A 115,343-nucleotide genomic window follows, 5' to 3' on the forward strand; every position below is an offset into this window, starting at 1 on the left:
TCAAAAGGAAAAATGGTCGACTACCCCATTTCTGGTATAGAGAAAGACATGTCCTTTCTTGAAATGCTAGATGTCCTTAATGAAGAATTGGTAGCAAAAGGAGAAGAGGCAATTGAATTCGATCACGATTGTAGAGAGGGGATTTGCGGAACCTGTTCTTTACAAATTAATGGAGAACCCCATGGTCCTGACCGCGGTATAACTACCTGTCAGCTACATATGCGTATGTTCAACGATGGAGACACCATTACCATCGAACCTTTTAGAGCAAATGCATTTCCAGTGATCAAAGATTTGGTCGTAGATAGATCTTCTTTTGATCGTATCCAACAGGCAGGAGGCTTTATATCAGTCAACACTTCTGGAAATACCATAGACGCTAACTCTATTCCAGTTAATAAACACGATGCAGACAACTCTTTCAACGCCGCTACTTGTATCGGTTGTGGGGCTTGCGTTGCGGCTTGTAAAAATGCAAGTGCTATGTTATTTACCTCAGCAAAGGTATCTCAGTTCGCTTTACTTCCTCAAGGTCAAGTTGAAGCAACAGAGAGGGTAATGAACATGGTTAAACAAATGGACGAAGAAGGGTTTGGTAACTGCTCCAATACTGGTGCATGTGAAATCGAATGTCCAAAAGGAATTTCATTGGAAAATATTGCTCGAATGAACAGAGAATACCTCTCTGCCAGTTTGAAGAAATAAACCAATATAATACTTCATAGAAGTAGCCAAAAAAAACATCCAGCTCAGTTAAATTGTGCTGGATGTTTTTTTATGCCTTTTAATATTCTACTAATGGGACTGCGCCTGACCAGCCCCTCTAGGAATACGTATATTATCCACAATCTCTACAATTTCTACTGGTGGTTTTTTAGTGAATCGGGACACCACTATGGCTACTATAAAATTGAAAAGCATCCCAAGTGTTCCAAAACCTTCTGGGGAGATCCCGAACCACCAATTATCAGGACCTGAATTCTCAATATTACCGATCCAATTTAATTTAAATCGAGCGATATAGTAAAGTGTTATTCCCAGTCCAAAGACCATCCCAGCAATGGCTCCTTCTTTATTCATTCGTTTGGAAAAAATTCCCATAACAATGGCGGGAAAGAACGAGGAGGCCGCAAGACCAAAGGCCAAGGCGACCACAGAGGCCACAAAACCTGGCGGATGAATTCCGAAATAACCAGCTACAAGTACAGCAACTACTGAAGCTCCTCTAGCCGCCCATAATTCTTGTTTCTCGGTAATATTAGGCATCACCAACTTTTTCAAAAGATCGTGAGAAACAGAAGCTGAAATAACTAGTAGTAAACCTGCAGCAGTTGAAAGTGCTGCAGCCATCCCACCGGCAGCCACTAGAGCGATCACCCAATTTGGAAGATTTGCGATTTCTGGATTTGCCAATACCATTATATCACGATCAATTGTCAATTCGTTTTTATTAGGATCAGCAACATACTGAATGGTGCCGTCATTATTTTTATCATCAAAATCCAAAAGCCCAGTTGTCTCCCATTTAGAAAACCATGCTGGCATTTTATCATACTGCTGATTACTAACAGTTTCAATCAGATTTGTTCTAGCAAAAACAGCAATTGCAGGTGCTGTTGTATATAGAATTGCAATAAAAATAAGTGAATACAAAGCCGATTTACGAGCATCTTTAACCCTAGGTACAGTAAAAAACCTCACAATAACATGCGGAAGCCCAGCTGTTCCAAGCATAAGAGCTGCAGTAATCATAAACACATCCAAAGTGGACTTACTGCCTGAGGTATACTCGGCAAATCCCAATTCTCTATGCAAACCATCTAATTTATCCAATAGATAAGTTCCATCTGCTACACGATCTCCAAAACCAAGTTGTGGTAAAGGATTTCCAGTCATTTGAATAGAGATAAATATAGCTGGAACCATAAAAGCAAATATCATAATACAATATTGAGCAACCTGTGTATATGTAATTCCTTTCATCCCACCCAATACGGAGTAGAAAAGCACTATTGCCATTCCTACATAAACACCAGTATTAACTTCTACCTCAAGAAAACGAGAAAAGACTACTCCCACTCCTCGCATTTGACCTGCGATATAAGTAAAGGATACAAATAATGCACATATAATAGCGACGAGCCTAGCAGTTCTAGAGTAATAACGATCACCTATGAAATCTGGAACAGTAAACTTTCCAAACTTCCTAAGATATGGCGCCAATAACAAGGCAAGCAACACATATCCACCTGTCCACCCCATTAAATAAACCGAACCGTCGTAACCAGAAAAAGATATAATACCGGCCATGGAGATAAAAGAAGCCGCAGACATCCAGTCTGCTGCTGTGGCCATACCATTAGCAAGTGGTGAAACTCCTCCACCTGCAACGTAAAAATCTTTAGTTGAGCCTGCACGACTCCATATTGCAATACCAATGTATAGGGCAAAACTAAGCCCAACCACAATATAGGTTAAAAGTTGTAAAGACATATAGTAAGTTATTCGTTTACATTGTATTTCTTATCCAATCGATTCATTAGAATAATATAGGCAAGTACTAAAACCAAAAAACAGTAAATTGCTCCTTGCTGAGCAAACCAGAAGCCCAGCTTGAACCCACCAATTTGAAATTGATTTAAGAAATCGACCAGTAGAATACCACAACCGAATGAAACAATAAACCATATTATAAGAAGAAATATTAGGTATTTAATGTTTTCCCGCCAGTAGGCTTTCTTGGTAGCAGCATCCATAAATTATAAGTTTATCTAACAATAATACAGAAATTTTATTAAATATTTACCTCGGCGTTATTTTTAAAACTAAAAATTTATGTATTTAATAATTTACTGACACATTGTTTAATTATTGACTTTATACCAAAGTTTGATTATACTTAAAAACAAGCAGAAAAGCCACATTAATAAAGGGATACTCCCCTTTAATTAAACCTAGCCTAAAATAGAAGAATTTTATTCTGATTTAAATTAAGAAAAGAAATTAATAACATACCAAGTTCAGAAAGAGCATAGCGATTAGAAAAATTATAAATTTTTAGAAATATATGTATAAAAAAGACTCAACGAATTGAGTCTTCTTAATACCTTATCTTATCACAAAAAAATATTTTAGGGGCAAGTTGTTCTACTATTAGGGTAATTTTAGAACATAAATACTTTTTTAGCAACAAGAAATAGATTTTTAATTAAAGTCAATGTCCCTTTAACACTGTATGAGGTAGATTGGCTTTCTTGGTTGGAATCGTAGGTTAAGGTATAATCTTCCATTTCACAATAGTTTAATTAGTAATCCACTTGGGAACCTAAATATAGATCACATTTATTTAATCAGCACATTTTTGTTGTGAACCGTTTGAAAGATGTTGTGAATTGATCAAATTGTGAAAATAATGGGGGTCTACCCCAATTAAAAAACGTGAATTTGAATAAATATTAAATATAACTGGGAGTAATCTTAACTGAAGGTCATTTCTGGAACTTCATTCGGGATTATCAAAGTACCCGCGGTAGCAGCTTCAATTTCCTTTACACTAATACCAGGTGCACGTTCTAAAACTAAGAACCCCTTGTCTGTAATTTCAATAACAGCTAGATTAGTAACAATCTTTTTGACACAGCCCACACCTGTTAAGGGTAGGCTACAGGATTCCAGAAGTTTGGACTCTCCTGCCCTGTTAGTGTGCATCATTGCTACTATTATGTTTTCCGCAGAGGACACTAAATCCATAGCACCCCCCATACCTTTTACCATCTTTTCTGGAATTTTCCAATTGGCGATATCGCCATTCTGCGCCACTTCCATAGCCCCTAAAATAGTCAAGTCAACATGCTGACCCCGAATCATTCCAAAACTTAGGGAAGAGTCGAAAAAGGAAGCACCAGCAAGTGTGGTAATAGTCTGTTTCCCTGCATTGATCAAATCAGGATCTTCCTCTCCCTCCCAGGGAAATGGCCCCATACCCAACACACCGTTTTCACTTTGAAATTCAACGGCTATATCATCACGAACATAGTTAGCAACTAGTGTTGGTATTCCGATCCCAAGGTTCACGTAATAACCATCCTTAACTTCTTTGGCGATACGTTGTGCGATTTGCTCTTTACTCAGTGCCATGTTACTTATTTATTAGGTTGTTGATTATTATGGACGTTTTCTAACGGTTCGTTGTTCGATGCGTTTTTCATAAGTCTTTCCTTGAAAGATTCTTTGTACAAATATTCCAGGAATATGAATTTGATTGGGATCCAGGCTTCCAGCAGGAACGAGCTCCTCTACCTCAACAACAGTAATGGTAGCTGCCCCACACATCGCAGGATTGAAATTTCGAGCTGTACCCTTAAAAATAAGGTTTCCAGCATGATCACCTTTCCAGGCCTTAATAAAAGCAAAGTCCGCTTTAAAGGCCTCTTCCAATATGTAGTTTTTACCGTTGAAATTTCTAACTTCCTTTCCTTGGGCGATCTCCGTTCCATAACCAGCGGGCGTAAAAAAAGCTGGAATTCCTACTTGGGCTGAACGACATCGCTCAGCTAAGGTTCCTTGTGGGACCAATTCTACTTCCATTTCTCCAGTGAGCATCTGCCGTTCAAATTCAGCATTTTCACCTACATAAGAAGCGATCATTTTACGGATTTGTCGCTTTTGCAGTAGCAACCCTAAACCAAAATCATCCACCCCAGCATTATTGGAAATACAACAAAGGTCTTTTACTCCCATTGTCACCAATTCGTTGATACAATTTTCTGGAATTCCACAAAGTCCGAAGCCTCCAAACATCATAGTCATGCCGTCCTGAACACCTTCAAGGGCTTCTTGTATTGAATTTACGCGCTTGTTAATCATTTTTCAATAATTTAAAGGAAAATTACGAATAATTCAACAGATTTAAAACCTCGGGGATAAAAATTGAAGAATATTTTATTGGAATAAAGACATCTATTATTCCAAACAAGTAAGTTTAGGTTTAAATTTGACTTGAAAGTACCAATTCACAACCTGCCTTTTCCATCTGTTTCAAAGCACGATCACCATCACCCTCTTTAAGATTTACAGCTCTGACAGCATCCTTAATAACAAAGGTATTAAATCCTTGTTTTTGGGAATCTAATGCGGAAGATAATACGCAATAATCAGTGGCAATTCCACAAACATAAACCGTATCAATTTCTTTGGATTTAAGGTATTGGGAAAGGTCAAGATTCGTAGCCTCGAATGCGGAGTAACCGTCGTCTAGATTCGCGGTGCCTTTTTCTACCACCTGGTCAATTACTTCAGTATTCAGATCTGCATGAAACTCAGCTCCGTGAGAACCTGCTACGCAATGACTTGGCCATTTTTCAAAATGAATCGTCTTTTCGGGATGCCAATCCTTTGATGCCACAACTAGATCAAACTTATCTGCAATGGCATTAATTACGGGAGCAACCTCTTCTCCCCCTTTGGTAGCAAGGGCTCCTCCAGTACAAAAATCATTTTGAACATCTACGATCAATAAAGCTTTCATGACACTTTAGTTATTTTGATATGACAACCTTTACAAATCTGATTAAAGGTAAAGGTCTTAAAAATCGATATCTAAGTTTTCATTATAATCCACCTGTATGGAGTCTTGAGATGCTTCAGGAGGTAAATCACAATCCACCCGTATAGTCATTTCCTCTGGTTCTTCGAAGGCTTCTTTTGAAACATCCAAATCCTCATCGGCATATAATTTCTTCATATATACCCCCCAAATAGGTAGCGCCATACTTGCTCCTTGGCCATAACGGATTCCAGCAAAGTGAATGGAACGATCTTCTCCTCCTACCCAAACTCCAGTCACCAGATTAGGAACCATTCCCATAAACCAGCCATCACTTTGATTTTGAGTAGTACCTGTTTTTCCTGCAATGGGATTGGTAAATTCATAAGGATAGCCTGTTATAATTTCCTTGTAAATTTGCTGATTTTTAGCATAATTTCCTCGTAGCCTTGCACCTGAACCACTTTGGGTAACTCCTTCCATTAATTTCACAGTAGTGTAAGCGACTTCTTGACTTAGAACGTCTCTAGTCTCAGGGACTGATTCGTATAATACAGTACCATTTTTATCTTCGATACGAGTAATCATCACAGGTTTTACATAAACCCCTTTATTGGCAAAAGTACCAAATGCCCCAACCATTTCATATACCGAAAGATCAGGAGTTCCTAAACCAATTGACGGCACTGGCAGAACAGGAGATTCAACGCCCATGCGCTGAATTAAATTCACCACAGGCTGAGGGCCTACTTTATCCATAAGTCTTGCAGTAATGGTATTAACCGATTTAGCAAGCGCTTCTTTTAAGGTAATCATCTCCCCAGAGTATTTACCATTGGAGTTTTTAGGACACCAAGGTTCCATATTCCCATACTTATGCGCTTCAATACACGTATAAATATCAGGCAACACATCACAGGGCGATAAATGCAACTGATCAATCGCAGTAGCATAAACAAAAGGCTTAAAGGTAGATCCAACTTGTCGACGACCTTGTTTAACGTGATCGTACTGAAAATGTTTATAATTAATACCTCCAACCCAGGCCTTAACATGCCCTGATTGAGGATCCATGGACATCATTCCAGTCTGTAAAAAGTGTTTGTAGTAACGCAGTGAATCCAAAGGCGTCATAACTGTATCAATTTCCCCTTTCCAGCTAAAGATTCTCATAGGCCTTTCTTGTTTAAAAGAAGCTAAGATTTCCTCGGAAGATTTACCTAAATCATCTCGCATATGTCTCCAACGCTCGGATCTACGCATAGAGTTTTCGATGAGCTTATCGGTTTCTGCCTGGGTTAGATCATGGAATGGTGCCGTTTTATTTCGCTCCTTTGTGTTTTGTACAAAAAACTCAGCTTGAAGCCTAGACATATGTTCATTCACTGCCTCTTCAGCATACTGTTGCATGCGTGAATCTATAGTTGTGAAAATTCTTAGACCATCTAAGTATATATTATACTTCTCTCCATCAGGACGGAAATTTTTAGGATCAGAAGTCCAGTCTTTAAGCCAATCTCTCAGATACATTCTAAAATAAGTGGCAATCCCTTCACGATGCGATTCAGGATGATAATCGATCTCGAGCTCAGAAGCTTTTAAGGTATCTAACTGAACTTCATTTATAAAATCATTCTTATACATTTGCTCAAAAACCACATTACGTCTGTTGGTTACCCCTACAGGATTTCTACGTGGATTGTAAAGTGATGAATTTTTGAACATCCCAACTAGCATAGCCGATTCATCCACTTCCAACTCATGAGGTTCTTTCCCAAAATATATTCGAGCTGCGGAACGGATTCCATCCGCAAAATTTCCAAAATCATAGATGTTAAAATACATCGCTATGATTTCTTCTTTGGTGTACTGTTCTTCTAACCGTATTGCAATAATCCATTCTTTGATTTTCTGGATAATTCGCTCACCAATATTAGAGGACACCTTATCTGTAAACAATTGTTTAGCTAGTTGTTGAGAGATTGTACTAGCTCCTCCTCTGGTACCTAAGAAAACAACAGCCCGAAGTGTACCCCATGCATCAATTCCAGAATGTCTATAATAACGCTCATCCTCGGTAGCAATTAACGCATTCACCAAGTGATCTGGCAACTCTTCAAAATCTACTGGAGTTCTGTTATCATCTAAGTAATATTTCCCTAGAGTTTTACCATCTGAAGAAATCACTTCGGAAGCCAAATTTGTATCAGGACTTTCTAATACTTCAAAGGTTGGAAGTTTACCAAATACGCCCCATGAGGCTAACAAAAAGATTAGAGCTACAAAAAGTAACCCTGCTCCAATTATTCCCCAAAACCACAATATGTACTTTTTAAAACTCCCTTGCTTTTTAACAGTTTGTTTCTTTGATGCTTTTTTAGCCATCTCTATTTTGCTGATTTTTCTATACGTATACCTACGTCAGTTACACCCTCTAAGGTTGTTACGCCCTCAACATTTCCATTTTTTCTCATGGCATGCTGTATGGCAATTTTGTAATTCCCTAGCTCTGGGAAGACTATGTCTTCCTTATAAAAAAGTTTATTTTCTTTTAATGATGAAAATCCTTGGCCCAACCACTCTCCACTAGCCTTGGCCATTTGGTATTGTAAGGTATCGGCCACTACTTTTCCATTTGGAAAATTCATATTGACAATCAAAAACAGGTTACTAAACCCGTAGTCCTCATTATTTCGAAGGTTGATAAACACATCATAAACCTGAGTGGAATCCGGAGCTGGAAAATCAAAAACAACCTCCTGTCCTTTTTCCCATCCATCAGAAAGCTCCTTATAGTCACCATAAACCATATTGGCATCGTTACATGATGCCAAAAGTATAATTATCAACCACAGGGCGGCAAACCTATTTAGCATTCTTTGGTCTTTTGGATTTATTGTTTGATTGACGTTTTTTGTTTTGGTTTCTTCTCTTTTTGCCTTTTGGCCGGTCAAAACGCGTTAAGCTGTCTTGACCTACAACGTTCTCAAAAGAAGTTTTAGTGTCTTCACTTAACTCAACCGCATAATCTTCCAAACTAGCTACGGTTTGTTTTTTCTTATGCAATTCAATAATTTCTTTTACCTGATCGGTGGTAAGCACATACCAGTTTGCCCATTCTCCTTCATAGGCATACCACATCATTTCTTTAAAAATATCCACTTTTTGACAAACGGCATCTCCTTTTTTGGTTTTCAACCGAATTTCTTGGCTTGGAAATCCTTTTAAAGCATCTAGGTAGGCATCTAATTCATAATTCAAACAACATTTAAGCTTCCCACATTGACCAGCTAGTTTTTGTGGATTTAAAGACAATTGTTGGTATCGAGCTGAGGCTGTATTTACAGACCTAAAATCTGTCAACCACGTTGAACAGCATAACTCTCGACCACAAGACCCTATTCCACCTAAACGAGCGGCTTCTTGACGGTATCCGATCTGACGCATTTCTATACGAATCCCAAAAGCTCTAGCCATGTCCTTAATCAATTGACGAAAATCCACACGTTCCTCAGCCGTATAATAGAAGGTAGCCTTAGAGCCATCTCCTTGAAATTCAACATCTGAAATCTTCATCGCTAGTTCCAGCCTAATAGCCAACTCACGAGAGCGCTTTTGCACTTCAGCCTCTTTATCTCTAGCGGCCTGCCATACATCAATATCTTTTTGTGAAGCTTTTCTATATATTTTTGGTAGGGTTTCATCTTTATAATCTACCTTTTTCTTCTTCATCTGTACTCTAACCAATTCACCAACTAAGGTTACAATCCCCACATCGTGGCCAGATTGCGCCTCTGTAGCAACAATATCCCCAATAGAAAGTGTTATTGTACTAGGTTTTCTAAAGAATTCTTTTCTACTGTTTTTGAATCGTACCTCTACACAGTCAAATACTTCTTGACCATTGGGTAATGACATATTTGAAAGCCAATCAAAAACGGTAAGTTTATTACAACCATCTGTTCCGCAAGTACCGTTATTTTTACACCCACGTGGTTGCCCACCCTTACCGGTTGAACAACTGCTACATCCCATAATTTTTATATATTGATCCGAAAATTTTCATGTTTAGAAAACTTCGGATTTAGGTTCATAAATTCATTTTCCTATTGGTAAAGATACTATTTTCAAATTAGTTAAACCGAACAGGTTTTAAACTTCGTAAATACTTGGTTTGAATACTTCTTCCAGCCCTTATATTTACTAGAATTCTTAATTTAGGGCTATTTGAATTTTAAAACTTCTGAACGTCCTTTTTTGAAAATCATATTACTTTTAGTTTGACCTCTTCGAAGTGCTTTTTGCTCCTCATATGGTAAGGCCGCAATTTCTGCACATTTCTCTGAACAACAACCACTTAGCTTCTCAGCACATTCAGGACACTGTATAAATAGTAAATGACATGCTTCATTAGCACAATTCACATGCGTATCACACGGCTTACCGCACTGGTGACAATGCGCGATAACATCCTCTGAAATCCTCTCAGCGCGTCGCTGGTCAAAAACAAAGTTCTTTCCAATAAATTTATTTTCTAGGTTCTTTTCTTCAACTTGACGCACATAATTGATAATGCCACCTTCGAGTTGAAAGACATTTTTAAAACCTTTGTGTTTATAATAAGCACTGGCTTTTTCACATCGTATTCCACCAGTACAATACATCACCAAGTTTTTATCTTCCTTATGCGTCTTTAAGTCCTCTTCTATTATAGATAAGGAATCTCTAAAAGTGTCAACATCTGGAGTGACAGCATTTTTAAAATGACCTATTTCACTTTCATAGTGATTTCTCATATCGACAAGTACCGTATTAGGATCTTCGATCAGGGTATTGAATCGCTCCGCATCCACGTGTACGCCTTTATTAGTAACATCAAAGGTATCGTCGTTTAAACCATCTGCTAAAATCTTATCCCTTACTTTTACTTTAAGTTTGAGAAAAGAAAAATTATCCTGTTCTATGGCAATGTTCAATCGTACGTCTTCCAAAAAACTAATAGAATCCAAGTGATCTTTAAATTTCTGGAAATGATCAGCCGGAACTGATAATTGTGCATTAATCCCTTCGTGGGCTACATAAATACGGCCTAGGACGTCCAATTCATTCCAAGCGACAAAGAGATGATTTCTAAAAATTTCTGGATTACCGATTTTTGCATATGTATAGAAAGAGATGGTAAGGCGTTCCTTTCCAGCTTGCTCAATAAGCTTTGCTCTTTCCTCTGCGCTAAGATTATTGTACAGTTGCATGCTATACTAATATTTTTAGGTTAAAGAAATAAATTTTTGCAAAAATACACATTTTTAAACAATCCTTCTCTCCAGACTAAGTATTGATTTGCGAAGTAAAAAGAACCCCGGCCAGTCTCTGAATCTTTTTTAGTAATTGAATTCACCTTAAGCACCATTATTACAGTAAAAAAAGATGAATCCAATGGCTCGCATTGTTGTCCTAAAGGGTCAAGGAATCGAATTTTGAGAAAGGCACCTAGCTCTGCCTTAAAGAATTATAAAAACTTCCTTTCTTTGACCAAAAGATAAAAATTGTTAATAAAGGTTACTTAATTGCATTGTGTGCTGTCAAAAGAAATAGTATTTTAGCAGCTATCAAATTTTAAGATTTAAGAGAAAATGAGTTCGGAAAAAGATGCAAAGTTAAAAGCACTCAAACTTACCCTTGATAAGTTAGATAAGACTTATGGTAAGGGCGCAGTTATGAAAATGGGTGACAGTGTTGTTGAAGATGTTGAGGTAATCCCTACTGGTTCTATCGGTTTGGATATTGCATTAGGTGTAGGAGGTTATCCCCGCGGAAGGGTTATTGAAATATATGGTCCTGAATCATCCGGTAAAACTACCCTTACCCTGCATGCCATTGCAGAGGCACAAAAAGCAGGTGGAATCGCAGCGTTTATTGATGCAGAGCATGCCTTTGATAGGTTTTATGCAGAAAAACTAGGTGTTGATATAGACAACCTAATTATTTCACAACCAGATCACGGGGAGCAAGCATTAGAAATCGCCGATAACTTAATTCGTTCAGGAGCCATCGATATTGTCATTATTGACTCAGTTGCAGCATTAACTCCAAAGAGTGAAATTGAGGGAGAAATGGGTGATTCTAAAATGGGATTACACGCAAGGTTAATGTCGCAGGCTTTACGAAAGTTAACATCTAGTATTAGTAAAACAAAATCCACTGTGATTTTCATCAACCAGTTACGTGAAAAGATTGGGGTGATGTTCGGGAACCCTGAAACCACCACTGGAGGTAATGCTTTAAAATTCTATGCCTCTGTTAGATTGGATATTAGACGATCTACTCAAATTAAAGGTAATGACGGTGAGGCTTCTGGTAATAAAACCAGAGTTAAAGTGGTGAAAAACAAAGTAGCTCCTCCATTTAAAACCACTGAGTTCGATATTATGTATGGTGCTGGAATCTCTCGTATTGGGGAAATTCTCGACTTAGGAGTTGAATATGAAATTATCAAAAAAAGTGGATCTTGGTTTAGTTATGGAGACACCAAACTTGGCCAAGGACGTGATGCAGTGAAAGTTATACTTCAAGACAACCCAGAGCTTTTAGAAGAACTGGAAGTCAAGATAAAAGACGCAATAAACACAATCAGTAACTAATCAACAACCTAACTGATTTGTAGAAATCCCAGAGCAATCTGGGATTTTTTTTATCCCATGCGCAACCCTCATCTTAAAATCGCATCTTAAGTGTATAACTTAATAAAGCAGATGATGAAGATTTTTAATTCAATCCTATTATTGGTAACACTCGTAGTGGCAAGCTCTTGCGATGTAGATGATGACAATACTAATTTCCATTACGAAACTCTTGAAATTACAGATGCGAAATTACCTGAAGCATTTGAATACGGTAAATTATATACCGTTGAATTTAATTACTTAAGACCTACCAACTGTCACTATTATGAAGGTTTTGATTTTCAAAAAACCGATAAGACAGAGCGTACTATTTATGCCATTGGTGCTGTTTTAGATCAGACTGATTGTCAAGAGCTCACTGAGGACAATATTGGTACTGCAACTTTTAACTTTGAGGTACGTTATAACGATCCCTATACCTTTAAATTTTATTCAGGTGATAACGAAGATGGAGAAAAGCAGTATATTACCATCGAAGTTCCAGTAGCTCAAGATTCTACTAGAACATCTGGGATCAAACAAGCTAACATTATTAAATCAAGCCAGTATAATTAGTGAGTTTAGAACAACTCATAGAACAATGTAAGGCACAGGATAGAAAGGCACAAGAAAAATTATACAAGCTATTTAGTAACAAACTTTATAGCATTTGCCTTAAATATTCTCGTAATGCTACCGAGGCAGAAGACAATCTGCACGATAGTTTCATGACCATTTTTGAAAAAATTAATGGCTATAGTTACAAAGGATCCTTCGAGGGATGGATCAAAAGAATTACCGTAAATACGGTTCTTCAAAAATATCGCAAACAAGGAACTTTTGACAGCCTTCCATACAATCTGGAAGAAGACATCAATGTTTCAACAGAACAGCAAGAAGAATATAGTCTGGATTATCTATTAGGTATCATACAGAGTTTACCTGATAGATACAGACTGACTTTTAACCTCTATGTCCTAGATGGGTATTCCCATAAAGAAATTGCGACCATGCTGGATATATCAGAGGGAACATCGAAATCGAATTTAGCTAGGGCAAAAATGGCCCTAAGAAATAAAATTGAAGGAAGGGATAACAACAGGGTTCAAACTATTTAGTCACCCGCTATGTATGTAGTAAAATGGACGAAAGAAAAAACATAGAACGCTTTTTTCAGGAAAAGTTTAAAAACTTTGAGGCTGATTCACCAGAGCACATCTGGGGTAAGATCGATCAGTCCCTGAGCAAAAAAGGCACTAACAGAAAAGTGATTCCACTTTGGTGGAAAATTGCAGGAGCTGCCGCACTATTAGCTGGTGTTTTGTGGACTGGAAACTTATTCCTTAATCCAGAGATCCCCAGTGGCATTCAAAGCGTCACAGAAACTAACACCAAAGATAGTACCTCCACCGGCCAGTCACAAGAATCTGTGGTTGCTAATGATCAGGATAACCAAACCCCTTCAACAACTAAAGATCAAGATACCAATAGAAGCCTAAGACCAGCAGAAGAAATCCATCCAACCCAAGAGTCAACAAGCCTGCAAGGTGTTGCTCAGACCAAATCAGATAATGATGACACTTATAACTCATCATTAGGAAAAAAACAGCAGAACAAGGATCAAATCGCCACAGACCAAGCTTTAGCACAAGGGGAACAGAAGACAAATCAAAATCCTGATAAAAAAGACATAAAAGATCCAAGCACAGGTCAGCGACCAAAAGAATTAAATAACATTTCAGAGGATAGTAGTTGGGCACAAGTCGATGAGTCCGCTAAGGAAAAAGAAGAAGACAACTTAGACAAACCATCTATATTAGAGGCCATTAAGGAGATGGAGAAATCCAAGCAAGACGCCTTAGCTTCTAACGAAAACAACAAACGCGATCTTCGCTGGTCAGTTCAACCTAATGTGGCTCCAGTATATTACAATTCCTTAAGTGAAGGTTCTCCACTGAGTCAGCAGTTTGCAGAGAATTCTAAACAGGGAGATGTCACCATTAGCTTTGGGGTAAATATCGCCTATCAAATAAGTAAAAGGCTCAGCATTCGTTCTGGTCTTAACTCTGTTGATATGGGTTATGCCACAGACGGCATTGAGTTTGGACCTGCCATAAGTAGCACCAAAGGACACCAGCTCAATGTAAGATTCAACAATGCCCCTGCAGGTGCACCCCAACAACCTAACATCGCTCTCTCTGATGGGAAGTCCCCATTATACAATGAAGATAGTGAATTACAAGCGAGGTCTGAGAATACTCACCAAGGAAGTATCAATCAAAAATTTGGATATTTAGAAATCCCTTTAGAATTAAAATACCGATTGGTTGACACCAAAGTCGGGGTAAATATAATTGGAGGATTTAGCTCCTTATTTTTAACGGACAATAAAGTAATCATCAGCAGTAATAACAATTTAAAATCCGAAGTTGGTGAGGCTAGTAACTTAAACGACACTAGTTTCAGTACCAATATTGGAATTGGATTGGACTACCAATTCTCCGAGAAATTACTTTTCAACTTAGAACCCATGTTTAAGTATCAAATGGGAACCTTTTCTTCAGATGATGGTGGATTTTCACCCTATATGTTAGGAGTGTATACTGGACTCAGCTTTAGCTTCTAAGCAAAATCATTTACTATTGCGCTTTTGAAGCGCAGATAATATAAGTGATCTTGTGCTTTGTTTAAGTGTCTCTGAGTGTTTTACATCCATATTCTGAGTTTTAATAAAGGGCATTACGACCGCTCTCATTCTTCCTGGTGATCCACTAAAAAACTCGTAAGAAAAACGCTTTTTATTATCTAAAAACGTAACGGGAACAATTGGAATTTGATGGGCTATAGCCAATTTAAAAGCGCCATCTTTAAAACTATCTAGAACAATGGAACTATCATCTGGAACGCCTCCTTCAGGAAAAATACAAATACTCAAGCCTTGATTTAACCTTCTTTGAGCTCTTTTATATACCAAAGTTCGACTCTGGGGTGAACTTCTATCTACCAGAATACACACTCGTTTATAGAAAAATCCAAAAAGCGGGATTTTAGCCAATTCTTGCTTGCCCACAAATACAAAAGGGTTCTTTGATACTTTTAGCATCATCATAATATCCATCATAGAGGTGTGGTTAGCCACCAACATATAACTCTTCCCCTTTTCCAAGGGTTCTTGGCGCCTTACCGTTGGAATAAAAAACATACCGTATAGTATAATAGTTGCCCAGATATTTCTAGCGACCCAGAAGAACTGAGGATAGAAGCGCTCACTTGAGGTTAACAAAATAAGTATCGGAAATAATATAACAATTGGTATACTAACCAAAATATAAAACCATATCCTATACAATAACTGTAAAGTAGCCAACAGAAATTTTATCATGAACCAAAAGTAAACATTTGTTATTTACTTTTTACAAAACACCCTACCTTTGTATCGTGGGTGCCTTGAAGGCAAAAAACTTAAAATAGCTTCACTCATGGGAAGCCTTTTAAAGGAATCAACCTAAAGACAACTACCATTACAATTACGATATTTAAAAAGAATAAAATAATGGCAAGAATACTTACTGGAATTCAAAGTACAGGAACACCTCATTTAGGGAATCTACTTGGAGCGATCATACCAGCTATTGAGTTGGCTCAACAATCCCAGAACGATTCATACCTTTTTATAGCTGATTTACATTCCTTGACTCAAATCAAAGACGGAGCCACTCTAAAGGCCAATACTTACGGTGTAGCTGCAGCATGGTTAGCATGTGGATTGGATATCGAAAAGGTTGTATTCTACAGACAGAGTGATGTTCCACAAACCACAGAACTCACCTGGTATTTAAGCTGTTATTTTCCATTTCAACGTCTCACATTGGCGCATTCCTTTAAGGATAAGGCTGACCGTTTGGAGGACGTAAACGCCGGGTTGTTTACCTACCCTATGCTCATGGCAGCAGACATATTACTTTACGATGCTGAAATTGTTCCAGTGGGAAAAGATCAAATGCAACATATTGAAATCACCAGGGATGTAGCCTCTAGAATTAATGCACAACTAGGTGAAATTTTCGTTATTCCAGAAGGTAAAGTACAACAAGAAACACAATATATCCCAGGTACTGATGGGCATAAGATGAGTAAGTCTAGAAACAATACCATCAACATATTCTTATCCGATAAGGCCTTGCGCAAACAGGTCATGAGTATTGAGACTGACAGTACGCCATTGGAAGAGCCTAAGAATCCTGATAGTTGTAATGTCTTTGGGCTATATAAACTATTAGCAGATGTTGACCAAATTAAACAAATGCGCGAAAAATATCTTGCAGGTGGTTTCGGTTATGGTCACGCAAAACAGGAGCTTTATGAATTAATTTTAGAAAAATTCAAAACCCAACGAGAGAAATTCAATTATTACATGGAACATTTAGATGAGATTGATGATGCCCTTGCTATTGGAGCTGAAAAGGCTAAACTAGTAGCTGATGGGGTGTTAAAAAAGGTTAGGACTAAAATGGGTTACTAAAACATTCAAAATACTTATCAACCAATAGGTTGTCTTTTTTACAAGATCTAGATCAAGAGTTAAAAAGCTGTCTTATAGTGCATTAAATATGGTATTAGCTTCCTAGAATCATAACCAAATGAAGGCGAAGCTACTAGATCGATTGTAAGAAAAAAAAACTGCTTTGTTAATAAATTTAGGAGCAGATAGAGCCAAGACATCCAATTTTTTTACATCTTTGTGTTATGCGAATTGAAAATTACATCAGCGATTTATTATACAGGTACCAGTGTGTCATCGTACCTGGATTCGGAGCATTTTTAACTCAATATCAAAATGCAAAGGTGCATGGAACTACCAATGCATTCTATCCACCTTCAAAATCCGTTTCTTTTAATGAACAATTACAATCCAATGACGGTTTGTTGACAAACTATCTAGCTGATGTTTTAAAAATATCCTATGAAGAGGCTTCTAAAAGGCTCTCCACAGGGGTTTCAAACTGGAAGGTTGCACTTGAAAATGAGGAAAAGCTTGAATTAAGTGGAATCGGAAGTCTATGGCTTAATGAAGAAGGCAAATTGCTTTTTCAACCTTCTTATCATATTAACTACTTGACAGATTCATTTGGTTTATCTTCATTTGTTTCTCCTGCAGTTCGCAGAGAAGAAATGAAGAAGGAGGTTATAGAACTAGAAGAAAAAGTTCCAATCGCATTTACTCCTGAGCGAAGAAAAAGTCCATCGTACCTAAAATATGCAGCCGTTGCTCTTTTAGCTTTGTCAGTAGGAACAGTGGGTTACCGTTATATGAATGAGATGGGAAGCGACCGTATGCAAATGATTCAAACTCAAGCACAACAGCAAATAGAAAGAAACATCCAACAAGCTACCTTTTTTGATGCAAGCCCTCTAGAAATGCCATCAGTAACTCTGAAGGTGAAAAAAGAGCCGCTTAAGTACCATATTGTAGCAGGGGCATTTAGAGTAGAAGAAAATGCAGACAAAAAAGTTGATGAGCTTAAAGAACAAGGATATAAAGCAATGCGAATCGGTAAAAACAAATACGGCCTTCATCAGGTGACCTATGCCAGTTTTTCGACCGTTCCACAGGCATTGGAATACTTGAGAACCATTAAGCGGACTGTAGCTTCGGAAGCCTGGCTTTTAGTAGATGAATTAGAACAAAATTAGTTCTATTTACAATCACCTTACCCTTAAATAATTAAATATCATTCTATTCAAATTATTACAGTAGAACTCTTTTTAGTACCTGTAATTTAATCTATAGGGTTCTTAAAATATTATGTATATTCGTGTAAAACCAAGACGATCAATCAATGAGAAAATTACTTTACCTTTTCGTGTTTTGTCTTCCATTAATTTCATTTGGACAAAACAACATCCCTGAGAATTACACCCTACATTCTGATGTTTTATGGGCTGAGCCTAAAGGATATAGCCTGACCATGGATATTTATTCTCCAAATAGCCAACAAGAATCCTACCCTGTTCTAATTATCTATCATGGGGGTGGATGGCTGATTAATGACAAATCCATCATGGATCAAATGTCTCAATATATTGCTTCGAACTCTAATTACGTGGTTTGTAATGTGGATTACCGCCTTTTAACGGCTAACGACAATACGACCACCATGAATGAAATTATACAAGATGCAATGGGGGCAGTACTTTGGGTCAAGGACCACATTGCAAAATACAAAGGAAATCCTGATCAAATAGCCGTTACAGGCGATAGCGCTGGTGGTCAATTAGCTGCGATGGTAGTTAATGCAGCCCAGAATCTTTCAGCAAATAGTTTTGATAGCGATCCAATTGGGTTTACCCCTACTTATATTCCAGAGGGAAAAACCATTGATCAGCTCATCGAAAATAACACCCTAGAGGTACAAGCGGCTGTATTAAGTTATCCTGCTGTTGACATCTATGCAACGGCGATGGGCGGTTTTGAAAAAGAATCAAACTTTTTCTGGCAAATGGGCGGCGCTAAAGCACGTTCGATATTTGGAGGTGACATAAATCCAACTTCAAACCCAGAATATTATAAACTTTCCTCCCCTATCTATACCATACCAAAGGCTAACGAGCGGAAATTACCACCACAATTCTGCCATGTAGGGACAGAGGATCAAACCACCACACCAAGTTCTATCAAATCCTATGTTGACGCATTAAAAGAACATGGACAGCAGGTAGAGTACTGGGAGTATCAGGGAAGAAATCACGCCTATTTGGATTCAGGAAGCAATGAGTTTTTGGGCAATACTTTTGGGGAGGATGCCATAACTCCGATTAAAAAAATTATTGCCTTCCTCGATGGTGTTTTCTATGAAAAATAATCAAAGAACAAGTTAATTTTATTGGTTAAATTTTATATAATTCAAAGAATTGCAGATATCTTTGCACAAAATATAAAACACACATGCAAGCAAAGACACCTAAGGAATCTCGTACCATCATGACAGATTTGGTTTTACCAAGTGAAACCAATCCTTTAAACAACCTTTTTGGAGGGGAGCTCTTGGCTCGGATGGATCGTGCAGCGAGTATTGCCGCCCGAAGACATTCTAGAAGAGTAACCGTAACAGCCTCGGTGAACCATGTTGCATTTAATCGTGCAATTCCTTTAGGTAGTGTTGTAACAGTTGAAGCTTGTGTTTCTAGAGCTTTTAATAGCTCCATGGAGATTTATCTAGATGTTTGGATTGAGGATCGAGAAAACGGCCATAGATCCAAAGCAAATGAGGCGATTTATACCTTTGTTGCGGTTGACGATACGGGTAAACCAGTAGCTGTGCCTGCAATCGTACCTGAAACCGATTTAGAAAATGAACGTTTTGATGCTGCCCTAAGAAGAAAACAGCTCAGTTTAGTACTAGCAGGTAAAATGAAACCGAAAGAGGCGACAGAACTCAAAGCCTTATTTGTAGATTAAGACTAAGGTTACATCCTATATATCCAGTTAGCTGGATTATCCGTTTTGGTATTGTCGTATATCATGAATTTAAGGATGGTTTCGTTGGTACTAGGACTGGTAAAAACCTCCCCTAAATCTTGCTTAGTGGAGACCTTATCACCTTCACTTACGTAAACTCGGCTCAGATTATTGTACACTGATATATAATTACCATGTTGGACAAGAACAGCTTTGTTTCCGCCTTTTATGGCTTGTACGGCGATTACTTTTCCTCTGTAAATAGCACGCGCTTTGGAATGGACCTCAGTCGCAATACGTACTCCGTTACTTTGAATGGTCACTGACCTTACAATAGGGTGAGGTTGTTTGCCATAACGCATTTTGACAATTCCTTTCTCAACTGGCCAGGGTAATTTACCTTTGTTTGATTTAAAGTCTGCATCAATGAGTTTAGCCTCTGCGGTTAGAGCAAAGTTGGATGACTTGGATGCCGCTTCTCTCTTTTCAACGGTCGTTTCTTTATTATTGGCATTGGCCTTAGCGATGGCATCTCGAATCATTTTATCAATCTGACGATCTATCGCATCAGATTCTCTCTGACGTTCTCTAATCTGTGAAGCATATTCGTTCTCCTTGGCTTTTATACTTGAAATCAATCCTTGTTGGGTATTGAGTTCACGTTGCAATGCCTCCTGTTCTTTTCTGTTTTCTACAATTAAGGATTCCTTCTCTTCCCTTTGCACAACGAGTCCTTGGTTGAGCTGTTGAAGTTCTGTAGTCTTACTTTGGATTTGATCGGCTTGATCTTTCCTAAAGCTGGTATACTGTTTCATGTACTGAATCCGCTTGTAGGCTTGCAAAAAATCTTCAGAAGACAACAAAAACATAATCCGGCTTTGTTGGGATTTACTCCGGAAAGATTTTTTGATCATTTCGGCATAATCGCCCTTTAATTCTTTTAGATCATCTCTTAATTTAGAGATTTTGTTGATGTTGTTATTTATCTGTCGATTGAGCAGATTCGTTTGGTCATTTGTAACTTTAATAAGCTCCTTGCGCATTCTGATTTTGCGATCCAAATCCTCGACATCCTCTAGCACGGTGGTTTTTTCTTTCTTTTTCTGAGAAAGCAATGCGTTAAACCTTGAAATCTCCTCTTGTAAACGCTCTTTACGCGCCTCTAACTCCAATTGTTCCTCCGATTGACCAAAGACTTGTTGAGTGGTGAAAAAACTCAACATGAGTACGCCTATGATTAAATACCGCTGTTTATTCATAAGGAGTCCAGTTCTACAGGTTTAAATCCACTAGGAATACTAAATGGGAAATTGAGCTGCCTATTAAAGACCACATTATTGTACTCGATGTCAATTTGATTGAGGTTCTTTCTATCGATAGCTTTAATTTCAATCTCATTAGGCAGTATTTTACCCGATACCTTTTGATAATTTTTATACGTAATACTCAACAGTCTACTCTTAGAGGGTTGAGATATTTGTTGAAGTGTCATTTTAAAATTGGAAGGCTCTAGTAAAAACAATGTTTTATATAAGGCGCTTTGTTGAACTGGTTTGAGCTGGTATTGATCGCTAACCGCTGCTGCATAATACTTCTGATCTCTTAAATCAAGAACTGCCTGACCTAACAGTAAGTTTTGGACCATCTGAAAATCGAGGTTGGTCCCGAGTAATTCTTCAAGGTAGGAATAATTACCATCAAAATAGGTGTTGTCTAATTTATTATAAAATTGTACTTTTTCTGGTGTAATCATGATTTTAACAACCGAAAGTGGCGCACTTAGCCAGATAACTTCATCCTTTTTGATGCGTAAACTTACAGTCACTCCTTGGGAGCTTTCCCCATCGGAATAATCAATTTTCACCCGTCCAGACATGGTATCAAATTCCAAATCATTTTCGTAATGATTATCGATAATTCGGCCAGAGCGTAAATCACTTTTAACTTCCCCACCCACAAGCACATTTTTAGATTTACAAGCAGAGTTTGCCAAGATGGCCACAAATACTCCAAGGTAAATTAATGTCTTTGAAAATTTCTTCATTTTTCCGCGCTCCTAATTATTTATCTTTTCTTGGTAGTAGTCTACCTTCTGCTTATCTCCCAATGCCGTATATGACACGACAAATTCTTTATAAAAATTCTTTTCCATCTCACCTGGATCAAGAACATATGACAGTCCGTCTTTTAGAATCTGAATTGCCATCTTATAATTTTGCAATTTATTTAAAGACCGTGCCTTATACAAATAGAATATGGGTTGTGTTGGAAAATTATCAATAGCTTCACTACTAAAATGCAATGCCTCAGGGTAATCGGTCTTCTCAAACTGCATTTCAATCTGATTTTTATATTGCTCTGTAGGTGAATTCAAAGCCTTAGAGGTAGATTTAGTAACACTTTCCTCTGATTTTAACATGGCTTTTGTTTGCTCGCGCATACGAAGCTTAGTTTGCAGCTGAGTTGCAGCACCTAAATCGATACCTTCTTCCAGCATTTTAACTATAATTTTTTTTGCTTGTCCTCCCTCTCCTAATTCTATATAAATATCAGCAAGTGTTTTGTAATAATCATTGTCCATTGTTAGCAACACCTCAGCCACCGAAACAGCAGCGTGATAATTATGCTGCTTGATTAAGCAGTTTAAAAGAGCATCCTGATACCACACATTAGAAGGATCTGAAGCTGCGGCAACTTCAAAATGTTGCTGGGCTAGGATGTAATTAGTTTGCTCCATATGATTTAACCCGAGCTCATAGTCCACAACCTCATTGTCCACTTGCAGCTTTTTACATTCCAACAATGCAACAATGGCTCTGTCATAATTTTCAATACTCTTTTGCTTTAAAGCCTCAAAAAAATGTTCCTGAAAAGCATCAGAGTTCACCTCCTCACTCAAATCTGCACTCAAGCCATCTTGTTGTGGAAACCCAACAGAAACGGTTAAAAACAAACACAACACTAGTATTTTACACCGAATTGGTACCATTTTGATTCTTTTGAGTTTGGATCGTTACAACAGCATTCTACAGATCAAATAGCCACCTTAGTCCAATACGCTATAATCCCCTATGCTGATCTTTGTAAAGTTACCATCAAAAGTCGCAAAATTTCCTATCATAGCGTTAGAAAGTTTAGCATTTTTAATTTTTGCATTGGTCTGTATTAAGCTCTCAGCGATTGTGGAGTTTTCTATTGTGGTGTAATCACCTATAGAAACATTTGGCCCTATAGTAGAATCCTTTAACACTACACCTTCCCCTATGTAACATGGGGGGATAATAGTGGCATTGTTAAATTGTACAGAATCGGCAACGAGATTTTCGTCTTCTGTTTGTAGAAATTCTAAGATTCTTCCATTTGTCTCAACGGTGACCTGTTTATTCCCACAGTCCATCCAGTGATCAACCTTCCCAGGAACAAACTTCTTCCCTTTTGCCATTAAAGCCTTTATACCATCGTTGATTTGATATTCTCCACCGTTTTTAATATTGGCATCTAGAACATTTTGAAGCTCAGCTCTGAGCTCTTCGCCTTTTTTAAAATAGTATATACCAATAACAGCAAGATCAGAAACATAGGTTTCTGGTTTTTCAACCAGTCCAGAGATGTGTCCTTGATCATTAAGATCCACTACTCCAAATGCTTCTGGATTCTCTACTTGTTTTACCCAAATAACACTATCAGCACTCTGGTCTAAATTAAAATCTGCTTTAAATAAGGTGTCTGCATAGGCAATAACACAAGGGCCTGAAAGCGCTTCTTTAGCACACATAATAGCATGTCCTGTCCCAAGTGGTTTGTCTTGATAATAAATACTTCCTTTAGCTTTTAGACGCTCGGCGATGGCTAAAAGGTTAGTTTCAACCTGCTTACCAAAATCCTCATTGATTATAAAGGCTACTTCATCAATTTCTTGATCCAAGACTTTAGCAATATCTTCAACCAATCTTTGAACAATTGGTTTACCTGCAATAGGGATTAAAGGTTTTGGCACAGTTAAGGTATGAGGACGAAGTCTGGAGCCGCGTCCCGCCATAGGAACTATTATTTTCATTTTCAATTATACTTTACTTTGATACTAAAACTTTAAAATTTGATAATTATTATGCCATTATTTGGTTCCCGTGCTTCCAAATCCTCCTGAACCTCTATTACTATCGGAAAGCTCAGTGACCACATTCCATGTAATGTGCTGATGAGCTGCAATGACTAACTGAGCGATTCGCATACCGTTTTCCACCCTAAAAGCCTCGTTGGAAAGATTCACTAGAATGACTCCAATTTCTCCTCTGTAATCTGCGTCGATCGTTCCTGGAGCATTCAAAACAGTAATACCATGTTTAGCGGCAAGTCCACTGCGCGGGCGAACCTGTGCTTCGTATCCAACAGGAAGTTCTATAAATAGACCTGTTTTAACAATGGCTCTCTCTAAAGGATTCAAAGTAACGGGCTGATCAAGTTCAGCTCTTAAATCCATACCAGCAGAGGCGGCCGTGGCATAGCTCGGCAACTCATGTTGGGATTTACTGACGATTTTTATTTCCATAAAGACTATGATTGTTTTCTTGAACGCAGCGATTGTATGAGTCGCTTGAGTTCTTGATTTTCCAATTTATATATCAAAACCAAAAATACTAAAACAAATAGGGTTCCCACAACTATGTTTCGATCAAATACATAAAAACTCAGCGCAGAGAATACTATTGAAACTCCTAGATAACTTCCTATTTTCTTTAAGTTGTATGGTATGGGGTAATTTTTTTGTCCATAGTAATACGAAACAAGCATCATGGCACTGTAAGCAATCAGGGTTGCAATGGCGGATCCTTTAAAGCTAATCAAAGGGATCAACAAAAAGTTCAGCCCAAGGGTCAAAAAGGCTCCAAAGAGGGAAACATAAGCACCAAAACTTGTTCGGTCTGTAATTTTATACCATACCGACAGGTTGTGATAAATACCTAGACATAGATTAGCCAGTAATATAAAAGGAACAATCCAAATGGCATCCCAATAAGCAGGGTTAGGTATGAGTATTAATTTAAATACATCAGAATAAGCAACCACAAATAAAAAAATGAAAGTTCCAAAAATGGTAAAATACAAGGTAGTATCGGCATAGATTGACTTGGAGTTCTTAGAATTTGCATGGCTAAAAAAGAAAGGCTCCACACCGAGCTTAAATGCTGTCACAAATAAGGTCATAAAGGCGCCTAGTTTATAACATGCCGCATAGATTCCAACGGTCTTTTCAGCCACATCTTCTGGTAGAAGATACTTGAGTAAAATCTTATCAAATCCTTCGTTAACTGTATAGGCAACCCCTGCAATAAGTACCGGAATAGCATAGCGAATCATTTTCTTCCATATTGCCAAATCAAATTGAATTCCAATTTTAAAGTACATCGGAAGAACAATTAGAAAAGTAACCAGACTCGCAATAACATTAGCAATGAATATATAGTGTACCTGATTATCAAACACAATCCAATCCCATGTATCGAAGAATGTTGAAGTTGCTAAGACCTGGGTAAGCGCCAAGAAAAAGAATAGGTTAAACCCTAAATTCACCACCACATTAAAAATCTTTATATAAGAATACCGAAGGGGCATTTCATTGTTTCGCATCCATGCAAAGGGGATGATACAAAGAGCATCTAAAAATAATATCCAAATTCCATAAACGATAAACTGCACATCGAAATCTAATACAAAGGCAATAAAATCTTTCATAATGTAAGCCACCACCAAAAACCCTATAGCAGTCATTAAAATGGAACTAAGCGCGGTAGATTGTACCTTTTCTTTGGATTGATCCTTATTCATAAAGCGGAAAAACGCCGTTTCCATTCCATAGGAAAGCACGACATTTCCGATCATTAGATATACGAAAAGGGCAGCATAAATACCATAGTTTTCAGTAGGTAGTTTATCTGTATAGAGACGAGTTAACACAAAACTTAACAGTCGTGGTAACACCGTTGCTAATCCATATATAAAGGTGTGTTTGAACAGTTTTTGTAACGCCCCCAAAGCCCTAAATGTGTTAGTAAATTAAAAAAATTGTGTTGTACATAATTATAATAAGCTTCTTCCTATTTTAAAGAAGGCGGTAATTCTCTATAATGAATCGCACTAGCTGGAATTATATTAGACAGCTTAAAATAACGAGCTTTTCCATTACGGGTATACCTTAGTAATGCTTCATTATCGTTAATTTCAAATGGTGGAACTACCTGTGCTTTTGGCGGTGTATTTCCAAATTCCTTTTTCGAATCAGCATGTAGGATGATATTGGAAGGCTTAGATTCCATAAATCGAGCTATATAAACATTATAATCATCTTTTTTAGTAGGCTCCAATGAAGCCACCATTCCCTTATAATAAACGCTGTCTAGCTCAACCTCAGAGTTGTTAAGGTTCGTTACAGGCAGGTATATATTAACACCCTTTTGAGTATTTGACTCACCGACCGACCATGGCTCAATTCGAACCTCACCATGGGTAAAGGGAAGTTTCTCCATGAGTTTTTGTGAACTACCACATGCATAAAACCCAAAAATCATTACCCCTAAAGCCAGTAATTTTGCAATATATTTCATCTCGAAAATGATTTAATATTTAAAGATACAATTTCAAATTTGATACCAAATCGCATCTCAGCTAAATTTAAAAATCATCTAACCCCTAAAACACTAAATCCGACTCTAAAAAAGAGTCGGATTTAGTATAGTAATCGATATGTAGTATCCTCTCTTAAGGACTCTTACAATTTAATTATTAAGCGCTTCAGCTCCACCAACGATTTCTAGTATCTCATTAGTAATCGCAGCCTGACGTGCTTTATTGTATGTCAGGGTGAGCTCCGATTTTAATTCCTTAGCATTATCAGTTGCTTTGTGCATTGCTGTCATACGCGCACCGTGCTCAGAGGCAAAGGAATCACGAACAGCTTTATACAATTGTGTCTTAAGTGACTTAGGAATTAGGGTCTCTACGATTTCAACTTTTGAAGGCTCGAAAATATAATCAGCAGCGCTATTTGATAATTCCTCCTGCTCAATTGGCTCAATAGGTAGGAAGTTTTCAGTTTTAACAATTTGAGTAGCTGCATTTTTAAAGTGGTTGTAAACCAAAAGAATCTTATCGTAAGTTCCTTCGGTATAAACCTCCATCAAACGACGGGTAATATCAGAAGCATTCTCAAAGGTCAAATCATCAAAAACACTATTGTTATTATGAATTACATAGTATTTCTTGCTTAAGATATCGTTTCCTTTTTTCCCAACTGTCATAAAGCTCACGTTCTTATCAGCATAAGTTTCATTAGCTAATTTAGAAGCCTGCTTAATCACGTTGGTGTTAAATGCACCACACAATCCTCTATTGGAAGTGATGGCCACTACCAACACATTTTTCACATCTCTTTGCTCTGCGAATACACTACCAGAATCCCCTTCAAGACTCGCACTTACACTTTGTAAAAGTTCAGTAAGCTTATCTGCATAAGGCCTCATGGCAGTAATAGCATCCTGGGCTTTTTTCAACTTTGCAGCAGATACCATTTTCATGGCACTGGTGATCTGCATGGTTGAACCCACTGATGTAATTCTGTTCCGTATTTCTTTTAAATTTGCCATCTTATAAATTAAGAATTGAGTCTCCCTTTAAAGCCGAGGTATTCCAGGAGGACCTGGAATACTTAAACCTTAAATGATTTACCCTTTATATTTTTGAGAAAGTTCCTTAGCCACTTGAGTTAGTGTCTGAGTTACCTCATCTGTCAGTTTTCCTGCTTTTAAGGTATCCAATACCACTCTGTGCTTGGCATTAAGGAATGATAAATAGTCTTTTTCAAACTCCTTCACTTTCTCAACTGGTACATCTCTTAAGAGGTTCTTAGAACCTGCATAGATAATAGCAACCTGATCTTCGACAGTGTAAGGATCATTTTGAGCTTGTTTAAGGATTTCAACGTTACGTTTTCCTTTTTCAATAACATTCATTGTCGCAGAATCCAAATCAGAACCGAACTTAGCAAAAGCTTCTAATTCACGGAACTGTGCTTGGTCAAGTTTCAATGTACCTGCTACTTTTTTCATGGATTTAATCTGAGCAGATCCTCCAACACGGGATACAGAAATACCAACGTTAATTGCTGGTCTAACCCCAGAGTTAAATAAATCTGATTCCAAGAATATCTGACCATCGGTAATGGAAATTACGTTGGTAGGAATATAAGCAGAAACGTCTCCAGCCTGAGTTTCAATAATAGGAAGTGCTGTAAGTGAACCTCCACCTTTTACGATAGGTTTTAAAGACTCAGGGAGATCGTTCATCTCCTTGGCGATATCGTCATCAGCAATTACTTTAGCTGCACGTTCCAAAAGTCTTGAGTGAAGGAAGAAAACGTCTCCAGGATATGCCTCACGACCTGGTGGTCTACGAAGCAACAAAGAAACCTCTCTATAGGCAACTGCTTGCTTAGATAAGTCATCATATATAATAAGTGCTGGGCGACCAGTATCTCTAAAATACTCTCCAATTGCTGCACCTGCGAATGGCGCATACACTTGCATTGGAGCAGGATCAGAAGCATTAGCCGCAACAATTACGGTATAAGCAAGTGCTCCTTTATCCTCAAGAGTTTTAGCGATAGCCGCTACTGTAGAAGCTTTTTGACCTATGGCAACATAGATACAAAATACAGGCTCTCCAGCATCATAAAATTCTTTTTGATTGATAATGGTATCGATACAAACTGTTGTTTTACCAGTTTGACGGTCACCAATAACCAACTCACGTTGTCCTCTACCCACAGGAATCATAGCATCAACAGACTTAATTCCAGTTTGTAAAGGCTCTGTAACAGGTTGACGGAAAATAACTCCAGGTGCTTTACGTTCTAAAGGCATTTCGTAAAGCTCTCCTCCGATTGGACCTTTACCATCTATAGGCTGTCCAAGAGTGTTTACTACACGACCCACCATTTTTTCACCAACTTTAACTGATGCGATTCGCTGGGTACGCTTTACGGTATCACCTTCTTTAATTTCTTTGGAAGGCCCTAATATTACAATCCCAACATTATCTTCTTCTAGGTTAAGTACCATTCCTTCTAAACCTGTTTCAAATTCAACAAGTTCTCCATACTGTGCATTGGACAATCCATACACACGAGCGATACCATCCCCTATCTGGAGTACAGTTCCTACTTCGTCCAATGAAGCTTTAGCTTCAAATCCTGATAGTTGCTTTTTTAATATTGCTGATACCTCAGCAGCTTTAACTTCAGCCATCTTTTATAGTATTTAAATTGTGGATGCTTTTTTAGCGATACACCCTGCCTTTATTTCAATTATTGTGCTACGTAAGAGTTATTTACTAAATCTCTTTTCAAATTATTCAATTGGTTTGACACACTTGCATTGTATTGTAAATCTCCTACTCGCAAAATGAATCCACCAATGATAGTTGGGTCAATTTTATTTTCTAGTTTTGCTTTCCCACCAGTTAATTCCTGGACTTTAAGCAATACTTTGCTTTCTAATTCACCTGACAAAGGTACTGCCGTGGTAACTATAGCTTTATGTTCTCCTTTTAAGGCATCATAAAGTTCACTGTATTTCTCAGCGATCGCTTCAATAAGGTTAATACGATTGTTATCTACTAAAAGATTAATCAACCCTTCTGTGGTGGAACTTGTTGAAGAAAAAACCTGAGTTAAGACAGCCTTTTTATCAGAAAGTTTTACCACTGGACTTTCAAGCAAATGCTGCAGATCAGAGCTCTGTTTAAGTGTGGCAGAGATAGACTTCATGTCCTGGTTAACCACCTCTAAAGTTTGTTGCTCCTTGGCGTGTGCCAGTACAGCTTTTGCATATCTAATTGCCGCTCTTGTACCTTTCATAATACTAGTTTAAAGTCACTTGATCCAACATCGTGTCTACCAATTTCAATTGCTTTTCTTGATCAGATAATTGTCCTTTTACAATTTTCTCAGCAATCTCAACTGATAGGCTAGCTACTTGTTGTTTCAATTCAACAACAGCTGCTTGCTTCTCACCCTCTATAACCACTTGCGCTTGCTTGATAATCTTATCTGCTTGCGTTTGTGCGGTTTCTTTTGCCTCAGCAATCATTCTTTCCTTGATCTCGCGAGCATCTTTAAGCATAGCGTCTCTTTCAATACGCGCCTCTTGAAGAAGTTTTTCGTTATCCGCTTTAAGGTTTTCAACTTCTTTACGAGCATCATCAGCAGCATCTAAAGCTCTGTTGATAGATTCTTCTCTACCTCTAACAGCTCCTAAAATAGGAGACCAAGCATACTTTCTAAGAAGAATAAAAAGAATAGCGAAAACAATTACCGACCAAAATATTAAACTTTCAGGATGTGTAATATTCATTATATAAAATATTAAATAACGTTTCTAATGTTTAAAGTAAATCATGCTGCAACCAACCGTTACAGCATGACTTAATTTTTCAAAAATTACGCTGTAATTAGCGCAACAACTACTGCGAAAAGTGCAACACCCTCAATAAGTGCAGCAGAAATAATCATAGCAGTTTGAATTTTTGAAGCTGCTTCTGGTTGACGTGCAATAGCATCCATTGCAGCTCCACCAATTTTACCGATACCAAATCCTGCAGCGATTGCAGCTAATCCAGCTCCTATTCCAGCTAAAATCATAGTTTAAAATTTATATAGTTACTAATTAAAACTCACAATTAATTAATGGTGCTCCTCAACAGCTTGTCCGATAAACAGTGCTGATAGAAGCGTAAACACATACGCCTGTAAAGCCGCCACTAACAACTCCAATCCATACATAAACAATGAAAAGGCGATTGATACTGGTGAAATCCAAGCAGTTTCGAAAATAAAAATAAGCGCCATCAAACTCAATATGATGATGTGCCCTGCGGTCAAGTTTGCAAACAAACGAACCATTAAGGCAAATGGCTTTGTAAACATCCCCAACACCTCCACAGGTATCATAATAGGCAATAACCATTTTGGAACGCCTGGGGTTGCAAAAATATGACCCCAATAACCTTTATTTCCGCTAAATATGGTAATTAGAAAAGTAATGGTTGCCATTACTCCTGTAAATAATAAATCATTTGTAAGGGTTCCTTGGAATGGAAAAAACGGAATCAATCCAATTAAGTTCCCTAACCATATCAAAAAGAAAACCGTCAATAAATACGGCATATATTTCTGGTATTTTTTTTCTCCTATATTAGGAATTGCAATATCGTCACGAACAAAAAGAATTAACGGCTCTAAAAAGCCTGAAATCCCCTTTGGTGCCCTATTGTTCTTTTTATAAGAATTGGCGATAGGAATAAAGACCAACAACATTATTGCTGCAGTGACCATTAAAGTAAAGACATTCTTAGTAATGGAAAAGTTAAGAGGCCTACTATTGACTACATTTCCTTCTCCCTCAAAAGATACAGTGCCATTGGCATCTGCATAGTAAATCTCATCTTGATAGCGAACAAACTGTTGGCCACCACGTTCCACGACAACTTTTCCTTCTTCATCATGATGAAATGCTGAAGACATGAAAGTTACTAGTCCATTATCAGTCCATAAAATAACAGGAAGAGGAAGCGAAATTGCTTTTCCATTCCAGTCTGCAATATGAAATTCGTGTGAATCACTAATGTGACTATTAATTAATTTTGTCGCATCGAAACTTGTGTCTTCGGGGGTTTCCGAAGGATGGGTTTGATGATCCTGAGCTATAGCTCCAAAGGAACAAAACAACAATGCTAAATGAAAGAATCTTCTGAACGAATTTCCAACTATGATCATACCTCTAATTGATAAAATATATGGTCCTCAAAAATTTGCTGCAAAGGTACATCTTTTCTTCATACTAGGAAGCCCTCCACAATTTTTTTTTAGTTTATCGCTGTAAATCCGTTTTTTTATCAAAAACGCCTTATTTTAAGAGTTTTATAACAAGCATGACCTCGATCAAAAGATAGAGGAAATAGGGTACAAAAAAACTCAAAACAGCTGGTATAGGGTCAAGGAGATCACTTTGTATTAATGGAATCAAAAAAACAATAGCCCCAAGCATCTTAAAACCGCTTAAAGCTAAGAATGCAAAGCCCGCTTGTTCAGGATAAATTCCACGTATAAATTTTACGGTAAAATAAATCACTGCTGCAAAACTAGCATGGAATAAATAAATTGCCCAAAGTGGATAGTAAAAATCAGTTTGAGTAAATAACTGACTTTGAATCAGCCATTGTATCAAATATAATAACAATGCGATGCCAATATATATAAGGATGGAGGAGAGTAACTTAGATTTCATAAAAAAATACCGCCATAAACGGCTTAGGAATTATCATTTTTATTAATATTCTTTAGTTGCCTAAACACATTGTACAGCGCAGCAAAAATCGCAAATAGAGAGCACCCGACAGTAAAGGCAGAATACTTGTTCGGGTATTTTTCATCTAACCACACACCCAAATAAGTGCCTGCAGCAATTACAATGGCCATTTGCAAACCAATGTTACTAAATCGGATCCAGGTTTTAAGCTGATTTTTCCGTGGAGTTTGCTTCTTTTTGTCCTTCATTAGCACGAACAGATTTTAATGATGCTCCTTTCATTGAACATGCAGCATTAAATGTAGCTCCTGGCTCAACAGCAAGTTTACCAACTACTACATCTCCGTCGATCTGCGCACTTCCCTTTAGACTCAACACATTTTCTACTTTAAGTTCGCCTTCGAATTTACCTTCCACATCAGCATTCATACATTGAATTTTCCCGCTGACCTTTCCTGATTTTCCGATGACAACTTTACCTTTAGCAGTAATACTACCTTCGAGCTCTCCGTCAATTCTAATGTCGGCCTCTGAGGTAAGGTCTCCTTTAATTTTTGTGTTTTCAACAATTCTGTTGGTTTGTCCCACTACGGGCTCCATGCGATTTCTCTTTGATTCTGCAAACATGACTTTTTAATTATTAAGACTTGGGTTAATTTTAGCTATTTGACTTAAATAACCTTCGAGGTTCTTATAGATTTGGATTTTCTTATAATCGGATGACGAAATTACAAAATTCTCATTGTCAACCAAATAATCTTTGTTAATGTTTAGTAATTCCGCATACCCCTGAGCACGCAGCTTGGAGGTAAATCCATGAACTGTTACAAATATCGTTTCAGGATTGTATTGATCCTTAGAAAAAGTGATTTTATCATACGCCAAATCTTCTAAGGATTGTTTAATAGTTCCTTGCAATTTAACAAGATCTGTGGTGTCATTTAAATGAAATGGATAAATTAACTTCCAATTGGTAGATTCCCCTTCTTCGAGTTGAAAACCATCATCCTGATATTTAGACAAACTACCCTCTAACAGCTCTTTAGCGTTTTGCCCCTCTGGGGAATTAGGATAGTTTAATGCGATTTCATTCAAACTGCTTTTATAGGCATCAATTCCGTATAATCTAGCCGTTGCTGTGGCCTTTAGCATCTCAAACTTCACCACAATTTCTTCCGCATTAAAACGAGATATATAAACATCACTTTGCTCAATTACATGCTGGTATTTATGGTTTTCAAAATCCTTGTATAACTGCCCATAAATAGCTTCAGGGCTACTTTGATCCTGATTCAGGATAAGTGAAGGATTTTTCAAAAGCATCGCATAGCGCGAGTCTGGATACTCCTTAATAATTGCTGTTTTATAAATTTCAGCTTTTGATGGATCTATTTGTTGATATAATTTAAACAAGTTGTAATTAGAAGGCAATATCAAACGCTCCTCTGGCTGATTTTCTAGTACGGTCTCCAATTTGTTTACCGCAAGTTGGTATTCCTGAAACTTCTCCTTATAAAGAAGTCCTAATTGGTAATTTGCAAAATTGCTTTGGGTATTTAAACTATCCACAGCCGAATCTCCTACAGGAAGCCTATCCAAATAATAAGCCAACTGATGTAATGGATTTATAGCTATAGAATCCGACTCAGCGACAGCCTGATTATCAGAACGAACTGAAAGTCCACCAAATCGCCAGTTATCTTCTAATACGCGATTTCCCCAGGTGGCTTTAAATTCTTGTATCCCGTAGCTTACACTGGTGGTATTGTAAAAATAAAATTCAACCGCCGGAGGGCTCTCTTGGGAAAAACCATCCATAAAACCTCGTTGTCTACCTCGTCTAGGAGCCACTATTTCTTGCTTTTCTTTTAACTGCTGTTCTTTGGCAATAAGAGAATCAATATGTCCTTGGTAATAGGCCTCCCTCTGGGCAGGGTTAAGTTGAAGCACTCCTAGAATACTATCATTCCTAGAGACCACCTCCTCATACATAATTACATCATCCAGATTATTTCTTTTTCTACTAAGCACCCTATACTCTTTGGTGTTTTCATTAAGATAAGTGAGGGTGCTATCATAATAGGCTCCCGCCAGTTTATATTTTGAGTTATCAAAGTACATCGTTCCCAAGGCATGGTAATTTCGATATAATAAGCCCCTGTCATCATGAGCATTTCTCAAAGATTTATTATAGTATATCGCAGCCTGCTCCAATGAATCGTACTGCATGTAATAAAGAGCGTTTAAACGGTATAGCGGGCCTAAGAAAGGTCTGTTTTCACGATTGCGTTCCATTTTTTCAAGTTCCTCTCTAAGGGTGTAATCCTGTGGCTCAGTTCTAAATTTATTTTTTGTTTTAGCCACATATGCATTAATCAAATACACCCTGGGTGTTCTGCGGTTATAATCCAAAATCTTTTCAAAGGCCATATTAGCACTATCGAGCATTCCCTTTTCATTATACAATTGCCCTATGATAAAATTATAACGTCCCTTCTTTTCAAAATCTCTACTTACATTACTGGCGATTTTTAGAGGAATGATAGCACTATCTTTTTGTTCTAAATTGATATAAGCCTGAGCTAACATAGCATAGGCATCGGTCATGTCCTGATGATGCAGATTACGACCTACGATTCTTTTTAAATTGGTAATGGCCACCTCCTCATTCTCCATTCGAATATTGGTCTTTTCACGCCAAATTCCTGCTTGGTGAATTAGATCGCTATTGGTATACTTTCTTAAAATGTAATTAAAGGCCTCAAGTGCAGGGACAAATCGTTGATCATAATAACGCGCTTTTCCTAAAAGTAAATACGCCTGATCGATTTGCGGATTGCGCTCCTTACCGCCAATTTCCATACCGTACTTCTGTATGGCTTTGGTGGCTTTAAGCTCCGCACGCCTAAAATCTGGATTTAACTGGGAAGTGTCTATGATAATCTCCTGACGTATCTCCATGCGTTCTACAGGAAGAATTTCCCAATAGTTATCTACATAGGAATCAATTAGTGTTTGTTGTCCGTTCTCAAGGGCTAGATGACCATTATAAAGGGTGTTGAACTTGGCATTCATAGCATTCCAATTCCTGTTTACAACGGAGTCTTTCTTTGTTGAACAGGCCACAAAAGCTAACAGCACAAGCAGCACACAAAGTGGTATTTTAGGGTTTCTAGTCAATTAAATAACTTTTTGTTTTAGGCACATTCCCCAAGTATGCTAACCTAAGGAACAAGGTAAAAATACATTATCTTTTGGTTTTCTTAGGTATGTTGGACAAAATATCCTTGTTTTCAAACCTAGTCCACCAGAGTTTCGTTTAAGATTTCTTCTGAGAAGAAACCTTCTAGATCCCTCAATGTTCGCTCAGAGGTCTGAATGTCTTTGACGATTTGACCCTTGTTTAACACTACGATTCGCTGACATACTTCGGTCACATGAGCTAAATCGTGACTTGAAATAAGTAAGGTTACTTCTGGATTATCTTTATAAGTTCCGATTAATTTTTTGAGTCTAATTTGCGTAGATGGATCGAGATTCGCAAAAGGCTCATCGAGAATAATCACCTTAGGCTCTCCGATAAATGAAGCGACAATACCCACTTTTTTCTGGTTTCCTTTCGAGAGATCTCTTAGATACTTTTTGCCCTGAAGAATTTCTCCGTGAAAGAAATCCTCAAAATTTTGTAAAAACAGATCAACATCTTGCTGATTAAGTCCTCTTAACTCTCCAATGAAATAAAAGTATTCCTCTGGGGTTAAATATCCAATTAAAAAACTCTCATCGATAAAGGCTGAGGTAAAAGGTTTCCAATCTTCACTCATATCGACTTGGACTTGATTGTTTATTATATGGCCAGTACTGGCTTTGATAAGATCCAATAACAGGCTAAAAAAGGTAGTTTTACCAGCTCCATTGTTTCCGACAAGTCCACAAATTTCCCCGCTTGGGATCTCTAAGGAGTCTATGTTTAGAACCGCTACCTCCTTGTATTTTTTAGTTAATGAATTTACTTGTATCATGGTGTATAAAGAAAGTTTTAAGAGTTAGTTTTTTTGTTTGTATGCAGCAAGAGTTTTATACTTCTCTGCCTTGTAAACCTTTAGTATAATATCGAACACCTTCTCTTTGAAGGCAAATCCTAGAACGGCTACTAAAAGTACTAGGCCGTAACCATAGATAGGACCAATAGTGTAATAACCCAGTGCATATAATAACATAGGTATCACTAATTTTGGGATGGTGAGCAACAAGGTTTTGGCATTAAATGCTTGAGAGTCTCCAAAGGCTTTTTTATTACTTGTAAGATCAATAGGAGTTTTCACATAAGCGCCACCCCATAAAACCATATAAGAGTTCACCCCGATATTATAACATGCACCTACAACTACTGCCAGGTATACCTCCCATCCAAAGTAGAGATAGAAACTCGCCATAACTAGTGAAACTAATGTCGCCATAACCATAAGCCACCATTTAGAATTTAAATAATCTCGGTATCGAATGTTCTGACTCATCATAAGTGGGTAATATGAACTATCCCAGCTAGGAACGAATTGTCCGAAACTAAAGAGGAATCCCCCTGTTACAAATATGGCAGCGAACATTCTCCAAAACGGTCCTTCATACATCTCTAAAGCGCCTGTAAAAAACAGCAGTCCGTAGAAAACAAATAGAAAGCTAATTAAGGTGTTAGTTTTAGAGCGCTTATTTCTTTTGATGAGTTTAATATCATTTTTAAGGAAAACCCCCACACTTCCAAAGCGATTTACCCACTGAAGTTGCTCAGTTTTGCCGTCTTTTTGTTTGGTAGCCAGCCCAGAATCTAAATAAAGATTGGATTTAAAATAGTGAAAGGCGATTTGATAAAACCCAATCAATAAAAGCACAGGTATAAGTGCCGTAATCGGAGTTTTGTACAAAGAATGGAAAATCGGCCCAGTCCAAAGACTAATATCAAATACTTGGTAATATTGCAATGCACCCAGGATAATAAGAGAACCAATTACAATGAAAAACACCCAATTGATTGCATTGATGAATATATTGATAAAATTATTGCAAAAAATAAGAGCGCTAATAGCCAAAAACCAAGCAATAACCGCTAAAGCATCATACCCTTTTATTAGAAGTACCACTGTAAAAGGCACAAGGACAAAGGCATGAATAATATTAAAGAATGATAGTATGGTTTTCCATAAACTAAAATGGACGATTTTACTCTTTTTAAAAGGTAGGTATAACAAAGGTCTAATATTTACCACTGGCATTTTTTGTAGCATATACCTAGCTAATAGATCCATCGCTAAATAATAAATCATAAACCTATTGACCGTCTCTAAAGGTTCTAAGCCCAACTCCTGTTCAAGAAGAAAATAAATGCTTGTTCCCAAGATGGCAAAACTGACCATCATGTATAGGGCAAAAAACCCCATGAGAATTTTAATAATCAAATTGGAGGATAATGAAGCAGACCTAAAAAAGGACTTCCATTGAAGCTGAATGAAGGATGTAAGCATTTGGTTGTTAATTAATGAGTGTTAAAGCTTTCACATATCTATAGGATTAATGAAAGTCTATAGAGTTACAAAGTAAATATATACATTTAAAACTTTAGCAATTAACACAATTTTTATTAAATCTGGTTTTTAATCGAGTGTATATTCCGTATTTTTGCAAAAAAATTTTGAATGATTCACTTTCATACACTTAAGGTTAAATCGGTAGAAAAAAGTACACCTACCTCCGTGGTGGTCACTTTTGATATACCAGAGGAATTAAAGGATACTTTCAAATTTATACCCGGGCAACATATCACCATAAAAAAGGAATTGAATTCTCAGGAGCTCCGACGTTCGTATTCCATTTGTTCTTCTAAAGAGACTGAAGATTTGTCCATTGGAATTAAAGCCATTAAAAATGGTGTTTTCTCTAACTATGCTCAAACAATTCAGGTGGGCGATAGCTTTGAGGTTTATCCTCCAGAAGGTCATTTTACCTATGAAACTGTAGATCTAAAAGATCAGAACATTGCAGCCTTTGCTGCAGGTAGTGGAATTACTCCCATAATGAGTATTATGAAGGATGTTCTTGAAAATACCTCTGCTAAGTTTTTATTGGTTTATGGTAATAAGACTATCACTGAGACCATGTTTCACAAACAAATAACCAATTTGTTGGAACAATATCCTGATCGTCTATTTGTGCAATTTATCTATAGCCAAAAAGAAGAGGATAACGCACTCTTTGGTCGAATTGAAAAATCTTCGATCAATTTTATGCTCAGAAATAAATTCCATGATGTTCCATTCGGTGCATTCTATCTTTGTGGTCCTGAAGAGATGACCGAAAGTGTAAAAAATGTATTGTTGGAAAATGAGATTGCACAAGAAAACATAAAAACTGAGCTCTTTACCACAACCGATGATGATGATTCAGTAGCTGAATCTGTAGAAGGGCAAACAGCTGTTACAGTTTTAGTTGATGATGAAGAAAGCAGCTTTATAATGGATCGTAAGAAAAGGGTTCTAGATGCTGTTTTAGAAGAAGATATTGACGCCCCTTACTCTTGTCAAGGTGGCATATGTAGTAGTTGCGTAGCACGACTCAAAGAAGGGAAGGTAAAAATGGTTAAAAATCAAATTTTAACAGATAGTGAGATCGAAGAAGGTTTAATTTTAACCTGTCAGGCTCACCCAATTACCCCTAACATCTCCATAGATTATGATGATGTTTAAAAGAGTTATAAAACGAAATAATCAAAAGGCGCTTTTAGAGTTTTAAAAGCCTTTAATAAAAATTCGAATATTCCATTTTAGGTATTTTTGAACCCCTTGGACATCCAAGGGGTTTATTTATTATTTTACTCAAAACCATACCGCCACAAAAGTAGCTAGAGGTTTATCTGCGGTTTTTAAAGTTAAGGTGTCTGCCTTTAAACTATAGTGATCTGCTTGTTGTAACACCTTCAGGAACTCACTCTCATACGGAACATCCATACAAGCCATTCTAGTGGTAAGCATTTGCGAAAATTTAATTTGATTCTCTCCTTCTAAAGTATAGCTCCCTGACATCCCATTACAGCCAGTGTTACCATTTACCTTATTGGTATGACTTTTAAGAATAAAATGAGCTTCTTTTGATTGGTTTTCCTTCCTGTGAATGGGCTCCCCGTTTAGAGTTTGGAGTTTCCAATACTTTTCGGTGATACTGTAATCGTACCCCTTCTTTCTTAGAATAAACATCTCAGCCAAATCTCCAGTTATACGGTTACCATCTCCATCTAAGCTAAAAAGCATATTTTCTCCAACCTGATATTGTCTGTGGGCATCATTTTCATCTCCTAATAAGGTGATTTTACTTCCAGCATCATTCCATTTAAAAGTACCTTTTTCCTTAAATATTTCATTGGTCGCTCCTTGATACTGAGAGGAGAGTTCATATGTTAAATCTGAATGAAGTTTTAGTTCCATTAGAATTCCCTCACAGTCGGCGCAGGGCAGCAATCCACGATAGACTCCATTCCAATCTAAGGAGTTTTGGCTTGTATCGCCAATAGGTATTTGTTGTTGACTCTGCTGTTTTGATTTACATGAACTTGTTATAAATACAAGTACAACTATTACTCTTAGTGCTTTGATCATGATATTACGATTTAAAAATTATAAGTCGGCATACTGTTTTGAGGGAAGAACACTTTTTAACGTCCTTAAATTACATAAAAATATAATTTAACCTCCCTTTTTTTCCTTTGTTTAAAATCAAGAGAAAGCAATGTTAATGCCAAAGTTTTAATTGTAGGGATTTTATCTTAGCCGATTAATTTTTAGTAAGTGATACAATTTTGTCCACTACCGCTTCCACCTCAATACTTCGCATGACATCCTTATAGGACTCAGGTGCCTTGTTTCCATAAACCGAGGTTGGGATCAGTGGATACTTCTGGCGATCGGAAAGCAAAGAATTTGATACTGGTTGTTTATAGGGATAGAAACCAGCGTAAGGATGGGTAACCCCCCAAAGAGTTAACACCTTTACCCCCTGCATAGCTGCTAGGTGTGCATTCCCGCTGTCCATGGAAACCATTAAATCCAAATTGGAAATCAATTTTATTTCATCCTCAAAACTAATTTTTCCAAAGGTATAAACCGTATTAGGGTAGCTATCTGAAAGAAGTTTTAACGCAGGAAGTTCTTTTTTGCCTCCAAAAAGGATGAGTTGATAATCTCCAGTTTTAGAAATGGAATCAATAACTTTCTCCATAAGATCCAAAGGGTACATCTTAGTGTCGTGAAATGCAAAAGGAGCAATACCAATCCATTTTTTGGTACTATTTCCGATTATGTTGTACACCTCGGCTGATAAAGACTTCTTAGCAGGAAAAACGTCTTTATTTAGATCTACAGTATAACCCAAAGACCGGAAAACATCTGCGTAGCGTTCTGTACTGGTTTTAACTGGCTTAAATATTTTACCATTGACCAAGGCTCTTTTCTCACTCCTACCCTTATCAATGGTTTTGGAACCCACACCTGAGAAAAGAAAAAAGAACTTTACAATACGACTTCTAAGGGATCCATGTAGATCAGCAATGGCATCAAAGTCACGATTCTTAACCTCAGCGTAATAGGCATAAAGACCTTTTACCCCTTTATGTTTACCACGAATATCGGCTGGTAATACCTCCACGCCTTCTACCGTCTGAAAAACCGGTTTTAAAAATGATTGCGTTGCCACACTCACCTTTACCCCCGGGTTTTGTTGTAGCAAGGCTCGAAGTACTGGAACTGCAATAGCGGCATCTCCTACTGCTGAAAATCGAATCGCTAAAATGTGTTTTTTATCCATCTGTTGGATTGCAACTATTTTTTGTACAATACTGGGTTTAGCTCCTGGTCATTGTACATTTTCATTTGCTTATAGACTTTCATATACTTATCTCCAGAAGCAATCGCTTCTAAAAGTTGATCTATGGCCGTAGAAAGATCTTGCTTCTGCTCAAGTAACACTGCAAGTTTAGCTGCACATTTATCTTTGTGCTCCTTAGAGGCATCAGCACGCTCGGCCTCCTCTGCCATATGGTAAATCTTTAAAGCTAGAATCGACAATCGATCGATGGCCCAAGCTGGAGATTCTGAATTAATAGTAGCATCTGGTTTTGTTGCTACGTCCTTATATTTGTCTAGAAAATAGCTGTCGATAAATTCGACCATATCGGTTCTGTCTTGATTCGAAGCATCGATTTTTCGCTTAAGCTCAAGGGCAGCAACCGGGTCAATCTCTGGATCACGAATAATATCTTCATAATGCCATTGTACGGTATCAATCCAATTTTTTCTGTATAACAAATGTTCTATTTTGTCTTTAGGGTATGGATTTTCAAAACCCTGGTTAACATCGTCCTGTATATGGTATTTGGCTATACTCTTATCAAAAATCTCAAATGCAAATTCGCTAAACATATAAGGTGTTTTAAAATGAATATACAAATATACTTATTTAAAATCTGCATATACCTAGAATTACCTAAATTTGCAGGAGTTTAGCTCAAAAAACAACCCTTATGCAGGTACATCATCTAGGCAATAAAATCTCTCTTCTTCATCAATTTTTAGCAGAAATAAGAGATGTTACTATACAACAGGACCGCATGCGTTTTAGACGTAATATTGAGCGTATAGGTGAGGTTTTAAGCTTAGAATTAAGCTCTTCACTTCACTACAGTGAAAAGACTATCACTACACCTTTAGGGCAAAAGAAAACCTATGAGCTAACCGATGAAATTATCGTCTGTTCTATCCTTCGAGCAGGATTAAATCTACATCAAGGAATCTTAAATTATTTTGATCGTGCGGACTCTTCATTTGTATCAGCCTATAGAAAGCATACATCTGAGCTAGATTTTGAAATTAAAGTCCAGTATATGGCCACGCAGGATTTTACTGATAAAATTTTAATCCTAGCTGACCCTATGTTAGCTACAGGGCGATCCCTTGTCGCCGCCTACAAAGCATTAAAATCACAAGGCAAGCCTAAAGAAATCCATATTTTATCTGTTATTGGTGCTCAACCTGGAATAGCGTTTTTAGAAGAAAATTTCCCAAAGGACACCCATTTATGGATTGCTGATATTGATCCTGAGCTCAATGAAAAAGGGTATATCGTTCCTGGCCTTGGAGATGCAGGATATTTATCCTATGGTGAAAAACTATAAAAATAAAATCAGTATCGGCGCACTGATATATAGCCAAAGAATCAATTCCTTTAACCAACTCAACTTAATTCGTTCAACGTAGCGCGCTTGTATAACAGCTAGAGGAAATAAAGAAAAAAGAAGTTCTGAGGTATTAGAAACTTCAGAAATCAACATTACTGCCACAGCAATAATTAGGGTAATGACCAACAAGATTCCTGGTACACGGGTTTTAAATGATTTACTCTGTTTTTTAAAAGCGAATATTACACACGCCCAGCCTCCCATTGTCACTAAAAATAATAAGGGGACAAAATAGCGTGGATTGGTATAATTCTCAAACTCAAAAGCGATTTGAAAATCTACCAATTGAACTACCTTATATAACTGATCTGTTAAATAGAAATAGGTAAAACCCAGTAACGACAAAGCAAATAGGGTTACAAATGGAATAAGCATATTTCTATAATCATTCTTTTTATAGAGGAACATGGTAGCAAACACCAACACTAAAAACAGTAATGACCAATTGAAAAAGTAAGTCGCCACTAATGTCCAAAGAGTGGCATCAAACACTTTGATTTCTACATCTTTACTGGAGCGAACCGAAACCAAACGACGAAAAGCCAAAAGCAGAAAAAATTCTGCCAACAATATATGGGGTTCCATAAAGATATTGGGAAACAAACAAAACAGTAGCACAAAAAAGAACAAAGCATAGGAATTTCGCTGAGTTAGCTCGTTTTTGCGAACTATAAAATCCACCATAATCACGCAAAGTAAAATAACAACAGAACTTTTAAGCATATAAAAGATCATTCCCGCATCTAACACAAAATCCGACGCAAGCACTTGGGCCAATACTAAGAACAAAATCAAATACAGAAAGAGGATTATAAAGTTTAAAGGATTAGTTCTTTCAAAAATGCTTGATATCATGATAGGTTTTTGTATTTTTGTGCTGTAAATTTAATATATCTTTTACTGATGAGAGACTTTTTCTACGGGATTCAGGATTTATTTGAGAACGTATTATTCGTTCCTTTAGAAGCTTTACGCTTTACCAACAGCTGGTGGATATCAAATATTATAAATGTTATTTTTATAGCAATAGGATTTGCAGCATTCTTTTATTGGATGAAACAGATGAAAAAGTACGACCAAGAAGAGAAAGACGATTACCAGCCGATCATTTAATACGCAAAACAAACGTTTTAAATATACTAAAACCCCATAGCTTAGCTGTGGGGTTTTTTAGGTTATTCATTTTTCTGGCCTGAAATATGGATATATCCTAATTCTGATGCTTTACAAAGCTTTATTCTGTCACTTCCCTATACGCCATAAAAAAACCTGCAATATATCGTATTAAACTTAATATTAGCAGGTACTTTTATAGTGATTTTATAGTTTTATCAAACTCTATTAACTTAGCTCTTCTTTTTCTTTTCTTCCAGATGAACGCTGGTGTATTGCTTTAGAAATTTATTTAATTCTAAAATAGAAAGTGCAAAGAGAAGGAGCCCGATAAGTAATAAAGGAATTACAAATTTATACTTTGTAAAGAAACCTTTTGCCTCTACCCCTCTTCTTGGGAAATCAGAAATCACGTTTAGAATATTGGATTTACTAGCCTCAAGTTGGTTGAGTTCAACCATCTCTGATTTAATCTGATCAATCTTAGTAATTAGCTCCAATTCTCTTGATTGCTGGGCAATTCCCTTATCTCCTAAACTAATACTAGTTCCTTGTAAAGGTTTATCTGCTTCCTTAATCATAACGTTCTTATAGAGCAGCTGTAAAGAGTCAATCTCTGCAGTTTGTCTAGCTAATACCTCTCTTTGAAGTTCTATATTCTCGGTTTGAGTATTTTTTAATTTTAAAAAGTACTGATTAAAAGAAATGGAAGAAATAATAGGTCCTTGTAACTTTTTAGCCACCATAGAGTTCGTGGCCTTTACTATAATGTTGTGATATTTTGCGTCAAAAGAATTAAAGTTCTCTAAGAACACTTCCATATCAATTGCTTTTCTGGTGGTGGTATCTAAGGTTCTAATAAACTCATCAAAAAGCCTTACTTTCTGGTTTTCATCAGAATATGATTCTATAGCAAATTCTTTAATGGAAGCAGCTTCAGATACTTCAATACCTAATGATTCTGCCAAAGCAACAGAATCCTCTGCACGAGTGAGCTCATTGTAGAAATTAATGTTGTTGTAAAGCTGTTGGGCACTTTGAAAGTTGGGCTCCACTACCATAGTAGAAACATAGACCGGCTCTTTAGTAATATCAAGGGCAGTACCAAGAGCTACACCTACAACACCTGCAATCACAAATTTTATAAAGTGCTGTTGTATAAAAATTAAAAATGAAATGATCCCGACGAAAATTCCATTAAAAATACTGCCGATGAAATTGAAAAGCTTTCTAAAACCATCGCCAATCAATTTAAACAATTGCCCAAGATCAATTTCTTCAGAATTGGTGTTATTTGGGCGCTGATTCGATGGAATCTGATCATTCATATCAATTTGTTTAATTTAGTTTATTATTATTTAAAGATTTGTTCTAAAATTCTTCTTGTTATCAAATAAGTTGGTTTTACACCGGTTATTCCTAAGCCTCCTGAAGCCAACGTACTTCCTGTTTCCAAAGGGTTATCAGAGGCGTAATACGCATAGCGTACTTTAACATCTGTTGTAATACTCTTACGAATCTTAGAAGCTGCTTGTATCGCTTTTTGATAATGGGCACCTTCCATTTCCAGTCCAATTACATTCCAGGTACTCTCGTGGAAAAACTTCAACATATCCTTATTCTGTAAGGATGTCCCTAAAACACTGATCATCGTCCCTTCAAACACCTCAAGACCTTGATCTTTGAAATCTTCAGCACAAAGTTCATTATGGAAAGGGTAATTATCCGCCGTTCCCTCGAAAATATGCGCATTTGGAATCATTAAATCTCCTTTTCCACCTTCCAAAATCCCCGCTTTTCCCATAATAGAAATCGAATCCATATTCAGAAAAATATTTTCGCCCTCTGTTTTATAAGGCTTAAGGAATTCATCTATCGTCTCATAGGCTTGTTCCCCAAAGGCATAATCCATGACAAATAGCACTGGATATTCCTTATTTTTATTTTTATCAAAAGTAAAATTTATTTTCTCAAAATCAATTTTTCCTGTATCAAAAATTTGAACGTCAATATTTGTACCTGAGCGGTCCTCAATTTCGATCATTCCATTCTTAAGTGCAAAATCTTTTACTTTTGCTCTAAGATGTGTGTTTTCTGGTTGACTCAAGAGTTCATAAACATCATAAGGATCCTTTTGATTGGCGAATTCCTTTTTCAAAACACTCGAAGCAAACAAGCTGTTCATTACCGAGTGCATGTTGGCACTTATAAGGTGAATCGGCCTATGAATTAAATCATTTTTGATGAGTTCTTTCTTAATGGTATTAGCCCAAATCTCTCCATGAATATGATGTCCTAGACGTTCTCTTAATACTGGGCTAAAAGTAATGGATCTCTTATGCCCTTCAATGAGTTCTTCAAGGGCGATCTTACCCATCCAATAAATGATTTTTAAAAAGCGCTCGGGATCTTCTTTTATGGAAAATACTTTATGTGCGGCCAAGCATTCTTCGAAAGTTCTTCCAATAATACTAGCGGTATGACTCAGTGCAACTTCGCGTTCTGACTGACTGAGTTTCTTTTTTAAAGCAGCTTCTTCAAGCTTCCTCCAATCGCGATTGGTAGTTCCTTTTTCCTCAATGTAGACTTTATCTGCAATTTTTTCAGATTCTATAAATAGGAAGGTAAGGTGGGTAAGAATGTCATAAATATCAGAGCGTCCTCGGGTTATTTCGACATTCATCTGATGCTCGTCAATGCGATAACAATTACGTCTTCTCTTTGGAGGAACAATATTTTTAAAACCAGAATTTTTATAACCCTCTTCTGATGTTAGGTTTATAAAGGTACATTGTTCAATACCAATAGGTAGCCTGTCTAAAATATATACCAGTCCATTGAGTTCTGTTTTTGAATCTGCAACTGTTCCGTAGATTTCAGGTCGTAGTTCCAATAAAGATTCTCTAAGGGTTTCACCAGAGATCCCCATGGGTTTGTAAAAGCCTCTATTAAAAAGATGGCGCATCGCGATATACATTCGTTCGATGGCCCCGGATGCTTCTTGAGCTCGCGTTCTTGATTTAATTTTATTCATAAGGTGTTTTACCGTACAAAATTACAAGTTCTTTTTAAAAATAGCTATTTTTTACACACATGGCCTACTTTTTACCTTTAAACCAGCTATTAAAAAGAAAAAATGTGAGTTAAAAGGACTTAAGAGTTAGAAATACCCAGAAGTTCTTCGGCAAGTTTTCGATCATTGGCCAATCGTTGTACTTTGTTCTGACCACCGAGTTTACCTTTGGACTTCATAAGATTTTTAAAGGTATCCTTTGAAAGGCAATGGATTTTTAGCGGCTGTAAAACTTTGCCTTGAATCAAATCGTAATAATAGCTGTTTTGTTCTTGAACTGACTCATCTAAAATTTTAGCAAACAAATCTAAATCATTAGGCGGGTTCTCAAACTCTATGAGCCATTGGTGATAAGGAAGTTCATCTGAGGGTGGAGTGATCTGTGGGGCTACGCTAAATTCATTAACAGTGGCCTTACAGCTATCCAATGCAGTTTTCATCGCCTGTTCTACTTCTTTAGCTATCACATGCTCTCCAAAGGCTGAGATAAAGTGTTTAATTCGTCCTGAAACTGTAATGCGATATGGTTTTATAGAGGTAAATACTACTGTATCTCCTAAATTATAACCCCACAATCCAGCGTTGGTTGAGATGATCATAACGTAATTAACACCTAATTGTACTGATTCCAATGGAATTCTAGTTGGGTTATCTTCAAAGAAGCGATCTGCTTCCACAAATTCATAAAAAATCCCCGCATCTACTAGTAGTAACATTCCTGCGTGCTTCTGCAAGTCTTGATAGGCAAAAAATCCTTCGCTTGCTGGAAAGAGTTCAATAGAGTCTACATGCCTTCCAATAAGTTGTTTAAACTTAGCGCGATATGGCTGAAAATTAACACCCCCATAGATAAAAAGATTAAAGTTTTTAAAAACCTCTCCTACATCCTTGGAAGATTTTTGTTTTATACGCTCAAAATACATTTGAACCCAAGATGGAATCCCGCTAATCACGGTCATATCCTCCTGAATGGTTTCCTCTACTATAGCATCAACCTTAGTTTCCCAATCATCTATACAGTTGGTTTCCCAACTAGGCATCCTGTTTTTTTGCAAATAAGACGGTACATAATGAGCGACAATTCCAGATAGACGACCCAACTTAATCCCATTTTTCTCCGTGAGAATTGGGCTCCCTTGAAGAAAAATCATTTTTCCATCTACAAAGTCTACCTTCCCTGTTTGATGTATATAATTTAAAATCGCATCCCGGGCGGCTTTGATATGAAATGGCATAGATTCCTTGGTAATAGGAATATACTTAGCTCCTGAAGTCGTTCCTGAAGTCTTGGCGAAGTAATATGGTAATCCTGGCCAAAGAACAGAATGCTCTCCTTGAACGATGCGATCTACATAAGGTTTTAGCTCTTCATAATCCCGAATGGGAACACGTTGTTTAAAATCCTCATAATTTTTTATTTGATCAAAACCGTGATCCCTACCAAATGCTGTTTCTTTGGCAGATTTTACAAGCGAATGAAAGACCTTTTCTTGACTTTGAATGGGGTTCTCAATCCAAGCTTGATTCTTGTTATAAACTGTTCTTGCTAATATTTTTGCAGCAAAGGATTTTATCGACATAAGCTATTGAAAATCTATATAATTAGTGGGATCAACTGGATAACCTTCGCTCCAAAGTTCAAAATGCAAATGAGGACCCGTGGTTAGCTCCCCAGTATTACCAATAACTCCAATGACCTGGCCAGATTTAACCAAGTCTCCCTGTTGAACACTGATAGATGAATTATGCTTGTAGACGGATATTAACCCTGTGTTATGTTCAATGATACAAACATAACCAGTCTCTGTGGTCCATTCTGCAAAAATAACAATTCCATCTGCAACAGATTTAATCGGACTATCTTCGGGAGCTAAAATATCGACAGCATAATGTCTTTCTTTAGCATTATATGTCTGGGATAAGGTTCCACTAACTGGTGGAAATAACACTATATCGCTATCAGATGCCGCTCCAGAAAATAAGTTGTATTTATCCTCTGTTGCAACCTCAGCTCTAAGCAATGAATCTTGATAACTAGGATTCACATTAATTTGCATGGTGTCTTTGGCAAAAGATTCTAATATAGAGTCCTTGTTGATCTTCTCTGTGGTGATTTCTCCTCTTAAAACCTTTTGAATATTTTGAAAATACATATCATTCGCCCTTAAAGAGGCCGTAAGGGAATCCACCTTATAGGTTAAATCCACAGCTTCTCTTTTGAGTTTGGTAGATGAATACCCCGGGATGTATTCCCGTAATGGTGTAAAGGCAATCAAAAGGGTGGTAAAAGCGATAATGAAAACAGAAAACAAGGTCCCTAACACAAATACATTGAGTCGGTTTAATTTAAATGAGAGCTTCTCCTCAAAGGTATCCTCGTTCAAAATAACCAGTCGGTACTTGTGAAGCAGCTTCCTTTTAATTTGTTTCCGTTTCTTAATTCTTCTCTCCATGGTGAGCAAATATAATTATTAGGAAAATAGCATGATCGCGTTTTAGGTAAATTTGTGTTTTTTTAACGCAACATCTTTGTTAAATAATAGAATGGAGAATCTTAAACTTCTAAGAAATAGTAATAATTTAAGATAAAAGATGTTTTTATTTTTACTTTTCTTATTACCTTTGTTTTCTAAATTTATTGAAAATGATATCATTGAACGTTTTACTAGGAATTGTGGGACCATGGCAAATAGCCGTTGTAGTAATTTTGGTACTATTACTTTTTGGAGGTAAAAAGATACCTGAATTAATGCGTGGTCTTGGAAGCGGTATCAAAGAGTTTAAAGATGCCACTAAAGAGGAAGATGAAGCTGCAAAAGCAGAACAAACTAAAGAAAGTAACTAACCAACCGTTTTAGGTTTTGGTTGTTTTATCAAAAAGATAAATAAAAGCCTATTGACTTTTAAAAAGTGAATAGGCTTTTTTATGCATTTTATTCAATAAGGCTCAGGATGTAATCCTGCCTTTATTCTACTTGAGCCACAGGCTCCAGGTGAAACTCTAAGGTTTTTAGAACAGCCTCTAACTCAAACATATAATCTCTTTTATTAGTCGAAGGGGCAAAGGTAAACCCTTCAAGGACCACCAAACGATCATTAGGTACATCCTCTACAATATAATTGATAAAAGGTCCTGCCATGGTAAAGTTTTTAACCTCCCACATTCCTTTGGTTTCAATGGCGGGTCTATCCGCAATCTCCGCATCAAACACATAAGGAGCATAGGCTTTCTCTGTGATCATATACATTCCCTCTGCCCTTCCTGGTATATACTTCTCTCCAATAGAATCTCTCATTTTAACAATAGCGTCAACGCGTGTAGAGTCCTCTGGAATACTGCCAAGGGGCATTTCATAAACCAAGATATTCATGGTCCCTTTAGGGATCTGTCGCTCGATCCAGAAAAAATTATTTTCATGTTTTGCTATTTTGTACACCGAAGGCATGGTAAGTGAAATACCTAGTTCTTGCTGCAAGTCCGTTTCTCTATTCAAAGATCGCGTAAACCGCCTTTGATTCTCCGCAATATCATTCTTCTTAAAGGCCGCAATATTCTTTTGTGCAGAACTCGCTATCTTATCCATAATCACCTGTTCTGTTGGACCTTGAACGATAGCCACCTTTTGCGGCTCTGCATATAGATCCGTCTTTAACCCAGCAACAGCAGCGGTGTCTTTTCGTACGACAAGAATATTTCTGCTTGACCTTGTATTACCTGTAAAAACTTCGAATGGCATTTGATGAATTGAAAACAGCGGTTCAACCCAAGGTAAACCAATGACTTCAGCAGCATAATATTTTCTAATGGTATCTCCAACTGCCCCTTTCCACATATCGTTAGTAATAACAACAGAAAGCGAGTTTATTGCGCCAACAGAGCCTGGCAAGTAATCTTTCTTGCGTTCCTCTTCGCAGGAAACTACTGAAAGTAGTACCAAACAGGCAATTAAAAAATGTCTCATTATATTAGGTTTTTGTGTTTCATTAACATTTACATAGCACAAGTTTTGTGCCAGGAGTTAATTTACTACCGCTAATATTGTTCCATTCTTGTAGATTTTTAACCGATACCCCAGGGAATTTTTTAGAAATACTCCAAAGTGAATCTCCACTTCTTACGATGTATTCCTTTTCTGTAGGGGTACTAGAGGTTTTTGTCGAAGTACTCGCTATAGGTTTTTTAGGATAAATTGTAAGGCGTTGTCCAATTCTAAGATTATTGTTTCTCAATCCATTCCAGCGTTTAATTTCGCTAATACGAACTCCATATTTCTCAGCAATTTTACCCAAATAGTCACCACTTTTCACGCGATAACGAATCTGGTCACTACTCTGAACTAATTCTGGTAAGGTTTTTTCTCGTTTTTCTAATTCTTTGTTTACTCGAGCGTAAATAGTATCCTCATTAGCGACGAATCTTCCAATGTCTGCAACAGGCAATCGCAACACATAGTTTTCATCGTCAACAAAAGGAATCATATCAAGTTTATAGGAAGGGTTGAAGAATTGCACCACATCGGTATCGATTTCTAACATTTCTGAAATCTGATCGAAACTGATGAGTTGTTTAACCTTAATGGTATCAGTTTCAAAATAATAACCAGCCTCCGTACTAGCAAAGTCTTCAAAGCCATGCTCTTGGGCGTACTCCATGATATACATAGTAGCTAAAAACGCAGGAACATATCCAGCAGTTTCTCGTGGTAGGTAAGAACGGATATTCCAGTAATTGGTGTATCCTCCACTTCTTCGAATTGCTTTATTTACATTCCCAGGCCCAGAATTATATGCCGCAAGTGCCAAATCCCAATCTCCAAATATTTTATACAATCTGCCAAGGTATTTCGCTGCTGCTTCGGTAGATTTAATAGGATCACTTCGCTCATCCACATAACTACTTACATCTAAACCATAGGCTTTTCCCGTAGTAAACATAAATTGCCAAATACCTGTAGCGCCGACTCTTGATTTGGCTTTAGGATTAAGGGCCGATTCAATTACTGCAAGGTATTTGATTTCAAGGGGAATATCATATCGATCTAGCGTCTGCTCAAACAATGGAAAGTAAAACTTACTCCTTGCCATGACCCTTGTTAGAAACTCTCGCTTGTTCTTTAGAAACATTTTAATTACGCTCTCCAAAGACTCATTGTACTGTATGTTAAAAGGTGTCTTTTGGTCTAATTTTGCCAAACGCGCCTTAAGGGTATCGGTTGGTAAATCTATATAATCGACATAGTCGTATTTTAAATTTGAAATGTCTTTATATATAGTATCGTATAAACCAGAATGTAATAGTTCTTCCAAGAGTAATTGATCCACCTTTTTAGCCTTCGAATAATCTCTTAAGGCATAAAGGGTCGAATCTTGGATAATTCGTTGATGTTTTCCATCGACAATTACAGTATCTATTTTTGAAAACAATTCTTCTTGGTCTGAAATCACCTCATCGGATGAAACCAAAAGACTATCTTTAGTTTGAATAATAGTGTTGTCAGCAGTCACCTGCTCTTGACCAAACCCAACCAGTCCAATAAAACTGATAAGAAAGGTTGTAAAAATGTACTTCATGAATCTCTGGAAATTTATTACTTTCTCGAACGATTCGTAAAAATCGCATTTTTTTCAAAATAAGACGCCTCAAAAGTGTTAAAAAACAAAAGTCTTTCGTTTAAGCGAAAGACTTTTAAATTCTATTTATTTATGCTCAAATTTCTTATTCCAAAATAGCAGCAATTCCAGGGAGTGTTTTTCCTTCCAAACTCTCCAACATTGCACCACCTCCTGTGGAAACATAACTAACTTTATCTTCAAATCCGAACTGCTTTACTGCAGCTACAGAATCTCCTCCTCCAACAAGTGAAAAAGCACCATCTTTTGTCGCTTGGTCGATATAATTTCCAATAGCAATTGTTCCCTTGGCAAAACTAGGCATCTCAAAAACACCTATTGGTCCGTTCCAAAGAATGGTTTTAGATTCAAGAATTACTTCTTTAAAATTCTCTAAGGTTTTTGGACCTGCATCGAGTCCTTGCCATCCATCTGGAATTTCTTTCACATCTACTATTTGAGTATCTGCATCGTTGTTAAAATCATTGGCTGCAAGAACATCAACTGGCAAATGAACTTTCACTCCTTTTGCCTGGGCATCTTTAAGAATTCGAAGGGCCAATTCTTGCTTATCATCTTCACATATAGAATCTCCAATCTTACCTCCTTGAGCCTTGATAAAGGTATAAGTCATTCCTCCGCCAATAATAAGGTGATCTACTTTATCTAAAATGTTTTCAATTATGGTAATTTTAGAAGAAACCTTTGAACCACCTAAAATAGCAGTAACTGGCTTTTCTCCACTCTCCATTACCTTAGCAATGGCTTCGATTTCTTTTGCAAGTAAATACCCAAAGCATTTGTTCTGACCAAAATACTTTGCTACTATCGTAGTAGAGGCATGTGCACGGTGAGCTGTACCAAATGCATCATTTACATAAACATCCCCTAATTTAGAAAGCGCCTCTGCAAAACTTTCCTCGCCTGCTTCTTCTTCTGAATGAAAACGTAAGTTCTCAAGTAATAAGACCTCTCCTGGCTGAAGGTCCTTAGCAGCTTGTTCAGCATCTTTTCCGATGGACTGATCTACAAATTTTACCTGAACTCCAATAATCTCTGAAACCTTAGCTACGATATGCTTTAAAGATAATTCATCACTTTTCTTTCCTTTTGGTCTACCTAAGTGGCTCATTAGAATGGCACTTCCACCTTCTTCTAATACTTTTACAATAGTAGGCTTAGCAGCCTCGATTCTAGTGGTATCAGTGACGTTGAAATCACCATCCAAAGGCACGTTAAAATCCACACGAATTAAAGCTTTCTTATTATTGAAATTAAAATCTTCTATAGTTTTCATAAATGCAAATAGTTAATTAGACGGCAAATTTAACTATTTATACTTATCTGAGAAAACAGATCGGTTTTTTAAATCGTTAATTTAGTGATTCACAAACCATTTAATCCAATACCGCTTCAGAACTGGTTTTTTGACAAATCATTTTAGTTTACATTTGTACAGCTAAATCAGAAAGTTTACTTTTCAGAAATAAAGTTTCACATATGCTTTTCAACGAAGTTTTAGGCCATTCTCACTTAAAAAATCACCTCACCCAGAGTGCTGATAAAGGCCGGATACCACATGCACAATTATTTGTGGGTCCAGAGGGAAGCGGTGTTTTACCATTAGCTATCGCATATGCCCAATATGTGCTATGTGGAAATTCATCATCCGAGAATGACAATGGGAATGCAAGTTGCAACCTTAAATGTAATAACCTCACCCATCCTGATTTGCATTTTGTGTTTCCAGTAACAACTACAGATAAAGTAAAATCGCATCCACTTAGTAGCAACTTTCTAGAACAGTGGCGATTATTTGTAAAGGATCAGCCCTATGGAAACTTATTCGATTGGTATAAAGTATTAGAGGTAGACAATAAACAGGGAATCATCGGAGTGGATGAAGCTCAGGAGGTTGTCAAAACCCTCTCTTTAAAATCATATGAGGGCGGGTATAAGGTCATGATTATTTGGATGGCAGAGCGCATGAATATTGCCTCTTCTAACAAACTTCTTAAATTAATTGAAGAACCACCAGAGAAGACTCTTTTAATTCTTATTACTGAGGATGAAACTCAAATTATGCAGACCATCTTGTCTCGTTGTCAAATTTTGCGTTTTCCACCGCTGCCCGAAGCGGAAGTCGTCCAAGGATTAATGGATCGTGGACTTAGCGAAAATGAGGCTTTAAAAATAGCCAACAGCGCCAATGGAAATTTTAACAAAGCGATTGATTTGACCAACAGAGATTCTGAAGATCTTGTTTTTGAAAAATGGTTTGTAAGTTGGGTACGTACTGCCTTTAGAGCCAAAGGTAACAAAACAGTCATCAGTGATTTAATTACTTGGGGTGAAGAACTCTCTAAAACAGGTAGAGAAACGCAAAAGAAGTTTCTGCTATTTTGCCTTGATGTCTTTAGACAAGCATTACTAATTAACTATAAGGCAGAGAAACTCACCTATATGGAATTCAGTAGTGAAAATTTCCAATTAGAAAAATTTGCCCCCTTTGTTCATGGAGGCAATATTATGGAGATCACTAAGGAACTTGAGGAGGCTATCTATCACATTGAGCGCAATGGAAATGGAAAAATTATCTTTACGGACCTTTCCATTAAGTTGACGCGATTTTTACACATGAAAGAATAACCTTCTCAAATCTCAAATTAGGTACAAAGAAAACTTATATATTACCTTTTTTAGACTCTTTTATAGCATGATCACAGGCTCTAGCCGTCAATGCCATATATGTTAGAGATGGATTTTGGGTGGCTGTAGATGTCATACAAGCCCCATCAGTTACATAAACGTTTTTACAGGCATGTAATTGGTTCCATTTATTGAGCAAAGATGTTTTAGGATCGTGTCCCATTCTAACACCACCCATTTCATGGATATCCAATCCTGGCGCTTTATCAGTAACATCATTGATGGAAATATTTTTAAAACCAGCCGCTTCAAACATTTCAGTGAATTGCTCTATATAATCCTTTATCATTTTACGATCGTTGTCGTCATAATCCAAATTGATTCGAAGTTGTGGAATGCCGTATTGATCTGTTTTCTCCGGATCTAAACTCAATGTACTTTCTTCCTTAGGAATAGTTTCTCCCATCATATGAGATCCAACATTCCAATTGCCATAGGTTGGCTTAGTTAAATTCTTCTTTAAATCAGCACCTAATCCTTCAGAACTCTGCTCAATGCGACGTGAGGCGCCAAATCCTGCAGCATACCCTCTTAAGAAATCTGTTTCTTGCTTATAGACATTTCTAAATCTTGGAATATAGCCACTTGTCGGTCTTCGCCCAACAGTAGTTTCTTCAAGATTTCCTTCGTACTGAGCGTTTACACTCACGCGGTAGTTATGAAAAGCAACGTATTTACCAAGAAGTCCATTGTCGTTCCCCAAACCATTAGGGAAACGGTTAGATTTGGAGTTTAATAAGATCATATTGGAGTTAAAAGCGCTCGCGTTTACAAAAATAACAGGTGCAAAATACTCCACTGTTTCTTTGCTATGTGCATCGATCACTTTAACACCTGTAGCCTTTTCTTTTGTATCGTCATAAATTATAGAATGCACTACAGCATTGTGACGCATGGTTAGATTACCTGTTTTTTGAGCCCATGGTAAGGTACTTGAATTACTACTGAAATAGCCTCCAAAAGGACATCCACGACGACAAAGGTCTCGCGTTTGACACATAGCTCTTCCCTGTTGAATAAATATATCCTTATTCTCTGTGATATGAGCGCAACGTCCGTAAATTACGTGACGCTGATTGTTATATTTTTTGGCCACCACATCCCTGAAATATTTCTCGGTACCATTTAGACCCATGGATTTTAAAAACTCTCCATCAGGTAAGGTATCGAGTCCATCATATTCACCTGAAATACCAACAAATTTTTCTACATAACTATACCATGGAGCTAAGTCCTTATAGCGTATTGGCCAATCTACAGCAAACCCATCCCGTGCAGGTCCTTCAAAATCCAAATCTCCTATACGTTGAGTTTGACGGGCCCATAATAGTGACTTCCCTCCTGTTTGGTAACCACGGATCCAATCAAATGGTTTTTCTTGGATATAGGGCTGTTCTTTGTCTTTGGTGAAGAAATGCTGTGAATCCTCCATAAAATTATAACATTTAGCCGCAATAGGATTTTCCTTTTTTAAATCATAGGGAACACGGTTGCCGTGTTTAAGTTCCCAAGGCATCATGTTGGTGGTCGGATAATTTTCAATATGCTTGACCTCACGACCACGTTCTAAAACCAGTGTTTTTAGTCCCTTCTCAGCAAATTCTTTAGCAGCCCATCCACCACTCATACCCGATCCTATAACGATGGCATCATAACTATTTGCTTTTGTACTGTCTATATTAAAACTAGGCATTTGTATTAATTTTTTCGTTAGGGTTAATAGTGATTGTTCGATATGAAAAAGCCCCAGGAACTAATTGGTAAGGCATTAGCTTAGTAAGGTAATACTCCGTGTTTTTATATCCCCAAACGCTTGTATGCTTAGTCGTGTTTAAAAAATCATAAACTGGTTTAGGGGTATCTTCTGCTTCTAAAAGCGAAGAAAGGATCTCTAAACGCTTTTCCGCATCTAAAGAAACAAAATCATCATAATACCACTCTCTTACTAAAGGGTTAAAACTACGAAGACCAGAGAGAAAAGAAGCTTGTTGCTCTGGTGAAGCGCAATCATCAATCTGAATCCATATAAAGTTCTGTACTTTAAGGGCGACTCCTCCAGGGGTATCGGTTTCTGGCAATATGGTATCGACAATGGATTCTAAAAGGATTTCTTCATCAGTAGTTATCTGTAGTTTATTCAAAACTATAGGAACGCGGTCTGGTGAAAAGTTACAAGAGGGCATTAATAACAATCCTCCTGTGACCAATCCAATGTTTCGAAGGGCGGTACGTCTTTTCATAAAATATAGTAAAAGGTTTTAGTGAAAATCATTTTCCAAAAAAGTAAATATAAAGAAACCAAGTAAATAATTTAATATGACAGCATTTTTTAACGAATTTCCTCTTAGAGGGTGTTTATTTATAGGTCGAAAATGTTCAATTCAAACCATAATTCATACTCAAAACACTTAATATTATTATTTACAGTGTTTTACATAAATTAACAGTGTGTCTTTCCTTAGGAAAAGTGTTGAGTTACTATTTTTTCCTTCGAAACAGTGTTGCCAACCACATTTTTTCCTTGGAAAAAGTGTAAAACCCTTTGTTTACATTAACCTATTTGATAGAAAATAAGTGATAAGGTTTTTATTATGGCTCAAGGAAATTCAATTATGGATCAATTATAACAATTAGCAAAACTTGAAAACAAAAAAACCATCTTAAAAAAGATGGTTTTTACTAGAGGCATCGAGCGGATTCGAACCGCTGTACAAGGTTTTGCAGACCTCTGCCTAGCCACTCGGCCACAATGCCATTTAACGGATGGCAAATGTAACAAAAATATCGCTCTAAATCCAAAAGACTGTTTTAAAATTATTATAACATTTAAAAGAAGTACCTTTTAAAGAGCTTATTGACGACCTAAAGTCATGGTAATGGTCACTTGTTCTACATTTCCTCCTATGGGTGGGTTGATTTTTGAAACCTCAACAGTGGCCTGATCTGCTATTGCAATTTCATCCAAAATACGATCAATGATTCTCTTAGCTACATGTTCTAGTAGCTTTGAACGAATCGCCATTTCTTCTTTGACTATTCTGTTGATCTGTACATAATCCACCGTATCACTCAGCTGATCGCTCTGTGCTGAGGGCTGAAGATTTGCCTTCACAGCAATATCAACTCTGTAATCACTACCTATTTTTCCTTCTTCTACCAAACAGCCGTGATAGGCATATACCTGTATATTGGTTAACTTTATAACTCCCACTTCTTAAATTTTAATGCAAAAATACCATTAAAAATTTATTCCTCAACCATGAGAAGAAGATGGTTTAATACCCTTATGCCCGCCAATAAGGCACTATCGCATCATACAACGACAGTTACTGATACCCTGAAAGATATCCACCCCTAAGGTAATCATATGCGTTCCTGTACTATACGCTTGGATTTCATTGGTTATAAGTTGGTATGAATAAGCAAAGTAAAATGCACCTTTTTTCATTCCCATCATTGGACCGATATTCAATGGAGTAAAAAACTGATCGTTTAAGAATCGGTAACTGATTCCAGCCCAATAGTAGTCTTCAAAATCCCAGAACCTCATTTTCATGTTGACATCCGTGGATGAGCGCCCGTCACTCTCGAAGAGTTGGTAAAACACACTAGGTTCCCATTCAAATCGAGAGGTGATTTTCTTCTTGTATCGGTATCCGGTATACAGATAATAGTTTCTTAGAGTATTAGGTTCGTTGATTGCAAAAAGGTCTAATTGTTTGTTTAAAATATTTGAAGCGTTTAGACTTGCAAAGAACCCTCCGCTTCTAAGCAGTACCCCGACATCAAAGTTATGGTTCGTAGTGGAACGGTTATCCGTGATTCCAGGATCATTTACCCCTGGAGTTCCATCTCCATCGGTATCAAAATCTTTAGCCTCTAAGCGAAACTGATTAATATTATAAGAAATCCCAAAAGACAGAAAACGATCCTCTTGGTTGTTTAAAGTCAAATGGTGTGCAAAAGAGACCCTGGCTCCCATCTGACGAGTATTTCCGTTTTTATCGTTATAAATAAGCCCACCTACTCCTGATTTTTGACCTAATCGGACATCACCAACTAATGTCTGTGTATCTGGGGCATCCTTTATTCCTACCCATTGGGTAAGGGCATTTCCACGAATTTTAACGTAATCTCCAATGCCAGCATACACCGGAGATATTACGAACTCATTATCTGCTAGATACTGTGTGAATGTTGGCAGGGTCATCTCTTGTGCTTGAGTATATAACCCTGCTGTCATTAGTACGATTGCTATATATTTTTTCATGAGTTTCAAAAGTTTATCTATACAGAGTAAAGTGACCAACAAATTCTCTATCATCAGTATCTCCGTTTAATTTCATTACATACCAGTAATCACCCGTTGGAAGTTCAGTTCCATTATATCTTCCATTCCAAGTATCACCTTGGCGTAACTCAGCCACTACACGTCCGTAACGGTCGTAAATTTTGGTAATGATATTGGGGTAATGGAGACTATAATTCGATGGCGGCCAATAATCATTTTGGCCATCACCATTAGGGGTGAAAACATTTGGTATTTTGATGTCAATAAATTCCATATCGATCTGTGCGATTTGCTGACATCCATTGGCATCAACTATCATCACTTGGTACACTCCACTGACTCTAATTACATAACTAGGTTCACTACCCTGAGATACACCATCAACAAAGTATTCATAAGGAGCAGTTCCTCCATTTGGATACATGGTAAACTCATTGAGATTGGATTCATTAACAGTAAGTCCTAAAGGTTGAACTGGATCCACAGTAAATTGAACCTCACGTTCACAGCCAAAGTATGACACGGTTACTGTGTGTTCTCCTGGTGCCACATTGGTAAACTTGTTATCAAATTGATCTGCACCTCCATCAAGGGTATAAATTACATCTTCTAAATCTTGCTGACCTATTATGATCTGAACTTCGTTAGCAGCGGCATTACTTACACAAGTTACTCGTACTTCTGCTTGTGGATTAAGATCTATTGGTTCTTTAAGTGACACCTGTACATGTTGCTGACAACCGTTAGCGTCTCTTACAAATACCACATAGGTTTCTCCTCCTTTAAGGCCGTTAAAGATTCTTCTGTCTTGTTCAAAGGCATTATTATCTTGCGTATTAACTGCTGTTGAATATGGTGGTGTTCCACCTTGAATAATCAATTCAAAACTTCCTGTACCATCACCTGTACAATACTCCTCATTAAGCACATTGGCTTTAGCCTCAAGTGGTGGTGGGGCTATAATTTCTTCTTTGAATACGAAAGGATTACAACCTCTAGAATCCTGGGCTATAATAGTATAGGTTCCTGGAGCTAAGTCTTCAAAAACATTTTTACTTTGGAATTGATCTAGGTTTGGAGAGATCGCATATTGATATTCACCAGTTCCTCCCACTAGCTCTACCTCAATACTTCCTAAATCATCAGTACATACAGGGTTGAATATAACGGGTGCTTTTGCAGTCAATTCAGCACCTTGATCAATTTGAACTCGAACCTGCTCAAAACAGTCCTCACTATCTACTTGAACAAAGTACACGCCTGATGAAAGACCACTGAAGGTATTTCCATCTTGTTTGTCAATTAGTGTTACATTGCGAATCGCATCTATTAAAGTGTATTTATAATTTCCAAGTCCTCCTTTAACATCTACTTTTATATAACCAGTAGCATCACCATAACAACTCACATCCGACACCACCGTAGGAGTCAACTCAAGTGGTCGTATTGGAGAAAGTGTTACACTATTTGATACTATTGAAATACACAGGTTAGAATCCCTAACAAAATACGTATGGATTTGCTCGGAATTTATTACACCAGGAACGTCTATTTGTACCGTATTGCCACTTCCAAAAGAAGTCCAAGGCCCATTTGCTGAAGTACTGTATTCATATCCGGTTCCTGTTCCTCCAACCGCTGTTAGCTTTAAAGTAGCACCTGTGGTACATGTATTGCTTTTTAGTAAACCTAATGAAGCTATAACTTGATCAGGTTCAGTAATGGAAACTGGAGTCGTGTCAGAATCACAGCCGTGATTATCAGTAACGGTTACACTATAATTACCAGCACCCAAATTGTAAAACACATTTGACTCTTGAGGCGCAGCACTCGACATAATAGCGCCACTTTCATCCAGCCTATTTAAAATATATAAATAGTTAACTGATGCATCAAAATCAGGTCTACCACCAGTAGCGGTAACCGTAATACTACCTGTATAATCTCCTTCACAAAGCACATCTATTGATGATGATGTTGCGGAAGTAATGATTGGATCAGGTTTAACGAATGTTACGGTTTCGAAAATCATACAACCTTCAGCATCTTTCACGTATACATCATAAGTACCCGCTGCAATACCGGTAAAGGTAAACGTCGTACTAAAGTCTGCTTGGGATGGTACAACACCTGAGTTAACTAGTGCAAACTCATATTCACCCCATCCTCCAGATGCACTTGCAGAAATTTCTGCGGCATTGTTTTCACAACTCAAATCTTCCACAATAGCGACACTTAAGTCTAATGCTTTTATTGGAGCCTTGATTGTCACAGTATTTGTTGTTTCTGGACAGAAAGGGGTCTCTAATGATGTAATTTCAACATAATAATTTCCAGCAGCAACTCCAGCAATTGTAACGATTCCAGGTGCTGTGCCTGTTCCGGTAACTGAAGTAGAAGTACCAGCACTATTATAAACTTCGTACGTAAAGGCTCCCGTATAATTAGCAACCTCCACAGTGATCTCACCTGTTGCTGTATTATAACAGTCAATAGGCGAGCTAGCTGTTGCTATAGAAGTTATAAGATCATATGGAGCTACGGTATAGGGTTCAGTAATAAAGAAACATCCCGTAGTCGTATCAGTAATCTTAAACACATAATCTCCAGCAGCTGGTAGATTAAAGTTGGCTACCTGTCCTGAAATTGTTTGTGAGGGCCCACTTGGCAGTAATTCTATCACAAATTCACCGGAACCACCGTCAATTTCTACACTGACGCTTTCTGAGTTTGAACAAGTAATCGCTGTAACTGGTGTTACATCTACTGTGTTTATTTTCGGTAGTGGGTTGATACTTTGTATTCTAGTATCAAAACATCCATTAGCGTCCTTAACATATAAGGTATATGTTTCAACATTTCCGGTATCAACCACGTCAAACACATTATTAGTTTGATAATTAACACCATCAATACTGTATAGATAAGGCGCGGTGCCAGTTGTTGGATCAACTGTTACTGTAATCTGACCTAAAGCAGTAGTGTTACTTGGATTACACGCAAATTCTGTTGTCACCGCAGCTGTAAAGTCTAAAGCCACAGGTTCAGTAATGGTTACATTCGTCTCATCAAAACAACCTAGATCCGAAGTCACTCTTACCACATAATTACCTGCTGGAAGGTCAGTAAACAATCCATTAGTATTGGTCGCAGTAACAGGGCCACTTAGGGTATAGGTATAAGGAGGGTTTATAGTTGTAGCCGATGTAACAGTAGCCTTTATAGCTCCATCAGTCGCGTCTTTACACGAAACATTAATTTGGTTGCTGATCTCAATTACAGGAAGAACCGGTGCACTTAATTCCAAATCAATAGCATCATCACAGCCCTCACTATCGACAACGTTAAAGGTATATGTTCCAACTTGATCTAATCCTGTAAAGCTAGAAACAGCTCCATTGTTGACCGTAGTTCCATCAGGGAATACAACACTGTAAGTGAAGTTTCCAGATCCGCCATTAGGGTTGATAGTCACTTCACCTGCTACATTGTTATTAGAAACATCACATGAAATTACCTTATCAATATCATAGCCTAAGCTTATCTCTTCAAATAGAGTAGCAGTATCGGTAAGGGTAATTGAACAATTCCAATTGTCTGAAATTCTAACCTCATAGGTTCCTGCTCCTAGATTAGTGAACGTGGCAGTATTTCCAGTTTTTGGAGAACCAAAGTCCAGTCCATCTTTAATCAATTGGAACGTGTAAGGTCCTCCAGATCCACCAGTAACGTTATCTACTGTAATTTCGCCTGCTAATCCTTCACAATTAGGTGCACTTACTGAAATACTGCCTGTTATGGCAACTGGTTCAGTAATCTCTTCAGAAGGCAATTGAATTGGACAACCTTTTTGATCAATTACCCAAATTTCATAAGTCCCTGTAGCTAAACCTTCAAAACGAGGGTTATCCACATAATTATTGATATCATTTGAATCTGAAATAGGTGAAATACCTACATAGTATTTATAACCACCCCATCCACCTGATGCATTAATTACCTCAATAATACCATCATTAAGATCGCAAGTTTGAGGAGTCACAGTTGCTGACGCAGTTAATGCTGCCGGTGGTGTTGCAATTGTAAAATTTCTGGTTTGACTACAAAAAGGAGCATCATCTTGAACTACTTCCACAGTGTAAACACCCGCATCAAATTGATTTATTGTTATGTCGGTATTACCTACACCAACAGCAGACTTGATTGCTGTAGAACGATCTCCAACAGTTCCTGTTTGATCATAAACATATATAGTTACACCTCCGGTGTAGGTTGGGTCAACTAGTTCTACAGTAATTTCTCCTGTTGCAGAACCTAAACAAACCGCACTTGATACAACATTTAAATTAATATCAAATGTATTAGGATCAGTTAATTCTTCGAAAACTATTAATTCACAACCCGTTTCAATATTGACCACCTTAACTTGATAGCTTCCAACTTCTAATCCGGTAAATGTCTCGGTGGTTCCTGTAATAGTTTTCTTTTCTATTTGTGTCCCTGCACTATCATATAAATAAAATTCTAAAATTTCTGATGTATGTCCTAAATCTAAGGTAGCATTTACTTGAATAGTCCCATCTCCTCCTTTACATGTCGGGTTGGTTGGGATAGTTTCTATCTTTTCTAGTTTGTTATATGCTATAACATCAATATCATCAGTGATAGAACATCCATTTTCGTCATAGACGTTCACTACAACATTTCCACCTAAAGGATTTGAAACATTGAACTCGGTTTCAACACCGTTTTGAGTTCTATCATCGGTAGTGTCCAAAGGCGTCCCACTATCATAAATGAATTCATAGAAATAACCTCCCTCTCCTCCAGTAACACCTGTGACGGTGACCGTAGCCATATTTAGGGTGTTTCCAGTAGTACAGCCAAATTCCATAACACCTAGGTTCAAACCAGTTAAATTTGCTGGCTGATAAATCGTGGCTTTGACAGGTACTGATTCACAAGCATTAGCTGCAGCGGCAGTAATTATAATTTCATATTCAATTCCGGCTACAGCTCCAGCCAATCCTGTAAAAGTTGCTTGATAACCATTTGTAGTATCCGGTTTGATCGTTTGTGGACTTCCACCACTAGATACAATTTCAAAAGTAAATGGTCCTACACCATTATCTAAAGCAGTTACAGTAATGGTTCCGTCCGATCCTCCATAACATGTAACATCCGTTGTAATAGGTTTTCCTAAAACCTCAGGTATTACCTTTTCAGGCACTTCAATAGTCCTGGAAACCACACAACTAGTTATAGCATCTCTAAGTGTGATGGTATAGATACCTGCCATGTTTGCCTGTGTGAACAATTTTGAATTTGGAGGTATCGAAGTCGCCAAGGGTGTATCTGGTTCCGGGGGAAATCCAACAGGTCCACTAATTGAGTAGAATATGTTAGTTGAGGCATCCACTGAAGAACCGCCTTTTACTTCAAAGTATATTTGAGCATTTTTACCTCCATCACTTGCACTTTGACAATCTAAGGCCTCTGTTACTTCTAATTTGGCAAAAGCTAATGGCTCATATATTTCAACATTTGCAGTTCCTGAAACAGTACAACCATTACTGTCTTTTACCATAATTTCATAGGTTCCTGTAGAAAGATTGGTAAATACATTTTCATCAGCAAGTCCGTAAGTTGTTCCTCCATCAATAGAATAATAGTATGGCGCTTTACCTTCCTTAACATCAATTGTTATACTTGAATTACCTTCACAATTGTCTGCTACGACACTCTCAATTTCAGGAGGTTGAGTAATACTTAAAGTTACCTGTCCTATATCTTGGGCACAACCGTACTGATCTTGCACTGAAACATGAACAGTAATATTTTCCGCTGTCGGATCCAATATATTCTCAATAGAGACTTCCATAGGATTATCGGTGGTGGTGATAAAGTCGATAGCAGGGTCATAAGTACCGTCTCCGTCAATATCAAAATTGGTACTGGACAAAATGTAAGTATATTCGCCGCCGCCACCTTCAATATCAGGAACCACAATTAAACCAGGGGTTTCACAAGTGATATCCCTTAATTTTTCTGGAGTTCCAGTAATTGGATCTAGTTGTTTAATTCTAATATTTTCTGTTGCAGTAACACATGCATCATTTCCTGCATTGTCAATTTGAGTTACTTTCACATAATAATCACCAGGAGCCAATTGGTTTGGAATAATATAAGTCTCTGGTGATGTAAAAGGAACGTCCGATGCACTGGAAAAAATTGCGGTTGGATTTCCTAATTCGTAAAGCTCGTATCGAATATAAGGCTCTACCGTTGCATCATCGTCTTTGAGCGTAAAAGATATTTGACCATCATTTACACCCGCACAAGAAGGCTCATAATTAAGTTCAATCTCCATTGGCAATTCTAACCATTCATTAACATCTACGGAGCTTTGACGTATACACCCTCCACCTGAAGAATTGTCCTTAACAAAAAACGTATATGTTCTTCCTGGTACTAATCCAGTAAAAGTATACTCATGGGGTCCCTCGTTGGTTGCAGGAGTTGGGGTTGTCCAGCCATTTTCAGGATTGAGAGGATCAAAATTGAACACATCCTCTGTGTAGGTATATTGATATCCTGGTATTCCCCTCTGGCCTATAACCGTCACTGAAAGCATATCCGAAGTACAGCTAACTTCCGTGGAGGTGATTTTTATACTTAAATCATCTAGTGGATACGGAATTAAAAATTTATCAAACTCATAGAAACAAACAACTTCACCTTCAGCGTTAGTGGTTCGTATTGCTGGATAAACCACATCACCAGGAGCATAGGTACGGAAATCATTGGTTGATACCCAAGTTGGTGAAGGATCGTTTACATCATCTGTGTATTGAACAGTTAAGCCAGGATAGGTTGGCACATTATTTATATCAAATCCAAAATCGCCAGGAGTTGCTCCACAATCGGTAATTGTAGGGACAAGTTCCCCACTTAATTCCTCAGGATTTATAATAGCTTCTGACTCATCGTCACTACAACCATAGTTGTCAGTTACCGTAACTGTATAATTTGCAGCCGGTAAGTTGAAATATGTTGCCGATGTTGCCGTATAGTTTTCCTCAACTTTTATATTATCAGTTTCATTATTAACTACAATTTTATAAGGCCCAACACCTCCGCTGATTTCAATAAGAATTGAACCTGTTTCATCGTGACACTGAGGTTGTGTTGGCGTTGTTATAACGCTTATAGCATCAAACGCTTTTACAGTTACGGTTTCTTTAAAAAGGCAAGCGCCTGAGCCGTCTTTTACAACAACATCATAAGATCCTTCGTCCCCTGGATTAACCACATAGGTTGCATCAGGAACAAAACTTGCTCCTCCATCAAAACTATACTGATAATTACCATCACCGCCAGTTGCAGTCACTTTAATGGAACCAGCTGTACAAGCTATATGTGTTACATCAATACCAGCATCAAGATCTTCCCTTACAATAACGGTTTGCGTAGCAGCTGAGCAGCCGTAGCCATCTTTAACAGTAACCTGGTAAGTTCCTGGATCTAAGTTTTTAAACTCATGGTGATTCTCGTCAACATTTGTTGGGTAGAAAACACCACTACCATCACTTAGACTGACCGCATAATCTTCATTACCTTTAGTTATTTCTACTTTAATTCCGGGAGTATAAATACCTCCTTCACAGGCTGTAGTCGTTACTTCGAACTCGATATCGTCAGGTGCAGATATCGTTATTGTATCGGTAATATCATCGCACCCGTTACTATCTTTTGCTCTTACAACATAATCACCAATTGGTAAATTATTGAATATTTTATTATTTCCATTGGCTACAAAACCATAATCTGCAATTACATTTTCATCAGTGTCTTCCAACTGGTACGTATAACCAGGTGTTCCACCGGTTGCAGTTATCGCTGTAATTGTAGCAGTAGCTGTATTACAAGTGATTTCTGAAGTGATTTGTGCTGTGACCTCGACGGGATCAGGTTGCACAATTGTAAATGGTATTTCATCACCACAATCTAGAGTCGGATCGGCAGTTTGATTATCTATATCTCTAACATAAAGTGTGTAATTCCCTGGTCCCAAATTCACTGGAATTTCTAATGTTTCCTCAGTTGAGTTTCCTAATGGTGTAGCGAAGTTACTATCTAGGCTGTATTCATAACCGCTTGCTCCATAATTGTGCACTGCAATTGTAATTTTGCTATCCGTTAAAGCATTACAACTTACATCAGTAACTCCAACTAATTCAGCATTAAAGCCTTGATTCTCTTCAACAACCACCTTAATATCTTTAAATAGTGGACATTTTTCCGGGATTTGTGTAACTAGGATATCATCAATAGCTAAGTCATTTCCATCTTCAACTAAAGAATTGGTTCTAATCACCAAATCAAGTTCTGTATGGCCATTAGGATTTAAATCAATCGTAAATTCTTCCCACTTATCAGACTTAGGAATAACCCCGGTCAAATCTTCTGCAATAATTGCATCATTACTTGGGTCTACCAACTGAATTACGATATTTGGATCTCCTTTTAGGGGGTTTGAAGTGGATTCCATTAGGTTATGCCCCCAAATAGAAACCTGTACATCTTGGTTAGGAAGAAAGTCTTTTATAGGTTTTCTATAGATTACACCCCCCATTCCGGCAACACCACCAATGTTAATGGCTATAAATCGGCCTTCCGGATTACCAGTGTGATCTCTAACATCTACCCAGTCGCCAAAATCCGTTGCGATTCTTTGTGTTACACTATATTCGCCATCATTAATTCTTGTATCATTTATATCTGATTGTGAGCCACAATTTCCACCAGGCATCTGATCTTCATAGCAATAAATTAAAGAATCAATACTTGGAATACTTGTATTTGGACCAAATCCAAAATCCTCTACCAGTAGAACACTAGGTGTTGCTGGTAGGTTACTAACATAATTAATTCTTACATCGTGAGTCCCTGGAGTAACTCCATTAAATACATTTTCAGTTTGTTCCGCACCGAGATTAAGTTGGAAGGTATAATCAAATGTTGAAGGTGAAGCACTTACTGTGATATTTCCTGTACCATCACAATTATAAGCGACCGAAGCCCCAAGTTCAGGATCTTCAGGTCCTTCTTCAACAGTAATAGGCATAGGACCATAGAAACAGCCACTAGCATCTTTTATATACAATTCATATGTTCCCGGCATTAAATATTCAGTTGCTGAAGCCCCATAAGATGATCCTCCATCAAAACTATATTGATATGGTGCAGTTCCTCCTTGTGCATTCGTTATCCTAACATCTGCACCCTGAGTTGGGTTACACTCTACCAAGGCAGCAACATTAGCGGAAGCTGTTAACTCTTGAGGTTGTACTATAGTGTAAAACAACTTCACGTCACAACCCTGAGAATCTTTTACTACGATATTGTAGTTGCCTGATAATAGGTTCTTAAAGACATTTGAACCTTGGAACGTTGTTCCTCCATTAATAGAATATCCTGTATAGTTCCCAGAACCTCCACCAGCGGTAATGGTAAGAGTTGATTTTGTACCATTACATAAAATATCTGTGTTTGAAGCGGAAACAGTTAGAGGAGGATCGCTGGCAATAGTAATATCGTATTTAGCTTCACAATAACCTGCTCCCCCTGTGTGATCCCTTACATATACATCATATTCCCCTGCAGTGGTAATCGTTACGGGATTTGTAGTGGAGAATCCTGTGGGTGTTACCCCATCAGGCACAATAACATATACATAATTCCCATCGCCACCTACTGCCGTTATTGTAACATCAGTAGATGTCCCGCATGAAGAAATAGGATTCGCAGAAGCACTTACTTTCAATTCCGGATCAACTGTAATTGATTTCGTGTCCTTACAATTATTTTCATCAGTTACAGTAACCGTGTATGTTCCCGGATCAAGATCCTTAAAAATTCCTGTTGTATTGGTTAAACCTCCTTTTATAGAATAGCTTAATACTCCCGAACCTGTTCCTGTTGTAACCGTAGCTGTAATGGTTAACCCTACAGCCTCATTATAGCAAAGATCATTTGCAGTAAGGGTCAACTGGGGAGCAATTGCCGGTTTAATTGTAATTGTAGTGGAGACAACATCACATTGATTAGCATCAGATACCTCAACAGTATAATCTCCAGCAAGCAATTCTGAGAAAAATCCAGTTCCATTGCTAGCTAATAAGTTACTTCCTGCATCATATAAATCATAAGTATAACTACCCCAACCTCCGGAAGCAATAATGCTTATTGTTCCTGGGGATGTTGTGCCTGTGTTAGTACAACTTTCATGAGTAACCTCTGGTAAACTTAAAATTAATGGTGTTTGCGGCTCTTCAACAGTAATCTCACTTGAATCTGTACAGTTTGTAGTGTTGTCTGTTACTGTAATAGTATATTTTCCGGCAGCTAATCCAGTTAAATCAACGGTATTTCCAATTTGGTCAATCCCATTATCAACTGTTGCACCTGTACCATTAGTGATTGTATAATTGTAATTCACAGAAAAACCACTTACCGTGAATTGAATTTCACCATCAGAACCACCTACACAACTGACATTGCTAATTAATTTGCCTACAACATTAATTGGAGTTAATGTTGGAATAGTTAGATTTTCTTCATAAAAGCAACCTTTTTCATCAGTAACTCTAAATATGTAAGTAACACCGGCGGCTAAATCCTCAAAAACAGCATTAGTTCCGTTGTCCTTAACCTCAGTAGCCGGACTTATAATTTCGTACTTACTCGCACCCGCCCCACCTGTTACCGAAAGACTCACATCTGATTTGCTATCAGGGCATTGAACTATACTCATTGTAAAAGCAATATCTGTAGGTGGTGTTAAAGGGTCAAATGTAATCTCGTCTGATTGTTGTATACAATCAGGGCTATTTTTATCCCTATAACTAGGAGTATATGTGCCTTCGGTTAAACCACCAAACACAGGACTATCTAGCCAAGTCACTCCGTCAATAGAATATTCAAAGGTACCCGATCCTCCAGTTGCATTGGTGAATGTAATTTCACCAAGAGTTAAACATGTATAATTACTTGATGGACCGGCATCAGCAGAAATTTGAACTCCTTCATCAATGGTTATATATGTTTCAAAATCACAAACTCTATTTCCTTTTTCACCTCTAACAATAACGGTATATTCGCCTGGTGCTAAATTTGTAAAATTTGGGGTTCCAATAAAATTAACACCATCTAAACTATAAGAAACATTATACTTTTGGTCATTAATCATATTTATAGAAATACTACCGTCATTTGAATCAAAGCAAGTTTCATCTGTAGGATTGACCTCATACTCTATTACTGGTTCAACCGTAATCTCAACTTCATTTGAAAAACTGTAGCAGTTATTTCTATCAAAAACAACGTAACTATAGGTTCCTTGTTCACCTAATTTAACATCAAAAATTTGCCTTGTTTGCTCAACTCCCTGCATCTCACCAGCTGGAATATCGTCAACACTATTATAACTAATCGCTGGAGCGGTTGCCCCTACTGCCGGTTCATAACTCCAAATCGCATAGGTGTGTGGTGTTAGTCCTCCCTCAGATTGTACCTGTATATTTCCTTCCTTACAGGTTACATTTTGAGAAACCTCTGCTTCAATTGATAAGGCTTCCGGTGTTGTTATTGTATATTTTTCAGAAAAGTAACAGCGATCCTCTGTTGTAACCTCTACAATATATATGCCTGGATTAAGGTCTTTGAATTCGTGGTGATTGTCATCAACTGCTTCTTGCTTATCAACGATGTCAGCTGTACCTGTGCCATTTTTTAAGACATATGTATACCATCCTCTTACATCTCCTACGTTGATGCTAAAGGATCCTTTATCAGTATTACACGTGGGATTTGTAGTGGTAACTGTAACATTAAAATTACTTTTGGTAATGACCTTATTTTCAAATTTAAATAGACATGGTTGTCTATCGCCATCCTCCACGTCTAAATCTGCTTGACGGATGTAAACATTATAAGTTCCTGGATTTTCAATTTCGAATGAACCGACATCTTGCCAAGTAGCAGAATTAGGATTAAAATTCGCACTAGCCAAGGCTATTGCAAACTCATAACCCGAACCAACATTTGTGATATCTATGCTCCCATTCGTATTACAAATGATATTCTCTGTTGTAATTTTAGGATCAACGGCGTTTTCATAAGCCTTAAAATAATAACGATTAAAGCAATTATTTTGATAGCGAACCTCTAAACGATATTCACCTGGGCCAGAAAGCAAATATTGGTCTACGGTGCCTACTTCATTCCAATCACAAGAGCTATCCTTAGTAGGACAATTATCTATAATTGAAGTATGTTCACAACTATCATCTAATTTTTGCCAACTAAACTCTATTGCATCTGGAAAACTAACATTAAGCATCCTGTCATCGTTTGTACCACACAAGAAAAATTTAGGTAATTGGGTCCCATCATTTGTGCACGTAACAACCTGATCTGCATAGGGAATTAATGGGTTTGTTTCCGTATTTCCTCTATAGACTAAATGAATAATCTCCTCAAAATCCTTGCAGTCCTCAGCATCTGTTTCTTTGGTAACTTTATAGGTGCCAATATTTGTGGCAGTATAGCTCACGCCAGTTTCACCAGTAAGTATTTCAAAAGTTCCACTACCATTATCTTTATACCACTGATAACGGTCATAACCCGCACCTGCCGTTAAAACAGCAGTTTCTCCACATAATTCTAGTGTGCGTTCAAAGCTTCCACACATACTAAGGTCTGGCAGAAAGTTTGAGGATCCAGGAATTTCAAATAAACAACCTGTTAATCCTAGAATACTATGATCATTAGTAATATCATTCTTATTCAAAACTCCTTGATAGGAAGCATAACCTAGATTACTTATAATGTTGGAGCAAGCGTCCCTTAATTTATCACAATCAGGCTGTACGCGCACATTCATTCGTATTGTATAGTCCTGTTCGATTGTTACATTATCGTCGCCTCCTCTTTCCTTCTCAACATAAATGTCTGGAATTGTAAAAATTATAGTATTGGTGTCGAAGTTAAAATCGTAGGTGATTTCATGCAATACTCCATTAGCCCAAATAGGTTCAGGCAAGACAAGTTGCTCTTCAAGAAAATCAACATTTAGTGGAAGTACATCCCGTATTGTAAAGTTGGCTCCATCATCATTCCCGATATTATCGAAACTAAGGGTATACTGTATGTATTGTCCTAATTCTACCTGTTGACCTTGAATAGAAACATTATCCAAATTATAAACTCCCTTGGCTAATTTGATGTCTGGTTCAATGATTTCTACATCGAAGGAAGTAAAAAATATATCATATTTATCCTGAGTAGATATTGCTCTAAGAGTTACCCCTGTTTCATCATTAGGAATTACATTATTATTGGAGTTACTTATTTCAAACAAATCAACATCCCAACCCAGAGTGTTTTCACTATTAGGGTTTCTGTTTGGATTAATTACACCTCCATTACCATTTGTCTCTGATGAAATACTTCCATTGAAAAAATTATTCCAAGGATTTACATTATTGGAGATATTAGTGAAAGTAGACTTACCGTCCGCCTTGATTCTAAGCTGATCACCGCCAAGTCCACGATCTCCTTCCAAGGTCATTACCCCCATCTTAGCATTTACAGGAAATCCCTCAGGCAATGTTTTAAATCCTTTAACAGGAATATTTAATGATTCTTTTGATTTAATCCCAGCATATCCATCAAAAGTGGTTATTTTTTTCCCAACCATGGTTGGGTTTTCATATATAATTACCATAGACCATCCTCCAGACATCCCTCCTGTCACACCCTTTCCTAAACTTGCTCTTACATTGGCTACAGTATACTCTCCATTAGGATTGGATAATCCTTGAACAATTGAAGTTACATCTTTATAACATGCATACGGGCTGTAATCTTTAAAATCAGAATCATCAGAACCATCAAACAGTACCACATCAGCAATTAAACTAGTATAATTACCTCCCGGAGCTTTAAATTTTACTTGATCCCAGTCGTCCTCTCGGCCACTGCTTTTCTTATTTCCTTCATTATACTTATAGACAGCGGACCAATAAAGTCCTGCATAAACTACTTCACTGCATTCCAGATTTGTTATAGACAAACTTGCGCTACTTGAACTGAAGGTAGAATTATCCCCATCAATATCAATATATTGCATATTAAATCCATCATTGTTATTATTTCCATTATAAGGATCATTTGGATAAACCGGATCTATCCAATCCCAATTCCAATTCCAATATCCCTCTTCATATCGATTTACAATATTATTCCCAATAAAGGTGATGTCCCCTTTGATATTATCTTGGTATCGGATCTCAAAATCTTTTTTTACTTGTGCAGATAAAGCAAAAATGCCTGCAAAGAATATGCATGCGAAAAGGGTATAGAATTTTAGGGTAAAGTAGTTTCTTTTCATAGCTTAAGTTTTGGGGACTTGTTACTATTTGTAAAATATGTTTATGTCGTATAACTAAATATGTCTACGTACTCTTAATAGGCATAATCCAAATGTCATTTTTAAAATTAACGTTAGACTTATAACTCTTAAGAGCACTGCTCCAATTGTCAAATTTTCTTAGGTACACATATTTGTATTTGTTTTTCGGGTTTGTATAAATCTCAGCATCATAACCATCTTTCTTTAATTCTTCAATATACCGATCGGCATTTTTACTATTGGCAAACACATTAGCAATGATATAGTACTGTTTGTTTGAGCGATTGCTGGATTGAATAACAATATCTGTTTTGCTATAACCATTTTTATCAGAATTAAAGATTCTGTTAACATAGCGGTTCAAACATTGCGAGAGTCCGTTCTGTATATATTGCGAATCAATAGCATTCTTCTCATTATAATTAGTTAAGACCTCCTCCTTTTTAACTTTTGCAATCAATTGTTGATTGTCGTTTCTTGTTTCAACTTCTTGTTTAGATGGTGCACTGTTTTTACTATTGGAATTACTTGCATATGCGGTGTTCGATCCGCTTTGGCGCTCTTGATTATCATTATCGATATTGAGCACCCAAACATCTCCATGGTATTTATCCATTATATCGGATATATAGTTACTTCGTGCCTCCTTTAGGTCATCGTATCGCTCTAAATAAACGTAGTTAAGTCCATTATGAGAAAAACTTCCTGAAGCAATGCCTTGCTTCTCAAGATCATCCATGAATGATCGCATATAGGTCTCGCCTTTATAAACGTTTGCAATCACGTAAGCTCCATCGTCTACATTGGTTGAGGTTGTAGCTTTTGAAGCAGTTAATACTTTACTGGAGCCTACGTAAGGCTTGCCAACGGGTTTTGGGGAAACCCTAGTTCGCTTGTTTGGCGATTGAATATTATTGTTTGTTTGCTTATTATCAGAACCATTTAAATGAACAAAGTCGGTCTCATACTTCTGCTCGGCAGTTGCATAGGCATTTTCGTCGATTTCCTTCAACATATCCACTACCTGCTTCTTCACCTGGTTTTGATTAGGGTTCGATTTATTATCGTTGATAAATTTTAAGATATACGCAAATCGCTTATTGAGATCATTCTTTCTAGCTTCCTCAATAGAATCTTGGCGGAACATCATCTCATCAATGATCATATTGTTCTCATCCACTAAGTTTTGAAGTCTGGCAATTTCAGCATCCTTCCCTGTTAAAGAGTCCTTAGGCTCTTCTTCCAATACCAATAGGTTTTCATCATCTAACAAGTCCTCATATACCCTGTTTTCAGTAAGAATAGGTTGGAAAGAATACGCAAAGTTAATCTCATGGGTAACCCCAAAATTTGAGATCTGATCGCGGATTCCCTTTTCGATAGTATAGCCTAACGAAAGGCGTTTGGTTAAATTAAAACCGACACCAGCCGCAACACCATAAAACTCATCATAACCCCCTTGAACCCATCCTAGTTTTGGCATGTCCAATATTAAACTGCCGGAAAAAGAAAGGTCATCATCTCCCATTCTTCGAGCTCTAGTTAAGGCGCTAAACCTAGCATCTTCCAACATACCTACACCATTTTCAAACCGATTGGTATACATTAGGTGAGCACTGAATGTTTTATCTGCAAACTCCGTTAATGATTCACTTGTTTTAAAATTATAATCAAAGGCGTCCTCTGCATATAAACCTACATCGAAACTGCCTATAGATAAATTAATACCTGGTTGGAATGTGAGTAGCGAACCATTTTCCAAATCAGCAATGGTCGGATCATTAGGTTGGTTAGGATTAATATTGCTTTTATCTACCCCACTGTTATAATAAGACAGGTTGAATCCAAAAGTCAAATTACTGTTCTGAGATAATCGGACACCATAAGCATAATTGGCAATAGCCCCAAAGTTTGCAATTGTTCCGAACTTTTGATGGTAGATACTTAGTCCAAGACCTGAACGGTCGCTAATACGTCCTGAATAGCTTCCTAAATACGTTTGGTAATTATCATCAAAGCTCACCCATTGATTGCGGTGATAGAGGTTTATATACGAATTATCTTCATTGACAGTTGAAAAAGTCGGATTGATTAAAAACCTATTGAATTTCAATAGGTTTTGTGCTGGTATATCAATTGAAGCCACAGGAACATCCTCCTGTGCAAAAGCACTGGCGCAACACATTAAGAGTAGCAGGATGTATCTGTTTAAGCTAAACTTCATTTAGTTATTTTATAACGGTAATCGTACCTTGTTTTAGGGTTTCTTTTCCTTTAGTTATACTGTAATAATATATCGGTGGTTGACTTCCACTTGTTTGTAATATTGAGGATTCTGGCCAGTTGTTTTGATAATCATTGGTAGAGTAAACTCTTGTTCCTGATTGCAAAAATATGTTTACAGTCACATCCTTTTTATAGGCATAGGTACTTGGAATAATCCAAAGGTCGTTAAACCCATCACCGTTAGGTGTTATCACATTTGGAATTACATAACTTTCCAAATTGGTCACCTTAAATATTTTGGTAAGTTGGCACTGACCAACTCCAGCGACCAAGGTATATTCACCTTCCTGATGAATTGTGATGCTTCGCTCACTTGAGATAAGTTCATTCATGGGATCAAACCATTGATATGAATCCCCTCCTGAGGCTGTAATGGTTTTTGTTTGACCCTCTGGGATTACCACTACATCTGAGACATTTAACTGTACAACTGAAGGGTTTAAATCTTCTATGGTAAAAGTATTTGAGCTAAGAGTGCACCCGTAAGCTGTAATCTCCAATTTGTATTTACCGGTGAGATTCGTAGAAAGTGAAGTGCCTTTCTCAGTCAGTACTACACCATTTCTATACCAGCTATAATCATACTGCGTATCCGTTACAGAGGATTTAATTAAAATGTTATTGCCATTATCGCAACGAACATTGCTATCTGCTGAAATTTTTGCTGTGATCGGAAGGCTCAATTTTAATTCTATCGATTCGCTATTTAGTATAATTCCACCTTCGATCTCAACCCGAAGAGCATAAGTCCCATTTTTACGCGCATCTGCAATGGAAAGTGTTTTTTCAGTAGCTCCGCTTAATTCTTTGTTGTTGTAAACCCATTGGTATGAAAATTTATCTAATGTACTCTTCTCAAGCTGGATAGTTTGTTCTCCTTTTACTGCGGTAATGGAAGCTAAGCTCAGTTCTGCACTGGTACTTTCACATGAGGTATATGAACTGGCGTTAATTGTTGCTACATAAGATTCAGGTTCTACAATACTTACCTTATCTGTGGTTCGCTTAACGATACAATCCTCCTGTTGAGAAATCGTCACATAATAATCCCCAGCGACACTAACCTGTAGTGTCTTCCCTGTTTCTCCTGTAAGTTCGGTTCCATTTCTAAACCATTGGAATGAAGGGTTAGTAGCAGTAGTTTCCACAGCTATAGACACTGTTTCTTCTGGAAGTAATAAGGTGCCTTGTGCTAAAATGAGGTTGGATTCAAAAGATCCTGCAGAAATACTGACTGTAGAGGTCGTTTCTTTACAACCACCACTGCGTTCTAAAACCACGTAATAGTCACCTGCAAATCCTGGATCACTGCCGTTTACCTCCAAAGTGTTTTGATTATTTCTCTGGAGTAATTCACCGTCTTTATACCAAGCATAGGTGAGCAGCGGATCATCTAAATCAGTTTTAAGTGTATAGGTTTGACCCTCACATAATGAAAGTTTCTTTGCACCAACGAGTTCAAAACCGATAGAGTTCTCAATATTTACCTCCACTAAATTTGAAGCGGTAGCAGAAGAACAGTAGGATCCATAATTGATTTCTGCAAAATAAATTCCAGGTTCTGTAACCTCTAATGAGGGTCCGTGTTCTCCTGGGATAAGCTCGCTGTAATTGTACCAATTATACGAGGCTTCATTGGGATAATTATCTACCTCTAAGTACACAGAAGTTCCATCACAAACCGAGGCCTCCTCGTAATTATTAACTACTAAAGACTCACTAACATTTATAAAATAAGCTCCGAAAGGATCACTTGAAGGGCTTGTCTTTTTTGGACTCGTGCTGCGCCAACGTAATCTGTAGTTCTCACCAGATACATTTTTAGGCAATTTTAGATCAGTAACTTTAAATTTAAATTCAGCGTTTTTATCGGTTAATCTCGCAAGGGTAATGGGGGAAGAAAAGCTACCACTTGCATCTGAGAGTTCAATAATAAATTCATTGTCAGAGTTTACGATGGGATTTGGGTTCCAGGTAAACTCCACAGGGAATCCATTATGATCTGATGTTACACAGGCATCCGTAAATCCTAGTGTAGGTTTTTTTAACTCTTGCGCACCAAGCGACATGCCAGTTACGGTCAGCATAAGTAGGGAGAAACGAATAGATTTTTGAGTAAAAGTTCTATTCATAATTATATGGTTTAAATTTGGGTTTGCGTCATCTGAAAATTCCACAATAGAAATCAAAGTTAGCTGTTTTTTTATACAATTTTAGGAGTTTGTGGTGAAAGCACGATTTATAGATGCCTAGTTCAATTTTAGCATGGTTAAGGCTTAAAAAAATCCTTAAAATACCGAATGGTTTGTTAATAAAGCTGTTGAAAAGTCATTTTTTAGCCATGTAAAATCCGCTAGAATTTCAGTTTAAAATCAAGCTATAGGTTTTGAATTTCAAGTTTTGGTTTTGTTTATCCTTGATAAGTATACATTGCTTTAAAAATTCCTTAATTTTGCAGTCTATTTAGTATAATAAATTTATGGCAGAAGAAGGAAAGTCTTTAAATTTCATCGAACATATCATTGAAAATGACCTCAAAGAGGGATTTAGTAAAGATGAATTGCGTTTTCGATTCCCACCAGAACCTAATGGCTATCTCCATATTGGACATGCCAGTTCTATTTGTTTAAATTTCGGACTGGGTGAAAAGTACAATGCACCCGTGAATTTGCGTTTCGACGACACGAACCCTGCAAAAGAAGAGCAGCAGTTTGTAGATGCAATTAAACGTGATGTAGAATGGCTTGGATACCAATGGGATCAGGAGCGTTATGCTTCAGATTACTTTGAACAATTATATAAGTGGGCTATTGAACTTATCAAACTTGGAAAGGCTTATGTAGATAGTCAAAGTTCAGAAGAAATTGCTGCGCAAAAAGGTACTCCGACATCTCCTGGACAAGAAAGTCCTTATAGAAACCGATCTGTGGAGGAGAATTTAGAGCTCTTCGAACAAATGAAAAATGGTGACTTTAAAGAAGGTGAGCACGTCCTGCGCGCAAAAATTGATATGAAGGCCTCCAATATGCTGATGAGGGATCCAATTATGTATAGAATCCTGCACAAGCCGCACCATAGAACAAATAATGATTGGTGTATTTATCCAATGTATGACTGGACCCATGGAGAGAGCGATTATATCGAACAAGTCTCCCATTCCTTTTGTACTCTTGAGTTTGCGATGCACCGTGAGTTATATGACTGGTTTTTAAATCAGGTATATACCCCTTCAAAGGTAAAACCAAAACAACGTGAGTTTGCACGAAGAAATTTAAGTCATACTGTAGTGAGCAAACGAAAATTACTTCGTTTAGTTGAGCAAGGCGTAGTCAATGGATGGGATGATCCAAGGATGCCCACTATTTCTGGGTTAAGACGTCGTGGTTATACTCCTGAGTCAATTAAGAACTTTGCCAATACCATTGGTATTGCAAAAAGAGATAACTTAATTGATGTGTCTTTATTGGAATTTCATGCCCGTGAGGATCTCAATAAAAAAGCTCCTCGTATTATGGGGGTACTAAATCCTTTAAAACTTATTATCACCAATTACCCTGAAAACCAGGAAGAATTAGTTGAGGCTGAAAACAACCCTGAAGAAGAAGTACTTACCTATAGAGAGGTGCCATTTTCTAGAGAAATTTATATCGAACAAGAGGATTTTAGAGAAGAGGCTAATCGTAAGTTTTTCCGTTTAAAACTCGGTGGGGAAGTTCGTCTAAAAAATGCTTATATCATTAAAGCGGAGAAGGCTGTAAAAGATGAGCATGGAAATATTGTTGAAGTTCATTGCAGCTATGATCCACTTAGTAAAAGTGGCAGTGGTACCCTGGAGAGTCAACGAAAAGTGAAAGGGACCTTACACTGGGTATCAATAAAGCATGCCATCGAAGTTGAGGTACGTGAGTACGATCGTTTATTTACCGTTGCCGAACCAGACAGACAAGGAGATAAGGATTTTCTAGAGTTTCTAAATCCAGAATCTTTAAAAATAACAAAAGGTTATATAGAACCTAGTGTTGCAACTGCCAAGGTCGGGGATCATTTCCAATTCCAGCGACTTGGTTATTTCAATATAGATCCAGACAGCACAAAAGACAAGCTGGTTTTCAACAAAACAGTTGGACTCAGAGATACTTGGGCGAAGCTCGAACAATAATATAAAATACATACAATTACCCTAAAGCACGCCTAGCGTGCTTTTTTATTTCTATTAACACAACTGTTAAGAATAGGCTAAATGCTCTCAATTTTTAGTATAATACCTTCAACTTTCGTAAATTAGATACTATTAGGGGATTAATTTATTAATTAAAACATTTTTAGATATGTCAAACCAAACAGGAAATACTTTATTAGCGCTTTTAACTGGTGCTGCAATCGGAGCAGGGATAGGAATTCTTTATGCTCCTGATAGAGGGGACAAAACCCGAAAAAAAATAAGAAAAAATGCAAAATCGGCTCAGAGAGAACTTGAGAAACAACTTAAGTCAACCACGACAAAACTCAGCTCACAAGCAGAGAAGACGCGTGCAAATTTTGAGAACAAATTAGAGGACACTCTTTCTACGATGAGTTATAAGGCTGATGACATACTAGTGGCTTTAGAAGCGAAACTAGAGGACCTCAGAGAACAAAACTCTAAGCTTCAGAAAGCGGCAACGTCTAAAAAGTAGTTTATGGGACTGAACAATCTCTCAGAAAATGTTGAGGGGCTCAATAGAAGTACTCAAGAATTCATTGAAAAGAATTATGAGTACTACAGGCTCAGTATATTTAAAACCTTAACCAAGGGCTCTACTTCATTAATAACCTTTATGATACTAGGGGCGCTATTATTTGGCGCTCTATTGCTAGTGACCTTCGCTATAGCTTTATTTATAGGAAGTTGGTTAGATAATTTAGGCCTTGGCTTTTTGATATTGGGGCTTTTCTATGTCTTAATTGCAGTGATTGTTTTTTATGGTTGCAGAAAAACCATAGAACGTATGGTGCTCATTAAGGCCTCTAAAGATTTTTTTGATAATGATTGATGCAAGGCAATCACCAAAAGAAGATACCATGAAAATTTACACTTCATTTGAAGAAATAGACAAGGATATTAAGGTGCTAAAATTAGAAAAGGATATTTCAAAAGAAGAAATAAAACTCAACTTTAACGGCATCAAGGACGACTTTAGCTTTTTAAACGTGGTCGGAAAAACTGCAAATTCAGTAATTCAAAAGGCCTTAACGTTTAAGCTATTAAGAAATTTAATCAAATAAATTAAAAGCACCCCCCTTCCTACACCTGCATTTGTGTCCGAGACACAAATAGAAAACGTTGCTGAAAATTATAAATCAGCAACGTTTTCTTTATTTAATACTATCGGTAAGTTATCTGCAATTACTTAAAAATAAAGAGGTAATCTATTTATCGTCACCGTCTTTCTTTTTGTTTTGCTTTTTCATAGCCTCCCCTATTTGATTACTTGCCGTAAAGGATGCAACCATATTGTTAAGCATATCACTTCCAGCTTGCGGAGAATTCGGAAGAAGTATCAAGTTACTATTGGTTTCCTCTCCAATTGCTTGCAAGGTATCATAATGCTGAGTTACAACAATAAGCGCTGAGGCCTCCTGGGAATTTATACCCACTTTGTTTAATACTTCAACGGATTCTTCCAAACCACGGGCAATTTCACGGCGCTGATCTGCAATACCTTGACCCTGAAGACGTTTACTCTCTGCTTCGGCTTTGGCTTTTTCAACAATTAGAATTCGAGCAGCATCTCCTTCGAACTGAGCAGCTATTTTCTCGCGCTCTGAGGCATTAATACGGTTCATCGCATGCTTTACCTGTTGATCAGGATCAATGTCAGTCACAAGAGTTTTAATGATGTCAAATCCGTATTCCAACATGGCATCCTGAAGTTCGGACTTTACTGCAATAGCAATATCATCTTTTTTCACAAAAACGTCATCTAATTTCATTTTAGGAACCTCTGCTCGAACTACGTCGAATACATAAGAAGTAATTTGCTCATGTGGATACTCTAATTTATAAAAAGCATCATAAACCTTAGTCTTAATAACAACGTATTGAACTGAAATTTTAAGCTTTACAAAAACGTCATCCAAGGTTTTAGTCTCGACGATCACATCGAGTTGTTGAATTTTAAGACTTAGTTTCCCTGCGATGCGGTCAATGATAGGAATTTTAAGCTGTAGACCAGAATTTCGAATACTGTGAAATTTACCAAAACGTTCTATGGCCACAGCGGTCTGTTGCTTAACGATAAAAAAGGCACTGAAAAAGATGATAATGCCAAAAAATGCTAAAGGAATAAGAAGATACATCTGAAAAAATTTATAGGTTAACCGCGGTTAAAATACGAATTTTAAAATTAGAAAATCTATAAAATATAGTCAGATGTACCTTTATGTGAATATCTATTAAGGAATCATCCCAGTTTTGTTACAGCATACTGGATTCTATCGAGCGTTTGTGTTTTCCCAAGTAAATCAATAATGTCAAATACATGCGGTCCTTTCATTTCGCCTACAAGCGCTAATCGCAATGGTGGCATAACTTGACCAAAGCTCAGTTCTTTTTCAGAAATCCATGACTTTACAGTTTCTTCGATAGTTTGAGAATTAAAATCATTTACCGACTCAATAACCATGGCTACTTGATTCATATAACTAGCCGTGTGTTCCTTCCACTGTTTCTTGACAGCCTTTTCTTGGAAGTTCTCAGGTGCTCTTAAGAAAAAGTCCCCTTCTACTACAAGTTCACTCACAAAATTGACACGTTCTTTTAAAAGACCGGCCACCTTAGATAGATAATCAATCCTTAGATCCGTTCTGCGGGCGGTAGATTGTTCGATATAATCGCATAGTTCTTTGGCCAAATCATCATTAGATTGTTTTTGAAGATATTGATGATTATACCATTTGGTTTTATCCGGATCAAATCGAGCTCCTGCCTTTTGAACTTTCTCTATTTCAAAAGCTTCTATAAGTTCATCAAGGCTAAAAAGTTCCTGTTCTGTACCTGGGTTCCAGCCTAAAAAGGCTAAAAAGTTTACCACGGCCTCTGGATAATATCCTTGCTCTTTATAACCTGAAGAAACCTCTCCTGATACAGGGTCAGTCCATTGTAAAGGAAATACTGGAAATCCTAATTTATCACCATCACGTTTACTTAGTTTTCCTTTGCCAACAGATTTTAAAATAAGTGGTAAATGTGCAAACTCAGGAGCATCCCAACCAAAAGCGCGGTATAACAAAACGTGCAAAGCCAAGGAAGGCAACCACTCCTCACCTCGAATCACATGGGTAATTTCCATCAAATGATCATCGACAATATTAGCTAGGTGATAGGTGGGCATACCATCACTTTTAAACAATACCTTATCATCTAAAATGTTGGTATCAATTATTATTTCCCCACGAATTATATCATTTAATTTAATGGATTCATCCACAGGTGATTTAAAACGAATCACATAGGGTTCTCCAGATTCAATTCGCTTTTGAACTTCTTGGGTGTCTAAAGAAAGTGAGTTTTGTAATGTTCCACGTGTAGCCCAGTTATAAGTAAATTTACCGCCATCGCTTTCAGATTTTAGTCGCTCTGCATCCAACTCCTCTGGTGTATCGAATGCATAATATGCCCAACCGCTATTTAGCAATTCTTCGGCATATTTTTTATAAAGTTCCTTACGCTCACTTTGACGAAAAGGTCCGTATTTTTCTTGAATTTCAGCCTCTGAATCAGGTCCCTGATCATAAGGTATATTTAACCATTTTAGCGCCTTAGTGATATACTCCTCTGCTCCTTCGACATAGCGTTTTTGATCTGTATCTTCGATTCGTAAAATAAAATCACCGCCGTGTTTCTTGGCAAATAAATAATTTAACAAAGCCGTTCTAACACCTCCGATATGTAAAGGTCCTGTAGGACTTGGTGCAAATCGCACTCTAACGCGTGTACTCATTTAAAATAATTTTTGACAAAGATAGGAGTTTTTAAAAGGAACTTTGAATCTGGTTTCCATGATTAATTAGTGTTAAAAATACATTTTTTAATAACCTATTTTAATTTTATTCATGCAAAAACAGTATCTTGGATTTTTAAAACCATTAAAATCCAGCAATGTGAAAACAAAAAACACCAGAAGAACATTTATTAGGAACTCAGGTCTAGCAGTAGCAGGTCTTGGCATGTCTAACATTATAACTGCCCAACAGGCCAGTTCCCTCTTTACTAATTTAGCACCTAGCGACCGATTAAATTTTGGTGTCATTGGTTGTAATGGTATGGGATGGGCCAATATGAACGCACATCTTAAAATACCTGGAGTCCAATGTGTGGCACTAGCAGATGTGGATCAAAGTGTGTTAGCTAGAAGAGCTGCTGACTTGAAAAAAATGGGCCATAACAATAAGGTATCCTTATATAAGGACTATCGCAAACTCTTGGAAAACAAGGACGTCGATGTGGTCATTATAGGAACCCCAGATCACTGGCATTGTTTAAACTTTGTAGATGCTTGCCAGGCTGGTAAACATGTATATGTTGAAAAACCACTAGCCAACTCCATTGAAGAATGTTCAATCATGGTAGATGCTACTAAGAGATACAACACCATCGCACAAGTAGGACAATGGCAGCGTAGTGGTTCACAATATCAACAAGCAGCTGATTATATAGCAACAGGAGCATTGGGTAATATCCGACTAGTAAAATGTTGGGCCTATCAAGGATGGATGAAACCAGTTCCACCAGTAGCAGATAGTACGCCACCTGAGGGAGTTGATTATAAAATGTGGTTGGGACCTGCACCAAAACGTAATTTTAATAAAAATAGATTTCATTTTAATTTTAGATGGTTCTGGGATTATGCGGGTGGACTAATGACCGACTGGGGTGTACATGAAATTGACATAGCATTAAAAATAATGAATGCCTCTGCTCCAAAATCCATTATGGCTTCAGGGGGGAAATTAGCCTATCCAAATGATGCTTCTGAGACTCCAGACACCCTACAAACGGTATTCGAATATGATGACTTTAACCTTTTGTGGGAACACGCCACTGGAATTAATCAAGGAAATTACGGAAGATCAGAAGGAATAGCTTTTGTAGGTAACAACGGAACACTAGTAGTAGATCGCCAAGGCTGGGAAGTGATGCCAGAGTATGATTATAAGGACGGTAAACGAGAACCTAAAGTATCAGAAATTGCACTTACTGAAAAATCAAATGAGGCGCTTGATGATCATGCGCAAAATTTTGTTGATGTGATCAAAGGCAATGAGACCAAGCTACGATGTAGTGTTGAACAAGGAGCGATCTCTGCAGTGAATGCTCATATGGGAAATATCGCATTTAAGACTGGTGAAAAAATATATTGGGATAGTAAAACAAATCAGTTCAAAGATAATGCCTCGGCCAATGAGCTAGTCAAAGCCCATTACCACAATGGCTGGGAATTGCCAAAAATATAATCTGCTTTTAAGAGCAATAACATTTAAATAATTCAATAAAAACCAAAACGGCAGTACTTCTATAAAAGTGAGATACTGCCGTTTACTATAAACAAATGCGTTTTATCCTTTTAATATATCATTAGGTACTGCCTCCTTATTAAGGAATAAAGAATTGGTTTTTAATAGGATATGGTTTTTTGTCACATACAAATATCCTTGGTGATCGTTCCCTGTTCCCCAGGAGTTCTTCACGATATAGTACTTTTTATTATTCTGATCCTTTCCCCTTTCCAACAATCTGCATCGCATGATCATCAGTTGTGGAATAGTTGTGAAAAGCTTGTTTCTCATGGCTTCACTAATTTCCATCTCTACTTTAGGCCCATTAAACATAGTTTTCGGTCCTCATCGCTCATATCTTTGTAAAGCAATTCTGGAACATAGGCAATACCGTTTTTCCAACTAAAATGTTTTCGCTCACATCTGCTGCCCATCCAACGGTGTAGCCATGATCCAGAGCACTTTCAATGACACTTATAAAGTCATTCATGCTTACATTATAAGCATAATCAAAGCTCCAATTGTCAGGAACTGGGATGAATACTTCCTAATACACCGGTTCATGAGCTAAGGCTACCTATTCTACAAAGGATTCCGCCTTTACCCCAACAACCTCTTGTGCGAAAGTTTTAGGAGTATAGGTTTTTCCTTGATACTCAAAAGATTCTGGAACAGTGCCTAAGTAGCTATCTAAAATAGCGGTAAAAGCAGTAAGCCAATTTGGGCCGCAAGTGAGGTGTTATTTTCCAATGCTTTAATGAGGTTAACTTGAGCATGTACCCCAAAAGTCAGCAAGGCCATACCTGCTGCAATACATATTTTTTTAATTTTATGATGTTTAATTTAACGGGTCCAATGTGTAAAAATATAACAAAAGCCATTCTTAAAATTATATTTAAATTTTTTGTAGTGATTTTCCCCAGTTATTCACCCTTCAGGATTTTGTTGTTGTAAATAAAAATTTCCACAAAATAACCTTCCAAATACCTGAATTAGCAACGTTAAAACTTTTTAGATTCTCCTTGATATGGATCAAAACAAGTAACAACAATGCCAAACAAATTGTATTTTTAACTTCTAATGGTTATACTTATAATATAATACACTATAAATGAGCATATTAAATGAAATACACCATAAATTAGCCTTGTTTTTACGCAAGTACTATTCCAATGAACTGCTTAAAGGGCTCTTTCTCTTTATTAGTGTTGGGTTGTTGTATTTTATAGGCATCGTTCTACTTGAGTATTTCTTATGGCTGAGCACATCCTCCCGGAGGGTACTTTTTTGGGCTTTTGTAGCAATTGAAGTGCTTTTGTTTATAAAATTTATTTGCATTCCATTATTGTATTTATTTAGGCTTCGCAAAGGCATCGACCATAAAGAAGCCTCCAAAATTATTGGAAATCACTTCCCTTCGGTGGGTGATAAACTTTTAAATTTTCTACAACTTTCAAAGGACAAAACCCAGTCCGATTTATTGCTAGCCAGTATTGAGCAAAAAGGAAATGATCTTAAGCCAATCCCTTTTCAAATGGCTATAAGTTATAAGAGAAATTTAAAGTATGCTTATTATGCTGCGATCCCAGTTGTATTAATTCTATTGGTTACAATAATTGGAAAGATGAATCTTTTTACCGATAGCTATAAGCGCGTGGTGGACTACCAAACTGCTTACGCCCCACCAGCTCCTTTTGAGTTTCTAATTACAAATGATTCCCTTAAAACACTTAAAGGGAAATCTTTTACTCTAGAGGTAGAAACCCAAGGCAGTCGTGTGCCTGAAGACATTCAAATAGTTATTGGGGAAAATAGATTTTTTATGGAAAAATCAAGTACAACAATCCATCAGTATACCTTTGTGCAACCTATTGAGGACATTGAATTTCAACTGCAAGCAACAGGAGTAAATTCAATTCCCTACCAGCTAAAAGTTATACCAACTCCGAGTCTTCTTTCCTTTGAAATGACCTTAAATTATCCCAATTATACAGGAAAATCGACAGACACTTTAAAAAGTACAGGAAATGCTACCATCCTTGAAGGCACTGAGATTCACTGGGTATTTAATTCAGAGAACACCGACAAAATTTCCATGGCACTTTTAGACAGCACCCATGTGTTATCAAAATCCCAGCAGCAGTTTTCTTTAAAAAAACGCATCTATGACAATACTTCCTATAGCGTTGCTACAAGCAACGATTATTTGATCGATTATGAAAAGCTTAATTTCAACCTCGAAGTTATAAAAGATCAATATCCTACAATTACCGTTAAGGAGCATATAGATAGCAGCGCGGTTAACAGAAAAATATACACTGGTTCGCTTAGTGATGATTATGGAATAACAAAATTAGAAATTTTCTATAAAGCCACTGATAGTGATAGTCTACTTAAAAGGAATATTCCTATAATCGGTCAAACCGTGGATCGTTTTGTCTATGAATTTCCAACAGGTTTAACATTAAAAGAATCTGTCGACTACCAATACTATTTCCAAGTAACAGATAACGATGCCATAAGAGGTGGGAAAGTTTCTAAAAGTCAACAATTTCACTATAGAAAATTAAGCCATAGTGAATTGCAGCAAGAGCAACTTAAAAATCAAAAACAAACCATACAGCAACTCCAAAACACTTTCGAGCAGTCTGAAGAACAAAAACAACAGCTCAATGAAATAAATGCCATAAACAAACAAAAAAATCAACTAAATTTTAATGATAAAAAAAAGATAGATCAATTCTTATCACGGCAGCTTGAACAAAACCAAATGATGGAAAAATTTCAGAACAAACTGATTGAAAACCTAAGTGAATTTCAGAAAACAAATAAAGAGAAATCCCAATTCAATGATCTTCTTAAAGAGCGTCTAGAGCGAAGACAAAAGCAACTTGAAGAAAATGAAAAGATGATGGAGGAGCTTTCTAAACTCGCAGATAAAATCAAGAAAGAGGAATTCAGTAAGCGGTTGGAAGATATGGCCAAAAACCAGAATAACAACAGTAGAAGTCTAGAACAAATCTTAGAATTAACCAAACGTTATTATGTTCAAGCCAAGGCAGAAAAATTAAAAAATGACATTCTTTCCTTATCTGAAAGGCAATCGGAATTGGCTAAAAAAGAAAATAGCAGTAGTGATGATCAACAAAGATTAAACGCTGAATTTGATAAAATACAACAAGAATTAGAACTTTTAGAAAAGGAAAACAAGCTGCTAAAAAAACCTATGGATCTAACAAGGGACGAGCCCATGGAAGAGCAAATTAAGCAGCAACAAAAACAAGCGAAAGAGAAGTTAGACCAGGGCGCTTCAAAAACAGATGCAAAAAATCACCAGAAAAAGGCAGCCGAAAAATTACAACAACTAGGATCGCAGATGAAAAACCAAATGCAATCTGGTTCACAAGAGAGTTTACAAGAAGACGCCGATATGTTACGGCAAATTTTAGATAACCTAGTACTGTTTTCATTAAAGCAAGAAAGCCTAATGCAGCGCATTGGAGTGTTAAAGGAAAGTAACACAAACCTTTCGGTATATTTAAAGGAGCAGAACGATTTAAAATCAGTATTTGAGCATGTAGATGACAGTCTATTTACTTTATCATTACGCCAACCAAAGTTAACTGAGCAGATTAATAAAGATGTAAATGATGTTTACTATAACATCGATAAATCTTTGGAAGAGTTTGCTGAGAATCAAACATACCAAGGAGTATCCTATCAACAATATGCGCTCACAGCAACGAATTCATTAGCTGATTTTTTGAGCAACATTTTGGATAATATGCAAGAAAGTTTATCGATGGGCTCTGGGGAGGGTACAAAGGATTTTCAATTACCAGATATCATTCAGTCGCAAGAACAATTAAATAAATCCATGCAGGATGCTATGGGTAAGCAACAAGAAAATAAACAAAATGACAACAAAGGAGAACCCTCTCAAGGTGAAAATGGGGAAGAAATGTCAGAAAAACTGTTTGAGATTTACAAAGAACAACAATTTCTAAGAAATGCTTTGGAAGGACAAATGGATAAACTTCAAAACCCTTCAGATAAACTCAACACTAAAAAAGCCATTGAAGAAATGAAGCAATTAGAAAATGATTTGATTGAAAAAGGTTTTACGCGAGATAATGAGCAAAAAATGCTTCAACTCCAACATCAATTATTAAAACTAGAAAACGCTGCCATGCAGCAAGGGGAAAAACCAGAGCGTGAGAGTACTACTAATGATCAAAATTTTACAAATCCTATAGAAAACCTAAATCCTGATATTCAACAATATTTAAATGAAGTTGAAATATTAAATAGACAAAGCTTACCTTTGCGGCAAATTTATAAAGAGAAGGTAAATACTTATTTTAAAACCGATGATTAATTTTCATTATGAAACAGATTTTCTTATTGATAACCCTGCGCAATATAGCAGCTGGATAGAAAACATCATTTCGTCAGAATCTAAAAACTGTGGTGAAGTGAATTATATCTTTTGTGATGATAATTATCTTTTTAAAATAAATGTTGAATACCTAGATCATGACACACTTACAGATATCATTAGTTTTGATTATTCTGATCACACCACCATTCAAGGTGATATTTTCATTTCCATTGAGCGAGTAAGAGAAAATGCTAAAGAATATAACGTATCCTTAGAGAATGAACTTCGAAGAGTTATGGCGCATGGCATCTTACATTACTGTGGATATAAAGATAAAACCGAAGAAGATAGTAAATTAATGCGACAAAAAGAAGAAGAAAAAATCGCCTTATTTAAATAGACTCCCCGATCAATCCCACAAATAACAAGGATTTTCCCTGCTGTTTCACGTGGAACAATAAAATTTACAAATTCAGAACATATAAGATCCTATGTATGATTCATGGGATACTGTTCTAAATTTCGTTTTTTTGCAAAATAAATTGAATAGATAAAAACCCAAATTTATGTTTGATAAACAATATGATGTAATTGTTGTAGGTGCTGGCCATGCTGGTTCTGAAGCTGCAGCTGCTTCAGCCAATATGGGAGCAAGTACGTTATTAGTAACAATGAACCTTCAAAATATTGCACAAATGTCTTGTAATCCCGCTATGGGAGGAATTGCAAAAGGACAAATTGTACGAGAAATTGATGCCATGGGTGGATATTCTGGAATAGTTACTGATAAAACAGCCATACAATTTAAAATGCTCAACAAATCAAAAGGTCCTGCAATGTGGTCTCCAAGAGCACAGAGTGATCGTATGCGTTTTGCAGAACAATGGCGATTAATGTTAGAGCAAACTCCTAACGTAGATTTCTACCAGGAAATGGTTTCTGGTTTAATTATAAACAATGGTGTTATAAAAGGAGTACGTACTTCCTTAGGAATAGAGATCAGATCTAAAGCTGTAGTTCTAACTAATGGGACGTTTTTAAATGGTTTAATTCATATTGGAGACAAACAATTTGGAGGTGGACGCGCAGGAGAAAAAGCCGCAACAGGTATAACAGAGGATCTAATAAAATGTGGATTTGAATCTGGAAGAATGAAGACTGGAACTCCACCTAGAGTTGATGGAAGATCATTAGATTTTAGCAAAATGACCGTTCAACCAGGTGATGAAAACCCTGATAAGTTTTCTTATTCAAATGTTACAAAACCATTGGAGCATCAAAGGGATTGTCATATGACTTACACCAGTGGTAAAGTACATGATCTATTAAGAGAAGGCTTCGATCGCTCTCCTATGTTTAATGGTAGAATAAAAAGTATAGGTCCTCGATACTGCCCTTCAATTGAAGATAAAATAAACAGATTTGCAGATAAAGATCGTCATCAAATCTTTGTTGAGCCAGAAGGGTGGGACACGGTTGAATACTATGTAAATGGATTTTCTACTTCCTTACCAGAGGAAGTCCAATTTAAAGCTTTACGATCAGTAGAAGGTTTTGAAAATGTAAAGTTTTTTAGACCTGGTTACGCCATCGAATATGACTACTTCCCTCCTACGCAATTAAAGCATACATTAGAAACAAAGCTTATAGAAGGATTGTACTTTGCTGGTCAAATTAATGGAACAACAGGTTATGAAGAAGCGGCTTCTCAAGGACTAATGGCTGGTATAAATGCTGCCTTAAAAGTACAGGAGAAATCAGAATTTATACTTAAGAGAAATGAAGCTTATATTGGAGTTCTAATAGATGATCTAATAACAAAGGGCACAGAAGAACCTTATCGTATGTTCACCTCCAGAGCAGAATATAGAACCTTACTAAGACAAGATAACGCAGATTTACGTCTTACTCCAATGAGCCATGAAATTGGATTAGCATCTCTAGAAAGATTGAAACGTATGGAGGAAAAACAAAAAGCATCCGATGCCTTTGTTCAGTTTTTCAGAGATACTAGTGTAAAGCCAGAGGTAATAAATCCTATATTGGAATCTGTAGATTCTTCGACCATGAAACAATCTGATAAGATGTTTAAAATCTTTGCAAGACCTAATATTACCTTAGAGTATTTAAGAAAAATTGATAGTGTTAAAAAATACATCGAAGAGAATAATTTGGATACCGAAGTATTAGAACAAACAGAGATTCAAGTAAAATATTCAGGCTACATTGATAAAGAAAAAAACAATGCAGACAAACTAAATCGTTTAGAAGAAATAAAAATTCCAGAGCAATTTAACTACGATAATTTAAAATCCTTATCCTTTGAGGCTAAAGAAAAATTAAAAAAGATTCGGCCAACAACCCTATCTCAAGCTTCAAGAATAAGCGGAGTTTCACCAAGTGATATTAGCGTAATGCTTGTCCATATGGGCAGATAATTTTAAAGGGTTCCACGTGGAACCCTTTTTATTTTTTATATACTATCTTGCGTATTTTTAAATTATGGTAGAGTATCCCACACATATTATTTGTAAAGATCATCTGGTAAGCGGTGAAGAATTTCATATTAAAGAAACACCTATTAAGGGTGTTTTAAAAACTTATCCAACACCTGATAAGAACAAAATTGGATACTATTATGAAAGTAATTCGTATATATCGCACACAGATTCTAAGGATAATTTTATTGATAAAATTTATCAGTTCGTAAAAAACTATGCAATAAAAAGCAAGTATAAAACCATACTAAAACTTAAACCGAATACCAAGAAACTATTAGACATAGGAAGTGGAACGGGGGACTTTTTGAGTGCTTCTAAAAACTATAATATAAGTTCAACAGGGACTGAACCAAACGAACATGCGAGGAAATTATCCAAAGCAAAAGGAAATAACGTAGTTAAAGAACTTGAAGAATTAAAGGGTGATAAATTTGATGTTATAACTCTATGGCATGTATTAGAACATGTTTATGAACCATCGGCTTATTTAAAAAAAATAGACGCGCTTTTAAACAAAGATGGTATTTTACTCATTGCCGTTCCAAACTATAATTCATCCGACGCCAAACATTATAAAAACTATTGGGCTGCTTATGATGTTCCTCGACATCTTTGGCACTTTAGTAAAACAGGAATGAAAGAATTGCTGGAGAAACAGAATTTTAAAATAACAAAATACAAGGCCCTACCCTTTGATTCATTTTATGTAAGTTTATTATCAGAGGAAAATAAAAGTGGTAGAAAAAATTTGGTAAAAGCATTCTCTATTGGCCTTCTTTCTAATTTAAAGGCTAAAAGCACCAGCGAGTACTCCTCAATCCTCTATATAGCTAAAAAAAATACCAAATAACGCTTTATAGAGCGTTTAAAGGGCTATAATCTAATAAGCTTAACATACTTATAGAAAGAAAATTAAAACGCCGTAAACAGCTTTATATAAACTCAATTTTAATAATTAAAACTTATTTATAAATTAATAACTATAAATTATAGTAATACCAATAATTTTCAGCTTCTAAATCAAAAATTCGAGTTACTTTTCTATTTTTGCTATCAACATAAAATTTAAATAAAAACCATGAAAAAAATAATTTTAATCATAACCGTTGCTTTGGCATCAGTTTCTTGTCAACAAGACAAAATCGCTTTTGTAGATAATACTAAGCTATTAAACGAGTATCAAGAAAAAATAGATATAGAAGCAAAATACAAAACAATATTTGAAGCTTTCGGTAAAAAAAGAGATAGTATCACCCAGGCTTTTCAAGTAGAAGCACAAGCCTTCCAAGAAGAGGCTCAGAAACTATCACAGAATGCTGCACAGGAAAAATATCAATCTTTAATGCAGAAAAGCCAAACGGTTCAACAACAAATTCAAGGTGAAGAACAACAATTAGCCATGGAAAGTCAAGGTGAAATTGATTCATTGCTAAAGAAAGTAAAAGAATTTGTAGTTGATTATGGAAAAACAAATGGATATACTTTTATTCTTGGAAAAAATGATGCCGGAAGTGTTATGTACGGAGAGAGCAGCAAAGATATTACTGACCAGGTACTAAAGGCTTTAAATGATAAATATAAGAAATAACAAATCAACTATTTCAGAATCAAAAAGACGTATAGCAATATGCGTCTTTTTTTATTTGGCAGAAATAAGATCACTGCTAACCCAGATTTAAGTAAACTTTGACTCCGAAAAAAATAAAATAAACAACTAGTGAAAAATTAAAATAGATCATTACATTTGCATCCATCACAACAGCGCAGAGTAGCGTTAATTTACACGTGATAAATGGGTCATTAACTCAGTTGGTTTAGAGTGTCACCTTGACAGGGTGGAAGTCACTGGTTCGAGTCCAGTATGACCCACAAAATTATACATTCTTTAGGAGCTTATCACCTACTTCTTTTGCTCTCTAATATTTTCAATAACATGCTTTATTTTCTCCTTCTCTCCTGGAAAAATACCTTGTAGCATAAGTACAAAACCAAAGAAAACAATTACCAAGCTGATAATTCGTTTTATTTTAAAAATCCTACGAGGAGTTAGTTTTGTTCTAAGTTGCTTTGCAAGTAGAATCTTAAAGCAATCAACGATCAAATATGTAGCGAGAATGGTTGTCAGAAATACAAAAATACGCCGGTCTTCCATTTCTAATTTTGGACCAAAAATAAATATGATTCCCAACCAAAAACCCAGTACACCAACATTAATAAAATTAAGTAAAAAACCATTGATAAACAGTCTAATATAATTACGTTTGACCGTTACTTGGTTGATAGCATTTCTAATATCTCTTTTAAAATCTGTTTTACATTTACGAAATGAAACATAACCATAAACGATAAGTACGATTCCTCCTAGAATAAACAAGGAAGGTTCGTCCTTTATTTTGTGTAATATTCTATTGGTACTGTAATAGGCGATAAGAATAAACAAGAAGTCCCCTAAAACCACACCCAAATCAAAAGCAAGGGCAGCCCTAAATCCCTTAACAGCACCAGTTTGTAGTAAAACAAAAAAAACTGGTCCTATGGTAAAGGACAACAAGATTCCAAGCGGTATTGCCGTAAATATATCTTGAATCATTTAACTATAGATAAACTAACAGTTTAAGGTATTCTTAATTCTTAAAAAATAACAAAGCAAAGGTACACAATGCGAATGATTCTCTTCCTAGAGAAATCAAAAAGAATACTACGGCGTTGCTTTTTGAAAAAGGATCTGCTAACTCAACGACATTTTACATTTCGTTGATAGTACCACCGATAAAAGTTTGCTTTTCTAATACTGTAGGATTTCCGTAAACATTGATAGTACCTCCTACTCTAACTTTAGCATCTGCATAATCACTTGCTGAAATATGAGCCGTACCACCAGCTTTCACCATGGCTTTGGTCTGAGAAGACTCTAACTCTTTACCATTATATTGCCCCCCAGTATTGACGTCTATATCCTGATTAGAAGCTTTCCCTTTAAGAGATAAAATTCCTCCAGAAGTAGCCTTCGCTTCAAGACGCTGTACATCGAGTTCCAATTCAATTTCCGCTTTTTCCTGAGCACGTAAATCAAGATCAATTTGGGACCAAACATCCTGGCTTGTTACAAACGAATTTTCATTTGCGTCAATAGCATCAATCATACCTTTAGCATATAAAGTTACATAGGTAGTATGCCCATTAAAAACTTCATTAATACTCATCCTAATTTTTAACTTTCCGTTTTTATTAACAACCACCACATCTGCTGCATTTTTACCAGATATAATAGCCTGATCTTTATTACCCTTTATCAATGTAACAGAAAGACCATCATATACTTTAACCTCATGGAACTCTCCTAGATCCTTGGTTAAATTATCCTGGGCTACTAATGAAGTCACACCACATAGAAACATTATTATTGCGAAATACTTTTTCATTTTCCTTAATTTAAATTAAAAACTAAAGGTAATCCAGAATTTAAATTTTAAAGAATTCTAAAACCCAAAAAATGTTAATTTGTAAGTTTTTTTCCAGTGATAACAAAATCAAGATGTCGTTTTTGAAGGTCAAAACTTTTCATCTTCACAAAAACTTCATCTCCTAATTGATATATTTTTCCAAAATTTTCGCCGACCACGGAATAAGTACTCGCATCAAATTCGTAGTAATCATCTCTTAAATCAGAAACCCTTACCATTCCTTCACATTTGTTTTCTATAATCTCAACATAGATACCCCATTCGGTTACACCTGATATAACACCCAAGAATTCTTCATCGAAACGATCTTCCATATACTTGATTTGCATATACTTTATAGAATCTCTCTCAGCATTGGTAGCCAAAATTTCCATATCCGTGGCATGTTTACATTTTCGTTCGATAATTTCTGCATCCACAGAGGATCCACCATCGAGATAGTGTTGTAATAAACGATGAACCATCACATCTGGATAACGCCGTATTGGAGAGGTAAAATGTGTATAATAATCAAACCCTAAACCATAATGTCCAATATTTTCAGTGGTATAAATAGCCTTACTCATAGTTCTTATTGCCAAAGTATCAACTAAATTCTGCTCCTTCTTTCCTTGTACATCATCCAATAGACTATTTAAAGAGCTCGTGAGGCTTTTTTTACTCTTCATATCTATCCTATATCCAAACTTTGCAATAACGCCTTGCAATTGCATTAATTTCTCTTCATCTGGATCATCATGTATGCGATATACAAATGTTTTTTTCTGCTTTCCGATGTACTCAGCAACTTTACGATTGGCCAGCAACATAAATTCCTCAATGAGTTTATTTGCCTCCTTAGAAGTTTTAAAATAAACTCCAATAGGTTCATTATTATCATTTAAGTCAAACTTTACCTCAACCTTATCAAATGAAATAGCTCCAGCATCCATACGTCGTTTACGCATGATTTTAGCCACGTCATTTAGTTTTAAAATTGCATCTGAAATTTGGGTTTCTACCTGGTACTCTTCACCTGTTAAAGAAATCCTTTTTGGTATGATATTAGACTGAGTTTCAATAATCGATTGGGCTTCTTCATAGGAGAACCTAGCATCGGAATAAGTAACGGTTCTACCAAACCACTTATCGAGAATCTGTCCATCATTATTCATTTTAAAGACAGCTGAAAAGGTATACTTTTCTTCGTGAGGTCTAAGTGAACATGCATTATTGGAGAGTATCTCTGGAAGCATGGGTACTACTCTATCCACTAAATACACCGAAGTAGCTCTACTATATGCTTCTTCTTCTAAAACTGAATTGGTATCCATGTAATAGGAGACATCAGCAATATGAATTCCAATTTCAAAATTTCCATCTTCCAATGGTTCAAATGATAAGGCATCATCAAAGTCTTTTGCATCCTTAGGGTCAATGGTAAAGGTAAGAACCTTCCTCATATCACGGCGCTTACTAATTTCTTCTTCGGTTATGGATGTATCCAAGCCATTAGCATAATGAGTAACCTCTAATGGAAAGTCATATGGTAAACCGTATTCGGCTAAAATAGCGTGCATTTCTGTTTCATGTTCACCAGGAACTCCGAGAACTTCAACAACTTTACCAACAGGAGAATCTGCCTTTTTTGGCCATTCTACCAATTCTACGATCACTAGTTCACCGTGTTTTGCTGTACTTATATTTTCTATAGGAATGTAGAAATCAGTATAGATCTTTGTATCTGAAGGTCTAAGAAATCCAAACTTATCCTCCAAGTGCAATAAACCGACAAAAGTGGTTTTACTACGTTCGAGTATTTTGGTGATTTCTCCCTCAGGATTCTTACCGTGTTTACGACGTGGAAAAATATAAACCTCAACAACATCACCATCAAAGGCTTTGTTTATCGAATGTGAAGGGATAAAAACATCATCTTCTAAGTCATCTATAATTACATATCCATTACCTGAAGAAGTTAAATCTAAAATTCCCTTGTGGTAATTGCGTTTCACAATAGCTTTATACTTACCTGTTTCAACTTCTAATATTCTTTTTTCTTTCTTAAGCTTTCCTAGCTTCTTGATAAGTTCATTTCTTCCTTTGGTATCTTTCAAGCCCAATTTGGAAGCAATTTGTTTGTAATTAAAACTTTTTTCACGGTCGTTTTCCAAGACCGTAAATATTCCTTTAGTTAACTCATTTTTAAACTGTTTATGAGCTCTTTTTTCTCTTTTTGACATATAATATTTTTGATTCTTTAAAGTACAAATAATTCATTTATACCGAATTCATTTTCGTAGAACATTTTAGTTATTTAATAAATTGGAACAACACTGTTGCGCAATGCAAACTAAAAGAGTAGATAATACTTTGATTCTAAGTGATTTAAATTTACAATCATTTATGAAACTTGTGGCCTAGTAATGCCTATAAGTACAGTAGTAGTTAAAATTTAAACAATGCTTAATACACGTTCTTCTTTACAATATTCGTTAAAAGTAAGAAACTAAAACTACAAATTAGGATTTGCTCTAAAATGTTAACGCAATTTTAAAGAAAAAAATCATTAAATTTAACTGAAAAGGCAAATTAATGATGATACCATGAAAAATTTCAAACTCGTTGCCACATTTACCTATCCACATGAATGTTATGTGTTAAAGCACGTGCTCGATGACCAGGATATCCCCTTTTATCTTGAAAATGAAACCATGGTTGGAATTTCTCCTTTTTACTCCAATGCTCTGGGCGGCATAAAACTTTTCGTACACAAACATTACGTCGACTACGTAAAGGATATACTAAAGAACCTTGAGGATCCAAACAGCCATCTTAAGATCGTTTAATACGCTATCAGACTAAAATAATTTTCAAAACTACATTTTAAAAAACGAAGAAGAGTTATCCACTTATTAACTATTATAAACATATATATCTTTTTCTTTTAAAATTTAAAAATAAAAATGATGCTTATGATTGTGTGTTAATTTGTACAGTAACTTTTTAAGTTATTACTTGTATATATTACTTATCGATACTTATGCACAGATATTAACAATTAAGGTTTTATTTAATAGGTTGAATTTGAATAAAAGATGATAGTTTTTGAACAGTTGTTAACAACGAAGTTAACATCGTTTTTTTGATAAGTATTTTGAATTTTCATTGTTAATAACCTCTTAAAAGTAGTTGATGAAATGTAGATTAAAAAGCAAAGAATGTACTTGCATTATTGACAAATATTTACAATCAGCATTTTAAATTGAATTAACCAAATAAACTTAATAGATTTAAGTAAATAAATATCAACAATTCTACTGGTATGTTAATAGGTTGACTATTAAATTATTGTAAAATTAAATTAACATGGGTGTTCATAAAGTTAAAAACATTGTATTTGCTAACTTTGTGAAAGATCAATTACATTAAAAATCATGAAAATAGCAATTGGAAATGACCACGCTGGTACCGAGTATAAAGTGGCAGTTGTTGAATACCTTCAGTCAAAAGGAATCGAAGTTTTAAATTTTGGAACTGATAGTTCTGATAGTGTTGATTATCCAGATTTTGTTCATCCAGTAGCCTCAAAGGTGAACGAAAAAGAAGTTGATTTTGGTATTTTAATTTGTGGCTCTGGAAATGGTGTTGCCATGACCGCTAACAAATACCAAAATGTTCGTGCTGGATTGTGCTGGAATAAGGAAATAGTACAACTAATACGAGAGCATAATAATGCAAATATATTATGTCTTCCAGCTAGATTTACCTCCATCGCTCAGGTGATTGAAATGGTAAGAGTTTATTTGGAAACGGAATTTTTAGCAGGTCGCCACGCGAATCGTATCGGAAAGATCCCATTACAATGTTAAATTCTAATAATGACTAAAGGCAATACTACGATCGTTAATGGAAAGAATTTAATACTTTCAATTGTTTTAAATGTTCTGATAACTACCGCTCAAATTATTGGGGGACTTATATCGGGTAGTTTGTCTTTATTATCAGACGCACTGCACAATTTTACGGATGTTATTTCCTTAGTCATTAGTTATGTGGCACATCGCTTAACGGGTAAAAAGGCCTCTGCTCACATGACCTTTGGTTATAAGCGAGCCGAAATTATTGCTGCATTTATTAATGCTATTACCCTGGTTGTTATTGCCATTTTTTTGATTATTGAAGCTATAAGGCGCTTTTCTGAGCCTCAAATTATCGATTCTAATCTTGTGATATGGCTTTCAGGTATAGCCATATTAGCCAATGGATTTAGTGTTTTACTTTTAAAAAAAGATGCTAAGCGAAATCTTAATATGAAGTCGGCTTACCTTCACTTATTTACAGACATGTTAGCAAGTGTGGCTGTTCTTTTAGGAGGTATTCTTATGAAATTTTTTGGGTGGTTTTGGGTAGATAGTATATTAACCTTCCTAATCGCAGTCTATCTTATATTTGTTGGTTGGGATTTACTTCGAACATCCACTAAAATGCTTATGTTATTTACACCAGAGCATATTGATATTAAAGAAATAGTTAGAGAGGTCCATAAATTACCCAAAGTTGGAAAATTGCATCACATTCATGTCTGGCATTTAAATGATGATGAATTACATTTAGAAGCTCATCTGGATTTTAAAGAAAATATAGATTTAGAATCCTTTAATATTGTATTGGAATGTATCGAGGCTGTTCTTCAAGAAAAATTTGGTATTAACCATATCACCATCCAACCAGAATACAATAAAATTGACCCAAAAGACACTATCGTACAAGACTAATAGAATAGTAAAAATATGGATATTCAGGTAAAGACCTTTGACCAATTAACCAAAGTGGAAATGTATGATATGTTGGCTCTTAGAAGTGAAGTTTTTGTTGTAGAGCAACATTGCGCCTATCAGGATATAGATTTTAAAGACCAAAAGGCATTACATCTATTGGGTAAAAAAGATGGTCGATTAGTGGCCTATACACGCGTTTTTAACGCCAATGATTATTTTGATAAGGCGAGCATAGGAAGGGTTCTAGTAAGAGATTTATATAGAGAACATGGTTATGGACATAAAATATTAAAAGCCTCCATTGAGGCTATCTACAGCTATTTTAAAGAGCAACCAATAATACTTTCAGCACAGCAGCATCTCGAGAAATTTTATAATTTACATGGCTTCATAGCCATTGGGCAGGGATATCTAGAAGATGGAATTCCACATATTAAGATGATTAAGGATCGATCTTGATCATTTTCTTATCCATATTTAAATCGTCCAACATGGCATTAGTAAATTTATAATGCCCCTTGGTTGTGATAATTTTAAATCGGTAGGACTTCATCTTACTTAGAACATCGAGGAACATCCATTTTGATTTTAACAGATTGGGTTTTTCTGATTTTAAACTGATTTCAAAAAAGTGTTTTATGCCATTTTTATCTGCTACTATATCGGGAGTTATAACCACATCACTTCCTTTTTTAGTAAAGGATTTAGGTATTTCATATCCCTCTAAATCTGCCTTTATATTATTAAACCCACGATTTTGAAGGTACTCAACAGTCCTATTTAAAAAGTCTGTGTTATTTATTTTTTCTGCTTTTATCATGCTAATAAGGTAAGTAATATATGTTAATTATCAAATTATCAACAAGTTAAAATTTTTATTAAATAGTTTTTTGTATGGTCCATGAAGTTAAAATTTTCTAAATGATAGCAGGAGTTTTCCAAAATCTTTCCCAAAACATGGGTAAAGAAAAGTTAAAGAGACTTTTACTAAATGGCTGTTTATTTAACTTGGGTGATTACTAATACCAACTAAATGAATATACTTTCAAAAATTGTATTGCAATCAGGATGCTTCTTGGTGTATTGTTCTTCAACCCTAGCCCAACAGGCAAACTTGAAGGTTTTTATTTATCAGAATGACAAGGCAGTAGAACAGTTTGGTATTGCAAATCTCAGTAAATCTATAGAAGGGCAATACAGTGATGGCTATCACCAAATCATGGCTAATCAAGGTGATGAATTATTTGTAGCCTCGAAGGAATTTAAAAACTTTTACAAGATTGTAAGTAAAACGGATATTGATCTCGGATATATTGAAGTCTATATGGATAAAGGGGTCATTGCCCTGGATGAAGTTGTTTTGAATCAGCGTAAATTATCCTATGGCACCTTCACAGCCTATAAACCTAAAATGTATACTCCAGCTGAAGCACGATTAAAAGCAGCTTCTAAATCATATTATAAAGGAAATGGAATGAGGCTAGGATTAGATCCCTTAATCAATATGATTAGTGGTCGTACTAAAACGTTGAAAAAGGAGCTCAAGGCAGAAGGGAGTGATATGATTGTTGAATTTCTACACTCCAATTACCGAAAGTTTATACGAGAAGAGTTAGGTGTTTCAGAGCCCCAATACTATTTATTCTGCTATTATGTTTCTGACCAAAATAATGGGATCCACAAAATCGGTAATCAAAAGCGTGTGGAATTCCTCCTTCGCCGGCTATATTTTAAATTTTTACAATAACCTAAATACTAACGTTTAGAGATTATTTTAGGACTTGTTTGTATTTAGTGGCATCCTCTAACAGAATTGTTGCTTTTACAATTGCCTGGTCATTCTTAAGGTAATAGTCATAAAGCCCATCTCTATAAAAATAACGGACGATGAGTTCATCTTCAATGTTTTTTTGAATACTAGCTTTGTACTGATCTAAAGAACTTAATTTGTTGTTTTCAATATCGATGAGCAGAGTTTGGTAATCGGCCTTAATCTCAGGACCAAACTCATTGATTTCATCACTCTGCATAATTTTCTTTAAAGCTTTCTCTGTGTTAGTTTGATATGAGAAACCGTGAGATTTCACAAAGGATTTAAATTGTTGATAATCGGAATTTGTAAAATTAAAATCGGAAATATTACTAGTGGGATGGTCGTAGTAATACTCGGTAGCGTAATCGAAAATAACTTGATTTTCAATAAGGGCAGCAGTTAGGCTATTATCTTTTAAATGATCAATAGCAATATCAGGGGTCACGCCTCCTCCGTCATATACTTTGCGTCCGTTACGAGTGTGAAATTCATTAAAATCCTTTTTCACAACAGCATTGCCTTGTTCATCTCGGTTCCAATAATCGGTGGATTGTATACATCGCCCACTAGGGGTATAATACCTTGAAATGGTCACCTTTAACTGTGTACCGTAATTAAGTTTTATAGGACGTTGAACCAAACCTTTTCCAAAGCTCTTTGCCCCTACTATGATCGCTCGATCCAAATCCTGTAATGCTCCACTGACAATTTCGCTGGCAGAGGCGCTTCTTCCATTGATTAAAACAACCAATGGGATTTCGGTATCCACGGGCTTTTTACGGGTGTGGTATTGCTTGTTAAATTTTTTTACTTTTGACTTAGTACTGACAATTAATTCACCCTTAGGCACAAATAGGTTACACACCTCAATGGCCTCTGTTAGCAATCCTCCTGGATTATTTCTCAAGTCTAAAATAATTCTTTTTGCACCTTTTGATTTTAAATTCTCTAGAGCATCTTTTGTTTGTTTAGACGCTTTACTGTTGAATTTCGATAGTACAATATACCCTGTTTGCTGATCGATCATATTGAAATACGGCACAGCGTCAATCTCAATTTCTTCTCGAGTAACCGTAGTGGTTTTTAATTCCCCTTGTCGTTTGTATTGTATGGTAACATCACTTTTATTAGAGCCTTTTAAAAGTTCTGTGGCCTCTTCTTTAAGCTCACTGACATCTGTATCCCCAATACGAACAATTTCGTCGCCAGCCTTTAAACCAGCCTTATCAGCAGGATATCCCTTATAGGGCTCGATTACTAAAAGTTTTCCTTCAAAATTTCTGACTACTGCGCCAATACCTGAGTACTCCCCAGCAGTACTTATTTTAAATCCCTCTACGTCCTGTTCATTCATAAATTGAGTGTAGGGATCCAATTCTTCCAACATGCTCTTAATAGCCGTATCCATGAGCTCAGCAGGATTAGTTTCATCGACATAGTTCATGTTGAGTTCCTTAAACATGGTGGTAAAAATCTCTAGCTGTTTCGCGATTTCAAAAAAATCATTTTTAAAACTACTTGATACAACTAGGACAGCTATTGCAATAATGGGTATAAATATTTTCTTTTTCATAATGAACTGGTTTTTAGGGCTAACTTAAGTATTTAATTGCTGCTTAAACTTCTCGGAAAGCTTAACTAAGGTATTTTGAAGTTCATCAAAAACAGGCATTTCTCTTCCAGTATATAAAAATATAAAAGCATAACTCTCACCTGCCACTTGTTCGGTAAACAGGATTTTATTTAGGCGGTATACCTCCCGAATCAATCTTTTTATTCTATTTCTATCCACGGCTTTTTTAAAGGATCGTTTTGAAACAGAGACCGCTACTTTGATAGTAGTTTCTGGATTGTGCTCCGTTTTAAGATACACTAAACGAAGTGGATATTTGGACACAGAAGACCCTTGGGAAAATAATTTTCCGATTAGAATTTTGTTCTTGAGCCGTTGCTCGATACCTAAGGACTGATCCATACATTTAATTTCATTGGTAAAAATAAGAAAACCTCCTTAAGGAGGCTTCTTATTTTAGCTTAAAGTAAAGCTTCGTATTGTTAATCGAGTTGAATTGTGTTGTTTGAACGGTCCACATCAGCCATGAGGTTGGATGGGTCTATTACAACAGCTTTTATGCTACTCTTAGGTTTTTGAATTTCAAAACTATAATTTGGATTACCCCAAACCCAATCTTGAAGCACGTTGCGTTTTACTTGGAACGGGTTACCTTTTTCACCGTACATCATCTGAAGTGGTATATAAAAATATTCCATAGTACCATCTTGGTAAAAAACCATAACATCTATTGGCATTGGCATTAAACCAATACGCTTAAGATTCACTGTGGTGGTTTGATCTGATGATGAAACATCCTCAATACCGTAATCAATTGTATTGGTGGTTTTGGTCCAGTCAGTCAAATACCAATTAAGGTTGGTACCAGATACCTTCTCTGCAACTCTTATAAAGTCATTTGGTGTTGGATGGGTATATTTAAACTCCTCATAATATTCTTTAAGTGTTTCCATGAGTTTATCCTGACCGATCACATAACCTAATTGAGAAAGGAAAATACTACCCTTACTGTATGCGGCAACAGAGTAAGCGGCATTATACTCATAACGGTCCGCATGAGTACTTAAAGGCTGTTCTTTTCCAGACTCTACAATGTATTGATAACCTCTGTAAGAATTTTTAAAAGGATTAGGTTCATTATCACCATTTATTTGATTCTCCGCTAAAGTGGAAATAAAGGTTGTAAATCCTTCATCCATCCATGGATGAGCTGACTCATTAGTGGCTAAAAGTTGTTGGAACCATGCGTGCGCAAATTCATGGGCTGTAGTACCAAAAAGACTTCCATAGTTTTCGCCTCCAGTAATTAGTGTACACATGGCATATTCCATTCCGCCATCACCACCTTGGATTACAGAGTATTGTTCCCATGGATAAGGACCTATATTTTTAGAGAAGAATGTAAGCATTTCTGCAGTTGGCTCTTGTACTTTTTTCCAATTTTCAACAACCTTATCATTTCCTTTGTATAAAAAGTGAAGGGTTACTCCCTCGGGGGTTTCAATGCGATCATGGATATACTCAGGATCTGCAGCCCAAGCAAAATCATGAACATCATGGGCTTTAAAATTCCAGGTTAAGGTCTTTCCTCTATGTCTTTTGACCTTTACTCCTTCATCTTGGTAACCATATCCTATTTCGTTGGCATTTTGTAATACTCCTGTTCCTCCTATGATATAATCTTTATCAATGGTGATATTTACATCATAATCTCCCCAAACACCGTGAAACTCTCTTGCGATGTATGGATCTGCATGCCATCCTTCAAAATCGTATTCAGCCATTTTAGGATACCATTGTGTCATAGAAAGCGCAACACCATCTTTATTATTTCTACCAGAACGTCTAATTTGAACTGGAACCTGTCCTGTAAACTCCATATCAAAAGTTACAGTTTCTCCAGATTTTATAGGTGTATCAAGTGTTACTACTAGCGTTGTTCCTTCCTCTGAATACTGTAGTGTTTTACCATTTTTAGTAAGGGATGAAACTTTTAGATATCCAATCTCGTCTTCACTTAATTCAGCGATGCGGCTTTGGTATTTAGGGTTTTCTTTAGTACCTAAATTATTCACCATTCGTCTATCTGGATCTGGAATGGTTTGTAAACGCATATCCATTTCGCTACCTGGTTGAAAGGCATTAAAATACAAATGATAAAACACCCGGTCTAATGAATTAGGAGAATTGTTTGTGTATTTAATTTGTTGGGTACCTGTGAATTGAAAGTTTTCAACATCCATCTCAATATCCATTTTATAATCGGCTTGTTGTTGCCAATAGGAATCATTTGTGGAAGTTGCTTTTTGATTGATTGGTGGGTCAACAGGAGATTTTGCCTGCGCATAAAGCGTTGCCGTCAGTGCGACTACAGTTAAAATTACTTGTCTCATATGATTAGAAGTTTAGAAAAGCGTCCCTTTATATTAGCATGTGAGGGACGCTTAGTTTATTTATAATGTTAATTTACCATTGGCTACTTGGTCGGCTAGGATCATAGCATTGTAAAGATTTACCATTTTACCTGATTTAGAAACTTCTCCAAATGGTTTAGTGTAGTTTGGATTTCCTCCTAAACTCACGTTGATATTTGTTGTAAGACCAGATTGCATGATAATCTTTTTAACTTGTGCTGCTTTTAATTTAGGGAAATAAGAACGAATCAAAGCTGCCACCCCAGCTACTTCAGGAGCTGCCATGGAGGTCCCTTGTAAATATTCGTATTCATTACTTGGCGTAGTAGAATAGATTTTAACCCCAGGAGCAAATACATCTACATTGTCCTTACCGTAGTTTGAAAAGGATGCGATAAGATTAGTTCCATAATTAGGACTCAGTGCACCAACGGTTAAGAAGTTATCAGAAATCTCCTCACCGTTATTTTCATTGTCATTTGGGTAGACATTATTTTCATCCAAATCTAAGCCTTCATTACCTGCAGCTTTTATAATTAGAACATCTTTTGAAGCTGCATATTTAATTGCATCCCATACCCATTGTTTGTTTGGTGAAAAGTATTTTCCAAAACTACCGTTGATTACTTTTGCTCCGTTGTCAACTGCATATCGGATAGCCAACGCTACATCTTTATCGTACTCATCCCCATCTGGAACAGTACGAACGGACATGATTTTTACGTGATCAGCAACACCATTCATTCCAATTCCATTGTTTCGCTCTGCTGCAATAATACCAGCAACGTGTGTTCCGTGCTTAGAATGATCTCTATCACCCATTACATCGTTATTACCATAATCGGTATCTTCGATGTTTTCAGGATCATCTCCTACGATTGATCTACCATCGTAGTCTACGTTAAGATGATAATTCAAACGGCCAGCAAAATAATCAACACCGCCTTTAATTTCTTCTTTTAGAGCCTCTACTGAATCTTCGAAAGCAAGCATCTGACTCATGGCAGCTTTCGCTTGAAGTACTTGTTCATCCTCTGATTCGAGTTGCTCAAGATCTTCTAGAGTATAAATTTCTTTACCTAATGCTTCTTGTAGTAATGCATCTGCCTGAGTGACGTTTTGCATTATTTGTTCGTAACGCGTTTTGTTTTTTAAAGTCTTGTCGTACTCTTTTTCGTATTCTTCCTTGGCACGTTTGTACAAATCAGAGCCGTCATCTCCTTTACTTACAATTCTCACATACTCCAATTGTTCGTGATTAGCCTCTCCAAGGAAGTTCCATCCGTGAACATCATCTACAAATCCGTTGTTGTCATCATCGATATTGTTACCTGGAATTTCATCTTCATTAACCCAGATTACATTTTTTAAATCGTCGTGTTCAATATCGACTCCTGAATCTAGAACACCCACAATAACAGTGGTAGGTTGAAGATCTTTGATGGTATTAAAAATAGCATCATATGCTTTTTCGACACTCATTCCTGGAATGGTATCAGTGACCAGATCACTATGTCCCCAATGCTTTAATTGCGCATCACTTAATTCGGTCGTTTTTTGGGTGGTTGCCATTGTATTGGTCTCAGGCGAAAGTAAAATAGCAGGAGATCCGCACCCCACCAAAAGCGTCGTAGTTATTGCCCCTAGAGCAAAGGATTTTTTAATATTCATCGTTTAAAATTTAATTAAATAATTCACTAAATGTAAAGGTTTTATTAAGTCTAACCCCTTTTTCGGTTTGTTGAAGTGTACAAATTTCATGGTGTGCATCGTGCTCGAACATAACATAAAAATTGTTCACAACGGCGGTGTTTAAAAACTTTTCTTTTTCCTCTAAAGTAAGCAATGGTCTGGTATCGTAACCCATCACATAAGGTAAAGGGATGTGACCTACTGTAGGCAGTAAATCTGCCGCAAAAACTAAGGTTTTGCCCTTATATGTTATGTGTGGAATCATTTGTTTATCTGTATGCCCGTTAACTAAAAGCACATCAAAACCAACGGGCGTGTTTTGTATGTAATCTGAACCTTTGGTGTTAATAAATTTCAATTGTCCACTTTGTTCTAACGGAAGAATGTTTTCTTTTAGAAAAGATGCTTTCTCTCTAGCATTGGGTTTGGTTGCCCACTCCCAGTGGTCCTGGTTTGTCCAAAAAGTGGCATTTTTAAAAGCAGGTTCGTACAATCCTTTTTTGCTAATTTGAACACTACCTCCGCAATGGTCAAAGTGTAAGTGTGTCATAAAGACATCGGTGATATCATCGCGGTGAAAACCGAGTTTCTCCAATGAACCATCCAAATGATGAGGTCCCCATAGGTGATAATAACTAAAAAATTTATCGGATTGTTTATTCCCCAGTCCCGTATCTATTAAAATGAGTTTATCGCCATCTTCAATTAGAAGAGATCTAGCTGCGATATCTATCATATTATTTGCATCGGCAGGATTTGTTCTATTCCATAAGGATTTCGGGACTACGCCAAACATTGCACCTCCATCCAATTTGAAATTCCCTGTTTCTACGGTATATAAAGTCATAAAGTGTACTTAGTTTGATTCCAATCGAAACTCTCCAAAAATAAGGAATACTTCCTATATTAATCCGCCCTTTTTTTAATATTATGTAATCTTTAACAAAGTTAATAGACTAATTTAATCGAATCGGCAATTTTTGCCAAGATAAAGTAAAATACTAGCGATTGTTTTTTAATTTATTTTATTTTAGCATGGAAATAGAAAAAACGTTGGAGAATGGATAAATTTTTGGAAGTTTTAGAGCATGAATTTCATTTACCCCTTGGTAACCCGGTTTTGGTATTTTCTCTAATATTATTTATCATATTAATAGCTCCTCACCTATTTAAAAGACTTAATATTCCAGGGGTTATTGTCCTGATTGTGTCTGGTATTATTATCGGTCCTTTTGGTCTTGGAATTTTAGAAGAAAACGCCGCGATTGAACTCTTTTCAACAATTGGTTTGATTTACATCATGTTTATCGCCGGACTGGAACTCGATATGAATGAATTCAAAGTAAATAAACACAAAAGTTTACTTTTCGGAATCTTTACCTTCGTTTTACCTTTATCTATTGGTTTTCCAGTGGTTCACTATTTACTTGGTTATGACTTTAACACCAGTTTCTTAACTGCTAGTATGTTTGCCACTCATACCCTATTGGCCTATCCAGTGGTGAGTAGATTAGGAGTAGCAAAAAACCAGGCGATCGCTATTACAGTTGGAGGTACTATTTTAACTGATACGGCGGTTTTAATAGTGTTGGCAATTATTCTTGGAAACGCCCAAGAAGGTGGGCTAACCATGGATTTTTGGGTTCGATTAGTTATTTCATTAGCGATTTTCTCAGCCATTATTTTTATGGTTATTCCAAAGGTCGCTAAGTGGTTTTTTACTACCATGGAAAAGGATCAGCACTCTCATTATATATTTGTACTGGCCATGGTGTTTTTCGCTTCCTTTTTAGCGGAATTAGCAGGTGTTGAACCAATAATTGGTGCGTTTTTAGCGGGATTGGCTTTAAATGGTCTTATCCCTCATTCATCGGCATTGATGAATCGTATTGAATTTTTAGGAAACTCCCTTTTTATACCTTTCTTTTTGATCAGTGTCGGAATGCTGGTCGATGTGAGTATCATTTTAGAAGGATGGAATGCGATCATTGTTGCTCTTACCTTATCTGTTGTAGCTATATGCGGTAAATGGGTGGCAGCTTTTTTAACACAACAGGTTTTTAGCTATTCTCCAACGCAGCGAAAAATGATTTTTGGTTTAAGTAGTGGTCACGCTGCTGCGACCTTGGCTGTAATTATGGTTGGATATGAAGCTGAAATTTTAGACATTGCGATTTTAAATGGTACCATTATTCTTATTTTAATTACCTCGATTGTTTCCACTTTAGTAACGGAAAATGCGGCTAAGAAGATGGTAAAAGAGGAGGAAAATGAAGATTTGAATTCAGCTAGAAATAGCTCGACATTTAAAAAGGAAAGTATTTTACTACCCATTGCAAACATTATAAACTTTGATAAATTATTAGAATTTGCCATCCTTGTTAAGGATAAGGCTTCTAATAATCCAGTGCGTATATTAACAGTGGTTCCCAATAATGAAGAAGCGGAACTCAATATTGCACAAGCGAATAATAAACTTGAAGGCTTCGTTAGGCAAGCTTCTGCTTCAGAGACAGAGGTTAAAATTATTTCGACCATTGATCAGAGTATTTCGGTTGGAATCTCTAGGGCTTCAAAAGAGCACATGGTGGATTTATTGATTCTTGGATGGCCAAACACCTCTGGAATTATCAATCGCGTGGTTGGAAGTAAAATGGAAAAGATTGTCCGTTCTACAAACAAAACCATATTTATCTGTCATTTGTTACAACCATGGGCTACCCATAAACGTTTATATGTAGCGGTGCCACCTTTGGTAGATCAGTTGACTGGATTTGAACTATGGTTGAAAAAGAGCATCCGTCTTTCAAAAGAATTGAGTGCTGAAATGATTGTCCACTGTGATGAGCAAACTAGACAAAGCATTGAAGAGATGATTAAAAGATTAAATCTTAAAGCACCTATTGTATTCAACCCATTTGATGATTGGGATGACTTCTTATATTTGGCTAAAGACATGCATGAGGACGATGTACTAATGGTGGTTTCAGCAAGAAAAACCAGTCCGTCTTATCATGCTTACTTTGAGAAACTACCTGGTAAATTGGATAAGTACTTTAAAGAAAACAGTAAGATCATCGTGTATCCTCAAGATTAATAATAGGGAAACCTTAACAAGGGCTAAATGTTCTTTAAAAACAACATAAAGGGAAGTATAAAAAGCCTGCTACTTGTAGTAGTGTTCCTATTTGTGATCTTATTTTGTTCGGTTAGTGAAATTCGACTTGACAAACAAGATAATTTTGCCAAAGGGCTCCCTGTTTTACAGGAAATTTCGTTAAATGAAACTGAAATTCCGGAGGGTTTGGCGAATATCGAGACCGACACTTTACTGACCAATGATTTTAGAGTGAACATTCATAACTGGACCAACACAGAAAGGATTTATCATCTTGAGAATAAGGCTGGAACCTATGTGAAAAACAAATACAAAGGCTTTTCTTCTGATTTAAGGATTTATTATAAGAGCCAATTAGTATTTGATCAGCGCTTAAGTAAAGGTTTCTTTGAGAACCCAGAAGAATCCGCTTTCTGGAATAATGCTATTCTGCAAACCGTGGAGGTCGATGAATTGAAATCCATTGAGCAGCCTTTGATTCATATACGCTTTTACAATCCAGTACAGGAAGAATTTAAAGCATATCAAATTAAGGTAGATCATTTGGGGGAGTACGACTTACAGTTTATAAGTGGCACGAACCTTTCTTAAAGAAAAATCCCTTAAGAATCTGACATAAAGATTTATTGTACTGATAGGCCACATGGGTTAGATGACCTAATTACCACTAGGCAATTAATCGTTTAATTTCAGCACCGCCATAAAGGCCTGTTGAGGGATCTCTACATTCCCGACTTGGCGCATACGCTTTTTACCTTTTTTCTGTTTTTCAAGTAATTTTCGTTTTCTTGAGATATCTCCACCATAACACTTAGCAGTAACATCCTTACGAAGGGCCTTTACGGTCTCTCTTGAGATAATTTTAGCTCCAATGGCCGCTTGTATCGGAATATCAAATTGCTGCCTTGGAATAAGCTCTCTGAGCTTTTCTACCATTTTCTTACCAATGTCATAGGCGTTATCTGCGTGCACAAGTGCGGAAAGCGCATCCACCGAATTTGCATTGATAAGAATATCTACTTTAACTAGTTTTGAAGCTCGTAATCCAACAGGGGAGTAATCGAAGGATGCATATCCTTTAGAAACTGTTTTTAAGCGATCGTAGAAATCAAATACAATTTCTGCTAGCGGCATATCAAAGTGAAGTTCTACACGCTCAGGAGTTAAATAAGTTTGATTAGTAATCACACCTCTTTTTTCAATACATAGCGACATCACTGGGCCTACATAATCAGCCTTGGTGATTATGGACGCTTTTATAAATGGCTCTTCTACCCTGTCTAATTTAGAAGGATCTGGAAGATCAGAAGGATTATTAACAACAATGATTTCTTCAGGATTCTTTTTCGTATAGGCTTGGTAACTTACGTTAGGCACTGTGGTAATTACAGTCATGTCAAACTCACGCTCTAGACGTTCCTGAATAATTTCCAAATGCAACATTCCTAAAAACCCACAACGAAATCCAAAACCAAGTGCTGCGGAACTCTCTGGTGCGAACACTAAGGACGCATCGTTGAGTTGTAATTTTTCCATGGCACCTCGAAGTTCTTCGTAGTCTTCGGTGTCCACAGGATATATACCAGCAAAAACCATAGGTTTCACATTTTCAAAACCTTCAATCATGTTTTGAGTAGGATTAGCAGCGTCGGTTATGGTATCACCCACTTTGACTTCTCTTGCGTCCTTGATTCCAGTAATTAGATATCCAACATCCCCAGATTTAATACTTTGTTTTGGGAATTGAGTGAGTTTTAATGTTCCTACCTCATCTGCGAAATACGTCTTACCAGTGGCAAGGAACTTGATTTTCTGTCCTTTTTTAATTTCTCCATTTATTACCCTAAAGTAAGTTTCTACCCCTCTAAAAGGGTTATAAACTGAATCAAAAATCAGTGCTTGTAAAGGCTCATCAACATTACCCTTTGGAGCTGGTACTCTATCGATAATGGCTTCTAAGATTTCTTGAATACCAATACCTGTTTTAGCACTAGCAGGAATCACTTCCTCTGGATCACAACCAAGTAAATCCACTATATCATCGGTAACTTCCTCTGGATTAGCACTCGGTAAATCTACTTTGTTCAGCACAGGAATGATTTGTAAATCGTTTTCTAATGCCAAATATAGGTTTGATATGGTCTGCGCTTGAATACTTTGTGCCGCGTCTACTACAAGTAGGGCACCTTCGCAAGCAGCGATTGAACGTGAAACCTCATAAGAAAAATCCACGTGACCAGGAGTGTCGATTAAGTTTAAAACATAGGTTTCGCCCTGATGTACATATTCCATTTGTATGGCATGACTTTTTATCGTAATACCACGCTCACGCTCCAAATCCATACTATCCAACAACTGATCTTGTTTTTGGCGCTCGGTAACCGTACCAGTAAAATCCAACAGACGATCTGCCAAGGTGCTTTTACCATGGTCAATATGTGCGATAATACAAAAGTTTCTAATGTGCTTCATAAATTTACCTGTAGCCCTTAAAATAACGGGAAATTAAGTTTGCAAATATAAGTTATTTTAGTAGGTATAAATAAGATATTAAAGATATTTGAGAACTAAAAAAATGTAAGGGGATTCAGTAAATCAATGTGTTATAACTTTTTAACCATAAATCTAGAAAACCTATGAGTAAAAAGAGCTTCCTTAAAACTATCTATCATCTTATTGGAAGTCCCTGTATTCTATACCTTTATAGGGGGTTTAAAGAAATTAAGTTGTCATAAAAGTAGCACCGAAATATGTAATTATCGATAAAAAATTCTATATTTATGCACTAAAAGTTACTAGAGTATGTCCCATCTCAAACAAATTCTATTTATACTGATACTTTCTATGGCTTACCTGTCTTCTGCTCAGGAAATTAGAATTAGTGGGAGGGTGATAACTTCTTTGCAAGACCCCATTTACTTTGCAAATATGGTGCTGTTGAACCAGAACGATTCTACGTTAGTTAATGGGACTTCTACTAATGAAGACGGAACTTTTGAGTTTGAATCCCTTCACTCAGGTAACTATATTTTACAGACTTCGTATATTGGATACAGTTCTTATTCTAAACCACTAAGCATAACTAAGGACACTGAACTTTCTGACATTGTTCTTAAAATTAATACCCAAGAACTTCAAGGAGTTGAAGTTTCTATGGACCGCCCTGTATTGGAAAAAAAAGCTGGTAAATTGGTGTTTCATGTGGAAAATACAAGTTTGAGTTCACTTTCTTCCTATGAAATTTTGCAACAAACTCCAGGGGTGCTGACCATGGGAGATGCCATTTCTATAAAAAATTCCAAAACCACTGTATATATTAACAACAGAAGGGTGTATTTAGATGACCCTGAACTAAAATCTTTTCTACAAAGTTATTCTGGCTCCAATGTATCTGATATTGAAATTATCTTAAACCCATCTGCAAAATACGATGCTGATAGTGGATATATCTTAAATATTCATACCAACAAAAATGTATCGGTGGGATATAAAGGCTCGCTTGAAGGCACTTATAAACAGGGAGTGTTTTCAAAGTATGGTCTAGGAACTAATCATTATTACAAAAATAACTTTTTAGATATTTATGCGGGATACACCATAAATCAGCAAAAGTGGTATAAAGAAGATCAGGGTTATATACAATTTTTTGATGGTCAACAAATGGATGATTATTGGGAGTGGGATATGTATAAAACATCAAAGTATACCAGTCATCACCTGAACACAATTTTCGATTTTACCTTGGATCAGCGCAATTTTTTAAGCCTAACTACCAATGTGAGCTTTCAACCAAATCAACAAATAGACAACGATGTACAGACTAGGAATTACAACAGCACAAAAGACTATATTGGAGGTAATAATGCCATAGGAGACCTTGAGAATGAGAATACCAATATAGCTTTAAATGCTACCTTTACAAGAGAAATTAATGATCGAAGTACGCTTTCACTACAGACCAATTATGTGTATTATCACGACGCTTCTACTCAAGGACTGAACACCTCGTTTTTCGATGCCAATGATGATTTTTATCAAGCGAATTTCTTAGAAACCGATGCAGATCAACAAAACACTATTTTTACAGTTCAAGGAGATTATAGTATTGATATGCGTGAGGAAAGCATGCTTGAATTTGGGGCGAAGTTTGCAACAATTGACTCTGAAAGTGAAATGCTTTACATCGGAGAGTACGTTCCTATTAATGCCTCGGATGATCGTTTTAGTTATC

General features: G+C 36.7%; 93 protein-coding genes and 2 tRNA genes (2 of these 95 only partly in view). 33 read left to right on the forward strand and 62 right to left on the reverse strand.

The features are described 5' to 3' along the window. A protein-coding gene (locus I215_RS00810) for a succinate dehydrogenase/fumarate reductase iron-sulfur subunit (protein ID WP_008990040.1) crosses the window boundary here: on the forward strand, window positions 1–705 show its 3' portion. It extends 42 nt beyond the left edge of the window; only the last 705 of its 747 coding nucleotides appear in the window; its start codon lies beyond the left edge, outside the window; its stop codon occupies window positions 703–705. 90 nt (window positions 706–795) lie between these two features. Here I215_RS00810 and I215_RS00815 read toward each other — a convergent pair whose 3' ends face one another. The 9 genes from I215_RS00815 to trhO form a co-directional block, all read right to left on the reverse strand. Next, on the reverse strand, window positions 796–2,493 hold the full coding sequence (locus I215_RS00815; RefSeq protein ID WP_008990041.1) for a sodium:solute symporter family protein: 1,698 nt from the start codon (window positions 2,491–2,493) through the stop codon (window positions 796–798). Window positions 2,494–2,501: 8 nt separating this feature from the next. Then, on the reverse strand, window positions 2,502–2,756 hold the full coding sequence (locus tag I215_RS00820) for a DUF4212 domain-containing protein (RefSeq protein ID WP_008990042.1): 255 nt from the start codon (window positions 2,754–2,756) through the stop codon (window positions 2,502–2,504). Between the two features lie 721 nt (window positions 2,757–3,477). Then, complete coding sequence (locus I215_RS00825) at window positions 3,478–4,137, reverse strand: 3-oxoacid CoA-transferase subunit B (protein WP_008990043.1); 660 nt, start codon at window positions 4,135–4,137, stop codon at window positions 3,478–3,480. Window positions 4,138–4,164: 27 nt separating this feature from the next. Continuing rightward, complete coding sequence (locus tag I215_RS00830) at window positions 4,165–4,866, reverse strand: CoA transferase subunit A (protein WP_008990044.1); 702 nt, start codon at window positions 4,864–4,866, stop codon at window positions 4,165–4,167. Window positions 4,867–4,987: 121 nt separating this feature from the next. Next, a complete protein-coding gene (locus I215_RS00835) occupies window positions 4,988–5,527 on the reverse strand; it encodes a nicotinamidase (protein ID WP_008990045.1) in 540 nt (179 codons plus the stop codon). 57 nt (window positions 5,528–5,584) lie between these two features. After that, window positions 5,585–7,930, reverse strand: a complete 2,346-nt coding sequence (locus I215_RS00840) for a penicillin-binding protein 1A (protein ID WP_008990046.1) — start codon at window positions 7,928–7,930, stop codon at window positions 5,585–5,587. 2 nt (window positions 7,931–7,932) lie between these two features. After that, window positions 7,933–8,421, reverse strand: a complete 489-nt coding sequence (locus I215_RS00845) for a gliding motility lipoprotein GldH (RefSeq protein ID WP_040459650.1) — start codon at window positions 8,419–8,421, stop codon at window positions 7,933–7,935. Further along, window positions 8,411–9,580: a PSP1 domain-containing protein gene (locus tag I215_RS00850; RefSeq protein WP_008990048.1), complete on the reverse strand. Its 1,170-nt coding sequence runs from the start codon at window positions 9,578–9,580 to the stop codon at window positions 8,411–8,413. The genes I215_RS00845 and I215_RS00850 overlap by 11 nt, the downstream gene beginning before the upstream one ends. A 188-nt stretch (window positions 9,581–9,768) precedes the next feature. Then, window positions 9,769–10,797, reverse strand: coding sequence for an oxygen-dependent tRNA uridine(34) hydroxylase TrhO (gene trhO, locus I215_RS00855; RefSeq protein ID WP_008990049.1), 1,029 nt, complete (start codon window positions 10,795–10,797; stop codon window positions 9,769–9,771). Window positions 10,798–11,178: 381 nt separating this feature from the next. Between trhO and recA the strand changes: the two genes are divergently transcribed. The 4 genes from recA (at window position 11,179) to I215_RS00875 (ending at window position 14,833) form a co-directional block, all read left to right on the forward strand. Then, window positions 11,179–12,186, forward strand: a complete 1,008-nt coding sequence (gene recA, locus I215_RS00860; protein ID WP_008990050.1) for a recombinase RecA — start codon at window positions 11,179–11,181, stop codon at window positions 12,184–12,186. 111 nt (window positions 12,187–12,297) lie between these two features. Next, on the forward strand, window positions 12,298–12,783 hold the full coding sequence (locus tag I215_RS00865) for a hypothetical protein (RefSeq protein WP_156800156.1): 486 nt from the start codon (window positions 12,298–12,300) through the stop codon (window positions 12,781–12,783). Continuing rightward, on the forward strand, window positions 12,783–13,325 hold the full coding sequence (locus I215_RS00870) for an RNA polymerase sigma factor (protein ID WP_008990052.1): 543 nt from the start codon (window positions 12,783–12,785) through the stop codon (window positions 13,323–13,325). The genes I215_RS00865 and I215_RS00870 overlap by 1 nt, the downstream gene beginning before the upstream one ends. Window positions 13,326–13,348: 23 nt before the next feature. Continuing rightward, window positions 13,349–14,833, forward strand: a complete 1,485-nt coding sequence (locus I215_RS00875) for an outer membrane beta-barrel protein (protein ID WP_008990053.1) — start codon at window positions 13,349–13,351, stop codon at window positions 14,831–14,833. A gap of 6 nt (window positions 14,834–14,839) precedes the next feature. Here I215_RS00875 and I215_RS00880 read toward each other — a convergent pair whose 3' ends face one another. Further along, on the reverse strand, window positions 14,840–15,589 hold the full coding sequence (locus I215_RS00880; RefSeq protein WP_008990054.1) for a lysophospholipid acyltransferase family protein: 750 nt from the start codon (window positions 15,587–15,589) through the stop codon (window positions 14,840–14,842). A 171-nt stretch (window positions 15,590–15,760) separates the two neighbouring features. Here I215_RS00880 and trpS point away from each other — a divergent pair, with 171 nt between their 5' ends. The 4 genes from trpS to I215_RS00900 all read left to right on the forward strand — a co-directional run bounded on the left by trpS (window position 15,761) and on the right by I215_RS00900 (window position 19,666). Then, the gene (trpS, locus tag I215_RS00885; protein WP_008990055.1) at window positions 15,761–16,729 is read left to right on the forward strand and encodes a tryptophan--tRNA ligase; all 969 of its coding nucleotides are present in this window, start codon (window positions 15,761–15,763) and stop codon (window positions 16,727–16,729) included. 224 nt (window positions 16,730–16,953) lie between these two features. Further along, window positions 16,954–17,901, forward strand: coding sequence for an HU domain-containing protein (locus I215_RS00890; protein ID WP_008990056.1), 948 nt, complete (start codon window positions 16,954–16,956; stop codon window positions 17,899–17,901). A gap of 146 nt (window positions 17,902–18,047) precedes the next feature. Beyond that, on the forward strand, window positions 18,048–19,070 hold the full coding sequence (locus tag I215_RS00895; RefSeq protein WP_008990057.1) for an alpha/beta hydrolase: 1,023 nt from the start codon (window positions 18,048–18,050) through the stop codon (window positions 19,068–19,070). 83 nt (window positions 19,071–19,153) lie between these two features. After that, a complete protein-coding gene (locus I215_RS00900) occupies window positions 19,154–19,666 on the forward strand; it encodes an acyl-CoA thioesterase (RefSeq protein WP_008990058.1) in 513 nt (170 codons plus the stop codon). Between the two features lie 8 nt (window positions 19,667–19,674). On the opposite strand, the gene I215_RS00905 is transcribed toward I215_RS00900, so the two are convergent. From I215_RS00905 to I215_RS00990, 19 genes are all read right to left on the reverse strand, one after another. Further along, on the reverse strand, window positions 19,675–20,925 hold the full coding sequence (locus I215_RS00905; RefSeq protein ID WP_008990059.1) for a murein hydrolase activator EnvC family protein: 1,251 nt from the start codon (window positions 20,923–20,925) through the stop codon (window positions 19,675–19,677). After that, entirely contained in the window at window positions 20,922–21,710 is a 789-nt protein-coding gene (locus tag I215_RS00910) for a DUF4292 domain-containing protein (protein ID WP_008990060.1), read from the reverse strand. Before I215_RS00910 ends, I215_RS00905 begins: the two co-directional genes overlap by 4 nt. A gap of 12 nt (window positions 21,711–21,722) precedes the next feature. Continuing rightward, window positions 21,723–22,655, reverse strand: a complete 933-nt coding sequence (locus I215_RS00915) for a tetratricopeptide repeat protein (RefSeq protein WP_156800157.1) — start codon at window positions 22,653–22,655, stop codon at window positions 21,723–21,725. A gap of 57 nt (window positions 22,656–22,712) precedes the next feature. Then, on the reverse strand, window positions 22,713–23,723 hold the full coding sequence (locus tag I215_RS00920) for a sugar phosphate nucleotidyltransferase (protein ID WP_008990062.1): 1,011 nt from the start codon (window positions 23,721–23,723) through the stop codon (window positions 22,713–22,715). 57 nt (window positions 23,724–23,780) lie between these two features. Next, on the reverse strand, window positions 23,781–24,215 hold the full coding sequence (gene dut / locus I215_RS00925) for a dUTP diphosphatase (protein ID WP_008990063.1): 435 nt from the start codon (window positions 24,213–24,215) through the stop codon (window positions 23,781–23,783). 5 nt (window positions 24,216–24,220) lie between these two features. Next, the gene (locus I215_RS00930; RefSeq protein ID WP_008990064.1) at window positions 24,221–25,699 is read right to left on the reverse strand and encodes an oligosaccharide flippase family protein; all 1,479 of its coding nucleotides are present in this window, start codon (window positions 25,697–25,699) and stop codon (window positions 24,221–24,223) included. A gap of 62 nt (window positions 25,700–25,761) precedes the next feature. Next, window positions 25,762–26,268, reverse strand: a complete 507-nt coding sequence (locus I215_RS00935; protein ID WP_008990065.1) for a hypothetical protein — start codon at window positions 26,266–26,268, stop codon at window positions 25,762–25,764. A gap of 171 nt (window positions 26,269–26,439) precedes the next feature. Further along, window positions 26,440–27,306: an ATP synthase F1 subunit gamma gene (atpG, locus tag I215_RS00940; protein WP_008990066.1), complete on the reverse strand. Its 867-nt coding sequence runs from the start codon at window positions 27,304–27,306 to the stop codon at window positions 26,440–26,442. Window positions 27,307–27,384: 78 nt separating this feature from the next. Next, the gene (atpA, locus tag I215_RS00945; RefSeq protein ID WP_008990067.1) at window positions 27,385–28,965 is read right to left on the reverse strand and encodes a F0F1 ATP synthase subunit alpha; all 1,581 of its coding nucleotides are present in this window, start codon (window positions 28,963–28,965) and stop codon (window positions 27,385–27,387) included. 59 nt (window positions 28,966–29,024) lie between these two features. After that, a complete protein-coding gene (gene atpH, locus I215_RS00950) occupies window positions 29,025–29,576 on the reverse strand; it encodes an ATP synthase F1 subunit delta (protein ID WP_008990068.1) in 552 nt (183 codons plus the stop codon). A 4-nt stretch (window positions 29,577–29,580) separates the two neighbouring features. Next, on the reverse strand, window positions 29,581–30,072 hold the full coding sequence (locus tag I215_RS00955) for a F0F1 ATP synthase subunit B (RefSeq protein ID WP_008990069.1): 492 nt from the start codon (window positions 30,070–30,072) through the stop codon (window positions 29,581–29,583). Between the two features lie 86 nt (window positions 30,073–30,158). Continuing rightward, window positions 30,159–30,359, reverse strand: coding sequence for an ATP synthase F0 subunit C (gene atpE / locus I215_RS00960; RefSeq protein ID WP_008990070.1), 201 nt, complete (start codon window positions 30,357–30,359; stop codon window positions 30,159–30,161). A gap of 42 nt (window positions 30,360–30,401) precedes the next feature. After that, window positions 30,402–31,493, reverse strand: a complete 1,092-nt coding sequence (atpB, locus tag I215_RS00965) for a F0F1 ATP synthase subunit A (protein WP_008990071.1) — start codon at window positions 31,491–31,493, stop codon at window positions 30,402–30,404. Between the two features lie 130 nt (window positions 31,494–31,623). After that, window positions 31,624–32,004, reverse strand: coding sequence for a DUF6168 family protein (locus tag I215_RS00970; RefSeq protein WP_008990072.1), 381 nt, complete (start codon window positions 32,002–32,004; stop codon window positions 31,624–31,626). 23 nt (window positions 32,005–32,027) lie between these two features. Then, window positions 32,028–32,273: an AtpZ/AtpI family protein gene (locus I215_RS15795; RefSeq protein WP_008990073.1), complete on the reverse strand. Its 246-nt coding sequence runs from the start codon at window positions 32,271–32,273 to the stop codon at window positions 32,028–32,030. Next, the gene (locus I215_RS00975; protein WP_008990074.1) at window positions 32,230–32,652 is read right to left on the reverse strand and encodes a bactofilin family protein; all 423 of its coding nucleotides are present in this window, start codon (window positions 32,650–32,652) and stop codon (window positions 32,230–32,232) included. Before I215_RS00975 ends, I215_RS15795 begins: the two co-directional genes overlap by 44 nt. Window positions 32,653–32,658: 6 nt before the next feature. Further along, a complete protein-coding gene (gene porW, locus I215_RS00980; RefSeq protein ID WP_040459653.1) occupies window positions 32,659–35,205 on the reverse strand; it encodes a type IX secretion system periplasmic lipoprotein PorW/SprE in 2,547 nt (848 codons plus the stop codon). 119 nt (window positions 35,206–35,324) lie between these two features. Then, on the reverse strand, window positions 35,325–36,047 hold the full coding sequence (locus I215_RS00985) for an ABC transporter ATP-binding protein (protein WP_008990076.1): 723 nt from the start codon (window positions 36,045–36,047) through the stop codon (window positions 35,325–35,327). A gap of 24 nt (window positions 36,048–36,071) precedes the next feature. Further along, the gene (locus I215_RS00990) at window positions 36,072–37,544 is read right to left on the reverse strand and encodes a DUF5687 family protein (RefSeq protein WP_008990077.1); all 1,473 of its coding nucleotides are present in this window, start codon (window positions 37,542–37,544) and stop codon (window positions 36,072–36,074) included. Between the two features lie 171 nt (window positions 37,545–37,715). Here I215_RS00990 and I215_RS00995 point away from each other — a divergent pair, with 171 nt between their 5' ends. Continuing rightward, a complete protein-coding gene (locus I215_RS00995; protein ID WP_008990078.1) occupies window positions 37,716–38,762 on the forward strand; it encodes a ferredoxin--NADP reductase in 1,047 nt (348 codons plus the stop codon). Window positions 38,763–38,891: 129 nt separating this feature from the next. Here I215_RS00995 and I215_RS01000 read toward each other — a convergent pair whose 3' ends face one another. From I215_RS01000 to I215_RS01010, 3 genes are all read right to left on the reverse strand, one after another. After that, window positions 38,892–39,668, reverse strand: a complete 777-nt coding sequence (locus tag I215_RS01000; protein WP_008990079.1) for a copper resistance protein NlpE N-terminal domain-containing protein — start codon at window positions 39,666–39,668, stop codon at window positions 38,892–38,894. Window positions 39,669–39,843: 175 nt separating this feature from the next. Next, window positions 39,844–40,872 (reverse strand): glycosyltransferase family 9 protein, encoded by a 1,029-nt coding sequence (locus I215_RS01005; protein WP_008990080.1) that lies wholly within the window; start codon window positions 40,870–40,872, stop codon window positions 39,844–39,846. Between the two features lie 14 nt (window positions 40,873–40,886). Continuing rightward, window positions 40,887–41,486 (reverse strand): DUF4254 domain-containing protein, encoded by a 600-nt coding sequence (locus I215_RS01010; RefSeq protein WP_008990081.1) that lies wholly within the window; start codon window positions 41,484–41,486, stop codon window positions 40,887–40,889. 101 nt (window positions 41,487–41,587) lie between these two features. Here I215_RS01010 and upp point away from each other — a divergent pair, with 101 nt between their 5' ends. Further along, window positions 41,588–42,238, forward strand: coding sequence for a uracil phosphoribosyltransferase (upp, locus tag I215_RS01015; RefSeq protein WP_008990082.1), 651 nt, complete (start codon window positions 41,588–41,590; stop codon window positions 42,236–42,238). Here upp and I215_RS01020 read toward each other — a convergent pair. Continuing rightward, entirely contained in the window at window positions 42,233–43,156 is a 924-nt protein-coding gene (locus I215_RS01020; RefSeq protein ID WP_083852464.1) for a DUF6427 family protein, read from the reverse strand. The two genes, upp and I215_RS01020, sit on opposite strands and share 6 nt — an antisense overlap. A gap of 48 nt (window positions 43,157–43,204) precedes the next feature. Here I215_RS01020 and I215_RS01025 point away from each other — a divergent pair, with 48 nt between their 5' ends. Next, window positions 43,205–43,414: a DUF6341 family protein gene (locus tag I215_RS01025; RefSeq protein WP_008990084.1), complete on the forward strand. Its 210-nt coding sequence runs from the start codon at window positions 43,205–43,207 to the stop codon at window positions 43,412–43,414. A 233-nt stretch (window positions 43,415–43,647) separates the two neighbouring features. Here I215_RS01025 and I215_RS01030 read toward each other — a convergent pair whose 3' ends face one another. From I215_RS01030 to I215_RS01045, 4 genes are all read right to left on the reverse strand, one after another. Continuing rightward, window positions 43,648–44,742 (reverse strand): hypothetical protein, encoded by a 1,095-nt coding sequence (locus tag I215_RS01030; RefSeq protein ID WP_008990085.1) that lies wholly within the window; start codon window positions 44,740–44,742, stop codon window positions 43,648–43,650. 26 nt (window positions 44,743–44,768) lie between these two features. Beyond that, window positions 44,769–46,448: a DUF6909 family protein gene (locus I215_RS01035; protein WP_008990086.1), complete on the reverse strand. Its 1,680-nt coding sequence runs from the start codon at window positions 46,446–46,448 to the stop codon at window positions 44,769–44,771. A gap of 119 nt (window positions 46,449–46,567) precedes the next feature. Further along, entirely contained in the window at window positions 46,568–48,067 is a 1,500-nt protein-coding gene (locus tag I215_RS01040; protein ID WP_008990087.1) for a GH3 auxin-responsive promoter family protein, read from the reverse strand. Between the two features lie 3 nt (window positions 48,068–48,070). Beyond that, window positions 48,071–48,940 (reverse strand): M23 family metallopeptidase, encoded by an 870-nt coding sequence (locus tag I215_RS01045; protein ID WP_008990088.1) that lies wholly within the window; start codon window positions 48,938–48,940, stop codon window positions 48,071–48,073. A 191-nt stretch (window positions 48,941–49,131) separates the two neighbouring features. Between I215_RS01045 and I215_RS01050 the strand changes: the two genes are divergently transcribed. After that, the gene (locus I215_RS01050; protein WP_008990089.1) at window positions 49,132–49,332 is read left to right on the forward strand and encodes a twin-arginine translocase TatA/TatE family subunit; all 201 of its coding nucleotides are present in this window, start codon (window positions 49,132–49,134) and stop codon (window positions 49,330–49,332) included. A gap of 121 nt (window positions 49,333–49,453) precedes the next feature. Here the strand turns inward: I215_RS01050 and I215_RS01055 are convergent, their stop codons facing one another. The 3 genes from I215_RS01055 to I215_RS01065 form a co-directional block, all read right to left on the reverse strand. After that, on the reverse strand, window positions 49,454–50,449 hold the full coding sequence (locus tag I215_RS01055) for a DUF4837 family protein (RefSeq protein WP_008990090.1): 996 nt from the start codon (window positions 50,447–50,449) through the stop codon (window positions 49,454–49,456). A 22-nt stretch (window positions 50,450–50,471) separates the two neighbouring features. Then, window positions 50,472–52,058 carry a lytic transglycosylase domain-containing protein gene (locus I215_RS01060; RefSeq protein WP_008990091.1) on the reverse strand — a complete coding sequence of 529 codons (1,587 nt, stop codon included), beginning with the start codon at window positions 52,056–52,058 and terminating at the stop codon, window positions 50,472–50,474. Between the two features lie 145 nt (window positions 52,059–52,203). Next, complete coding sequence (locus I215_RS01065; protein WP_008990092.1) at window positions 52,204–53,394, reverse strand: phosphoglycerate kinase; 1,191 nt, start codon at window positions 53,392–53,394, stop codon at window positions 52,204–52,206. Window positions 53,395–53,597: 203 nt separating this feature from the next. Here I215_RS01065 and I215_RS01070 point away from each other — a divergent pair, with 203 nt between their 5' ends. Continuing rightward, window positions 53,598–54,746, forward strand: coding sequence for a DNA polymerase III subunit (locus I215_RS01070; RefSeq protein WP_008990093.1), 1,149 nt, complete (start codon window positions 53,598–53,600; stop codon window positions 54,744–54,746). A 34-nt stretch (window positions 54,747–54,780) separates the two neighbouring features. Here I215_RS01070 and I215_RS01075 read toward each other — a convergent pair whose 3' ends face one another. The 8 genes from I215_RS01075 to I215_RS01110 form a co-directional block, all read right to left on the reverse strand. Continuing rightward, window positions 54,781–56,499 carry a GMC oxidoreductase gene (locus I215_RS01075; protein WP_008990094.1) on the reverse strand — a complete coding sequence of 573 codons (1,719 nt, stop codon included), beginning with the start codon at window positions 56,497–56,499 and terminating at the stop codon, window positions 54,781–54,783. Further along, complete coding sequence (locus I215_RS01080; protein WP_008990095.1) at window positions 56,492–57,046, reverse strand: gluconate 2-dehydrogenase subunit 3 family protein; 555 nt, start codon at window positions 57,044–57,046, stop codon at window positions 56,492–56,494. Before I215_RS01080 ends, I215_RS01075 begins: the two co-directional genes overlap by 8 nt. A gap of 443 nt (window positions 57,047–57,489) precedes the next feature. Next, a tRNA-Cys gene (locus I215_RS01085) sits at window positions 57,490–57,560 on the reverse strand. Window positions 57,561–57,657: 97 nt separating this feature from the next. Next, window positions 57,658–58,017, reverse strand: a complete 360-nt coding sequence (folB, locus tag I215_RS01090) for a dihydroneopterin aldolase (RefSeq protein WP_008990096.1) — start codon at window positions 58,015–58,017, stop codon at window positions 57,658–57,660. Window positions 58,018–58,110: 93 nt separating this feature from the next. Beyond that, the gene (locus I215_RS01095) at window positions 58,111–59,076 is read right to left on the reverse strand and encodes a PorP/SprF family type IX secretion system membrane protein (RefSeq protein WP_040459656.1); all 966 of its coding nucleotides are present in this window, start codon (window positions 59,074–59,076) and stop codon (window positions 58,111–58,113) included. A gap of 13 nt (window positions 59,077–59,089) precedes the next feature. Continuing rightward, window positions 59,090–73,552, reverse strand: coding sequence for a T9SS type B sorting domain-containing protein (locus I215_RS01100; protein WP_008990098.1), 14,463 nt, complete (start codon window positions 73,550–73,552; stop codon window positions 59,090–59,092). Window positions 73,553–73,616: 64 nt separating this feature from the next. Beyond that, window positions 73,617–75,797, reverse strand: coding sequence for a PorP/SprF family type IX secretion system membrane protein (locus I215_RS01105; RefSeq protein WP_156800158.1), 2,181 nt, complete (start codon window positions 75,795–75,797; stop codon window positions 73,617–73,619). 4 nt (window positions 75,798–75,801) lie between these two features. Continuing rightward, window positions 75,802–77,991, reverse strand: coding sequence for a T9SS type B sorting domain-containing protein (locus tag I215_RS01110; RefSeq protein ID WP_008990100.1), 2,190 nt, complete (start codon window positions 77,989–77,991; stop codon window positions 75,802–75,804). 347 nt (window positions 77,992–78,338) lie between these two features. Here I215_RS01110 and I215_RS01115 point away from each other — a divergent pair, with 347 nt between their 5' ends. From I215_RS01115 to I215_RS01130, 4 genes are all read left to right on the forward strand, one after another. Continuing rightward, a complete protein-coding gene (locus I215_RS01115) occupies window positions 78,339–80,018 on the forward strand; it encodes a glutamine--tRNA ligase/YqeY domain fusion protein (RefSeq protein WP_008990101.1) in 1,680 nt (559 codons plus the stop codon). 169 nt (window positions 80,019–80,187) lie between these two features. Beyond that, a complete protein-coding gene (locus I215_RS01120) occupies window positions 80,188–80,535 on the forward strand; it encodes a YtxH domain-containing protein (protein ID WP_008990102.1) in 348 nt (115 codons plus the stop codon). A 3-nt stretch (window positions 80,536–80,538) separates the two neighbouring features. Then, window positions 80,539–80,892 carry a phage holin family protein gene (locus I215_RS01125; protein WP_008990103.1) on the forward strand — a complete coding sequence of 118 codons (354 nt, stop codon included), beginning with the start codon at window positions 80,539–80,541 and terminating at the stop codon, window positions 80,890–80,892. A 28-nt stretch (window positions 80,893–80,920) separates the two neighbouring features. Then, window positions 80,921–81,124 (forward strand): DUF6327 family protein, encoded by a 204-nt coding sequence (locus tag I215_RS01130; RefSeq protein WP_040459684.1) that lies wholly within the window; start codon window positions 80,921–80,923, stop codon window positions 81,122–81,124. A gap of 144 nt (window positions 81,125–81,268) precedes the next feature. On the opposite strand, the gene I215_RS01135 is transcribed toward I215_RS01130, so the two are convergent. Together I215_RS01135 and gltX are read right to left on the reverse strand one after the other, a co-directional pair. Beyond that, on the reverse strand, window positions 81,269–82,198 hold the full coding sequence (locus I215_RS01135) for an SPFH domain-containing protein (RefSeq protein ID WP_008990105.1): 930 nt from the start codon (window positions 82,196–82,198) through the stop codon (window positions 81,269–81,271). Window positions 82,199–82,302: 104 nt separating this feature from the next. After that, the gene (gene gltX / locus I215_RS01140) at window positions 82,303–83,841 is read right to left on the reverse strand and encodes a glutamate--tRNA ligase (RefSeq protein WP_008990106.1); all 1,539 of its coding nucleotides are present in this window, start codon (window positions 83,839–83,841) and stop codon (window positions 82,303–82,305) included. Between the two features lie 112 nt (window positions 83,842–83,953). Here gltX and I215_RS01145 point away from each other — a divergent pair, with 112 nt between their 5' ends. Next, complete coding sequence (locus I215_RS01145; RefSeq protein WP_008990107.1) at window positions 83,954–85,354, forward strand: Gfo/Idh/MocA family protein; 1,401 nt, start codon at window positions 83,954–83,956, stop codon at window positions 85,352–85,354. 102 nt (window positions 85,355–85,456) lie between these two features. On the opposite strand, the gene I215_RS15645 is transcribed toward I215_RS01145, so the two are convergent. Both I215_RS15645 and I215_RS16065 read right to left on the reverse strand, forming a co-directional pair. Continuing rightward, complete coding sequence (locus tag I215_RS15645) at window positions 85,457–85,687, reverse strand: C1 family peptidase (protein ID WP_162131547.1); 231 nt, start codon at window positions 85,685–85,687, stop codon at window positions 85,457–85,459. A gap of 61 nt (window positions 85,688–85,748) precedes the next feature. Then, a complete protein-coding gene (locus I215_RS16065) occupies window positions 85,749–85,886 on the reverse strand; it encodes a hypothetical protein (protein ID WP_156800159.1) in 138 nt (45 codons plus the stop codon). A 621-nt stretch (window positions 85,887–86,507) separates the two neighbouring features. On the opposite strand from I215_RS16065, the gene I215_RS01155 reads away from it, so the two are divergent. The 6 genes from I215_RS01155 to I215_RS01180 all read left to right on the forward strand — a co-directional run bounded on the left by I215_RS01155 (window position 86,508) and on the right by I215_RS01180 (window position 94,147). After that, window positions 86,508–89,774: a DUF4175 family protein gene (locus tag I215_RS01155; protein WP_008990109.1), complete on the forward strand. Its 3,267-nt coding sequence runs from the start codon at window positions 86,508–86,510 to the stop codon at window positions 89,772–89,774. Continuing rightward, on the forward strand, window positions 89,767–90,177 hold the full coding sequence (gene ybeY, locus I215_RS01160; protein ID WP_008990110.1) for an rRNA maturation RNase YbeY: 411 nt from the start codon (window positions 89,767–89,769) through the stop codon (window positions 90,175–90,177). The genes I215_RS01155 and ybeY overlap by 8 nt, the downstream gene beginning before the upstream one ends. A 166-nt stretch (window positions 90,178–90,343) precedes the next feature. Further along, window positions 90,344–92,215 carry a tRNA uridine-5-carboxymethylaminomethyl(34) synthesis enzyme MnmG gene (gene mnmG / locus I215_RS01165; protein WP_008990111.1) on the forward strand — a complete coding sequence of 624 codons (1,872 nt, stop codon included), beginning with the start codon at window positions 90,344–90,346 and terminating at the stop codon, window positions 92,213–92,215. Between the two features lie 64 nt (window positions 92,216–92,279). Next, window positions 92,280–93,128 carry a class I SAM-dependent methyltransferase gene (locus I215_RS01170; protein ID WP_008990112.1) on the forward strand — a complete coding sequence of 283 codons (849 nt, stop codon included), beginning with the start codon at window positions 92,280–92,282 and terminating at the stop codon, window positions 93,126–93,128. Window positions 93,129–93,356: 228 nt separating this feature from the next. Beyond that, window positions 93,357–93,866 (forward strand): OmpH family outer membrane protein, encoded by a 510-nt coding sequence (locus tag I215_RS01175; protein ID WP_008990113.1) that lies wholly within the window; start codon window positions 93,357–93,359, stop codon window positions 93,864–93,866. A 206-nt stretch (window positions 93,867–94,072) separates the two neighbouring features. Beyond that, a tRNA-Val gene (locus I215_RS01180) sits at window positions 94,073–94,147 on the forward strand. A gap of 31 nt (window positions 94,148–94,178) precedes the next feature. Here I215_RS01180 and I215_RS01185 read toward each other — a convergent pair. The 3 genes from I215_RS01185 to rnr all read right to left on the reverse strand — a co-directional run bounded on the left by I215_RS01185 (window position 94,179) and on the right by rnr (window position 97,964). Beyond that, entirely contained in the window at window positions 94,179–94,868 is a 690-nt protein-coding gene (locus tag I215_RS01185; RefSeq protein ID WP_008990114.1) for a LysE family translocator, read from the reverse strand. A gap of 154 nt (window positions 94,869–95,022) precedes the next feature. Continuing rightward, window positions 95,023–95,700 (reverse strand): head GIN domain-containing protein, encoded by a 678-nt coding sequence (locus I215_RS01190; RefSeq protein ID WP_008990115.1) that lies wholly within the window; start codon window positions 95,698–95,700, stop codon window positions 95,023–95,025. A 74-nt stretch (window positions 95,701–95,774) separates the two neighbouring features. After that, entirely contained in the window at window positions 95,775–97,964 is a 2,190-nt protein-coding gene (gene rnr, locus I215_RS01195; RefSeq protein WP_008990116.1) for a ribonuclease R, read from the reverse strand. Window positions 97,965–98,327: 363 nt separating this feature from the next. Here rnr and I215_RS01200 point away from each other — a divergent pair, with 363 nt between their 5' ends. The 4 genes from I215_RS01200 (at window position 98,328) to I215_RS01215 (ending at window position 100,961) form a co-directional block, all read left to right on the forward strand. Further along, entirely contained in the window at window positions 98,328–98,570 is a 243-nt protein-coding gene (locus tag I215_RS01200) for a hypothetical protein (RefSeq protein WP_008990117.1), read from the forward strand. Window positions 98,571–99,158: 588 nt separating this feature from the next. Continuing rightward, entirely contained in the window at window positions 99,159–99,593 is a 435-nt protein-coding gene (gene rpiB / locus I215_RS01205; RefSeq protein WP_008990118.1) for a ribose 5-phosphate isomerase B, read from the forward strand. 9 nt (window positions 99,594–99,602) lie between these two features. Then, window positions 99,603–100,499, forward strand: coding sequence for a cation diffusion facilitator family transporter (locus I215_RS01210; protein WP_008990119.1), 897 nt, complete (start codon window positions 99,603–99,605; stop codon window positions 100,497–100,499). Between the two features lie 15 nt (window positions 100,500–100,514). Continuing rightward, window positions 100,515–100,961 carry a GNAT family N-acetyltransferase gene (locus I215_RS01215; RefSeq protein ID WP_008990120.1) on the forward strand — a complete coding sequence of 149 codons (447 nt, stop codon included), beginning with the start codon at window positions 100,515–100,517 and terminating at the stop codon, window positions 100,959–100,961. On the opposite strand, the gene I215_RS01220 is transcribed toward I215_RS01215, so the two are convergent. Further along, complete coding sequence (locus I215_RS01220; protein ID WP_008990121.1) at window positions 100,945–101,322, reverse strand: hypothetical protein; 378 nt, start codon at window positions 101,320–101,322, stop codon at window positions 100,945–100,947. The genes I215_RS01215 and I215_RS01220 overlap by 17 nt on opposite strands. A 213-nt stretch (window positions 101,323–101,535) precedes the next feature. Here I215_RS01220 and I215_RS01225 point away from each other — a divergent pair, with 213 nt between their 5' ends. Next, window positions 101,536–102,249 carry a hypothetical protein gene (locus I215_RS01225; RefSeq protein ID WP_008990122.1) on the forward strand — a complete coding sequence of 238 codons (714 nt, stop codon included), beginning with the start codon at window positions 101,536–101,538 and terminating at the stop codon, window positions 102,247–102,249. 22 nt (window positions 102,250–102,271) lie between these two features. On the opposite strand, the gene I215_RS01230 is transcribed toward I215_RS01225, so the two are convergent. The 5 genes from I215_RS01230 to I215_RS01250 all read right to left on the reverse strand — a co-directional run bounded on the left by I215_RS01230 (window position 102,272) and on the right by I215_RS01250 (window position 108,841). Next, window positions 102,272–103,888 (reverse strand): S41 family peptidase, encoded by a 1,617-nt coding sequence (locus I215_RS01230; protein ID WP_008990123.1) that lies wholly within the window; start codon window positions 103,886–103,888, stop codon window positions 102,272–102,274. A 24-nt stretch (window positions 103,889–103,912) separates the two neighbouring features. Next, complete coding sequence (rnpA, locus tag I215_RS01235; RefSeq protein ID WP_008990124.1) at window positions 103,913–104,290, reverse strand: ribonuclease P protein component; 378 nt, start codon at window positions 104,288–104,290, stop codon at window positions 103,913–103,915. Window positions 104,291–104,370: 80 nt separating this feature from the next. Next, complete coding sequence (locus I215_RS01240; protein WP_008990125.1) at window positions 104,371–106,281, reverse strand: M1 family metallopeptidase; 1,911 nt, start codon at window positions 106,279–106,281, stop codon at window positions 104,371–104,373. A gap of 60 nt (window positions 106,282–106,341) precedes the next feature. After that, window positions 106,342–107,973 carry a S8 family peptidase gene (locus tag I215_RS01245; protein WP_008990126.1) on the reverse strand — a complete coding sequence of 544 codons (1,632 nt, stop codon included), beginning with the start codon at window positions 107,971–107,973 and terminating at the stop codon, window positions 106,342–106,344. A gap of 10 nt (window positions 107,974–107,983) precedes the next feature. After that, on the reverse strand, window positions 107,984–108,841 hold the full coding sequence (locus I215_RS01250) for an MBL fold metallo-hydrolase (protein WP_008990127.1): 858 nt from the start codon (window positions 108,839–108,841) through the stop codon (window positions 107,984–107,986). A 213-nt stretch (window positions 108,842–109,054) separates the two neighbouring features. Here I215_RS01250 and I215_RS01255 point away from each other — a divergent pair, with 213 nt between their 5' ends. Both I215_RS01255 and I215_RS01260 read left to right on the forward strand, forming a co-directional pair. Then, a complete protein-coding gene (locus tag I215_RS01255; protein WP_008990128.1) occupies window positions 109,055–111,091 on the forward strand; it encodes a cation:proton antiporter in 2,037 nt (678 codons plus the stop codon). A 27-nt stretch (window positions 111,092–111,118) separates the two neighbouring features. Continuing rightward, window positions 111,119–111,703, forward strand: a complete 585-nt coding sequence (locus I215_RS01260) for a hypothetical protein (RefSeq protein ID WP_008990129.1) — start codon at window positions 111,119–111,121, stop codon at window positions 111,701–111,703. An 84-nt stretch (window positions 111,704–111,787) separates the two neighbouring features. On the opposite strand, the gene lepA is transcribed toward I215_RS01260, so the two are convergent. Next, a complete protein-coding gene (gene lepA / locus I215_RS01265) occupies window positions 111,788–113,584 on the reverse strand; it encodes a translation elongation factor 4 (protein WP_008990130.1) in 1,797 nt (598 codons plus the stop codon). A gap of 330 nt (window positions 113,585–113,914) precedes the next feature. Here lepA and I215_RS01270 point away from each other — a divergent pair, with 330 nt between their 5' ends. Continuing rightward, window positions 113,915–115,343, forward strand: partial view of a TonB-dependent receptor domain-containing protein gene (locus I215_RS01270; RefSeq protein WP_040459657.1) — the 5' portion only. It continues 986 nt past the right edge of the window; only the first 1,429 of its 2,415 coding nucleotides appear in the window; it begins with the start codon at window positions 113,915–113,917; its stop codon lies off the right edge, out of view.

The organism is Galbibacter marinus (genome assembly GCF_000300875.1).
In the GTDB taxonomy this organism is placed as follows: domain Bacteria; phylum Bacteroidota; class Bacteroidia; order Flavobacteriales; family Flavobacteriaceae; genus Galbibacter; species Galbibacter marinus.

What these genes read in the sequence shown, in the direction of transcription:
- I215_RS00920 (WP_008990062.1), bottom strand. Translation starts at nt 23,723, where the DNA reads ATGAAAATAATAGTTCCTATGGCGGGACGCGGCTCCAGACTTCGTCCT.
- I215_RS01130 (WP_040459684.1), top strand. Translation starts at nt 80,921, where the DNA reads ATGAAAATTTACACTTCATTTGAAGAAATAGACAAGGATATTAAGGTG.
- I215_RS01045 (WP_008990088.1), bottom strand. Translation starts at nt 48,940, where the DNA reads ATGGAGAGAAGAATTAAGAAACGGAAACAAATTAAAAGGAAGCTGCTT.
- I215_RS01060 (WP_008990091.1), bottom strand. Translation starts at nt 52,058, where the DNA reads ATGAAGTACATTTTTACAACCTTTCTTATCAGTTTTATTGGACTGGTT.
- I215_RS15645 (WP_162131547.1), bottom strand. Translation starts at nt 85,687, where the DNA reads ATGAGAAACAAGCTTTTCACAACTATTCCACAACTGATGATCATGCGA.
- I215_RS01105 (WP_156800158.1), bottom strand. Translation starts at nt 75,797, where the DNA reads ATGAAGTTTAGCTTAAACAGATACATCCTGCTACTCTTAATGTGTTGC.
- I215_RS01245 (WP_008990126.1), bottom strand. Translation starts at nt 107,973, where the DNA reads ATGAATATTAAAAAATCCTTTGCTCTAGGGGCAATAACTACGACGCTT.
- dut (WP_008990063.1), bottom strand. Translation starts at nt 24,215, where the DNA reads ATGGAAATAAAAATCGTCAGTAAATCCCAACATGAGTTGCCGAGCTAT.
- I215_RS01025 (WP_008990084.1), top strand. Translation starts at nt 43,205, where the DNA reads ATGAGAGACTTTTTCTACGGGATTCAGGATTTATTTGAGAACGTATTA.
- trpS (WP_008990055.1), top strand. Translation starts at nt 15,761, where the DNA reads ATGGCAAGAATACTTACTGGAATTCAAAGTACAGGAACACCTCATTTA.
- gltX (WP_008990106.1), bottom strand. Translation starts at nt 83,841, where the DNA reads ATGAGTACACGCGTTAGAGTGCGATTTGCACCAAGTCCTACAGGACCT.
- I215_RS00825 (WP_008990043.1), bottom strand. Translation starts at nt 4,137, where the DNA reads ATGGCACTGAGTAAAGAGCAAATCGCACAACGTATCGCCAAAGAAGTT.
- I215_RS00895 (WP_008990057.1), top strand. Translation starts at nt 18,048, where the DNA reads ATGAGAAAATTACTTTACCTTTTCGTGTTTTGTCTTCCATTAATTTCA.
- I215_RS01110 (WP_008990100.1), bottom strand. Translation starts at nt 77,991, where the DNA reads ATGAATAGAACTTTTACTCAAAAATCTATTCGTTTCTCCCTACTTATG.
- I215_RS00915 (WP_156800157.1), bottom strand. Translation starts at nt 22,655, where the DNA reads ATGGTACCAATTCGGTGTAAAATACTAGTGTTGTGTTTGTTTTTAACC.
- I215_RS00970 (WP_008990072.1), bottom strand. Translation starts at nt 32,004, where the DNA reads ATGAAATCTAAGTTACTCTCCTCCATCCTTATATATATTGGCATCGCA.
- I215_RS01120 (WP_008990102.1), top strand. Translation starts at nt 80,188, where the DNA reads ATGTCAAACCAAACAGGAAATACTTTATTAGCGCTTTTAACTGGTGCT.
- I215_RS01005 (WP_008990080.1), bottom strand. Translation starts at nt 40,872, where the DNA reads ATGGATAAAAAACACATTTTAGCGATTCGATTTTCAGCAGTAGGAGAT.
- I215_RS00910 (WP_008990060.1), bottom strand. Translation starts at nt 21,710, where the DNA reads ATGAAGAAATTTTCAAAGACATTAATTTACCTTGGAGTATTTGTGGCC.
- I215_RS01070 (WP_008990093.1), top strand. Translation starts at nt 53,598, where the DNA reads ATGCTTTTCAACGAAGTTTTAGGCCATTCTCACTTAAAAAATCACCTC.
- I215_RS00880 (WP_008990054.1), bottom strand. Translation starts at nt 15,589, where the DNA reads ATGATAAAATTTCTGTTGGCTACTTTACAGTTATTGTATAGGATATGG.
- I215_RS01020 (WP_083852464.1), bottom strand. Translation starts at nt 43,156, where the DNA reads ATGATATCAAGCATTTTTGAAAGAACTAATCCTTTAAACTTTATAATC.
- I215_RS01080 (WP_008990095.1), bottom strand. Translation starts at nt 57,046, where the DNA reads ATGAAAAGACGTACCGCCCTTCGAAACATTGGATTGGTCACAGGAGGA.
- I215_RS01065 (WP_008990092.1), bottom strand. Translation starts at nt 53,394, where the DNA reads ATGAAAACTATAGAAGATTTTAATTTCAATAATAAGAAAGCTTTAATT.
- I215_RS01125 (WP_008990103.1), top strand. Translation starts at nt 80,539, where the DNA reads ATGGGACTGAACAATCTCTCAGAAAATGTTGAGGGGCTCAATAGAAGT.
- I215_RS01190 (WP_008990115.1), bottom strand. Translation starts at nt 95,700, where the DNA reads ATGAAAAAGTATTTCGCAATAATAATGTTTCTATGTGGTGTGACTTCA.
- I215_RS00905 (WP_008990059.1), bottom strand. Translation starts at nt 20,925, where the DNA reads ATGAATAAACAGCGGTATTTAATCATAGGCGTACTCATGTTGAGTTTT.
- I215_RS00850 (WP_008990048.1), bottom strand. Translation starts at nt 9,580, where the DNA reads ATGGGATGTAGCAGTTGTTCAACCGGTAAGGGTGGGCAACCACGTGGG.
- ybeY (WP_008990110.1), top strand. Translation starts at nt 89,767, where the DNA reads ATGATTAATTTTCATTATGAAACAGATTTTCTTATTGATAACCCTGCG.
- I215_RS01155 (WP_008990109.1), top strand. Translation starts at nt 86,508, where the DNA reads ATGAGCATATTAAATGAAATACACCATAAATTAGCCTTGTTTTTACGC.
- recA (WP_008990050.1), top strand. Translation starts at nt 11,179, where the DNA reads ATGAGTTCGGAAAAAGATGCAAAGTTAAAAGCACTCAAACTTACCCTT.
- trhO (WP_008990049.1), bottom strand. Translation starts at nt 10,797, where the DNA reads ATGCAACTGTACAATAATCTTAGCGCAGAGGAAAGAGCAAAGCTTATT.
- I215_RS00985 (WP_008990076.1), bottom strand. Translation starts at nt 36,047, where the DNA reads ATGATACAAGTAAATTCATTAACTAAAAAATACAAGGAGGTAGCGGTT.
- I215_RS01145 (WP_008990107.1), top strand. Translation starts at nt 83,954, where the DNA reads ATGCAAAAACAGTATCTTGGATTTTTAAAACCATTAAAATCCAGCAAT.
- I215_RS00815 (WP_008990041.1), bottom strand. Translation starts at nt 2,493, where the DNA reads ATGTCTTTACAACTTTTAACCTATATTGTGGTTGGGCTTAGTTTTGCC.
- I215_RS01215 (WP_008990120.1), top strand. Translation starts at nt 100,515, where the DNA reads ATGGATATTCAGGTAAAGACCTTTGACCAATTAACCAAAGTGGAAATG.
- lepA (WP_008990130.1), bottom strand. Translation starts at nt 113,584, where the DNA reads ATGAAGCACATTAGAAACTTTTGTATTATCGCACATATTGACCATGGT.
- I215_RS01000 (WP_008990079.1), bottom strand. Translation starts at nt 39,668, where the DNA reads ATGATCAAAGCACTAAGAGTAATAGTTGTACTTGTATTTATAACAAGT.
- I215_RS01170 (WP_008990112.1), top strand. Translation starts at nt 92,280, where the DNA reads ATGGTAGAGTATCCCACACATATTATTTGTAAAGATCATCTGGTAAGC.
- mnmG (WP_008990111.1), top strand. Translation starts at nt 90,344, where the DNA reads ATGTTTGATAAACAATATGATGTAATTGTTGTAGGTGCTGGCCATGCT.
- I215_RS01095 (WP_040459656.1), bottom strand. Translation starts at nt 59,076, where the DNA reads ATGAAAAAATATATAGCAATCGTACTAATGACAGCAGGGTTATATACT.
- I215_RS00875 (WP_008990053.1), top strand. Translation starts at nt 13,349, where the DNA reads ATGGACGAAAGAAAAAACATAGAACGCTTTTTTCAGGAAAAGTTTAAA.
- atpA (WP_008990067.1), bottom strand. Translation starts at nt 28,965, where the DNA reads ATGGCTGAAGTTAAAGCTGCTGAGGTATCAGCAATATTAAAAAAGCAA.
- I215_RS01100 (WP_008990098.1), bottom strand. Translation starts at nt 73,552, where the DNA reads ATGAAAAGAAACTACTTTACCCTAAAATTCTATACCCTTTTCGCATGC.
- I215_RS01035 (WP_008990086.1), bottom strand. Translation starts at nt 46,448, where the DNA reads ATGAATAAAATTAAATCAAGAACGCGAGCTCAAGAAGCATCCGGGGCC.
- I215_RS01210 (WP_008990119.1), top strand. Translation starts at nt 99,603, where the DNA reads ATGACTAAAGGCAATACTACGATCGTTAATGGAAAGAATTTAATACTT.
- I215_RS00935 (WP_008990065.1), bottom strand. Translation starts at nt 26,268, where the DNA reads ATGAAATATATTGCAAAATTACTGGCTTTAGGGGTAATGATTTTTGGG.
- I215_RS01200 (WP_008990117.1), top strand. Translation starts at nt 98,328, where the DNA reads ATGAAAAATTTCAAACTCGTTGCCACATTTACCTATCCACATGAATGT.
- upp (WP_008990082.1), top strand. Translation starts at nt 41,588, where the DNA reads ATGCAGGTACATCATCTAGGCAATAAAATCTCTCTTCTTCATCAATTT.
- I215_RS01115 (WP_008990101.1), top strand. Translation starts at nt 78,339, where the DNA reads ATGGCAGAAGAAGGAAAGTCTTTAAATTTCATCGAACATATCATTGAA.
- I215_RS00990 (WP_008990077.1), bottom strand. Translation starts at nt 37,544, where the DNA reads ATGCTTACATCCTTCATTCAGCTTCAATGGAAGTCCTTTTTTAGGTCT.
- I215_RS01230 (WP_008990123.1), bottom strand. Translation starts at nt 103,888, where the DNA reads ATGAAAAAGAAAATATTTATACCCATTATTGCAATAGCTGTCCTAGTT.
- I215_RS01240 (WP_008990125.1), bottom strand. Translation starts at nt 106,281, where the DNA reads ATGAGACAAGTAATTTTAACTGTAGTCGCACTGACGGCAACGCTTTAT.
- I215_RS01040 (WP_008990087.1), bottom strand. Translation starts at nt 48,067, where the DNA reads ATGTCGATAAAATCCTTTGCTGCAAAAATATTAGCAAGAACAGTTTAT.
- I215_RS01010 (WP_008990081.1), bottom strand. Translation starts at nt 41,486, where the DNA reads ATGTTTAGCGAATTTGCATTTGAGATTTTTGATAAGAGTATAGCCAAA.
- rnr (WP_008990116.1), bottom strand. Translation starts at nt 97,964, where the DNA reads ATGTCAAAAAGAGAAAAAAGAGCTCATAAACAGTTTAAAAATGAGTTA.
- I215_RS00845 (WP_040459650.1), bottom strand. Translation starts at nt 8,421, where the DNA reads ATGCTAAATAGGTTTGCCGCCCTGTGGTTGATAATTATACTTTTGGCA.
- I215_RS01050 (WP_008990089.1), top strand. Translation starts at nt 49,132, where the DNA reads ATGATATCATTGAACGTTTTACTAGGAATTGTGGGACCATGGCAAATA.
- rnpA (WP_008990124.1), bottom strand. Translation starts at nt 104,290, where the DNA reads ATGGATCAGTCCTTAGGTATCGAGCAACGGCTCAAGAACAAAATTCTA.
- I215_RS00865 (WP_156800156.1), top strand. Translation starts at nt 12,298, where the DNA reads ATGATGAAGATTTTTAATTCAATCCTATTATTGGTAACACTCGTAGTG.
- I215_RS01220 (WP_008990121.1), bottom strand. Translation starts at nt 101,322, where the DNA reads ATGATAAAAGCAGAAAAAATAAATAACACAGACTTTTTAAATAGGACT.
- I215_RS00955 (WP_008990069.1), bottom strand. Translation starts at nt 30,072, where the DNA reads ATGAATATTACACATCCTGAAAGTTTAATATTTTGGTCGGTAATTGTT.
- I215_RS01260 (WP_008990129.1), top strand. Translation starts at nt 111,119, where the DNA reads ATGTTCTTTAAAAACAACATAAAGGGAAGTATAAAAAGCCTGCTACTT.
- atpG (WP_008990066.1), bottom strand. Translation starts at nt 27,306, where the DNA reads ATGGCAAATTTAAAAGAAATACGGAACAGAATTACATCAGTGGGTTCA.
- I215_RS00835 (WP_008990045.1), bottom strand. Translation starts at nt 5,527, where the DNA reads ATGAAAGCTTTATTGATCGTAGATGTTCAAAATGATTTTTGTACTGGA.
- I215_RS15795 (WP_008990073.1), bottom strand. Translation starts at nt 32,273, where the DNA reads ATGAAGGACAAAAAGAAGCAAACTCCACGGAAAAATCAGCTTAAAACC.
- I215_RS01255 (WP_008990128.1), top strand. Translation starts at nt 109,055, where the DNA reads ATGGATAAATTTTTGGAAGTTTTAGAGCATGAATTTCATTTACCCCTT.
- I215_RS00830 (WP_008990044.1), bottom strand. Translation starts at nt 4,866, where the DNA reads ATGATTAACAAGCGCGTAAATTCAATACAAGAAGCCCTTGAAGGTGTT.
- I215_RS00840 (WP_008990046.1), bottom strand. Translation starts at nt 7,930, where the DNA reads ATGGCTAAAAAAGCATCAAAGAAACAAACTGTTAAAAAGCAAGGGAGT.
- I215_RS01225 (WP_008990122.1), top strand. Translation starts at nt 101,536, where the DNA reads ATGAATATACTTTCAAAAATTGTATTGCAATCAGGATGCTTCTTGGTG.
- I215_RS01135 (WP_008990105.1), bottom strand. Translation starts at nt 82,198, where the DNA reads ATGTATCTTCTTATTCCTTTAGCATTTTTTGGCATTATCATCTTTTTC.
- I215_RS01055 (WP_008990090.1), bottom strand. Translation starts at nt 50,449, where the DNA reads ATGAGACATTTTTTAATTGCCTGTTTGGTACTACTTTCAGTAGTTTCC.
- I215_RS01175 (WP_008990113.1), top strand. Translation starts at nt 93,357, where the DNA reads ATGAAAAAAATAATTTTAATCATAACCGTTGCTTTGGCATCAGTTTCT.
- atpB (WP_008990071.1), bottom strand. Translation starts at nt 31,493, where the DNA reads ATGATCATAGTTGGAAATTCGTTCAGAAGATTCTTTCATTTAGCATTG.
- I215_RS01250 (WP_008990127.1), bottom strand. Translation starts at nt 108,841, where the DNA reads ATGACTTTATATACCGTAGAAACAGGGAATTTCAAATTGGATGGAGGT.
- I215_RS01030 (WP_008990085.1), bottom strand. Translation starts at nt 44,742, where the DNA reads ATGAATGATCAGATTCCATCGAATCAGCGCCCAAATAACACCAATTCT.
- I215_RS00900 (WP_008990058.1), top strand. Translation starts at nt 19,154, where the DNA reads ATGCAAGCAAAGACACCTAAGGAATCTCGTACCATCATGACAGATTTG.
- I215_RS00820 (WP_008990042.1), bottom strand. Translation starts at nt 2,756, where the DNA reads ATGGATGCTGCTACCAAGAAAGCCTACTGGCGGGAAAACATTAAATAC.
- I215_RS00995 (WP_008990078.1), top strand. Translation starts at nt 37,716, where the DNA reads ATGATTCACTTTCATACACTTAAGGTTAAATCGGTAGAAAAAAGTACA.
- rpiB (WP_008990118.1), top strand. Translation starts at nt 99,159, where the DNA reads ATGAAAATAGCAATTGGAAATGACCACGCTGGTACCGAGTATAAAGTG.
- atpE (WP_008990070.1), bottom strand. Translation starts at nt 30,359, where the DNA reads ATGATTTTAGCTGGAATAGGAGCTGGATTAGCTGCAATCGCTGCAGGA.
- I215_RS16065 (WP_156800159.1), bottom strand. Translation starts at nt 85,886, where the DNA reads ATGAATGACTTTATAAGTGTCATTGAAAGTGCTCTGGATCATGGCTAC.
- I215_RS01185 (WP_008990114.1), bottom strand. Translation starts at nt 94,868, where the DNA reads ATGATTCAAGATATATTTACGGCAATACCGCTTGGAATCTTGTTGTCC.
- I215_RS01075 (WP_008990094.1), bottom strand. Translation starts at nt 56,499, where the DNA reads ATGCCTAGTTTTAATATAGACAGTACAAAAGCAAATAGTTATGATGCC.
- atpH (WP_008990068.1), bottom strand. Translation starts at nt 29,576, where the DNA reads ATGAAAGGTACAAGAGCGGCAATTAGATATGCAAAAGCTGTACTGGCA.
- I215_RS00975 (WP_008990074.1), bottom strand. Translation starts at nt 32,652, where the DNA reads ATGTTTGCAGAATCAAAGAGAAATCGCATGGAGCCCGTAGTGGGACAA.
- I215_RS00890 (WP_008990056.1), top strand. Translation starts at nt 16,954, where the DNA reads ATGCGAATTGAAAATTACATCAGCGATTTATTATACAGGTACCAGTGT.